This is a genomic window from Arthrobacter terrae, assembly GCF_015708085.1.
Classification (GTDB): Bacteria; Actinomycetota; Actinomycetes; order Actinomycetales; family Micrococcaceae; genus Arthrobacter_M; species Arthrobacter_M terrae.
On the sequence record NZ_JADNYM010000004.1, the window covers coordinates 1 to 115,343 of the forward strand.

Sequence of the window (115,343 nt, forward strand, 5' to 3'; positions counted from 1 at the left end):
TGGATCCGGTGTTTGCTGCGGGGGTTGTTGCTGCGGGTGAGTGGTTGGCGGAGCAGGAAGCGGTGTATGACGCTTCGGTGGCCGCGTTGAGGCAGTGGGGGCGTTTGGAGGCCAGGGTCGCTGCCGGGAAGGTCCGTGAGGTGGAGCGTCTGTGCGCGGCCAGTGATCGGATCAGTGCGGGGCTGGGGTTGGATTCGTGGCAGCGGCAGGAGGCTGTGGCCTCAACGACCGCGGAACTGGCGGCTGCGTTATGTCTGCCGGAAGCTACCGCGAACGCGCTGCTGTCGGAAAGTGTGGCGTTGGTCCATGACCGGCCCCGGACCCTGGCCGCTTTGACGGCCGGGGACCTGTCGTACCGGCATGCGGAGGTCATTCTTGATGAGGTGGGGTCATTGACGGCGGTGGCGGAGCCGGGCATCCCGGCCGGGGTCGCGGAGGAGTTTGAATCCCGGCTGCTGGCTGTCGCGCCGGGGTTGACAGTGCCGAAGTTCCGGGCAAGGGCCCGGAAGTGGCGGGAGCGGGAGCACCCGGAAACGATGGTGTCCCGGCATAAGGCCGCGGTCACCAAGCGTCGGCTGCAGCTGACCGCGGACCGGGACGGTATGTCGTACCTGAGCGGGTATATGCCCGCTCCCACGGCTCAGGGGATCTGGAATCGGGCGACCAAGGCCGCCCGCGCGGCCCAGGGCCCGGATGAACCCCGGACACTGACCCAGCTGCGTTTGGACATCGCCGCCGACTGGCTACTCAACAACACCACCCCGCACACTATTGCCCAAAACAACAACAGCCAAAACAGCAAGGGCAACAGCAACGGCAACGGCAACGGCAACGGTGCTGACGGCGCAAACGACGGCGCAAACGACGGGTCGGGAGAGGCTCGTGCGGTTGGGTCTGCCGGCGATGTCTACGTGGATGATGTGGATTACCACGGTGAGTTCGGTGAGCCTGGAGGCGTGGGTGAGTTGGAGGATCTGGGTGAGTTGGATGAGGTGGATGTCCCGGGTGAGATTGATGAGGGGGTTGGGAGTGTGGGTGGGTGTCCTTTCCCGCGGGCGCAGGTTTTGGTCACTGTCCCGGTGTTCGCTTTGCTGGGGTTAACTGATGAACCGGCTGAGTTGGAAGGCTACGGGCCGATTCCCCCGGATATGGCCCGTCAGCTCGTCGCTGAGTGTCCTGAAATGATCAGGTTGCTGATTCATCCGCATACCGGGGAGCCGCTGGCGATCGGCCGGGAACGGTACCGGGTGACCGGGCGTATGCGGGCCTGGTTACGGGCCCGGGATCAGACGTGTACGTTCACCGGCTGTAATACCGTCACCGCTGATACGCAGCTTGATCACATCACCGGCTGGGAACACGGCAGCGGGACCAGTGACAAGGAACTGACCGATGAGTGTAAAAAGCATCACCTGATTAAACACCTCAAAGACGGTAAAGACCGGCACGGGAAACGCACCGGTGCTTTCGCTACCCGGGATGGGACATCTCCTGACGGGGAAACCAGCGTCGGTGACCGGCCCGGACCACGGCTGCGGGGCTGGACCCCGTCCATGACCGGTACCGGGCAAACAGCCTGGACCTCACCGGCCGGGACGTACTACCCGCCACCACCACCAGACCACCACCCACCACAGCTTCCACCACAGCTTCCACCATTGCTTCCAACACGCCTTCCAGCAATGCGACCAGCAATGCGTCCAGCACGGCTCACCGATCCCGGAGCCACCACAACGGCAAAGACAGCCAAAGTAACGACAGGTAAAGCAAGGACAGGTAAAGCAAGGACAGCAGGCACGATCCTGCGTCGAACAACCCCGCCACCGGATCCCTGCCAAGACGCCACCTACCGCGCCCTTTACCTGATCGACTCACAAATACCCCACGACCCCGAAGGAAGCACCCCCGCAGGCTGAAGGCTCCAGGTAGTAGCGGCAGGTGCCGCCAACTGACTGTGCTGTCTACGATGGCGACCGCCAGCAGAGGCCACTTTGTGGGGATAGCAACTTTGCCCGGAATCGATCAGTAGTCCGGGTTGCTTGGTACCACCAGGCCTGTCTCGTAGGCGTACACCACAACCTGCACCCGGTCGCGCAGATGGAGTTTCGTGAGGATGCGTCGAACGTGCGTCTTCACCGTCGCCTCGGACAGGAAGAACTTATGCGCAATCTCCGAATTGGACAGTCCCTCGGCAATGACTTCCAGGACCTCAGTTTCGCGCCGGGTCAGCTCTGCCAGCAACGGATCCCTGGACTCCTGGCCGTTTCGCGGCGCCCGCGAGCGGACGAAATCCTCCAATAGCCGTTGCGTGACTCTCGGCGCCACGACTGCGTCTCCGCTGGCCACCAGTTGGATGGCCCGAATCAATTCGGCGGGCGCCACGTCCTTGAGCAGGAATGCGCTCGCCCCGGCCCGCAGGCCGGCGAACGCGTACTCATCGAGATCAAAGGTGGTGAGAATGATGACCCGGGTGCAGGCCCCGCCCGCAACGATTCTGCGCGTTGCCTCGATTCCGTCCAAAACCGGCATGCGCACATCCATCAGGACCACGTCCGGCCGCAATGCTGCCACCTTTGCCACTGCCTCAGCACCATCGGAGGCCTCGCCGACTACCGAAATTGACGGTTCACCCTCCAGGATCAAACGAAAGCCCATCCTCAGCAGCGGCTGGTCATCCACCAGCAGAACGGAAACGGGCGCATCTGTTGCGCCAACGATCGGCACCCCCGCCCCGTCATCCGTGCCGTCGCCGTCGTCCTTCGCGTATCCGTTCATACTCTCCCCCACATATTTGCCGGTCGGTTCTCCAGGCCCTGTGATTCATCCCCGCACCGTCAGGTATTCAGGACCGCCTCGACGACCCAGCCGCCGTAGGGGCACGCACCCGCCTTGACGGTTCCAGCATAGATGCCTGCCCGTTCGCGCATCCCCGCAATTCCCTGACCGGCGCCAATCGAAGGTGCCTCTGCGGTGCTGCCCCGGCCGTCGTCGGAGATCCGCAGGCGTACCTGGCCGGCGGAGTGCGTCACTTCCACTTGGACGCGCGAGATCGCGCGGCCGTAGCGCAGGGCGTTGGTGAGGGATTCCTGCAGGATCCTGTAGACCGTGAGCTGGAAGACCGGGTCGTCCGGGAGCGCCGGTCCGGTCCTGGTCAGCGATACGGGCAGCCCCGCAGCACGGAATCCATCCAGCAGCGTTTCGATTCCTGTTCCCGCAGGCAGCGGCGCTCTGCCGTCGGCTTCGACGGATCCGTCCGCCCGGAGCACGCCCAGCACGCGCCGCATGTCAGTCAACGCCGTACGTCCGGTCCGGGAGAGTTCCCCGAGCACCTCGGTGGCGCGGTCCGGGCGGCGCGTGAGGGCGACCGCGGCGCCGTCGGACAGTGCGATCATGACCGTCAGCGAATGCGCCACGACATCGTGCATTTCCCGCGCGATCCGGTTCCGTTCGGACACGGAGGCCAGCTGGGCATTGCGGTCCGCCCACGAACGTACTTCAACTTCATGCTCGCGGTCCCGCCGCACCCCGAGTCCGATACCGGTGGCGATTACGTTGGAAAGCAGAACAACGACGGCTGTAATGACCCCCGCCAGCGAACCACTCTGCGCCCCCGCCTCGACCATCCGGGCAGGAAACCTGAAGAACAGAAGCAACACCAGCACCAGCGGCAGACTTGCCGCCGCCGTCGTAATGAAACTGAAGACCGTCGCGCGCCGCACGGCAACGGCATAGAGACCGAACCACAGGCTGAGACTGGCATTGCTGGAAAGGGGGTCCTGCAGCAGTAGCACGGTCTCGATACCCGTCAGCAGCATAACGACGGCGACGGGCCGATTGCGCCGGAACATCAGTGCCCCGGCGGAGATCAGGGTCAGGATCAGGTGCAGAAAGCCGCCGTTGACCACGTGCGCGAAGACCGTTCCCGCCGACAGGAGCAGGTAAATAACGACGATGACGAGGTCCATCACCAGCGGATGTTCGTAAAAGAATCGCCGGACGGTACCGCGGCGCCGTGCCGTTAGTTCCGCCGGGGACAGGGCGGCAATGCCTTGTCCGGCAATCGGATCGGCTGGCGGTTTTGCCGACAGTTCGGCAGGGGCACCCGCGGCCGTTCGTTCCGCCGGCGCCCCTGCCTGGTCTGTATTACCCATGGTGGGGAGTTTAGTGGCCGTTTTCTCCAGTGGACCTAGACATCGCGCTTCTTCAGCGTGAACACGGCCGGAATCAGGAAGACGAGAATCCAGGCCAGGAAGATCAGGCCGCCGGCCCAAGGGTCGATGTAGGCGTCGCGGTGGCCAATCTCCAGCATCCGGCCACCGGCCACGCTGGGGACGTATTCATTGACGTGCAGCCAGAATTTTCCGGGCACCAGGCTGAGCAGCTGAGTGCCGAAGGGAAGCACAAAGAACAGCGCCACGAGCACCATGATTCCGCCCGCGGAGTTGCGCAGCAAGGTGCCAAGCGACAGCCCGATCAGGGCCACCCCGGCCACGTACAGACCGCCGAGGAATATCGCCGGAAGCAGGCCCTCACGCTGCAGGTTCATACTGATCCCGTAGGAATGCAGAATGGGAATGGAGATGAGGAACGTCACAAACGCCGCAACCACTGTGATCACATAGGAGACCACGACGAGCACAATCGCTTTTGCGGCGAAGGCCGGCAGCCGTTTGGGGATAGCGGTCATCGTGGACCGGATCATGCCGGTGGCGAACTCCGAGGAAATGAACAATACCGCCAGCGATCCGAGGATCAGAATGCCGATCTGGAGACCACCGTTGGGAATCCCATAGAGTTCCAGGCCAGGTGGGAGCGTCTTTTCTGCGGCCTCGGCGCTCATGCCCGAAGGACTGCTTCCGGGCAGCCCCGTGGGCGCGCCACCGAACTTCATCGTCTGTTCAATGATGGTTCCACGCAGCCACGCCGTCAGGGTGCCGACGCCGATTACGGCAACGAAGGTGCAGATCAGCAGGACCTTGGTGGAGGTGAGCGAGCGGAGCTTGATCCATTCGGACTTCAGCACACCGCCAAATGTCAGGCCGGCGCCACCGGCAGTAGAGGGGGTTGCAGCTTTGGCCGTTGTTGAGGTGCTCATAGTCCTTAGTTTCCTTCCGGTGCTGGGCCGCCGGAATTGGCAAGTGAGTGGGAGTGGAACTCGACTTCGTCCTTGGTCAGATCGAAGTACGCCTCCTCAAGGGAAGCGTTCAGCGGGGTCAGCTCGTAGATCAGCACCCGGTTATCCAGGGCAATCCGTGCAATCTGGTGCGCATCGAGACCGGATACCTCCAGCGTCTCATTTTCGCTGCTGTTCAGGCTCACACCCTCACCGGCGAGCAGATCCGCCAGTTCGGAAACCTGCTGCGACCTGATCCGGGTCCGCGTCTGCTGTTTGCCGGCAATGATGTCCTTGATCGGCGCATCGGCAATGATCCGACCGCGGCCGATGACGATCAAATGGTCCGCCGTCTGCGCCATTTCGCTCATCAGGTGCGAGGACAGGAAGACTGTTTTCCCCTGGCCGGCCAGATACTTCACCAGGTTACGGACCCACAACACGCCTTCCGGATCCAGCCCATTAACCGGCTCATCCAGGATCAGCGTCTGCGGATCTCCAAGCAGCGCAGCCGCAATACCCAGACGCTGCCCCATTCCGAGGGAGAACCCGCCGGCTTTCTTTTTTGCCACTTCTGCCAAACCGGTCATTTCGATGACCTCATTGACCCGGGTGGTGGAAATACTGTGCGTTGCCGCCATGGCGAGCAGGTGGTTGTAGGCGCTGCGGCTAGTGTGCACAGCCTTGGCATCCAGGAGCGCACCTACCTGATGCAGGGGATCACGATGTTCAGCGTAGGGCCGGCCGTTGACGATGACAGATCCGGCGGTCGGGCGGTCCAACCCGACGATCATGCGCATGGTGGTCGATTTTCCGGCACCGTTGGGGCCAAGGAAACCGGTGACCTGCCCGGGCTTGACGGAGAAAGTAACGCCTGCAACTGCGACCTTCTCACCGTACTTCTTGGCGAGGTTTGTTGCCTCGATCATCTGATCATCCTCATTGCGTAGAGCCGGCGGCAGCCAGCTGGCCACCGTCTATCCATTCAGGCTCAACGCTACCGGCCATTGCCTCGGGGAGCCTCTACCGTAAGGATGATTCTTCGCGCCCGCTGACGCCGGGAGGTCGTCCGCAGGGATGATACGGGGGCCCGGACTGGTCCCGATTCCCGAAGACAGGATCCCGTGTGCCGGGGACACGCGTCACAAACTGCCGCTGGCTGACCTGTCCGCAATGGGCAGGGGCCTGGCGGCGGGAGCCGTCAGGATGGAGGCAATGATCGCCACTCCGATCGCCAGCAGGGCCACTCGTATGGTGAGGTGGTCGCCCAGGAAGCCCAGCAGCGGTGGCCCAGCCAGGAATGCCACGTAACCAATGGTGGAGACGACGGACACCCGTGCCGCAGCCCGCTTGGGATCGTCCGCGGCGGCGGACATGCCCATCGGGAAACCCAGGGCAGCACCGGCACCCCACAGGATGGCGCCCACTCCGGCAACCCAGATATTCGGACCAAACACAAAAATCACAAGTCCCACCAGGGAGGCACCGAGACTCGCGTATAGCACCGGAACGCGGCCGAACCTGTCGATGTAACGCCCGCCGACGAAACGGAAGATGGTCATGGAGGCAACGAAGACGGCGAACATAATGGCGCCGGCCGATTCGCTGGTATGCCATCCGTCCACGGATGCCTTGGCAATCCAATCATTGGCGGCGCCTTCCGTCAGCGCAGCGCCAAGGACCACCAGCCCGATCATGACGGTGCGCGTTTCGCGCCACGCGCTGGGACTGCGCTTCGTCGTCGTCGTACGCGTGGACGAGCCGGAATTCAGACCGTCGTGTACCTGCGCTGGCTCGCCTCCCAGCGCATCGGTGGACGCAGCACGGACAGGCTCGGCGGTGCGCTTCTCCGGCAGGTAATAGCGCGTGGCCACCAGCAGCACCACCATCACAAAGACCGCGATCGTGGTCAGGTGCAGGGACAGGCTGACGTTCAGACTGGACATTCCCGCACCCAGCAGCGCACCAACAAACGCCCCGCCGCTGAACCCGGCATGGAATCGGGGCATGACAGTGCGGCCCAGATGCCGCTCCACTGCCGCGCCTTCGATGTTCTGCGAGACGTCCCACAGCCCGATGCCAACCCCAAAGAGGAACAGCCCAAGGACGATTATCGGCACCGAGGTGACCAGCAGCGCCAGCGAAATGACCAGCGCACCGATGGCCGCCACGGACCCTCCCAGACGAGAGGTGCTGGCCGTTCCGATCCTGCCCACGATGGTCCCGGCCAGCGGAAGGGCCAGCACCGAACCGGCGGCACCGGTCAGCAGCACCGCACCCATTTCGCCCGGATTCAGGCCCAATACGCGGGTGACGGCCGGGATCCGGGCCGCCCAGCTGGCGAAGGCGAGCCCGTTGACGGCAAAAACCACAAAAGTGGCAATGGCCGCCTTGTTGACCTGCTCCGGTTTCAAACCGAATCCCGTTCCGCGTCATTCCGCTCGACGGCGCGGGCCGCAAGCGCGTCCGCCACCGCGGCGAATTCCGCCAATGCCGCCCGCAGGTCCTCCACGATTTCCTGCGCAATGATCTCCGGCGGCACGCCGTCGTCCGCGGACTCCAGTGCGGGATCCTTCAGCCAGGTGATGTCCAGGTTGACCTTGTCCCGCGCCAGCAGTTCCTCATAGCCAAAGGAGGTGAAGCGCTCGGATTCCTCCCGCTGGGCGCGGTCCTCCGCGGCAAAGGACGCAATGAAGTCCGCCAGATGCTCCTCCCGCAGCGGGTTCTGCTTCATGGTGAAGTGCTCGCCTACACGGAAGTCATAGACCCAGAGTTTCTCCGTCCACGGCTTCTCCGGCCGGGCACGTTTCCGGTCGAAGAACAGCACATTGGCCTTGACGCCACCGGCGCAGAAGATGCCGGTGGGCAGACGCAGCAGGGTGTGCACGTCGTACTCCTTCAGCAACCGCCGTCGGATGGTTTCCCCCACGCCGCCTTCAAAGAGCACGTTGTCCGGAACCACCACGGCGGCGCGGCCGCCAACGGCCATCAGTGAAGCGATGTGCTGCAGGAAGTTCAACTGCTTGTTAGTGGTGGTCACCCAGAAATCCGGCCGGGAGTAGGAAACATCCTCCCTCTCCGCCCGGCCTTCGTCATCCGTCACCGTGATGGAGGACTTCTTGCCGAACGGCGGATTCGCCAGCACCAGCGTGGCGCGCGTAGACGGCACCCCGGACAGGGCGTCGCGCACGTCAATCACGGGTTCACCGTTTTCCCTGCCCACCCCGTGCAGGAAAAGGTTCATGGTGGCCAGCCGGGCGGTGGAAACCACCAGTTCAACCCCGCGCACCAACTGCCCGGAGCTGAGATTTTCCCGTTGGTCCGGCGTCATACCCGTGCCAAAGTGGCGCTCAATGTACTCCACGGCAGAGAGCAAAAAGCCGCCCGTTCCGCAGGCCGGGTCGATGATCAGATCCGCCGGCACCGGACGCATCACTTCCACCATCGCGTGAATCAGCGGCCGCGGCGTGAAGTACTGGCCCGCGCCGGATTTCACGTCCGACGCCGAGCGCTGCAGCAGCGCCTCATACGCGTCGCCGTTGAGGTCACCGCCCACGGACCACGTTTCGGTGCCTATCAGGTCACGGATCAGCTTGCGCAGCAGCGCCGGCTCCTGGATCCGGTTCTGCGCCTTGCGGAAGATCACACCAAGATTCGTGGGCTCCTTGCCCAGCTCGCGCAGCACCCGCTGGTACTCCACCTCCAGCGCGTCCCCGCTGAGGTTGGCGAGCCGGTCCCAGGAGACATCCGGCCCCGGCGGGAACACCTTCTTGGGATTGGACGGGTTCTTCTCCCGCTCATCGGCCATCTTCAGGAACAGTAGGAAGCTCAACTGCTCCACGTACTCGATCGCAGCCACGCCGGCATCACGAAGGACGTCGCAGTAGCTCCACAGCTTGTCGACCAGGCGGCGGAGTTCGGCGTGGTTGCTCATACGGAGACGGCCTTTCGGGACGTACGACGGCGAGTGGCCGGCTTTTCTGGTAGGACGCCGGAGCTCTCCAGCGCGCCGATCCGGTCCACCTGCTTGCTGCTGACCATCACCGTGTTGGTGCGCCGGAGCAGTTGTTCGGCCAGGACTTCGGCGAATTGGCGGCACTTGACCAAGGCGCCGTTCGGGTCGGTGTAGAGCGTTGCCTCCGCCCCGGCGCCGTACACCGCCAACAACGGCTCAATCTCCTCCAACATGCCAAAGTTGGAGGAGCCCCGCGCTGCGCTGAGGATGTCTTCATCTATCGCGGTCACTCTCGTCCCCCTTGGCATGGTGCGGCGTCCATACGAGGATATCCCAGCCGGTAGAACGTATGCGGCTGCCGCTACGGCTCTTCCGGCAGGATCCGCGTCAAACCCTGTACTTCTTGGTCGTCTGCGTCTTCAGTGACTTCCGCCGTGGCGTCATACCCACTTCTCGGATTAGCGCAATTAAATGCCATGACAGCGTCCCTCTTATCGGTTCGCTAAGCTGAAGTTACGTGGGCTCTTTCCCCGTGTTCCTGCCCGCCGCTGCGACGGGTCCACCTCAAGATTCGGTAGTAAATGTCACGGCCCTGGTCACACTCAACAAATCGGATCTAAGCCACGAAGTCGATCACATCCCGGATAGCTTGATCGACGAGGTGGACCGCGGCCTCCGCCGCGTCCTGAACCTGTAGCCCGCTGCTGCCTACCGTGCCCGCTCGACACGCTTTTCGTCCCAGACCGGTTCGTCACTTTCGTACACCTTGCCGTCGCTGCCGAAAACGAAGTACCTGTCGAAGCTGCGGGCAAACCAGCGATCGTGAGTCACGGCAAGGACCGTTCCTTCGAAGCCATCAATTGCCTTCTCCAACGCCTCCGCAGAATGCAGGTCCAGGTTGTCCGTCGGCTCATCGAGCAACAGCAGCGTGGCACCGGAAAGCTCCAGCAGCAAAATCTGGAATCGGGCCTGCTGACCGCCGGAAAGTGAGTCGTATTTCTGCTCGGACTGTGAAGCCAGCCCATAACGGTCCAGCGCGCCGGCAGCCGCTTCGCGTCCCAGCCCGGAACGGTGCTCGTCCCCGCGGTGCATGATGTCCAGCAGGGTCCGGCCCAGCAGGTCCGGACGCGAATGCGTCTGTGCAAAGAAGCCGGGACGGATCCGGGCGCCGAGTTTTACGGTACCCTCGTGCGGAACGGGCGCAATATCGACGTCGGATACCGGCTGGTGTTCCTTGTCCGGGTCAGACCCTCCGGCTGCCAGTAAGCGCAGGAAATGGGATTTCCCGGACCCGTTCGAGCCCAGTACGGCGACTCTGTCGCCAAACCAAACTTCGGCGTTGAAGGGCTTCATCAGACCGGTGAGCTCCAGCTTTTGAGCCACGATGGCGCGTTTAGCAGTTCGGCCGCCCTTGAGCCGCATTTTCACATTCTGTTCGATCGGCAGTGCTTCGGGCGGACCGGCTTCAAGGAATTTAGCCAGCCGGGTCTGCGCCGCCTGATACCTGTTGGCCATGTCCGAGCGGAATGCGGCCTTGTTCTTGTACATGTTCACGAGCTCTTTGAGCTTGATGTGCTCCTCGTCCCAACGGCGCCGCAGCTCCTCAAAGCGCGCGTTGCGGTCCTCCCGTGCCTGAACGTAGGAAGCAAATCCGCCGCCGTGCGTCCAGCTTGAAGCGCCGTTGATACCCGGTTCCAGGGTGACAATCCGGTTGGCCGCATTAGCGAGCAGCTCCCGGTCGTGGCTGACGAACAGCACGGATTTGTCCGAGGCCGCCAGCTTTGCCTCCAGCCAGCGTTTACCGGGAACGTCCAAATAGTTATCCGGCTCATCCAGCAGCAGGATTTCATCCGGGCCGCTGAACAGCGCCTCAAGCACCAAGCGCTTCTGCTCGCCGCCGCTGAGCGTTGAAGCCTTCCGATGCTGGGCCTTGTAAAAGTCGACGCCCATGGAGGCCATCGTCACTTCATCCCAGGTCGTCTCCATCTCGTAGCCGCCGGCATCTCCCCAGTCCGCGATGGCTTGCGCATACGCCATCTGGCTGGCTTCGTCGTCGCGCTCCAGCATGGCCAACTCGGTCGTATCGACGGCGTTTCCGGCCGCCCGGACCGTCGGCGAGGCAACGGAAAGCAACAGTTCCCGGACGGTCGTCTCGTCCCGGACCTGCCCGACGAACTGTCGCATAACGCCCAGATTCCCGGATTTGGCTACGGCACCCTCGTCAGCGGTGATATCCCCGGCAATAATCCGCAGCAACGTTGTTTTTCCGGTGCCGTTGGGACCGATCAGCGCGGTTTTGGCGCCGTCCGCGACGCGAAAACTCACAGAATTGAGCAGCTGCCTGCGGTCGGAGAGGAAGTAATCGATATTTGCAACGTCTATATGGCCCACAGGCCCAGTCTTCCACCCCTGACGCTGCGGCCCTACATTCGACCCGTGCCGACTGGCTTCGCACAGCTTACCGGGCGCTTTGCCTGTACAAGTTACCCGAAATTACCGTCCACGTGGGATCCGGCAGAGATGAAGCCGGCGGTACCAGCCACACCGATTGAATCGGATCCGCGGTGGTCAGCTGCAGGCCCTTGACCGCAAACGACGTCACGTCGATGCAGACCGGGCCGGTCAATATGCCCTGCGAACCAACCGGGAAAAGGCACAATCTGCCCTTTTCATCCGTTGCCACAAAATAGCTGAGTTGTCCGAATTTGCCCAGTAGCCGCGTCGTGGCGGGGTTTATTCGGTCGTGACCAAGATTTGCCTGCAGCACAGCCGGAAGTACATCTGACGAGGACTGCGGTTGACCCAGCTCAGGGACCAAAGCGGCTGCTGCCACCAGCGGTGGAGCGGTCTTTGGCGCTGGGCTGGGCGTGGGGCTTGGCGACGGAGAAGGGGACGGCGACGGAGAAGGAGATGGGGTTGGCGCTGGCGTTGGAGAAGGCGACGGCGACGGAGAAGGAGATGGGGTTGGCGACGGGGTTGGCGACGGGGTTGGCGCTGGCGACGGCGTTGGAGAAGGCGACGGCGTTGTCGGCTTCGGTGCCGCGGTTGGCGGGGTTGTCGGCTTCGGTGCCGCGGTTGGCGGGGTTGTCGGCTTCGGTGCCGCGGTTGGCGGGGTTGTCGGCTTCGGTGCCGCGGTTGGCGGGGTTGTCGGCTTCGGTGCCGCGGTTGTCGGGGTTGTCAGCGACGGCGGTGCAGGCGTCACAAACGGGATCAAGGTGCGGCCCCCAACCGGCGCCGCGGGCGCGGCCAGCACCGGTAGTCCGGCCGGCAATGTCACGGGAAGCTGCGGGGCTGCGGTGAATTCCCGCGGTGCGGTAGCCGCCGGACCGCCGGCCAGGGTGAAGTATCGTGAGGTTCCCGTCGCCGACGTCGGCAATAGTACCGTTCCCACGTCCGGGTTCAGGGCACTGATCATCATCCCGTCGCCGACGTAGATCCCGACGTGGGACCAGTGATCGGGCCCGTCTTGGTTCTGCACTACCAGGTCCCCGGGCTGCGGCGCCGAGGTCGGCACCATTGCCCTCCACTGCTCCGTTCGCGGCAGCTCCAGACCCGCCTGCCGGTATGCCCACTGGACAAAACCCGAACAATCCCAGCCAAGGAGAAAGCTGGTCCCACCCCACACATAGGGGTGGCCAAGCCCGGTATGGGCAGCCCTGATGATAGTGAGCTGCCCCGCAGCCGAAAGCGGCCATCCGCCGGTCGGTTGCAAAGGCAGTCCTGCTGCCGTTGCCTGCCGCGTCGACATGACTGGGCTGGTCGCGAAAACCAGCCGGATGTCTGAGGGAGACAATACAGATTGCGGGAGGGTGCCCGCCACCGATTCCTGCGGCGCTGCCGTTTCATCGCCGATGCCGGAAGTTCCTGTTGCCAACAGGGCCACGGTTGCCAGCAAGGCGCAACTGGTGACGGCAATTTTCCGGCTGTTTCTCAGGGTCAGGGAGCGGGACACAATACCTACCTCCTGCGGCTGGCGACGGTATTACCGAGGGTACGCCGAATGGCGCCGGCGGCAATAGGTAGTGAATGGGCCGTAGATAGGTAGCGCGCTACCTCATGGACAACCGCCGGTCCAGTGGTGAAAGGGTCGAGCGTTCTCAGAGCGGATTCAGAAGCCCGTTGTGCTGACCGGACAGCCTGACTGCAGCCGTTCGCCGTCGACATGGCTGTACGCCGTGATCAGGCGGCCCCTGCCGAGCCCGCCAATGGACGACGCCGGAAAGTCTGCCGTGACGACCGTACCGTCAACGGTGACAGCGGACCTGTCGTGGTGCTCCTGATCAACCTGCTCATGGTTAAACGTGGAAAAATCCATCAGTTCCCCGTTGACGTACTCAATGGAAAGCCTCCGTTGATGCGAATGATCCTCGCTCGCTGCCACGATCCCCAACAAATAACTGCCGTGCGTAGGCATGGGTTTGCTGAGCTCGAATCGGACGCTCAGCCGCACCCCCTCCTCGACTGCGCTGACGCGGATCAATTGCGGAACGCTGGAATGCGGAGTACTCATGGCCGAACCCCCTCCCGTGATGGATCAATAGCTGGGAGCGTAGCACCGCCGCGACGCCGCAGCCAGCCATACCGGCCGGGACCACCGCTTCAGCGGCCGGACGTGCGGATGATCCTCCGCTGTCCGGCTACGGAAATTGCAGCGGTACGGTTGTCGACCCCCAGCTTCTCGTAGATGTGCACCAGATGTGTTTTGACCGTCGCCTCCGAGATGAAGAGTGCTTTGGCGATGGCACGGTTGGTCATTCCGGTCGCGAGCAGTTCCACCAACTGCACTTCCCGGGCAGACAGCGCCGGCTCGGGATTGCGGATTCGGCCCACCAGCCGGGCGGCAACCTCCGGTGCCAGCGCGGTTTGCCCGGCCGCGGCGGAAAGCACGGCCTGTCGGATTTGTTCGGGCGGTGCGTCTTTGAGCATGTAGCCGCTGGCCCCTGCTTCCACGGCCGCCAGGATGTCTGCATCCGTATCGTAGGTGGTCAGAATCAGTACCGGCGGAGGTGACGGAAGGGCTTTGATTTTCGCCGTCGCGGTGACCCCATCCATCCCCGCACCCATCTGCAGATCCATCAGCACCACATCCACCCGCTCACCCAACGCCGTCAGGCGCGCGAGCTCCCGCAAGGCGGCGCCGCCGTCGGACGCTTCGGCCGCGACGCAGATGCCCTCGAACTCGGTAAGCATGGCCCGCAGGCCTGCACGCACCACCGGGTGGTCATCGACCAGCAGCAAACGGATGTCCGTCACTCCTTTGCCTCCAATGGCAAACGGACGGCGACAACTGTGCCTTCCCCCGGCGCGGACTCCAACATCAGCGTCCCGCCTTGCGCGCCCACGCGTTCGCGCAGGTAGCGCAGCCCATATCCGCTGCCGTCCGGACGCGCGGCCGCGGGCACGGTCTGCGGATCGAAGCCGACTCCGTCGTCGAAGATGTCCATGGTCACTTCGCTGCCGAGAAAACCGAGGGTGACGACGGCGTTCGGAGCCTTCGCGTGCAGCCAGACGTTGGCGAGGCTTGACTGGGCTGCCCGCAGCAAGGTGACCTGGTAGGGCTGCGGCAGCTCCACGGGTACTCCGTCGAGTTCAAACCTGCAGCGCAGACCAACCCCCCGGGCTGCCGCCTCGGTCTCGGTTTTCCCGCACAACCGCCGCAGACTGTCCACCAGTGAGGATTCCTGCAGCTGCGGGGAGGACAGTCCGCGGACAAAGTTGCGTGCCTCCGCCAAGGACTCCGAAGCCGTCTGCTGCACCGTGGCGAGCCGGCTCCTGGCCGTCAGGGGATCCCCGGAATTCAGCGAACTGTCCGCCGCGCGGGAGAGCAGCACGATGCTGGAAAGGCCCTGCGCCAGGGTGTCGTGGATTTCCCGCGCCAGCCGTTCGCGCTCGGCCAGCACCCCCGCGTTGTGCTGGCTGCTGGCTAGTTCAGCCCGCGTGCGGCGCAGCTCATCGGCAGCCCGGCGCTGTAATTCGCCTTCCCGGTACAGCCCCTGGTACGCCATCGCCGTCACCACCGAGAAGATGGCACCCAAAACCGGTCCCACCACAGCGGCGACGGCGGGTGCGGCCAGCCCGCTGGCCGCCCACTGGGCTCCGATGACGGCAGCCGTCATCAGCGCAATTGCCACGAGGGCAAGCCGGCGCGGAAGCACGTGCAGGTGCAGGAAAAACAGTGGGAACGCGAGCCAGGAAAACTCCGCGTTGCCGGCCAGCAGCAGAGCCCAAAGCGCGGTGACGGCCACCAGCCAGGGAACGGCGTAGCGGCGCGGATCAAATCTGGACGGTCCGGCGGCGTGCCGTTTTTCCAGCAGGGTTCCGGCCAGATACACCGCAGCCAGCACGACGGCGACGGCCAGCAGGAACAGCCGAGTGCCGCCGTCGCGGTCTGTCGTGAGTTCGCGGACGACGGCGACCGTCAGCAACAGCGCGAAGCCCACGTGCAGGGCGACGCGGAGAAACCGCAGGATCAAAACGCTGGAAGGGACCTCGCCGCTGCTTCCATCCGCGACGGCAGAGCGTTCCAGAGCAGACATGGTTCAAGCTTAGGCGCTGTCCGCGGGCACCGGATCATCCGAATGGTTGATGGTCGGATCAACCCGGCAGCCGGCCGGGATCAACCGGCTCCCCGATGTTCTGCGCAGCGATCGGCGGGAGAGTTGAAACAGCGGATATTCCGCCCCTGCAACACCTCATCTTGAGAACAAATGGAAAGAAGAATCAATCGTGTTCCTCGCTCTGCGTGACATCCGCTTCGCCAAGGGCCGCTTTGCCCTGATGGGCGGCGTCGTCGCCCTCATCACCTTGCTGCTGGTCATGCTCTCCGGCCTCACCGCCGGACTGGGTAATCAGTCCACCTCCGCCATTGAGAAGCTGGGTGGGGCAACTGAAGTCAGCAGCATCGTCTTCGGCGCGCCGGGCGGCAACGAGCCCAAGGCCTCCTACACCGAAAGCCAGGTCACGGCCCGGCAGGTTGAATCGTGGAAAACCCAGCCCGGCGTAGCCTCTGCCGAGCCGCTGGGCATCAGTCAGACCCGCTTCCAGGCTGCGGGTGAGAGCAAGGGCACCACCAATGTCGCCGTCTTTGGTGTCGAGGCTGCCGGCAGCCTCTCGCCGGCCCCGGTCACGGCCGATACCGTGGTGATTGGGAAAACCGCAGCGAAGGACCTCGCACTTTCGGTCGGGGACAAAGCAAATGTTGGCGGCACCGAACTGACCATCAGTTCCATCGTCAATGACCAGTGGTACTCCCATACTTCAGTCGTCTGGACGGCTCAGCCCACCTGGGCCAAGCTTGCCCACTTGCCGGACAGCTCGCAGCTGGGTACCGTCGCCGCGGTTACCTACAGCAGTGGCGCGAGCGTGGATGAAGCGGCGGCCAACAAGGCAGCTAACACCGTCAGCACCACCCGGACAGGGTCCTTCCAGGCCCTGGGCGCCTTCAAGAGCGAGAACGGCTCGCTCATGCTCATGCAGGCCTTCCTCTACGGCATTTCCGCGCTGGTGATTGTGGCCTTCCTGACCGTATGGACCGTCCAGCGCACCCGCGACATTGCCGTGCTCAAGGCGATGGGCGGCTCCGGCAACTACGTACTGCGCGATGCCATGACGCAGGCGGCCATCGTCCTGCTCGCCGGTGCCGGCATCGGCGGTGCGGTAGGCGTCATCGGAGGCGTCTTCGCAGCCACCGCCGCTCCCTTCCTCGTGACGGCGGCCACCACCGTGCTGCCGATCGCCGGTGTTGTGCTCCTCGGACTCGCCGGTGCCGCACTCGCCGTCCGCCGGGTAACCAAAGTAGACGCGCTGATTGCCCTCGGCGGCAACTAACCGCAAGCTGAGGCGACCGCGATCGGGCGCCGCAGTGAAAACACCCCAATACGTACAACCCAGTTTCAGAAAGGTCTTCCTCATGACATCCACCACACGCAGCCCGCTTTCCCCGGCATCGGACCAGACACAGCCACCTACACCGAAGCACGGCGGCACACTGCTGAGCCTTGACCACGTCACGCTCGAATATCCGGACGGCGAGGGGACCATCAAGGCCCTGGATGACGTCAGCCTGCGGGTCGGCTCCGGCCAGATGGTTGCTCTCGTCGGGCCGTCCGGTTCGGGCAAATCCAGCCTTCTCGCCGTGGCCGCAACGCTGATCCGCCCCACCAGCGGCACTGTGATTATCGCCGGCCAGGACGCCACCGGGCTCAAGGACAGGGAACTCACTGCAGTGCGCCGGGACAAGGTGGGCATTATCTTTCAGCAGCCAAACCTGCTCGCGTCACTGACGGCCATCGAACAGCTCGTCATCAGCGATCACTTGCGCGGGAAACCACTCAAAACGGCACGATCGAAGGCCGCCGAACTCCTTGACGTCGTCGGCCTCGCGTCCTCGGCCTATAAGCGTCCGCACCAGCTTTCCGGTGGACAACGCCAGCGCGTCAACATTGCCCGCGCGCTGATGGGCGACCCGACCGTGCTGCTGGTGGATGAGCCGACGGCGGCCCTGGACCATGAGCGCAGCGACGCCATTGTCCGGTTGCTGCGCCGGGTAACGGACGAGTTCCGGGTCGCCACGGTCATGGTCACGCACGACACCGAATTTGTTCCGCTGACCGACGCGGTCGCCACCATGCGGGACGGAAGGCTCTGCGCTCCTGTCCCGACACATTCCTGATTCCCCGGCGTGCCCGCCGCTGCGACAATTTTCCTGCGTGCAATACTGAGACCTGAGCGCAACGGAAGCGAGGGAGCGGTGCCGCCCGTCCGCCACAGGGTGGGCCGCGGGTGTGACCGGTCAGGATCATGAAAAAAAGACCCGTAGTTGTACGTCTGGTGGGGGCGGCGCTAACGCTCCTGCTCCTATGGCAGGGTCTGGCGACCGTCAGCTATCTGAGCGGTTCCACCCAGCTGGCCAACATCGCCGGCAAAGGAACCATCAACGCCTACATGACTCCACTGTTCAAACAGTACTGGTCGGTTTTCGCACCCGATCCAATCCAGGCTGATACAGAACTGCTGATCCGTGCCAAGGTCAATGGCAGCGACACGGACTGGTTCAACATCTCCCGGGCCGATGTGCAGCGGTCCATTCTGCACCACCCTGTGCCTTCCCGGCTTTATCTGACCAACTTCGCGCTCACCTCGCACTACCAGGTCTCGGCGGAACTGTTACCGCCCGGTCTGCAGAGCGTTCCCAAGAAGTCCTTTGTCGGTGCCGATTGGCTGGATCAGCTCAAGAAAGATCTGCAGGACGGCGGATCCGCCAAGGACGCTGCTGCCATTAACCAGTTCACTAAGGATGAGACGGCCATGACTTCCATGGTCAGCTCGGTAGCCCTGGCCCGCTGGGGTGAGGCCGTCACCGCGGTCCAGATCAAAATCCGCACCATCCCCGTCAAGCCCTACGCGGAACGCAACAACGCCGACTACCAGGTCAAACCGGCGGAGTTCGACGCCGGTTGGCGCGGGATCGTGCGGGTACCAGAGATAGATTTGGCCGCCATTACGGCCATGTACGGCACGGAGGCGGCAGCTCATGAAGGCAACTAGGACCTCGCAGGCGCCCACTGTGCCGCCCACGGGGGAAACTGCGGGCGAAACTGCAGGCGCAACGGCGGTGGAACCCCGGCTCAACGTTTTCGGCCGGTTGGAATCGTGGCTGCTGGACGGCAAGCGTGCCAAATACGGAACTTCCATCCTGCGGATACTGCTCGGAGCCTCCGTTGTGGCCATCGTGGCCACCAACTTTATGGACCGCAAATATATCTGGGGTACCGCCTCCGGCTGGGCGCAGCCATACCGGGACGACAGCATCTGGAATTTCTGGCTGTTCAAGTACTTCAGCGCCGGTGATCCGGACCCGCTGCTGGTGGGCAAGCTGGTGCTCCTGGCGGTGTTCGGCCTGCTCATGGTCATCGGCTGGCGGACACGCATCGTCACTGTCGTGACCTTGCTGATGTTTATCTCCCTTGCCGCATTGGGCCCCACGTCCTCCGATTCGGCAGACAATGCTTTGCGCATCATGCTGATCTACAGCGCCTTCACCGACGGGTCCCAGCGCTGGTCCCTGGACGCCCGCCGCAGGCGGATCCGCATCGAAAGGATGTCCACCGGGAAGCGCCGGAGAAGCAGCGTGACCTCCGTTGTACCGCGGTGGTTTGGCAACATCGTGCACAACTTGGCCGTCGTCGCCATCGGTGGCCAGGTAATCATTATCTATCTGGTTGCCGGACTGGCCAAGGCCCGGGGCACGCTCTGGCGCGACGGCACGGCGATCTACTATCCCATGCACGCGGAAAATTTCAGTCCATGGCCGCAGCTGAACCATCTGCTGGTGGCCAATGACCTGATGGTGCATCTGATTTCCTGGGGATCGGTCGCCATTCAGGTGCTGTTCCCGCTGCTGCTGCTGAACCGCTGGACCCGCCGCCTCGCCGTTCTCGGGCTTATCGCCATGCATGCCGGAATCGGCATATTTCTGGGATTGAGTGTCTTTTCCCTCTCTATGGTGGCCGCGGACGTTATCTTCGTGCGCGACTCGACGCTTGAGTCCATTGGCCGCTGGTTCCGCGCCAGGGGTGGTGGCCGCCGTCGCCGGCCCGGACCGCATGACGCCAGGCCGGGCGAGACTGGGCACCACAGCGAGGGCGAGCGTCACGGCCAGGGCAGCCACAACCTCACTCCCGGTCGCGACTTTGTCGACGTCACAAATGAGGACCCAGCGGCACCTGCCTAGCCGCTAAGACCGCCTTATCCGCTTAGACCCCGAGGTCAGGGGCCGGCAGCGAGAAAACGTCCTTGAGCGCAGTCTGTGCGGCGTACCAGCCGCACAGCCCATGGACCGCCGGGCCAGGTGGGGTTGATGAGGAACACAGGTACACTCCCTTGGCCGGTGTCCGCCATGGATTTGGGGACACCACCGGACGCTTGATCAGCTGGCGCAGCGTCACTGCCCCGGCGCTGAAATCGCCGCCAACATAGTTCGGGTTGTACCGGCTGTATTCATCGGCCGTGATGGAATTCCGTGCCACAATGACATCCCGAAAGCCGGGCGCGAAGCGTTCAATCTGGGCGGTGACGGCTTCGGTCATGTCCAGAGTCGATCCGGCCGGGACGTGTGCATAGGTCCACAGCACCTGATGGCCAGCTGGTGCCCTGCTCGTGTCATAGGGGCTCGGCTGACTCATCAGCACGTACGGGTTGGCGGGATGGATCCCTGCCGCAACCTCGGCCTCGGAACGGGCCAGCGCCGCCCGCGTCCCCCCCAGATGTACGGTAGGGGCAAGCGCGAGCTCCGGATTACGCCAGGGAACCGGCCCGGACAAGGCAAAGTCCACCTTACTGGCGGCGTTACCGTACTTGAAGGCTGCAAGTGCGCGGAGGTAGCGCGCAGGCAGTTCGGCGGAAGCGATGGTGGCCAAAGACGCTGCGGAAACATCAAGCAGCACCGCTTTGGCGCCGCTATCCGCCCTGGCCTGGGCCAGTGAGGAAATGGCCGTGTTGAGGACAATTTCTCCGCCATGGGCGATCAGGTCCGCCGCCATGGCGTCGGCAATCGCCTGTGAGCCGCCAACCGGAACCGGCCAGCCACGGCCATGCGCATGCGCCCCCAGCAGCATCCCGGCGCCGGCAGTGGCCAGCCCGGGCATCCTGCCGATCGAATGCGCATTGACCCCGGCAATCATGGCGGGGGCAACATCCTCCCTGAACCGGGCATTCCACAACGGTGTGCCCTGCTCCAGAGTGCGTAGTCCGTAGACCAGTGCGGCCAGCGGATTCCGCGGCATCCGCAGCAGCTGATGCTGGGTAAAATCCGTCACGCCGTCCAGCATCCGCAGAACCGGAGCAAACAGCGCCCGGTAAGCTGCGCCGTCGCGCCCCAAATGTTCAGCGGTGCGGTCCAGATCCCGGTAAGCAACGCCCGCCCGCCCGCCGTCGAGTGGATGCGCATAGGAAATCTCAGGTACGATCAGTTCGATTCGCCGATCCAGCTCGAACGCCTGAAAAAACGGGGAAGCGAGCGCCATCGGGTGCACTGCTGAACAGACATCGTGCAGGTAACCGGGCACGGTCAGTTCCGCGCTGCGGGTTCCGCCGCCGATGCTGGCGGCCAGCTCGTAGACGCGTACCTTCAGCCCGGCCCGCGCCAGCGTCAGGGCTGCAGCCAGTCCATTGGGTCCGGAACCGACGACGACGGCGTCAATCATGACGCGCTCCCGACTGGACAGCCGGTGCGGGAGATCCCGTGGATCCTGCCGCAGTGCCGGAGCGGCGCAGCAGACGCGTCGCCCGAGCCCGGATGCGGTTGAGCCCGCGTCGCCCTGCCGGTAATCCCTCGCGTCGTAGTTTCAGGGCGCTGGCCAGCGCTTTATAGTGCAGCTTTTTCAGCGGAACGTCGTAAGTGGTTGGCAGGACCACCACGTCCTTGGAGAAATTGCGCTTAAACGTCGTGACATTAGCCAGTGAAGGGTACGTGTCGGAAACAATCCCGGTCAGACCGCACGCCGTGTTGCCACGGGCCTTGAGCATTTTGAGGCTTTCCCACAGCAGCAGATACGGGGCAAAGGCCTTCCGAGCCGCCGCAGTACTGGCTGCGAAATAGTAAACGGCGTAGCCGCGGTATTCCGTTGTGATCAGCCAGCACAGCGGCTGATCAGCCAAGTAGGCCACCATCAGCTCGGTGTAGTCCGCCAACGATGTCAGCAGGGTTTCGTAGTAGCCCGAGTCGAAGGAGGAAAAGCCATCCCGGGCGGCGGTCTCCGCCATGATCGGGAACAGCTCCCGGCGGAAGACCGCCAGCCGGTCAGCAGCTTCGATGGTTCGGATCTCCACGCCGGCACGGGTGGCCTTGCGGATGCTTTGCCGGGCGTTGGGCCGGAATCCTGCAAGCATTGTCTTTTCATCAGGGCCCAGATCCACCACGATTTCGCGGTCATACCAGCCTGGTTCCAGCGCCTTGGCCACACCTTGGTGCGGATGCTCCACCTGCAGCCGGACGAACACGGGGTTGACACCTGAACCGGGCCCGAACTGCGAACGAAGGGTGCCCAGCAGCCGCCGCTCCGCCGCCGCGGTCCGGGGACCAAACCAAACGGGACCATTGACCACCACCATGGATTCGCGGAGCCGTCGGGTGGAATGCAGAAAACTGGCTACCACGACCGGTTCTGCACTTGAGCTGGCAGCAGCTCCTCCGGCTGCCGTTCCGGCAGCAGCAGCGTCGTCGAAATATGCGAAAATGCCGAACGGCTCCCGTCCCGTGTCCCGCTCAAAGCCGGCCCACTGAGGCGTTTGTTCAAGGGGGATCAGGACGCTCGGATATGCTGCGGCAATCTCAGCAAAGCGATCGCGTGTCAGCTCTTCGTACCGGTAGTTCTCGGCAGTCAACGGGACGTTTCTCCTTGGGCTTGCTGGCTACTTTGCGGGTCTGCGGACCCGCTCAACATTACCCGTGCAGTCCGGGGGAACCCCAAGGTTAGCCGGTCGGGGGCGTATTCCAGCACGCCCGCTTGCGGGTCATCAGTTCCGCCACGCCGCACCACGTCGTAACCCGGTCTGAGAATGTCACGCACCACCAGTGCCATCACCACGACGGTAGCACCGGTCTGCAGCAGTACGGCCAGTGCAAAATAGGGCATATCGATTGCGTGCTGGGCGTTGCCGTTGCCAAGTTCGCTGCCCAAAAACAATAACAGCGCCAAAAACCCAAGAATCTGTACAGCCTGCCAGCTCAGCACCGTGCGCCACTTTGGCCGTGCGAGCGCCAGCAGCGGAAGCAACCAGACGATGTGCTGCGGTGCGGCGTACTTGTCCGTTATGGAGTATGCCGCCACCAGCAGAAACGCCAGCTGCGCGAAGCGCGGCCGGCGCCCTGCCGCCATGGCTAACCACGCGAGGCTTAGCACGGCCAGCATCAGCAGCGCCAGCGCGATAACGCTTATCGTGACCGGCCCCGCGGTGGCTGCGCCTAACCGCTGGGCGATGAGATCATACGTCTGGTAAATCGAGGACTCGCTGGGTTTGTTGCCCAGCCCATCGCTGAGATAGGCTCCCCACGCCGCGGGATTGAGGACAAGTACCGGCAGCATAACGACTAACCAGGCGACTATGGCGGCAATGGCAGACTCGGTCAGGGGAAGCCAGCGTCCTGTTCTCAAACTCAGCAGCAGCACGACCAGCAAAATCAATAATGCATACGGCTGCACACAGGCTGCCAGCCCCAGCAGGCCACCGGCTGCAAAATTGTGCCGTCGGGCGAACAACAGCATTGCAATGGCCACCAGGGCTGCGGCCCACAGGTCCCAACTGGTGAACGCAGTGAATAGTAGGGCCGGGCTAGCTGCAACGATGGCGGCGTCCCAGGGCCGGCGCCCGGCGCCGCGCGCAGTGGCCACTACGGTGACCATCCACATGATGACAATCAGCAGCGAATTCAGATCGAAGAATGCCAGTTGCGACTGCGCTTCTGTCCCTGCACCGTTGGCGAGCCAGCCGGTAATGCCGGCGATTATCCCCGTCAGCGGCGGGTAAGCGAACGTGGCATTTGAACTAAAGTAGGGGAAAAACGCCGCGAGGCCCTGGTTCTTAAAAAGGCCCTGGTCCTTAAAAACGTTGGGCAACTCCGACCAGCACGTTGTTGAGTACTGGTCCGGGGTGGTCCAGCCGGATTGCCTGCAGTGAAATTTAAACAGGACCGCCAGAATTCCCGAAACCGTGACCATTATGATGAGCACTCGCTCAACGGTAAAGAATCCGGGGCTCACGATGCCTGGGGCACTTCGGCGTCCCAGCGGACCACCGACTACTTCGGTCATCTGACTGAGCAACGTGTCGCTTCGCGTGGGGACCGCAACGCGAAGACGTCTGCGGTGCGTCTGTGGTCGGAAATCCTGCATGACAGCGAGCTTACCGGCTGGCCTTTCGCTTCGGCTGTCTATTTGCTTTTCGCACGGCGAATAAGCCCAGTTAGTTTCGGCAGAAGGAGCATGCGGGCGCTAAATATAGACCTTTTACCCATGATTTATAGATAATCTTTTTATAATCCCCATTGTTCAATTGCAGGAGTGCGTTTGTCCCAACCCAGAGTGCAGACTTTGGCTGTGCCGAGCAGAAAGTGCCGGCCCTCAACCGCGTCAAGCTTAAGCCAGCGGGCCGCCAGCACGCGCAGGAAATGACCATGTGCCACCAGCAGCGCATTTCCCACGGTTGTTCCGTCCGGTTGCGGGCTAAGAACCCGCGCTACGATCGAATCCGCGCGCGCAGCAACCTGCGCCAGCGTTTCACCGTTGGGCACGCCGTCCTTCCAGATCAGGTATCCCGGGTTTTTGGCCCGAATGTCAGCGCTATTGACGCCTTCATAGTCTCCGTAGTCCCACTCGCAGGCCGCCGGCTCCACTACCGCATGGGGGAAACCAGCCAGTTCGGCCGTTCGGTGGGCCCGCTGCAGCGGCGAAGTCAGCACCAGGGAGAAATCTATCTCCGCTAAGGCCGCGCGGGCGGATCGCGCCTGCTCCTCGCCGCGTTCGGTCAGCGGCAGATCCGTCAGCCCCGTGTACTGCCCGCTGCGGGACCACTCGGTTTCCCCGTGCCGCAGGAGCCAGAGTCGGGGAAGGTCATCTCCGATCCGTACAGGGGCCGGAACTGATTCAACGCTCATGGTGTTCCTTTCGTTGCCGGCTCAGCGGCGGACCCGCCGCTGTCGCCGTCGCTGCTGCCGCCGTCGTCGTCGGCCTCCGGCTGCTCCGCCCACCACTGCGCAAGCCTGCGCTCGGCGTCGTCCCGGCCCAACGGGCCATGTTCCATCCGTTCCTCGAGCAGGAATTTATAGGCTCGGCCGACGACTGGTCCGGGCTTGAGTCCCAGCAGTGCCATAATCTGCGCACCATCCAGATCGGGGCGAATGGACGCGAGTTCTTCCTGCGCCTCGAGCACGGTGATCCTGCCCTCCAGATCGTCATAAGCGAACGATAACCTGTCTGCTTTGCGCTGATTACGCGTAGTAACGTCCGATCGGGTCAATCGGTGCAGCCGCGGTAAAAGTGGTCCTGCGTCGGCCACATAGCGGCGTACCGCGGAATCCGTCCATTCAGCCTCGCCGTAGCCGTAAAAACGCATGTGCAATTCAACCAGCCGCGCCACGGCCTTAATGGAGTCATTGTCGAAGCGCAGCGCCTTCATTCTCTTCGCGACAAGCTTGGCGCCGACCACGTCGTGATGCCGGAAGCTCACCGCCCCGGCGGGTTCAAAGCGACGGGTGGAAGGTTTCCCGCAATCGTGCATTAGGGCCGCAAAACGAAGGACAAAGTCCGGCCGCGGAACGGTTCCTTCCGGCCCCGTTTCCAACTGAGCCGCCTGTTCCAGCACCTGCAGGGAATGCTGATACACGTCCTTGTGCCGGTGGTGCTCATCCGTTTCCAGCTGCAAGGCGGGAAGCTCCGGCAGCATGTGACCCGCCAACCCGGTATCCACCAGAATGTCGATGCCCGCCCTCGGATGCGCCCCGCAGATCAGCTTGACCAGTTCATCACGGATGCGTTCAGCGGAAATGATGCCGATTCTCTGCGCCATCGCGGTCATCGCCGCACGCACCTCGGGATGGACGGTGATGCCCAATTGTGCGGCGAAGCGCGCTGCCCGCATCATGCGCAGCGGGTCGTCGGAGAAGGAGGACTCAGGTGCGGCAGGCGTCCGCAGTATCCCAGCCCGCAGGTCCCTCTCCCCGCCGAATGGATCCACCAGTTCCAAAGCGGGCAGGCGCAGAGCCATGGAGTTAATCGTGAAATCGCGCCGCTGCAGATCGTCCTGCAGTGAATGGCCGAAAGCTACCGCGGGTTTACGGGAATCCTTCTCGTAGGCCTCCGCACGATAAGTGGTGACCTCGATGGTCAGCGGAACGCCGGCACGCCCGTTCTTACGGAACGCTATAGTCCCGAAGGCACGTCCGACCTCCCAATGCGCATCCGCCCATTTCCTGGCCACCTGCAGGGTCTGCTCGGGGGTGGCATCGGTGGTGAAGTCCAGATCCGGCGAAGTGCGCCCCAGGAATAGATCGCGGACCGGCCCCCCCACCAGTGAAATTTCATGCCCGGCATCCACAAAAAGCTGCCCGAGTTCCAAGACGATCGGGTCCAACGATGAACTATCAAGAACTTGCACCATAGTCCTTTAACAATGCCAGACTTTTTGGCCCGGTCCGTGCGTCATGGCCGCCTGGAAGGTCCAAAACCGGATCAACAGCACCTGCTGCAAACTGTCCTCATGGTCAGGGAAAGGTAGTTAGAGTGGAGATCATGGCACATCCCGTTCCAAGCGCTCCGAAGAGGACACCGTTGCCGTCGGCAATCGGCGCCCACGTGGTGCCCGGCGGCCATCCGACGACCTCCGCCCTGCCCACCGTGGAAGAGGTTTCGGCCGGCGGTGTTGTCGTGGAAAAGTACGACGGCGAACTCCGGGTTGCGATCATTGCCCGGCTAAACCGCGGTGGCCGGCTTGAATGGTGTCTGCCCAAGGGACACCCTGAGAACCAGGAAAACCATGAAGAAGCCGCAATCCGCGAGATCGAAGAGGAAACCGGTATTTGTGGCTCCGTGCTCGCTCCGCTGGGGAGTATCGATTATTGGTTCACGGTCAGCGGGCACCGCGTGCACAAGACCGTGCACCATTATCTGCTGCGCGCCACCGGCGGCCACCTGACCATCGAAAATGATCCGGACCACGAGGCGGTGGATGTTGCGTGGGTCAACCTCTCCGACCTGCCCAAACGCCTCTCCTTCCCCAATGAGCGGCGAATCGCCGATCTGGCAAGGGAAACGCTGCCGGAGGATTTTTAGCCCGACAGTGAGATGATGGGTGGCGATGGTAAAGCAAGAAGCAACCCCGGCCCCTACTCCACTGCCCGGCGCAGGACGGCCCGCCGCCGAAACGGAAACGGCGGCCCGCTCCAGCGCCAATATGGCCGTTGGAACCTTGGCCTCACGTGTCCTGGGGTTCATTAAGGGCATTCTTCTGGGCGTGGCGGTGGCCGGATCACAGGTTGCCGGCATCTTCGACACCGCCAATAACGTCCCCAACATCATTTACCTGCTGGTGGCCGGCGGCGTCTTCAACGCAGTCCTGGTTCCCCAGGTCATCAAGGCAAGCAAACAGCCGGACAAGGGAGCGGACTACATATCCCGGTTGCTCACTTTGGCCGTCATCGTATTGTTTGCGCTCACGGCGCTGATCACGATCCTGGCCGGGCCCATCATGACCCTGCTGACCACTGACTACTCCGCCGCCCAACTGAAGCTGGCCACCGCCTTTGCCGCCTTCCTGCTGCCGCAGATCTTTTTCTATGGTCTTTTTGCCTTACTGGGCCAGGTGCTGAACGCGCATGGCTCATTTAGGGCGTATGCCTGGGCACCTGTGGTCAACAACATCGTGGCCATTGCCGGGCTGGTGACCTTCATCGCCGTCGCCGGGAGTAATGCTGCCTCCCCCCACTCGGTGGAAAACTGGACGCCGGCTCAAACATTCATTCTCGCGGGTAGCGCCACCTTGGGCATTCTCGTCCAATCCCTGGTTCTGCTGTGGCCGCTGAAGAGACTGGGGCTGCGGCTGCGGCCGCGTTTCGGGTGGCGCGGCGTGGGGCTAAGGGCTACCGGGAAGGTTGCCGCGTGGACCATGGGCACCATGCTGGTGGGCAACCTGACCTTTCTGCTGATCGGAAAAATCGCGACCATCCCCACCGGTAGCCTTCCGGACGGGACCGTCCCGGAAGGACAGGGCATCGCGACGTCGTTCGAACTCAGTCGTGCCACGGAGGTCTACATCCTGCCGCACTCGGTGGTGGCGCTGTCCATTGCAACCGTTCTCTTCACCCGGATGGCACGAAGCGCGGCCAACAAGGACGACGACGGCCTGCGTGCGACACTTTCCCATGGGCTGCGGACCGCGGGAGTTGCCACGGTCTTCGGCGCGATTGCCCTGTTGGTGCTCTGTGGGCAATTTGGCATGCTTTTCAGTGCCTCCAGCCGGCACTCTGCCCTTCTCATCGCCACAACTCTGGCCATCCTTGCCCTCGGTTCCCCCTTCCTCAGCGCAAACTTTATGATGAACCGTGCCTTCTATGCAGCGGAAAATGCAAAAACTCCGTTCATCATCCAAAGCCTGCTGGTCATCTTCGGAATCGGCAGCGCGCTGCTGGCAGCCCTGCTCCCGGCGAATCTGATCATCTTTGGTCTGGCGCTGAGTTACACCCTCGGTAATATCGTCGCCGTCGTCGTCACTCATTTTTTTCTCCGCAGCAGGCTCGGCAACTATGGCGGCGCCGCCGTTGTACTGGCGCACCTGCGGTTTTTGGGCGCCGCCGTTATCGCAGGCATCATCGGCTGTGGAGTGCTCTGGCTATTGGGCGGCTTTAGTCTTTCCGGCTTCGCATGGCAGTCAATCTATGCAGCGGCGCTCGTGCTCGCCGTCGTCGGCTTAGTCATGGCGGCCGTCTACTTCGTTGCCTTGAAACTGTTACGGGCCAGAGAACTCAACGATTTTCTGGACCCTTTGCTGCAAAAACTCCGTGGCCGTGTTCCCGGGCTTGGCTAGCTGCAGCGCGCGGCCCCCGGTCCTTCCTGCCGGATCCGATAAGATCGAAAGCTAAGACGTCTGCGCCAGCAACCGGTCTGCAGGTAGTACCGGTCAATAAAGGAGGAAGCGGTGTCAGAAACCGTTGACGTGGGCTCGATCCTCGGCGGACGCTACAAGGTAACGGCCCATATTCTGCTGACCGCCGAGCAGGACGCGGTACTGGAGGGTATAGATCAGGTCCTTAAACGACCGGTCAGCATCCTGGTGGCAGGACCGGGCAATGCCGAAAACCTTACACAAGGTGCACGGGAGGTCGCCACGGGTGAGCGGCATGCAAACCTGCAGATCCTGGATCTGGGCACAAGCGACGGCTCAACCTATCTGATTTCCAGCAAGAGTGCGGCTGCGGAGCTGCTGGACTTGGTGGTCCCCACTGAACCGTACGTGGAACCGTTTTTTACTGACACGCTGGGCAATGAAATTTTTGGGATGCCACGGCCGGAGTCTGAAGAGAACGGCGGTTACGACTACGTCTACGAGGACAATTCGCCGGTAGAACCGACGCGGCCCGACTCCGTGGCTAAGCGTGCGCCTGTATCGGCCGACTCAGGCAACACCGGTGACATCGTCCCCGCGCCACCGGCGTTCGTCCCATCTGTGCCTCCGGTACCGCCGGTGCTGCCGATGGCACAGGCGCGGGCGGTACCCCCGGTGCGTCCCGAATCACCGGTGCGTCCAGCGGCACCCAAGACCTCTGACCGCAGTACTGGCGCCACTGGTACGGCCGCTGCCGTAAATGCGGCTAAGGCAAACACCCCGACGGCACAGGCGCCGCAGACAGCGGCGGAAGGCAGCCCTGCTCCTGCTCCTGCTCCTGCTCCTGCCAAGGTCACCTTATGGTCGGAGGAGGACTACGGTTCCGATGCTCCCGCCGGAGCATACCGGGCACCCGCTAGCTTTCCTGTATCCGCACGCGCAGCGGAGGAAGCCACTGACGAGGAGACGGATGATGATGATGATGCTGCTAACGCGCCTAAGACAAGCGGGCGCTGGCTTGTCGGCGGAGTCGTCTCCATCCTCATCGTGGCCGCGCTCATCGTGGCGGTGACTAATCTCGGCGGACAGCTCAGCGGAAACCAAAACGCCGCACCCGCCGTCTCGTCATCCCAGCAGCCTCCGGCGAGCCCCACGCCGACGGGTTCGGCATCAAAGGCCACGTCTGCTGCTCCGGTCGTCGTCCCCGCAATCACCTCGGTCACCAGGCTCACCCCGGATGCACCGAATCTGGGGCAGGCGTACGACTCAAAGTTGCCGGCGACTTTCGACGGGAATCCCGCGACGTTCTGGCAGACCCTGGAGTTTTCCAATGACTCCTTCGCCGGGTTAACCTCCAGCATCAGTTTGGTGGTTACGCTGAAACAGGACTCCGACATCAACACTGTAACTTTGCAGCAATTGGGTGGATCCGGCGGAAGCTTCCGGCTCCTGACCAACTCCACACCGACACTCGATGGCGCAACCGAGATTGGCACGGGTAGCTTTACCGCACCAAGCATCACACTCAGCGCGCCGCCGGGGACCAAGTCCAAATACGTCATCATCAACTTCACGCAGTTGCCCAAGCAGCAGACCTTCCAGTCCTATCCCTACGGCGTAAAAATTGCAGAAATCACCATCAAATAGCTGACCACATCCCTGGGTAGCGGTAACGGTATTACCGAGTTGTCCCCGCCACCGTCCGGAATAAGGCCCGCCATCAATCCGTTGTGGTGATGGCAGGGTCCACCCGCTGGGTCCATCAATGCAGAAAGAGGTTCTCCACCCCGTGAACACTGAAGTAATACCGGCTACCGATGTCCGTGATGTCATCATCGTGGGCTCAGGCCCGGCCGGTTACACTGCCGCTGTGTACACAGCCCGCGCGAATCTGCGGCCACTGCTCATAGCCGGCTCCGTTACGGCCGGGGGTGAGCTCATGAACACCACTGATGTGGAAAACTACCCCGGATTCCCTGAAGGGATCATGGGGCCCGATCTGATGGACCAGTTCCAGAAGCAGGCGGAGCGCTTTGGTACCGAAATCATGTACGAGGATGTGGCCTCGCTGGACCTCACCGGTGATGTAAAATCCGTTACACTCGGGGACGGCCAGGTGTTTACTTCCCGTGCCGTCATAATCTCCACCGGGTCCGCCTACCGTGAGCTTGGCCTCCCGGACGAAAAGCGCCTCTCCGGGCACGGCGTGAGCTGGTGCGCAACCTGCGACGGGTTCTTTTTCAAGGATCAGGACATCGCCGTGATTGGCGGCGGTGACTCGGCCATGGAGGAGGCCCTTTTCCTCACCAAGTTCGCCCGAACTGTGACAGTAGTGCACCGCCGGGATGCACTGCGGGCCTCGAAGATCATGCAGGACAGAGCCCTGAACCACGACAAGATCAGATTCATCTGGAATTCCGAAGTGGTCGGTATTGACGGTGAAGCAAAGGTTACGGGACTGCGGCTCAATGATCTCATTACTGAGGTCAAAACCAACCTGGCCGTCACCGGAGTATTCGTTGCTATAGGCAACGATCCCCGCATCGACCTGGTTAAGGATCAACTCGCGTTAACCTCTGCAGGTACGATTGCCGTCGAGGGTCGGTCTTCCAAGACCAGCCTGCAGGGCGTGTTTGCCGCCGGCGACGTCATCGATGCCACCTACCGTCAGGCCATCACCGCCGCCGGGTCAGGCTGTGCGGCGGCGGTCGACGTCGAACACTTCCTGTCCACCTCCGCCCTGCAGCTCGCGCCTGTGCCAGCTGTTGAAACATTCAGCACCCGATAACGAAAGAGGATTCCATGAGCAATGCTAAAAGCGCCACAGACGCAACCTTTCAAACTGATGTCCTTTCAGCAGGTAAACCCGTCATTGTCGACTTTTGGGCGGAATGGTGCGGCCCCTGCCGCAAGCTAAGTCCGATCCTGGATCAGCTCGCCGGGGAGTACGCGGACAAGATCGATGTCGTCAAGGTGGACATTGATGAGAATCCGGCCATCGCCGCTCAGTACGGCATAACATCCATTCCGGCGGTCTACCTGTTTCAAAACGGTGAGGTCAAGGGCAGCGTAATCGGAGCCCGGCCGAAGCAGTATTTCGAGAAGGAATTTGCTGAGTTCCTGAAGTAGGGCTGCTTTCCTCGCTTCTCCACCTGCCAGCACCGCCAATTCCCGCATGGACGCAGTCCCTGCCATGAATTGGCGGTGCTGGTCTTTTGTCTCACGGCATTTTGAGGTGTGCTGCTGAAGCACCGGGGACCCTTTGCCGCGTTGCACAGGTGGGTGTCTCGTCTTGGGCGTGCGGTGGGAGTCTCAGGCGCGGTCGTAAACACCCCTGCGGGTACCTGATCAGCAAGCGGAAAGGGGGACAGTCCCTACGTGGGGCGCTGAATTCTCAGCTTTTTTGCTCGATGCCGCCCGCGCACCGGGCAGCCGAGCTGACCATTTCTGCACGAACTGAGCTGGCCGCTCGTCGGTGCTGCGTTGCAATCTACTCAACGACCGAGGCCGTTTCACGTGAAACACGAAAATCGGGTCAGTCTGCCGGATCGAACCACACAGCGGCTGACGGTGGCCGTCTCCCTACGCGGTTCCCCACGGTCCATCGGACAGGAGCAAGTGAGGCCAGGAAATCGCTACGCCAGCTATCCCCTCTGGATTGTTATGTCAGGTCTTGAGCGTGGTTGAAAACATCGGACCGTCCGGACGGAGCTGCTACTGCGTTTTCGTGTATTGCACTTTAGTAACAACAGTTCTTGGTTACCTGTTCCCCGGCGCAGCACGTGTGGCCGCGACGGACTTTGAAGTAAGCACCACCCCAACGGAGAACCTCTGTTCGCGCCATCTCTTTTGGACCGGAGCAGGGAGTGGAGTGAGGTGGGCCCTATACCGGTTTCAGGTTACCTAGCTTCACCTGCCACCACACATGATGCCGTCCAGAAAGACACAGCAGCCACCACCGCGATTTTGCCGTTTCTTTGGCGTAAAGCGGCGAACCTGTAACGATCCGTTTGCCGACCTGGGAGTAAGCGTGTTTCACGTGAAACTCTCCTGCAAGGCAGTTTCCGGCCGGAAAATACATCGCGCTGTCCATAGACTACTGGGCCAAGTGCGAAGACCGTGACTATCCGGAGCGGGCAACCGACTTATGATCGGACGTCGCCGATCGCGCCAGCATCCGTCCAGTCGCGTGGACGGGAAGCAGTACCGCGCCGTGTAGGAGAGAAACAGTACCGCAACCGCTATGGAGAGCCCGCCTCAGACGCACATAGAGCGACAGGCACGCGCATAGTTCAAGGCCGGCGCATGAGGTCGGTTACCCACGCATCCAGCGCTAATCGGATCCTGCGATTTCTTGCCCAGCTAACCTAACAGTCGAATAAGCCCGCCTTCGTTGCACCGGCCAAGGGCTCGCTTGGATGGCTCTCCGCGACATTCGAAGGACCCACACAACCCCGTCCGGCATTTGCCCATTAGGGCTGCCCATCCGTCGATCCCATCTTCAAAGCGTCCGGGGCAGCCGCCCAGGCGTCCTGATTCCCCATCAAATCCTATAGTCCCGAGGGGCTACGCACCGTCAACGTGAGAGTGAACATTCTGCATGTATGGACCAGCTGCATGATTTGGGGTGAGCATACATTGGCGGGCCTCCGCAGGAACGCGATGACATGTAGTTCGCGCGAATTTGGCTTCCAAAGGCGACCGCGTAGATAGGTAGATTGCAGCTATACAAACCTTAGGATCAATCCTGACCAACCCTAAGGGCTGGAACCGCCATCAAATGGACACGACACAGACTGGACCTGCCACGCATGGTGGAAGCTCCGGTACCTGGTTTGTGTCTAACCAAGTCCAACTACCGACGATTTTTGAGTGCCTCTAGTATCCATCGGAGCTGCTGGCGCACCACCAGTTTGGTCTGCCGCGGCAAGCGGGAAAACATGAACCCTGTAGATGGACAGGAATTTCGGCTCTTCTGACCTATCCGTGGGTGTGATCCGCGCGCCTTAACGCCCACACGCCGCTTTCTGCCTAGGATTTTTGACTGTCAAAGGTACAAAAATTCAAGGACTGAAAACGACGTGCAGAATTCAAGCATATGGGCACCCCTGCTGGGTGTCGAAAAAACGACCGTCAGCCATGTGGAGACCTGCCGGGAAACCGGGGTGCTGCTGGCCCGGGTGAGGGCGCACAAGTCCATGCGGAACCGGTGCGGGATCTGTTCGCGCCGATCTCCCCGATACGACCGTGGCGATGGTCCCCGACGGTGGCGCACCTTGGATCATGGCACCACGGAAACCTACCTCGTGGCGGAAGCCCCGCGCGTGCGCTGCCCCGAGCACGGGGTGATTGTTGCCGCCGTTCCCTGGGCCCGCCACCAGGCCGGGCATACCAGAATCTTTGACCAGCAGGTCGCGTGGCTGGCGACCAAATGTTCCAAGAGCGCGGCGACCGAATTGATGCGTATCGCCTGGCGCACCGTGGGCTCGATCATCGATCGCGTCTGGAAGGACACCACCAAGACCTTCGACCCGTTCGCGAACCTGTTGCGCATCGGCATTGACGAGATCTCCTACAAGCGCGGACACAAGTATTTGACCGTCGTCGTCGACCATGACACCGGCTGGCTGGTGTGGGCCGCCCCGGGCCGTGACAAGGCCACGCTGAGGAAGTTCTTTGACGCCCTTGGCGAAGAACGAAGCGCGCACATCACGCATGTTTCCGCCGATGCCGCCGCGTGGATCTCCACCGTCGTGGCCGAGAAATGTCCCAACGCCGTCCGGGTCGCCGACCCGTTCCATGTGGTCATGTGGGCCACCGATGCCTTGGATGATGAACGCCGCGCCGCGTGGAACCGGGCACGGAAAGCAGCCAAGGAAAACGAGCCGCCCCGTGGCCGTGGACGCCCGCCCAAGGACGCCCCCGCCCGGCCCGACAGCGAGCGGGCCGTCAAGCTGAAGAACTCCCGCTTCGCGCTCTGGAAAAACCCCGAGGACCTCACCGACAAGCAGCAGGTGAAGCTGGCCTGGATCGTGCAGACCGATCCACGGCTGGGCCGGGCCTACTACCTGAAGGAAGGCCTGCGCACAGTCTTCAAACTGCCACTGGACGAAGCCACCGAAGCACTGGACAAATGGGTGAACTGGGCCAGACGCTGCAGGATCCCCACATTCGTGAAACTACAAAAAAGCATCGTCAAACACCGCGCCAGCATCCTAGCCTCGATCGAGCACGGACTCTCCAACGGACGCATAGAATCCATGAACACCAAGATCAGGCTCATCACCAGGATGGCGTTCGGATTCAAATCCCCGGAAGCCTTGATCAGCCTGGCCATGCTCAGCCTCGGAGGTCACAAGCCAGCACTTCCCGGACGGAAATGACCCACGGATACGTCAGAAGAGCCGGAATTTCCTGGATATTCTTGCAGGCGCAACACCTACGTAACCGCACGTTGAGTCTTCACTTTCAGCATCTGTTTCACGTGAAACCAAAATGAAGTCGTCTTTGGAAGGCGGAACCGCTCCAGCAATTACGCATGATCTTCTTATAGGGCATACTCTTACACTACTTTCAGTACCACTTCCGTCCAGACCCGGGCATCGCACCGCCCCGAATACGTGGGATTCGAGCAGTTCAGCGGTATAACGATGGCGTTAGGAGCAGCATTTGAAAGTGTTTCACGTGAAACCATCCGGACAATGGTCAGGGAGAATGTGAGGCCAGCGGCCGCGACGTGCGCTGGTCAGGCTCGAGCGGCCCAGCATAACTATCATGTTGGGTGGACGAGAACCATCAACCCGACAGGGTACACGCGGCAATCCGCGGGAGTACGAAGCGTCATTGTAAAACTAAAATTGGGTGCCACTAAACGACGATCAGATTCGCATGTTTCACGTGAAACGATTGTGATTCACTTGAAACGACTGTGATTCAAGTGAAACGATTGTCCTGCGGGCTCTACAGGCCATCAATCGTGCTCATGAAATCCAAAACCGCACACTTGCCATGAAGCCGAAAAGGCGGCAAATTAGTTGAATTGCCGTTGCGCCGTAAAAAGGCATAGCCGGGCAGTCCTCGAACTCCTCCCAACGGACAGGAACTCCGGCGACATCAGTATGAAACCGCAGATCCACGTCGCCTGGAGTCAGGCAGAGGGTCCCTAAACACCCTAAAAATCCGCGGTACGCTTTTGGGCCATTACAGGACCCACAGCGGCCCGGGGCGCGCATTACCGTGCCACGCATTACCGCGGCGCGCATTACCGTCGCGCCCCTGCGACCCACGCTACGCCGTCGTTAACTACTTGCCCCCGGAGTGAGAACATCCATGATCCGGTTTAAATCTTCGACGGATGCGAATTCAATACTGACCTTGCCCTTGCGCGCTCCGAGGGAGATCTTGACATTTGTATCCAGCTTGTCCGACAGCGAGGTCGCGAGGTAGTCCAGTCGTTCGTGCCTTGCGTTTGCTTTAGGCGCTGAGCCCTTGCTGTTCGCATCCGGGGCCTGATAGAGCGAGACCGCCTCCTCTGTAGCCCGGACAGACATCCCCTCAGCAATAATCCGCTGCGCAAGTCTCTCCATGGCCAGGCTATCCGGAAGGGCCAGCAACGCCCGGGCGTGCCCGGCGGACAGCACTCCTGCGGCAACACGGCGCTGCACCAACGCCGGCAGCTTCAGCAATCGCAGCGTATTGGAAACTTGAGGCCGTGAGCGGCCGATTCGATCCGCCAATTCTTCGTGGGTAGTCCCAAAGTCCTCCAGAAGTTGCTGGTAGGCAGCAGCCTCTTCCAGGGGATTGAGCTGGCTCCGGTGAAGATTCTCCAACAAAGCATCGCGAAGGAGGTTATCGTCCGTGGTATCCCGAATGATGACAGGAATGGTCATCAGACCAGCCTGCTGAGATGCCCGCCAGCGCCTTTCACCCATGACTAATTCATAGGACTCCGATCCGCTCTCGCTGGACTTCCTGACAACTATCGGCTGAAGGATTCCAACTTCTCTAACGGAGTGGACAAGTTCATCCATCTCGTCCTGATCGAAGTCTGTTCGGGGCTGCTTCCGGTTTGGATGAATAGACAGCACCGCGACCTCGGCAAATCTTGCACCGGGAACCTGAACCAGCTCGGGTCCTTGTTCCACCCGCGCAGGAGCCGGGCGGGAGACCTTCTTCATGGTCGCTTCCGGAAAAAACAAGTCAACAGGTCGTGGCGTGGCTGTCGCGGGTTCGTCCCCTGCGTCCTCTGTCTGCGGAGAGTTGGGAATCAGTGCACCCAGACCCCGGCCTAGTCCTCTACGCTTGTCAGTCAATGGACTAATCCCTCCGATGAAATGGCATACAAAAGCACATCACAGTGGTGAAAGTGCTACAGAAAAGTCTACCGTTCGGCTATCTCGGCCGCGGCTTCCAAATAAGACAGCGCGCCTGTTGACGATGGGTCATAGGTCATCACTGTCTGCTGATAGCTCGGGGCCTCGGATATCCGGACCGACCGTGGCACCACAGCCTTCAGTACCTGGTCAGGGAAATGCTCCCTAACGTCTGCGGCAACCTGAGCCGCAAGGTTGGTACGACCGTCGTACATCGTCAGCAAAATTGTAGAGACCTCCAACTCCGCATTGAGATGCTTTTGGATCATCTCGATGTTTTTCAGCAGCTGGCTGAGCCCCTCAAGCGCATAATACTCGCACTGAATGGGGATGAGCACCTCGTTAGCGGCACAAAACGCGTTAACGGTCAGCAAGCCCAGACTGGGCGGACAATCAATGAAAATGTAGTCCAGGCGCTCTTCGCCGGAGGTTTCCCGATGTTCGGAATAGGTATCCAGTGCGCGTCGCAGTCTTTGTTCCCGCGCAACCAACGACACCAATTCAATTTCTGCACCAGCCAGATGAATGGTGGCTGGTGCACAGATCAGGTTGGCAATGTCAGGACAAGGCGCCACAACATCAGCCAGCGCGAAGTCGTTGATCAGCACATCGTAAATGCTGTCAACCTCCGCATGATGTTCTACTCCGAGGGCAGTAGATGCGTTACCCTGCGGATCAATATCCACCACGAGGACCTGTAAACCGGCTGCTGCCAGGGCAGCGGCGATGTTCACAGTGGTGGTCGTTTTACCGACACCCCCCTTTTGGTTAGCTACCGTCATAATTCGGGTCTTTATTGGCTTCGGCAGGGCACGTCCCAGCAACCGCTCCCGGCGTTTCGTCTCACTGATAAGTTGCCGCGCGATTGGGCTGCCGTCGTCAGAACCAGCTGCGCCGGCTAGTGGCGCCTGGATCATCGTTTCACGTGAAACATCTGCCCCGGCCACCCCATCAACTGATTTAGGTTGATTTTGGACAGTTCGTCCTGTCCTTGTCGGGCTCGTAACCGATTGCGAGCCGGAGCGAGCTGAACCCAAGGACACAAACGGCGGGATCCGCTGCGAAGGCGCTTCGCTGCTGGTCACAATGACACTCTCACTTTCATAAGGTAAGCGTTGACCGGTCTCTAGCCTAACTGGGATCACCTAGCGCTTGGACACTATGACCCGAACTACTGTTGTCGGTTCGACCAAAATGTCAGCCCCCGCCACAACCACGGTCGTCTCCACCCCGCCGAGTCTGCGGATGACCTTCGCCGCCTTATCCAACTCAGCTTGCGCACCTCGGCCCTTGATAGCCAGCAACTCACCTTCGCCGGCAAGCAAGGGAATGGTCAGGCCGGCGAGGGTATCCAGTGCTGACACCGCGCGCGCTGTAACCACATCACAGCTAACCCGGCCCATAGCCTGCTCAGCGCGCGCCCGCATGATTTCCACGTTCTCCAGATCCAGATCCATCACGACCTCTTCAAGCCAGGCCACGCGACGCTCCAGCGGCTCAATGAGGGTTATGTGCAGATCCGGGCGAGCCAAGGCAAGTGTCACCCCGGGCAGCCCGGCACCGCTGCCGACATCGGCAACTCTGGCACCGTCGGCTATTAGTTCGGCTACTACTGCACAGTTAAGCACGTGCCTGCCCCACAACCGTGGGACTTCACGGGGCCCGATCAGACCACGCTCGATCCCTGACGTGGCCAGATGCTGAACAAATCGTTCCGCTAACCCCAGGCGCACACCGAAAATTCGTTCGGCTGCATCACGTTCAGTATCGCTGGCTTCAACCACAAGGTCTCCTCTACTGCTGCCACTGCGTCGTCCGCCTGCACAAGCAGCTCCCGTTGGATAATTACCGGTCAGTGGAGACCACAATGTGGCGATCGGCCCCTTCACCCTCCGACTCGCTGAGACATCCGAACTCAGCAATGGCATCATGAACAATCTTGCGTTCATACGCACCCATGGGCTCCAGGGAAACCTGCCCACCCTGCTTTTTTACGTGCTCGACGGCGTCGGCGGCAATCTTCGTCAGCTCCGAGTTACGGCCCTGGCGATACCCCGAAATATCCAACACCAAACGGGATCGGCTCTCCGTCGCCGACAGCACCGAGAGCCGGGTGAGTTCCTGAAGCGCCTCCAAAACGTCACCACCATCACCCACCAGAGACTGCAGATTTGAGCCATCTTCGTCCGAGACAATCGAAATATATGTCCGTCCGTTCCGAACCTCTATGTCGATATCACCATCGATATCGGCAATATCCATCAGTTCTTCAAGGTAATCAGCGGCAACCTCACCCTCTTCTTCAAGACGGTTCACTGAGGTATCAACTGCCTCTTCCGAAGGCTCAGCGGCGTTCTGTGGGTCAAGCTCAACGGGGCTGTCAGCAGTCATTACTTCTTCTTCCTATTCTTGCGCTGCGGTTGCGACCGCTGGCCGGTGGGTTCAACAACCTCTTCGACGACCGGCTCAGGCTTCTTGCTGGCGCTAAGCAGGGGAAGCCCCTTCGCGACCCGTCGCTGCTGGTACTCACGGTATGCCGGCGACCCTGGTGTCGGCATCTTGCGGATAACAAAGAACTGCTGGGCCATGGTCCACAGATTGGTGGTCGTCCAGTAGATAAGTACACCGATGGGGAAGTTTATACCGCCAATACCGAAGACCAAAGGCAGGACATAAAGCATCATCTTTTGCTGCTTCATGAATGGGCTGGCCATGGCATCTTCGGACATGTTCTTCGACATGATTTGCTTCTGCGTAATAAACTGCGATGCGGTCATGGCCAGAATCATGACGATGGAGAGGATAACGACGGCGACGTTGACGTCACCATTCTGCACCTGCGGCAGGAATGCGGACGACAACGGAGCACCGAAAATCTGCGCCTGATCGAACTGCTGAACCTGTTGGTGGCTCAGTGCTCCAATGCCTTCCTGGGTCTGCGTCGCGGCCTTGGATACACCCGAGAGTACCTGGAAGAGGGAGAAGAAGAAAGGCATTTGGATCAACATCGGCAGACAGGCTGAGAACGGGTTGGTCCCGTGCTCTTTATACAGCGCCATCTGTTCCTGTGCCATCGCCTGACGGGAGAGCTGATCCGTCTTTCCCTTGTATTTGGCCTGCAGCTTCTTCATGTCCGGCTGCAGCGCCTGCATTCCACGCTGAGCCTTGATCTGCTTCACGAAGACAGGGATCAGCGCCGCCCGAATAACCAGTACCAAGCCGATAATGGACAAGGTCCAGGTCCAGCCTGAGGAAGAAGGCAAGCCCAAGGTGGTCAAGCCGTCATGAAAGATGACCATGATCCACGACACCACCCATTTGAACGGTGCCAGAATCGTCCCGAAGAAATCAAACATTCTTTTTTATTCTCCTCAAGCCGCTTCGCGGCCTTCTACATCAGACTGAATAGCTAGAAATTTATCCGGGTGATTCAGTTGGATAATGTAAGGGACCTTTACCGGGTCACTTCCGTGGTCATGACTGCCGGCAGGTACCGGATCCAAGCCACCGGAATTCCACGGGTGACAACGAATAAGCCTTCGTCCCGCCAGCCAGCTGCCCTTAACAGCACCGTGAACCGTAACCGCTTCCATAGCGTAGGCGGAGCAAGATGGAAAAAACCGGCAGACTGGTCCATACAGCGGCGAGATCAACCGACGATACAGGGCCAGGGCCAAAATCAGGACGTTCCGTGGCAGGTGCCAGAAGAAGCCCGCCACGGACCGGAGTACGAGGACACAAACTCTTTCCATCCGCCCGCGGCCTTCCATAGAAGAGTGTACGGAGGGTAAATGGCCAGTATCTGTTGTTGTCACGCCTGTCAGTCCCTTCCCTTGCCCTTTATCCTCCGGCTGCAAGCCGGTCGAGCACCTTGCGGCACGCATTCTGGTAATCCTGCAATAACTGCTGCCATTGCGCTCCCGCTGAAACGGGCAACGCTCTGACTACGATATTGAGACCTTGTGGATGGGCGTTCACAGTAGCTGCCGCCGCTTCTCTCAGTCTCCTCTTAACGAGGTTCCGTGCAACAGCGTTCCCGACGGATTTTGCCACAATGAAACCGACCTTGGTCGGTTCATCAGGATCGGTAAGGGCCGCATATAACACTACGTTCCGGCGTCCATTGCGGACACCGGAACGTACGGTATTTGAGAAGTCGGCCGACGCCCGCAGGCGATTTCCGGTGGCAAGCACCGTTAGGAAAGCTGCGGATGGATCGGATGCGAAAAATTCGGGAACACGCTGCTCATTGAAACAGTGTCCGACGAAGTAGTCAGGGGTGTTGTTTAGGCCGACAGTTCGATGCGGCCCTTGCCGCGACGTGCCGAGAGAATGGCCCGTCCTGCGCGGGTGCGCATACGAAGACGGAAGCCGTGCTTCTTGGCACGACGGCGATTATTCGGCTGAAAAGTCCGCTTGCTCACGTTGGGTTACTCCAAGACAATCTAAAGATGCGCCTTGCCCGTAACTACAGGGGGAAGAACAGGCCGACGCGAAGAATCAGGTATCTACCGGCACCCACAAGGGCACATGCCAATCGGCACATAGTAGACACAAAGGACTTCACCACGTTAGGTCATAGGGAGGTCTGCAGTCAAACGGCCAGCGGCGGGTATTCACGCCACCGCTCCGGCTGACTGCAGCGCCGGCCGTGAAAGAGCTCCAAAAGCTGCCCCTCCAGTACCTCGCTGTGACATTTATCCACAAGGTCTTTCCCTGCTATCTTCTACCGTTTTCATCCCCTAGGCTTGCCCAGTAGTTAGTTATCCACCGGCTGTGAATAACTCTGTGGATGACTAATCCGCAGCGGGTGGCCCGAAGACGAAGAGGATGTAATGAGCAGGCGTACTGACGAGCATGGAAGTGAATGAGCTGAAGAATGAGCACTGACGAGATCAATGATGTCGGGAGCTCCTGGCGCCGTGTCGTTCGAGTCCTGGAACAGAACGACCATGTCACTCCACGGCAACGAGGATTTATTTTTCTCGCCCAGCCGCTGGGCCTGATCGGAACTACACTCCTGGTGGCTGTGCCCAACGAGCTCACCCGCGAAGTACTTCAGACGCAGCTTAAGAAGGCCCTTGATGATGCTCTGCGCGAGGTCTTCTCCGCCGACATTCTGTGCGCTTTCAGCATCAATACCGATCTGATGCCTGTACAGGAGGAAGAAGTACCCCAGGAACCGGCCGTCATTCGCCGCGAACCCGAGATGAAACCTGCCCCAACCCTCCCGAGCACTTCGCAGGAATTCGGCCGGCTTAACCCAAAGTACGTCTTCGACAGCTTCGTCATCGGCCAATCAAATCGCTTCGCCCACGCTGCCGCCGTCGCTGTCGCCGAGGCACCAGCTAAGGCATACAACCCGCTGTTCATCTATGGGGATTCCGGTTTGGGAAAAACACACCTTCTGCATGCCATCGGTCACTATGCACGGCGCCTCTACACGGGAATCCGTGTTCGGTATGTCAACTCGGAGGAGTTCACCAATGACTTCATCAACTCGATCCGGGATGATGAGGGCGCCAGCTTTAAACAGCTGTACCGCAACGTGGACATCCTTCTCATCGACGACATCCAGTTTCTTGCAAACAAGGATGCCACCCAGGAAGAGTTCTTCCACACATTCAACGCCCTGCACAACCACAACAAGCAGGTCGTTATAACTTCAGACCTGCCACCCAAGCGGCTTTCGGGCTTTGAAGAACGAATGCGCTCCCGCTTCGAATGGGGCCTCCTAACAGACGTCCAACCGCCCGAGTTGGAAACACGGATAGCAATTTTACGCAAGAAGGCCATCGGTGAAGGGCTATCCGCTCCGGATGATGCCCTCGAATACATTGCCTCAAAAATTTCCACGAATATCCGTGAACTCGAAGGTGCACTCATCCGCGTGACCGCCTTCGCCAGTCTGAACCGCCAGCCGGTGGATGTTGCTCTGGCAGAAATCGTGCTCAAGGATCTCATCACAGACGAGGGTGCACAGGAAATTACCGCCACCGCGATCCTGGGACAAACGGCTGCCTATTTCAATTTGTCTCTGGAGGAGCTCTGCAGCAAATCCCGAACACGCACTTTGGTCACGGCACGGCAGATTGCCATGTACCTGTGCCGCGAATTGACCGACATGTCCCTTCCCAAAATCGGGCAGGAACTCGGCGGCCGGGACCACACCACCGTCATCCACGCGGACAGGAAAATCCGTGAACTCATGGCGGAGCGTCGCGCGATCTATAACCAGGTCACCGAGCTGACTAACAGGATCAAACAACAACAGCGTGAGGGATGAGCTAATCGGGTCCTGTGGACAGACCTGTGGATAACTTAGGGGATAACTTGGGTAGATCAGGGTACAACTCCCCGAAGCCCTGTGGATCCGCTAAAACACAAGGAAAGTTGTGCACCGCCAGAACCACGCTGCCACCTGTGAGTCCACATTCTGTGCACAACCAACTTCACCGGAATGCCGCCATAGGATCCAGTTATCCACAGTTTCCACAAGGGTTATTAACACTACGAATCCTAAAAAACTTGTTCTTCTAAACAACATTTTCGCTCCACCCCCACGCCCACCGGCCTCCCGCACCGGTACAAAGGACGATGTGATTCCCGGTATGGCAAGGCGCTAAGCTATCGGGAAGCATGTAGTTCGGTCAGAGACTTCTCCCCGCCAGCTCGGCGCCATTTCCCGACGATCATTTTCACCCTTGAAAGGCGGCACCCTTCCGTGAAGTTCCGAGTCGAACGGGATATCCTCGCAGAAGCCGTGAGCTGGACGGCCAGATCGCTGTCCCCTCGCCCACCTGTGCCAGTGCTTTCCGGTCTGCTGCTCAAAGCCGAAGCCGGGACAGTAAGCCTGGCCAGTTTCGACTACGAGATTTCAGCCAGGTTGGAAATCCCCGCAGACATAGCGGAGGAAGGAACAATTCTGGTTTCCGGACGGTTGCTTGCCGACATCTGCCGCAGTCTTCCCTCCGCCCCTGTGGATATTCAGACTGATGGGTCAAAAGTTATCCTCAGTTGCCGTAGCAGCAGGTTCAACCTGGCAACGATGCCCGTTGCTGACTACCCGGAACTGCCTCCCCTGCCGGACATCAGCGGCACGGTATCCGGAGATGCCTTCGCACAGGCGGTTTCTCAAGTAATCATCGCTGCCAGTAAGGATGACACCCTTCCCATTTTGACCGGTGTGAAAATGGAAATAGAAGATGACTTAATCACTTTGCTCGCCACAGACCGTTACCGGCTGGCGCTTCGGGAAGTACATTGGCGGCCCAACGTACCGGGGCTTTCAGCCAGCGCCCTCGTCAAAGCAAAAACACTTAATGAAGTCGCCAAAACGCTTGGCGGGTCGGGGGATTTGAACATCGCATTGTCCGCCAATAGCGAGCTCATTGGCTTTGAAAGCGGTGGGCGACGCACCACCTCGCTGCTGGTCGATGGAGATTACCCCAAAATCCGTTCGCTCTTTCCGGACAACACCCCGATCCATGCCTCGGTGGAGACCAGTGCCCTTGCGGAAGCGGTACGACGCGTATCCTTGGTCGCTGAACGCAACACTCCAGTACGCCTGGCTTTCACCGACGGTCAACTCAACCTTGATGCCGGTACCGGTGAGGATGCCCAGGCCTCCGAAGCATTGGAAGCGGCCCTCGTCGGAGAAGAAATAACCGTCGCCTTTAATCCGCATTACCTCAGTGAAGGCCTGAATGCTTTTGACAGTAAGTTCGTCAGGTTCTCATTCACCTCCGCACCTAAACCGGCCATGATGACGGCACAGGCGGAGCTTGAAGGTAATAACGAGGACGACTACCGTTATCTGGTAATGCCTGTGCGTCTACCCAGCCAGTAGGCAGGCCTAAAAAGTTTGTGCAAAAGGACGGCCCACAGGTCCTTGAATCTTAGAAACAGCAACCTCCAGAAAAGAGAAATACCGTGCATTTCGGTCTCATCGGTCTTGGAAAAATGGGTTTCAATATGCGGGCGCGTCTCCGCGACGCCGGCCTGGAGGTCACAGGTTACGATCGCAATCCCGAGCTGACGGATGTTCCCTCCCTCGCTGAACTCGTTAAAGCGCTGCCGGCCCCGCGGACCATCTGGGTTATGGTTCCGGCAGGAAAGATCACCGACGACGTCATCAGCGAACTGGCGACTCTCATGGATGCCGGTGACCTGATCATTGACGGTGGCAATTCCCGCTTCACTGAAGACCAAAAACACGGCGCCCTACTGGCCGAAGAGGGTATTGGGTTTGTCGACTGTGGAGTTTCCGGAGGGGTTTGGGGTCTCGCTAACGGCTACGGCCTGATGGCCGGCGGAGAGAAGTCAAATATCGACGCTGCCATGCCGCTCTTTGATGCCTTGCGTCCGGCAGGAGATCGGGCGGAGAGTTTTGTCCATGTCGGAGAGATCGGGGCAGGGCACTATGCAAAAATGGTGCACAATGGCATCGAATACGGGCTCATGCAAGCCTACGCTGAGGGCTACGAATTATTGATGGCCAAGGACATCATCAAGGATGTTCCCGGAACATTTGCCGCTTGGCAAAAGGGTACCGTAGTGCGGTCCTGGTTGCTGGATCTGCTGGTTAAGGCGTTGGAGGAAGATCCGGCCTTGACCCGGATTGCCGGCTATGTTGATGATTCGGGCGAAGGTCGATGGACGGTGGAGGAGGCAGTTGCCAGTTCTGTCCCTGCCCCGGCGATCACTGCTGCGCTATTTGCCCGTTTTGCATCCCGGCAGGATGATTCACCCGCGATGAAGATGGTCTCCGCACTGCGTAATCAATTTGGCGGGCATGCAACAAAACCTGCTAAACCAGCATCTTCCTAACGGCAGGAGCCCGAGCCCGGCGTGTATCTGCAGCACCTTTCCCTTACCGATTTTCGTAGTTATGCCCAAGTTGAACTGTCGTTGGAACCGGGTGTAACCGTTTTTGTGGGATCTAACGGACTCGGCAAAACTAACCTGGTGGAAGCAGTGGGATACCTTTCCACACTAAGTTCCCATCGGGTAAGTTCTGATGGGCCGTTGCTGCGTTTTGGCAGCGACAGGGCGCTGGTCCGGGCCAAATTGATGCGTGGATCGCAGACTGTGGGCCTCGAAGTCGAAATCAATCATGGTCGGCCCAACCGGGCCCGCATCAACCGGGCCAATCCTGTCCGGGCCCGTGACATTCTGGGGATTTGCAGAACCGTTCTTTTCGCTCCGGAGGATCTCGCATTAGTTAAAGGAGACCCGGGAAACCGGCGGCGCTTCCTCGATGAACTTCTTGTTACCCTGCTGCCGCGGCACGCGGCTACCCGCAGTGATTATGAACGGGTCCTCAAGCAACGAAATGCACTGCTGAAATCGGCACGCGGCCAAATGTATTCCCGGAACGGCATCAGCGAGTCCCATACGGCAACGCTGGAAGTCTGGGACCAGCACATGGCAGTTGCCGGCGCCACTCTGCTGGCGGCCCGGCTCGAATTGCTTGAACGCCTCAAACCACATCTGGCCGCAGCTTATGAGCAGCTCACGGATGGATCCAAGGTCTTGAGCGTGCAATACCGGTCAAGTCTGGTAACGGCCACGGAGGACGAATCCGATGAGTATTCTGTAGATTCTTTCGAAACAGAGCAGGGCAAGGACGAATCTGAGGATACGGAACTGAAAGAACTTGCGGCGATGTCCATACCTGAGCTCACCGAACGGTACTTGTGCAGTTTCGTTGCGGCACGCCGCCGGGAACTCGAGCGCGGACTTTCCCTGGTGGGACCCCATCGGGACGAACTCGAGCTCGTGCTGGGTCAGGCGCCGGCCCGTGGATATGCCTCGCACGGAGAAACATGGTCCATAGCCCTGTCTTTGCGGCTTGCCTCGTATTATGTTCTCCTTGACGACGCTCAGATCGAAGGAAATACACCAATCCTGATTCTGGATGATGTTTTTGCGGAATTGGATGTCCAGCGACGCAGTAAGCTTGCCGCTATCGTCTCCACTGCGGAGCAAGTCCTCGTCACGGCGGCGGTGGATGAAGATATTCCCGCTGAGCTGTCGGGGGCTCACATCCGAGTCAAACCCGGAGGTCTCGCGCTCGATGCAGGCTGACGATTCAGACCAGGTCCAAACGCCGACCGAAGTAGATGCTGCGCAAGCTGCATTGAACCGGATGAGGGCGGCCGCGGCGCAGCGGGGGGAAATAAGACTGGCGCCGGGTCGACGGCCCGCGGAGAAACCAAAGTCGAGACGGCGAACCTTTTTGGATGTTAAAGATTCCGGCCGTGATCCGCTGGGGCTGGGAAGTGTAGTCAGCCGGTTGGTCAGTGAACGCGGCTGGTCTTCGCCTGTCGCCGTAGGATCGGTGATGGCTCAGTGGAACACACTAGTGGGCGCGGACATTTCCGGTCACTGCCAGCCGGAAAGTTTTACCGGAACTACGCTCCAGGTTCGTTGTGATTCCACCAGCTGGGCCACTCAGCTGCGTTTATTGAGTTCGTCGCTTCTGGCTCGCTTCGATACCGAGCTGGGTGCCGGCGTCGTGACAAAGATTCAGGTGTTAGCCCCGGCCGCGCCGAATTGGCGAAAGGGTTACCGGACGGTCAAGGGCCGCGGCCCGAGGGACACTTACGGCTAAACATCGTTGTGGAGTGCGATCACGATGGGCTCGAACGCGGGTGCAGCGAGGCGCAGACAGAGCGACGAAACCGCCGGTGGGCGTATCTCCCCTCATTGGTATGGGTGAAGTTGGCTCCTGTCCGGCATTTTTAGCCGCTCAGGGCCTATTCATGGCAGATTTGGGTGTCTGACAAGGTAGAATTAGATGAAAAGGGGACACCGGAGACTGTTGGTCATGTGCCACATGAAACGGCGGACTTAGGGGTGCGTCAATTGCAGGAACCGAACTGCCCCCGCAGTGGGCGTTCCGATACCTGCAACTGTTGATGTGCCTGTGCTTGCCAACGAAGAATAGAGGGGTCGAACGCGCCTGTGACTACCAATAACCCGGAGAATCCGGACCATGTGAAAAACACGCAGACCACGGCGGACGGACCTGGTGAGATTCCTGTCGCAGAAGCAACCGCGTCACCGAATCACCATAGAACTCCTGCACACCCGATGGAGTATGGCGCCAGCGACATCACTGTTCTGGAGGGCCTGGAGGCCGTCCGTAAGCGGCCAGGTATGTATATCGGTTCCACCGGTCCCCGCGGTCTTCATCACCTGGTTTACGAAGTGGTGGATAATTCGGTCGATGAGGCGTTGGCCGGCTACTGCGATCATATTGAAATATCTCTGCAGGCCGATGGCGGCGTCAAGGTAGTGGATAACGGCCGGGGCATCCCCGTCGACATCCATCCGACCGAAGGTAAGCCAACGGTCGAGGTGGTAATGACCATACTGCACGCCGGCGGAAAATTCGGTGGTGGCGGTTATGCGGTGTCCGGTGGTTTGCATGGCGTGGGAATTTCCGTCGTAAACGCGCTTTCCGCGCGCGTCGACACCGAGGTCCGGCGGCAAGGCCACGTGTGGCGGATGACTTTCGTAGACGGCGGCAAACCGCAGGGCAGCCTGGTGATGGGCGAGGCCACGGAAGACACCGGGACCATACAGACTTTTTACGCCGATCCCAGTATCTTTGAAAGTACCGTTTTCGATTTTGAAACCTTGCGCGCGCGATTCCAGCAGATGGCCTTCCTGAATAAGGGTCTGAAGATCACCCTTACCGACGAGCGTCAGGCCAGTGCCCCGGTTTCCGAGGACGAGGATCTTGACTTGGATTCACTCGGCAGCGGAAGCCAGGCAACTGCCGGTCCGCGCGAGGTGGTTTATCAGTATAACGAGGGTCTTCTGGACTATGTGAAGTACCTGAATTCGTCGAAGAAGGTCGATGTCATCCATGAGGACGTCATCGCTTTCGAAACCGAAGATACGAACCGCAAGATGGCCGTCGAGCTGGCACTGCAGTGGACCACGGCATATTCGGAAAGTGTCCACACATATGCCAATACGATCAACACGCATGAGGGCGGCACCCACGAAGAGGGCTTCCGTGCAGCCATGACGTCACTGATCAACAGGTATGCCCGGGATAAAAACATCATTAAAGAAAAAGATGAAAACCTAACCGGCGATGATATCCGTGAGGGCCTGACTGCGGTCATTTCCGTCAAACTCGCCGAACCACAGTTTGAGGGCCAAACGAAGACCAAACTCGGAAATTCCGAGGTTAAGGGTTTTGTCCAGCGGGTAGTCACCGATGGTCTGGGCGATTGGCTGGAACGCAATCCCGGGCCCGCCCGGGATGTGATCCGTAAGTCCATTCAGGCATCGCAGGCCCGGCTGGCTGCCCGGAAGGCCCGTGAAAGCACCCGACGTAAAGGTTTGCTCGAATCCGGCGGAATGCCCGGAAAATTGAAGGACTGCCAGTCGAAGGATCCGTCGCTTTCTGAAATTTATATTGTCGAGGGAGACTCCGCCGGTGGTTCCGCCGTTCGCGGACGCAATCCAACCACGCAGGCGGTGCTGCCGTTGCGGGGCAAGATTTTGAACGTTGAGCGGGCACGGCTGGACCGCGCGCTGGGCAACGCCGAGGTGCAGGCGATGATAACGGCCTTTGGCGCTGGAATCGGGGAGGATTTTGACGTCCTCAAGGCCCGGTACCACAAGATCGTGCTGATGGCTGATGCCGACGTTGATGGCCAACACATCACGACTCTGCTGCTGACGTTGTTGTTTCGCTATATGCGACCGCTCATTGAGAACGGGTATGTCTACCTGGCGCAGCCCCCGTTGTATCGGATCAAGTGGACTAACGCAGCACATGATTATGTGTACAGCGACAGGGAACGCGATGCGGTGATGGCGCACGGTCTGGCAAACGGACGCCGCATTCCCAAAGATAACGGCATTCAGCGTTATAAGGGCCTGGGTGAGATGGATTACACGGAACTGTGGGATACCACTATGGATCCGGATCATCGCACGCTGCTGCAGGTGACCATGGAGGATGCTGCGGCCGCGGATCAGGTCTTTTCCGTGCTGATGGGTGAAGACGTGGAGTCCAGGCGGAATTTCATTCAACAAAATGCCAAGGACGTCCGCTTTCTTGATATTTAGCGCCGCAACGGTACACCTCAAACATATTACTGATCCGACATATTTCTGGAACGGAATGCTTGAACTATGAGTGACGACGAAACCCCCGAGGTTCCTGTGGGCGCGGACGAAATCATTGAAGGAGCCGTCCTGACGGACCGGGTGGAGCAGGTGGACCTGCAGACCGAGATGCAGCGCTCCTACCTGGATTACGCCATGGCGGTCATTGTCGGCCGGGCCCTGCCCGATGTTCGGGATGGACTGAAGCCGGTGCACCGGCGGGTCATCTACGCCATGTTCGACGGCGGCTACCGGCCCGAACGCTCGTTCAACAAGTGCGCCCGCGTGGTTGGCGAGGTGATGGGTCAGTACCATCCGCACGGTGACATGTCCATCTATGATGCACTGGTCCGGTTGATCCAGGATTGGACGATGCGGTACCCGCTGGCTCTTGGCCAGGGGAACTTTGGCTCGCCGGGCAACGACGGCGCCGCCGCACCACGGTACACGGAGACCAAGATGGCTCCGCTCGCGATGGAAATGGTCCGTGACATCGACGAGGAAACCGTCGATTTCCAGGATAATTATGACGGCAAGAACCAGGAGCCGATGATTCTGCCGGCCCGGTTCCCGAACCTGCTGGTCAATGGGTCCTCCGGCATCGCCGTCGGTATGGCCACTAATATTCCGCCGCATAATCTGCGGGAAGTTGCCGACGGAGTGCAGTGGTATCTGGCCAATCCGGGTGCAAGCCGGGAAGAGCTGCTTGAAGCGTTGATCCTCCGGATCAAGGGGCCGGACTTTCCTACCGGAGCCCAGATTCTGGGCCATCAGGGCATCGAAGATGCCTACCGGACCGGGCGCGGCTCCATCACCATGCGCGCCGTCGTCAATGTCGAGGAGATCCAGGGCCGGACCTGCCTGGTCGTTACCGAGCTGCCGTTCCAGGCAAACCCGGATAATCTGGCGATTAAGATCGCTGAGCTCGTCAAGGACGGCAAGATATCGGGCATTGCCGATCTTCGGGATGAAACCTCCGGACGCACCGGACAGCGCCTCGTCGTCGTGCTTAAGCGCGACGCCGTCGCCAAGGTTGTGCTCAATAACCTGTATAAGCACACCCAGCTGCAGGATAACTTCGGTGCCAATATGCTCGCCATTGTCGACGGCGTGCCGCGCACGCTGAGTCTGGACGCGTTCATCAGGCATTGGGTGACCCACCAAATGGACGTCATTGCAAGGCGCACCCGCTACCGGTTGCGCAAGGCAGAGGAAGCAGCGCACATTTTACGCGGCTATCTGAAGGCCCTTGACGCTCTCGACGAAGTCATAGCCCTGATCCGCCGTTCGCAGACCGTCGAGGACGCACGTAACGGACTAATGGGCCTGCTTGAGATCGATGAAGTTCAGGCGCAGGCCATCCTCAACATGCAGTTGCGCAGACTGGCTGCCCTGGAACGGCAGAAGATCCAGGAGGATCACGACAAGCTCGAGGCTGAGATTGTTGAATATAACCGCATCCTCGCCTCCGAGGATGTACAGCGCGGCATTGTCAGCACCGAACTGCAGGACATTGCGGACAAGTACGGCGATGACCGCCGCACGCACATCATGCTCGGTTATGACCCGAATATGAGCATGGAAGACCTCATCCCCGAGGAAGAGATGGTGGTGACGATCACCCACGGCGGGTATGTCAAGCGCACGCGCAGCGATAACTACCGGTCCCAGCATCGCGGCGGCAAGGGTATCAAGGGTGCTCAACTGCGTGGCGACGATGTAGTGGAGCATTTCTTCGTCACAACCACACACCACTGGCTGCTGTTTTTCACCAACCTTGGGCGTGTGTATCGTGCCAAGGCCTACGAACTCGTAGAGGCAGGACGCGATGCCAAGGGCCAGCACGTAGCGAATCTCCTGGCCTTCCAGCCGGATGAAACGATTGCCCAGGTTTTGGATCTTCGTGACTACCAGCAGTCACCGTATCTGGTGCTGGCCACCAAAGCCGGTCTGGTGAAGAAGACCCGGCTGGAGGATTATGACACCAACCGCTCCGCCGGAGTCATCGCGATCAACCTGCGCGATGGGGATGAGCTGGTGTCCGCCCAGCTGGTATCTGAAACCGATGATCTTCAGCTTGTTTCACGCAAGGGGCAGTCCATCCGTTTTACAGCCACCGACGAGGCCTTACGGCCGATGGGGAGGGCGACCTCGGGTGTGACGGGGATGAAGTTCCGCGACAGCGATGAGCTGCTGGCAGCGAACGTAGTGACTGAGGATTCGTTTGTCTTCATCGTGACCGAAGGCGGCTATGCCAAACGCACGGCCGTCAGTGAGTACCGGCTACAGGGCCGGGGCGGACTGGGAATTAAGGTTGCCAAACTGGCGGAGGACCGCGGGGATCTGGTGGGGGCTTTGATCGTCCAGGAGGACGATGAGGTACTGGTCGTGATGAGCGGCGGAAAAGTAGTCCGTTCCAACGTCAGTGAAGTGCCGGCTAAAGGCCGGGATACCATGGGCGTGGTCTTCGCTAAGCCGGACAAGAATGATCGCATCATTGAAGTGGCGCGCAACAGTGAGCGCGGCCTCGAAGCCGAGGAGCTGGAAGAGGATCTGCAGGCAGGGTCCGATGGTGCACTGACGGTCGACGGCGGTCCGGAAACTGCTGCCGACGGTGCAGCAGACGTTGGGGAGAGTGCACAAAGCCGTGATCATCACACGGATGAAGTACCGTTAACTGACGATAACGCTAGCAGTGGAGGTACCGATTGAGCACGAGTAACTCAAACCCCAGGCCGTCAGCGGGCCCACGGGTGAGTGCACCGGCGCGTCCGCCGCAGCGCCCCGGCACGGCTTCCACCACTCAACGGCCCGCGAACAGCAGGCCCGCACTGGTCAAGCCCGCGCCGAAGGCCAAGGCCCGCCGGGCGCGGCTGCTGGTCAGCAAGATTGATCCGTGGTCAGTGCTGAAAATGGCTTTCCTGCTGTCCGTCGCACTGGGAATCGTCACGGTTGTGGCCTCAATAGTGCTGTGGACAGTCCTGGACTTCACGGGAGTCTTCGAAAGAGTCAACTCGCTCATGAGCGACATACAGGGCAGCGAAGGCGGTGGGTTCGATTTGAAGAAGGTTGCGTCGCTGGGTCAGGTTGCGTCCTTCGCCACCATCATCGCTGTGATCAATGTTGTACTGCTGACGGCATTGTCCGTGCTCGCTGCGGTGCTGTACAACATCTCGGCGACGCTGGTCGGTGGCATCTCCTTGACACTCACAGACGATTAACCTCCGCTCGGTCGGTTCGGCGGTAGCGCTGAACCGACCGATTTGGGCAGAACGTGTTGGTACTGTAAAGTTTTATTTCGACCCGCTAAGGGTTGAAAGGGCGCATAGCTCAGGCGGTTAGAGCGCTTCGCTGATAACGAAGAGGTCCCAGGTTCAAGTCCTGGTGCGCCCACGGAACCTGCCCCAAAGGAGGTACTTGTGAAAAAGCTGCTGGTTATCGGAGCGGTTGTAGCAAGTGTTCTGGTGCTTCGAAGGAAGTGGCAGGAATCCGAAGAACAAAAGAAAACCTGGCACAGCGGGACGGATAAGGTCTAGCTGTTCCTGGCGTTGTGGGCAGTACACTATGGGGGCATGGCGCAATTGGTAGCGCACCTGCTTTGCAAGCAGGGGGTTCGGGGTTCGAGTCCCCGTGCCTCCACCATAGGAAGCGTCCCGACCAGCATCAGCTGGTCGGGACGCTTTATTTATGCCGTTTCGATCCGACGCAGGACATAGGGGTTAGGACAGTGAACTTTTTCCTGGCGGCACTCGGCGTGATAGGGATTTCCGCCTCCGGCCCCATTATGGCAGCTACGGCTGCGCCCGCCTTGGCGATTGCTTTCTGGCGGAATGCTCTTGGCGCGCTCATTATGGGGGCACCGGCACTGGCAACCCAGGGGAAACGGTTTCGCCAACTGGGTCCGGTGGAGTACAAGTGGTCAGCTATGGCAGCCCTGGCGCTGGCGCTGCACTTTGCCTGCTTCATATCCGCCCTGAAGTTGACCAGTGTGGCGGCCGCCACGGCCCTGGTCTGCCTGCAGGCGGCCTGGATTGCGTTGTTCCAACGCTTCCGCGGCCATCGCCCGGTCCCGGCTGTGCTGGTCGGTCTTTTAGCGGCACTTGCCGGGGTGATTGTCATTTCCGGATTTGACCTGGCCACCTCCCCGGAGGCCATTGCCGGGGACGCATTGGCACTGGCAGGAGGTGCACTTGCCGGCCTGTACACGATCGCAGGCGGCCAGGCACGGCGCAGTATGTCCACCGGGACGTATACCACGCTCTGCTACGGAGGCAGTGCTGTACTGCTGGCGCTCATGTGCGTGGCCTTTAGAGAGCCGTTTGGCGGATTTTCCCCTGCTGCCTGGTTAGGGATCCTTGCAGTGACTGTGGTGGCCCAAATTATGGGTCACACGGTATTTAACCATCTGCTCGCAACTATCAGCCCACTCGTCGTCTCGATGATCATTCTGCTGGAAATACCCGGTGCCGCCGCACTGGCGGCGGTTTTCCTGGGCGAGAAACTTCCCGGTGGTACGTACCTGGGTCTGGGGATGATTCTGGCGGGGCTGGCAGTAGTGGTTCGCGGGCAAGGGCGCCCCGGTGCGAAGGCAGTTGTCCCGCTGGCTCAGTAGCGCGTCCATCCGGACCTGCCCACCGGGTGGGACCAGGTAATGAAGCCGCCTCGAACTGTCCCGGCTTGTCCGAGGTTGTCCGGTGCGGACCGTAATTCCCGGTGCACTTATTGTCGACGACGATGAGCAGCGGAGCAAAAAAGCAGCGCAGACCAAAAAACTGGAGGGGCCCGCTGTGGGCCCCTCCAGCTTCAGGTTTTACTGCCGGGTAATTTACTGATCGGTTGGCTTATCCCCGGTGTTTTCAATCTTGGACGCGATGTTGTTCAGTGCCGTCTTCGCATCCTTGGCGACGTGCTTGCTGGCTGCCGGGGCGTCATCGGCGGTCTTGACGGCGTCGTGGGCGGCGTCGTCGGTCTTTTTGCCGGCTTTGTCCTTTGCATCCACCGCAGCGGTTCTAATATCATCCGCTTTGTCCTTGGCGGCTGCCGCAACGTCACTGATCTTGTCTGTCGCGTCGTCCTTGATTTCGGCTGCCTTGCCCGCTGCCGTGTCCGCCGGGGCAGAATCGGGCACGGCGGACTGCTGGGAGGGTCCCACCGGTGCCGGCGTTTTCCACGGATCCTCCACCGGGCGCGAAGCCTTCCAAGCGGCAGCACCGGCAGCAACAGCGGCAGCAACTACGCCGACGATCAGCCAACCCTTATTACCGCTCTTGCGCTGACGGCTCAGTTGTGCAGCGGCGTCCTTGGACGCCTTGGCCGCGGCCTTCTGCGCCTTGGCAATCGTTTTTTTATCGCCGGTGAGCTTGGCGACAACAACATTGACCTGTTCCGGTGTCTTGGCGTTCTCCAACGCCTTTCCTACGGCCTGCGCCGCGTCACCGAGCTTGCCGGACAACATTGGCAGGTAATCGCCGACCACTCGGTCCTTGGCTGTGGAGATTGCCGGTGCCGCTTTATCCAAGGCTCCCTGCAGCCGTGGTGTGGCTCCGTCAACAGCGTTGGAAATCTTTGGGGCGAGCTTGTCCAGGCCACTCTGAATCCGCGGCGTAACGTTCGCTACGCCTTCTGCAGTGAGGTTGGCGGCCTTTCGTAAACCGTCCTGGACCATGGGAGCAGCACTTTCAAAGCCCTTCTCCAGCCTGGGAACGGCCCACTTCAGGGCGGCATCCACCTGAGGAGCTGCCCAATCGCGGGCAGTTCCCACGCCCTTGCTCAGCGTGTCCTCCAGATCGTGGGTAATACGGTCCGCTTTCTTCACAACTACCTCCCGGATCATTTGACAGTTCCATGTTCAGCCTACGTTGTTATTCAGCCTACGTGGATTGGCGGGTTCCGGCTATTCGCCGCGGAATAGTTCTTCGTCAGAGGTTCACTGAACGCTGAACACCGGCTAATGCCCGGTCTTCAGCCGCTTCGACGTGGCAGAATTGCGCCATGACTGCTATTCCAACCGCAAAAGCGACCATACATACCAATCACGGTGACATCCTGGTTAATCTCTTTGGAAACCATGCGCCGAAGACCGTCAAGAACTTTGTCGGCCTGGCCACTGGGGAGATCACCTGGAAGCACCCCGCAACCGGTGCTGACAGTAATGCTCCGCTCTACGACGGAACCATTTTTCACCGCATCATCAAGGATTTCATGATCCAGGCCGGGGATCCCCTGGGACGCGGAACGGGCGGCCCCGGCTACCAGTTCGGCGACGAGATTCACCCGGACCTGAACTTCAACGAGCCGTACAAGCTGGCGATGGCGAATGCCGGGCCGGGCACCAACGGGTCACAGTTCTTCATCACCACCATCCCCACCGGGTGGCTCCAGGGCAAACACACCATTTTTGGTGACGTTGTAGATGCTGACTCCAAGGCTGTTGTCGATGCCATTGAGGGCGTCTCCACAGGTCCCGGGGACAAGCCGCGTGAAGATGTTGTCATTAAGAGCATTACCGTCGAGCAACTCTAGCCATAGTCCCGAAGGTCTCCCACGACCGGATGAAGTCGTGGGAGGCCAGGAATGAAGAGATGACGTACCCAATCCCGGCGGCCGGCACTTCGGCGGCTCCCTTTTGTCCTCGGCATCCTGACCGCGTTTCGTACGTGCTTTGTCAGCGGTGCGGGCGTCCGGTGTGCCCGCAATGTCAGCGCAGTGCCGCCGTCGGGGTTCAGTGCGTTGACTGTGTCCAGGTGGCCGCGCGCACGGCGCCCGTTAACCGCACCGTCTACGGCGGGAAGGTCCGCCCAGGCCGGCCGCTGGCCACTTACGTGATTATTGCACTGTGCGTATTGGTCTATTTGCTCGAATGGCTGCCCGGACTGAACGTTGAACAATCGTTCTGGTACGCGCCCGTTTATACCCAGACCCAGCCCTGGCGCATGCTGACCTCGGCCTTTCTGCACTCACAACAGTTTCTGCCGCATATTTTGTTTAATATGTATGCCCTGTGGATTTTGGGCCACGCGCTCGAGCCTGCGCTGGGGCGCCTGCGATTTGTGGCCCTGTATCTTGTCTCGGCCTTGGCCGGGTCGGTGGGGGTGCTGCTGCTGGCCCCGATTGGCGGACCCGTATTAGGCGCCTCCGGCGCCATTTTCGGTCTCTTCGGTGCACTATTCGTGATCCAACGCCAACGCGGCGGGGACGTGCGGCAGATCGTCGTCCTGATCATTATTAATGCAGCCCTGGGGTTTATTGTCCCCGGTATCGCCTGGCAGGCACACTTGGGCGGCCTGATTGTCGGCGGCCTTGCCGCGGCCCTGTTCGCCCACGCGCCCAAAGGCCCACGGCGGAATCTGATCCAGTTCGGTGGTTTAGGGCTACTGGTGCTGGTGCTCATTGTGCTGACAGTCACCAGAATGAACGCAATCCACAACCTGATGATCCAGTACCAGCTCTAAGAGCCAACGCCACGCTGCCGTCAGTTCTGCAGGCGGTGGTAAGCGGAACCAAAGTGGACCAGTGGATCCATCCCTTCCACCCCGGCCATGAGAGTGCCCATGGACAGCACCTCCCCTACCACCAGGATGTGCGTGGCGGCAGCGTGCACTGCTGTGCTGCGTAATTCAAAGTAGGCCAGCGATCCGTCGATGACGGCGGCACCGCTTTCGGCGCCGCGACGGAAGGGTATCTGTGCCAGCAGGCCCTCCACGGGAGTCCCCGGACTCGCGAGCCAATCCGCCGTACTCCGGTGCCTGCTGCCCAGCACGCTCAGAGCCCATGTGCCCGACGCTGTGACCGCTTCCGCGATGCGGGATTCTGCGTACAGGCTCACGAGCATGGTCGGTGGATCGTAGGAGACGGAGAGGAACCCGCTCACCGTTGCGGCGTAGTCCCGCCCCCGCAGCAGCGTGCTGATGACAGCGACGCCGGCAGCAATGTCAGCGCTGTATCCGCGGTAGAGCGAAACATCGTCCGCGGTCGGTACGGGGCGGGCCAGAACGTGACCGGGTAAGCCGGTGGTATTTTCCATAACCTGATCCTGTCATGTCCCCGCGAAAGTTATCCACAGGGCTGTCCACAGCTGGGTACAAGTTACACGCGTGTAGTTCGAATCCCGGGATCGCATGGGTTATCCACTTATCCACAACGATATCCACAATGGGTATAACTTACACACATGTGATTCACAGCTGTGGAGGGCGCCTTGGGCCGGACCAACGCAGAATTTCCCACCCGGCGTGGCGGAACTTGTCCACCGCTGTGGATAAGCATGTCAACATGCTGGGGATAATGCCTCGGTAACGGAGTATTCGAAAACCGCAGGTCTTTGGCAGCGTGCTGTGCATAACCCGGATTTCTGCAGCTCTTCCCTGTCAAAGGAGGACCAGTCCGGCAAAAATACCTGGAGCACCTTGCTTCGCTCAGTTGGTCGGCCTGCCTTGCGTGCGAGCGTAGTGGCGTGCGCAGTCCCGTCGTGCGCCGTGCGCCGTGTGGCGTGCGCAGTCCCGTCGTGCGCCGTGGGTCACCTGCCGTCGGTCGTCTGCCGTCTGCCGTCTGCCGTCAGGTAAGTCAGTGCGGGTGCTTTCGCTCAGCAGCAGCGGCGGACAGCAGGTGCCCACTGTTGCTGAGAGTCTGCGGTCCATAGAATTGGAATTCGAAGACCAAGACAATTCAAGATACGCGGGAAAGGCAAAACGATGACCGAGAACAGCAGGATTGAAAAACCGGAGGTTCCCTCTGTTGGCCCTGCCACTGCCGGGCGTGGGGATGACGTCCAAGACCGTGGGGAGGTGCTGCCCGACAGTGCTGCAGGCCAGGAGCGCGGGGAGGGGCCAGCGGAGGATGATGAGGACAGGGGCCGCTACGTCGAGGGCTCCTACGGCAAGGCAGGCCGCGAGGCCGGACATCGCCGCGGAGCGGGCGAGGGCCAATATATAGAAGGTGAATATGGGAAGGCCGGGAGTGAAAGCGCGCGGAAAACCGGGCAGGGCGAAGAAACGCAGACAGGCCGGTTTACCGAAGCCGACTACGGCAGTGCCGGAAACGTAGCGCCGCGCAGCGGTGAACACGGCGCCGGGCAATATGCCAAGGGTGACTACGGCAGCGGTGGAACGGTCAAGCCCAAGGACAAGGAGACCTAGGACCGCCAGCGTGTCGTCATCAAAAAGCCCACAATCGCAATAACGAATCCAATCAGGATATTTCCGTTTCCCACGCTCGGCAGTGGGAACGCGCCGCTGCTGATATAGAACGTAATGATCCAGAACAGGCCGATCAGCATCAACCCGAACATGACCGGTTTGTACCAGACCGGATTGGGCCCAGCGGCTTTGGCTTTGGCACTGTCCTGCTCCTGATTGCTACGACGTGGCTGGCGGCGCGGTTTGGACTCGGGCACAGGATCTCCTTGATGGGCTCACACCTGCGGCGCGCCCTCGCTGTTATGGGGACAGTCCTGCCACTTGGTATCCTGAAGGGAATATTTCCATGGACGGGGTCTGTTCGGTTTCTGGCTGTAATTCTAGCCGTTCAGGCTGCAAAACCAGGCCATGACGGGGGCGGTGCGGATTACGGTGGCGCTACAGGAATGTACCAAACCGGAAATCCGGTATTGCCGGGCCGGATTTTTTGCCCTGACCTTTGCCGGTTACGCCGGTTACGCCGGTTACGCCGTTCACCGAAACTACGATTGGCACCAATCATTATGAATACACGTATTCTGGTCGTCGATAACTACGACAGCTTCGTCTACACCCTGGTTGGCTACCTGCAGCAGCTTGGCGCTGAGACCACGGTCGTCCGCAATGACGATGTCACGTTGGCCGAAGCCATCGAACTGGCTGGTCCGCGTGATGGCGTGCTTATCTCTCCCGGGCCGGGGACGCCGGCCGAGGCGGGTATCTGCATTGATCTGATCAAGTGGTGCGGCCGCGAGACTAAGCCGATGTTGGGCGTGTGTCTTGGGCATCAGGCCCTTGCCGAGGCATATGGCGGGACCGTGACCCACGCACCGGAGCTGATGCATGGCAAGACCTCCGCGGTGCAGCACGGGGGCTCAAACGTCTTCGCGGGGCTTCCTAACCCTTTTACGGCAACCCGGTACCATTCTTTGGCAGCAGTTCGGGAATCCATTCCGGCCGAGCTGGAGATCACGGCGGAAACCGCGACCGGCGTGGTCATGGGTCTGGCACACCGGAGTGCGCCGTTGTACGGAGTTCAGTTCCACCCGGAGTCCGTCCTGACCGAGGGTGGTTATCTGATGCTGGGAAACTGGCTGGAGTCGTTGGGTATGAAAGGCGTGGCTGCCAGGGCCGCCGGCATGAGTCCGCTTATCAGCCAGTAACGTCTAACTTTTAGGTGCCGGGGATGGGCTGCAGTCCGTGGCTTTCTTGGATGCGCAGGCCGACGACGTCGCACGGGGCGTCGGCGTCGCTGTCTCGGTCGGAGCAGGAGCAGGTGCAGGTGTAGTTGCGGGTGCGGGTGCCTTGGCGATCTCCACCGTGACGGTGGAATACTGGTCAACGCTGGACCCCGCATCAGCTGACTGACCGGTAACCCTGCCCGGCGCCACCACGGAATTCTCCTTCTCGACGAAGGATACCTGCAGTGTCCTTGAGGCGCTCTGGATGGCCTGTTGGGCTTCCTCCCGGCTAAGGCTGATCAGCGACGGCATCGTCACCTTGCCGGTCGAAACCATGAGATCCACTTTCGATCCCGCGGCCACCACCTGGCCCGGTGATGGACTGGTCGTGACCACCAGGTTGGCACCGACGGTGCCGTCATTGACTTGTTTGGTTTCCCCCGGCACCAGCCCCAGCGCCCGGATCGCATCCCGGGCGGTAGGTTCGGTGACATTGATCAGGGAGTTGGGGATCTGCACGCTGGCGGGACCATCAGAAATAATCAAGGTGATGGTCGTATTGGGATCGACCGACGCCCCTGCCGACGGATCCGTGCCTACTGCGAGTCCTTTGGCTACGGCAGGGTCGTAGTGGCGCTGCAGCGAAGGCCGGAGACTATCGTTATAGAGCTCGGCCATCGCATCGGTTTCCGGCATCGAGCGGACATCGGGAATGCGGATCTGGACCGCGGCGGGTGGTTTTGCGCTGATCAGGTTATAGGCGAGGACGCCGCCGCCAGCGAGAAATACGGCCAGCAGAACAAAAAAGGTGATGATCGATGCATGACGGCGCCGGCGGGTAGCGTGGTCCCGCTCCTTCTCTGCGGGCAGCCCCAGTGGCAGCGCGTTCGGGTCCTCATCGGGGGCAACTCCGGTGGTGAGCGGCCTTCCGGACAGCGCTTTGGCCATGGCACGTGTGGCGGGACCGTCGTCATGGAGATTTTCCGACTCGGACCGGGAAAGCGCTCCCACGGCGACGGCGACAGTGGACACTGATGGTGGAGTCGGAGTCCGCTGCATGCCATATGCCTCGGTCGGAGCTTCGTTGGCCGAGTACGGAGCGATAAGCACGCCGCCTTTGGCTGCCCGCAGGGCACGCCTGAAGGCCGCGGCATTCTGGAACCGGTCGGCCCGGTTTTTTTCCAGGGCGCGCAACACCACACTGTCCAGAGCCGGGCTGACCAGTGAATTGAAGCGGCTGGGTGCCGCCGGCGTTTCCCTGACATGTTGGTAGGCCACCGAGACAGGGCTGTCCCCCATAAAGGGAGGCCGTCCGGTAAGCATCTCGTAGAAGAGGCAGGCGGCCGAGTACAGATCGCTGCGCTCATCAACTGTTTCCCCGCGGGCCTGCTCCGGAGAGAGATACTGAGCGGTGCCGATCACGGCCTGCGTCTGGGTCATGGTGGCGGAAGAATCCGCGATGGCGCGCGCGATCCCGAAGTCCATCACCTTGATCGCGTTGCCGTCGTCGGTGACCATGACATTGGCCGGCTTGATGTCCCGGTGCACAATGCCCGCACGATGACTGTATTCCAGCGCGGACAGCACGCCGAGCGTGTAATCAATCGCATGGTCAATGGTCAGTTCCTTGCTCCGGACCAGATCGCGCAGGGTCCGGCCCGAAACGAATTCCATCACGATGAACGGCATTCGAGGGCCATCCCCCAGCGGGTCAGTGGAACTGTTATCCCCGGTGTCATATACCGCGACGATCGATGGATGGTTCAGCCCGGCTACCGCCTGCGCCTCACGGCGGAACCGTGCCTGCAATTGCGGGTCGCGGGCCAAATCAGCACGCAGCAGCTTCACCGCTACAGTACGTCCGAGCCGGGTATCCTTGCCGATGTACACGTCAGCCATACCGCCGCGGCCCAGCAGCTCACCCAATTCATACCGTTCATTGAGGACGCGCGGCATATTCATAATTCAGCGGTCCTTTCCGATTATCGGGTCATTGTGGTTGCGGTTGCAGGGTGCGACGGCGGCGCGATTCCGATTAGGGGGCGGGCTTGCAGGTGGCGGGGCTGCCGGCGGACTCTCCCACGCCGCAGTCAGTAAGCGCAGCCGGCGGCGTGGCAAGCGCCGCGGGGGTGGCGGGCGTGGTCGGCGCCTGCGTCGGCGATGGTGCAGGCGCGTGCGTCGGTGACGGGGCAGGTACAGGCGCCTGCGTGGTCGGCGCCGGTCCGGTCGAGACTGTGTAGGTAACTGTAGTTCCCTTGGCCACACTGTTGCCCGGTGCCGGGGCGACCTCGATGACCGTACCTGCCTTGGCTGCATTGGGTGCGTTATTGGTTGCCGGCACCAGACCAAGGGTCAGGAGCTGGGAGTTGTACGTCTCAGCGTTCTGGCCGGCAAATGCCGGAACCGTCACCGTTTCCGGTCCCTTGGAATAGGTCACGTTGATGGTGGTGCCTTTTGGTTGCGCACCCGTGGGGGCAATAGAAATCACGGTTCCCGCGGCCGTTGAGTCGAAGACCTCCACCGGATTGACCCCCATCCCCAAATTAATGAGGGCCCGTTGGACTTCGCTGAACGGCCGGCCATTGTACTGATCCGGCTGGATCGTCACCATGTCCGAAGCCGTCGTTTCCGGCGGTGGCGCAGTGCTGCTCAGCGACGGGCTGGAACTGGAACTGGTGCTGGAACTGGCACTGGAACTGGCACTGGACGTCACCGGCGTGGACTTGGGCGAAAAAACACCCAGCTGCTGCAGAACCACCATCGCAATGACAAAGAGGACCAGCAGGATCAGGGCAACCAGCGGCCAGGTCCAAGGGCTGCGTCCGCGCTTGGCAGGTGCGGCAGCTTCGTCGTCGTCCTCGTCCCACTGCTGCCCGGCCGCCGGCTCCTCGCCGCGGGAGAGCGTATTGCCCGGACCCGCTTGGGCACTGATGGTGGCCCCTGCAACGGTGGGCAGGGCAGAAGTCGCCGCAGCAGAATAGTCGGGCGAATAGTTCGACGGAACGGCTGTTGTAGCGGCGGTTCCGGGAACGTCTACCGGCGCCGTGATGGGTCCGGTGGTCGCCTCGAACAGGAGCATTCCGGGCGCCGCGGCGTGGGCGGCGTTGATGTCTCCATTCCGGATGGCTTCGGCCGCGTCCGCGAGCTTGTTCGCGTTTGCCGGACGGTTTGCCGGGTCCTTAGCCAACATTGACATCAGCAGCGCGCGCACTGGAGTCGGAAGCGTGTCCGGCAGCGGCGGTGGTGCATCGTTGACCTGGGCCAACGCGATGGCAATCTGGGATTCACCAGAGAAGGGGCGGTGACCGGTAATGCACTCGTAGCCGATAATGCCCAGGGAATAGATATCGCTGGAGCCGGTGGCAAGCTGACCTGTGGCTTGCTCGGGAGCCAGATACTGCGCCGTCCCCATAACCTGCCCGGTTTGGGTGAGCGGGACCTGGTCGGCGAGCCGGGCGATGCCGAAATCGGTTACTTTGACCCGACCCTCAGGTGTGATCAGTAGGTTTCCGGGTTTGACGTCGCGGTGTACCAGCCCCTGCGCATGTGCGACAGACAGTGCCCGGGCGGTCTGGGCGATGATCGACAGCGTGCGGTCGGAGGAAAGCACGTGATCGTGTTCGATGATGCTGGACAGCGGCTCGCCGGGGACCAGCTCCATCACCAAATAGGCGGAGCCGTCTTCTTCGCCGTAATCAAAGACATTGGCGATGCCGACGTGGTTCAGCAGCGCGGTGTGGCGCGCCTCGGCCCGGAACCGCTCGCGGAAGCCCGGATCCCCGGTGTATTCCTCCTTGAGAATCTTGATCGCCACAGTCCGGCCCAAAACCAGGTCTTTGGCCCGCCAGACCTCACCCATACCACCAATCGCAATGCGAGATGTGAGCTGGAACCTGCCGCCTAAGGTGATACCCGATGTAGGCCTCACTTATTCAACACCGCCTCGATAAGTTTGCTTGCGTTTGGACTGGTCAATTGTGCTCCGGTGGCAATATCGACATTTGACATGACGATTGATACCACCACTTGGGGGTCCTGCGCCGGAGCGAATCCGGTGAACCAGGCGTTATTGTTGACCACGCCCGGAATGCCCTCGGCCGTGCCGGTTTTTCCTGCCACCTCAACGCCAGGGACAGTGGCTGCATGCGCAATGCCCTTGTCCACGACATTTGTCATCCAATCCGTGATCTGATGGGCTATCTCCGGAGTGGTGGACTGCCGCAGGACCTCAGGGGTAAATTCCTCAACCGGTTTTAGGTCCGGAGTGCGGATCGATTTCACCAGGTTTGGCTTCATCTGGGCGCCGCCGTTGGCGATGGCTGCCGTCATCATCGCGATCTCCAGCGGAGTTGCCTGCACATCCTGCTGGCCAACAGCGCTTCGGGCCAGTTCGGCCGTACCCAGCTGGCCCTTGCTGCCGGGGAACTTGCTGGCCGTTACCTTGTCCGGAAAGTACAGCGAATCGTCGTTAAAGCCGAACTTCCTGGCCTGCTCGGTAATGGCGTCCTGCCCCAGATCCAGGGCTATTTCCGCGAAGGGCGTGTTGCAGGATTGTTCGAGGACAAAGGAGAAACCCGCTTGGGTTTTGGCGCCGCAGCCGCCGTTGACGTAGTTGGGCAGCGTGGCATCGGTTCCGGGGAACGACAGTTCCTGCGGGTTCGCCAGCACGGAATCCTTATTGTATTTCCCGGACGCGAGGGCAGCTGCGGTATCAACAAGCTTGAACACCGAACCGGGAGAATACAACTTCGTGTAAGCGCTGGAGCCAAACATATCAATTCCGTCAATGCCCAGCAGTCTGTTGTAGTTTTTGGCCACCGAGGTGGCGTCATGACCGGCCAGCACGTTGGTGTCGTAGGACGGCTTGGACACCATGGCGATGATGGCGCCGGTCTTGGGATTCATCACTACGATGGAACCCCGCTGGCCATCCGGGATCATGTTGTAAGCCATCTGCTGGATCGCGGGATCTATGGTCAGTTCCACGGACCTGCCCTTAGGCTGCGCGCCGGAAAGCAAGGAGAGAACCTTGTCGTAGAAGGCATCGGCGGTTTCCCCGGTAAGCTGCGCATTTTCTGCCTTCTCGATGCCGTATTGTCCGTACGCCCGGGAGAAGAACCCGGTCAGACCGGCATAAAGCTCGCTCTGATGGTAGACGCGCTGAAACTTGCACTTATCCGGGGACGGGACGGACTCCGCAATAGGCTGCCCACCCACCAGAATGGCACCGCGATCGCTACAGAACTGCTCGATCAGGCCCCTGCTGTTGAGGTCATTATTTTTCAGATCGTCTGCGGCGAAGAACTGAATATAAGTGATGGAGCCAAAAACCAACGCGAAAAGCGCGACGGCGACAAGCCAGGAACTGCGGATGGCCTGGTTCACGGGCTAATCACCTTCTTGGACGGAGTTTTAATGGAACGCGGCGTCTGCACGGGTGTACGCGGGGGACCCGACGCGGGCGGCTCGCCGGCCGGGACGTGCGGTTCCTTCGCGGGAGCAGTGAAGATGGGGCGCCGGGCGGCGTTGGAGATCAACAGCAGCAGGGCAACGATTATCCAGTTGGCCAGAAGCGAGGAGCCGCCGGCGGCCAGGAATGGTGTGGTCAGGCCAGTGAGCGGAATCAGCCGGGTAACGCCGCCGATGACGACGAAGCACTGAAGGGCAATTGCGAAGGACAGACCCACGGCGAGCAGTTTGCCGAAAGCATCGCGGGTTCCCAGTGCGGCGCGGAAACCGCGGGTTATCAGCAATAGATAGAGCAGCACCACTGCGAACAGACCGATCATGCCAAGCTCTTCGCCAAGCGAGGCGATAATCATGTCGCTGTTGGCCAGCGGGACAATATCCGGCCGCCCTTGTCCCAGACCCGAACCAATCAGCCCGCCGCTGGCCATGCCAAACAGACCCTGCACGATCTGATAGCTGCTTCCGACACCGCGGCCAATCACTTCCGGATCGAAGGCATGCACCCACGTGTTGACCCGCAGACCCACGTGCGGGAAGATCCTGATGGCAAAAAAGCCGCCGACGGCGATCAGTACCAGGCCGATCGCAACCCAGCTGATCCTGCTGGTAGCGACATAAATCATGATCATAAACAGGCCGAAAAACAGCACCGAGGTGCCGATGTCATGCTGGAATACCAAGACGCCGACGCTGGCCAGCCAAGCCACGATCATTGGCCCCAGATCGCGGACCCGGGGGAGCTGCAGGGGACCGATTTTCTTTCCCGCGAGCAGGATCAGATCGCGGTTGGAGGATAGATAACCGGCGAAGAATATAGCCAATGTGATCTTGGCGATCTCACCGGGCTGGAAAGAGTTATTGCCGATCCTGATCCACACGCTGGCACCATTCACATCTCCAGCGCTGATGCCGGGAATCAGCGGCAGGATCAGCAGCACTACGCTGACGATGAGGGAGATATAGGTAAAACGCCGCAGTACCCGATGGTCGCGCAGGAACCAGATAACGGATATGGCCGCCAGGACCGCAACGGTGGTCCACAGCCACTGGCGCGGACCGGCAGTGTCGTCCGTTGCGAGGTCCAACCGGTGGATCATGGCCAGGCCGACGCCATTGAGGGCAACTACAATAGGAAGTATTACCGGATCGGCATATTTTGCGCGAAAGCGCAGCGAGATATGCATCCCGAGTGCGAGGACGGTCAGGACAGCCGCTTGGGAGTAGAAGTCGGAATCGAAGGGGCGGTCCAGATTAAGATCGACCAGCGCATTGGCGGAAATGCCCACTACCAAAGCCAGGATCAGTAGGACGAGCTCAATGTTGCGCCGTGGTTTGGCCACGGTCTGCAGCTGGCTCATTTGGAACCTCCCGAACAGGCTGCCGTGCTGACCGGGCCGGACCCGGATGCCGTTGGCTGCCCGGAAGCAGCAGAAGCAGCAGAAGCGGCAGAAGCGGCAGAAGTGGATGGGGTGACGGTCGCTGGAGCTGCCGAGGCAGGCGATGAGGTGGCTGTGCCGGTGGATGACGCCGTCGAAGGAGCTGGGGATGGGCACGGCGGAGCGCCGGATCCTGTGCCGAGCTGGAGGTCAATAATGATCTGCTGGGCGTCTGCCAGCCCGGCGGCCGGAACGGTCTGGGCCACCCTTTGCTGGGAGTAGTCGGGAAGATTTGAAACGTCCACGCCGGTTTCCCGGTAGACATGGGAAAGCGAGACGGGTCCTAAAGGTTGGGACACCCCGTTGAAAATTGCCACGTGTCCATTTGCCTGGCCAACGTAATAGCGTGTCTGGGTCCACGCGTAGCCGAGCCACAAGCCCAGCAGCAGGATCAGCAGGATGGCGGCGGCAAGAACGATTCTCAGGACGCGGCGCCGCCGGGGTGCGAGTAGATTTGCTGGCTCATATCCGTCGGTTTCGTCGCCCTCGGCAGGTTCGACGCCGGCGGGCGAGGTGGGCTTATGCGTCAGCACAGCGGCTGCCCTTAAGGCTGCGGGGCGTCCTGCCAATGCCGGGATTTTCCCCTCGGCTGCGGCGGTTACGGCGGCCCCGACAAGTTCGTGCGGCCGGCCGGCCAATTCGGCCTTGATAATGTCGGCGCTTAGATGTGAACCGATTTCCTCCGCCGTTGGCTCTGTCGGCGCAGCGGATCCCGGTGTGCTGATTTCGTCTACCGGGGCTTCCACCCCGCTGGATTCGGCCAAGCCGGAATTGACCGGTCCCTCGGACTCCGACAGGGCCGCGGTCTTGTCGGGCACGGCAGGAAGTGCCGCGGTGTCCAGATCATCCCCGGTCAGCTCGGCGACTTCAAAAACCACCACGGTGATATTGTCCGGCGCCCCGGCGGCAAGAGTTAATTCAATGAGTGTGTCGGCGCAATCCGAGAGCGAACGGGTATTGCGGACGACGTCTTCCACCACGTCATGGCGGACAAAGTTCAGGCCGTCGGAACAAAGCAGCCAGCGCTCTCCGGGGGTGACGTCGAAGGTTCTAAGGTCAAGTTCGGGGGATGCATCCACATCACCCAAAACGCGCATGAGGACATTCTTGTGCGGATGCGTCTCCGCTTCCTCCGGACGCAGGCGGCCTTCGTCAATCATCCGCTGAACGAAGGTGTGGTCCTTGCTGATCTGCTTGAACGCACCGTCCTTGAGCCGGTACGCGCGCGAATCGCCGATATGGGCGAATTCGAGCTTATGACCGGAGAGCAGCAAAGCCGTCACCGTGGTCCCCATGCCCGCCAGCTTCGGGTTTACCTGGACCAGCTCGGATAACAAGGAGTTGGCGGTCTGAATTTCGTCGGCCAAGTAGGTGCCGGCATCGCCTTGATACCCGTCGCGGTCCAAATGGATCAGGTCCAGCACCGTGGACGCGCTGGCAACATCACCGCCGGCGTGGCCCCCCATACCGTCCGCGACCACGGCAAGGAAATGCCCCACGTAGGCAGAGTCATCGTTTTTGGCCCGGATTTTGCCGACATCCGAGCGCGCGGCATAGCGGAGGACAAGTGGACGGTCGGCCATAGTCATGGCCTCAATTCGATGACCGTCTTACCGATCCGGACCGGGACGCCGAGCTCGACCGGCAGTGCGCGGGTCAGTTGCTGGTCGCCTAGGTATGTGCCGTTCGTCGAGCCCAAATCCTCGATGAACCACCGGCTTCCCTGCGGGAAGAGCCGGGCATGCCGTCCGGAGGCGTAATCGTCTTCGAGAACGAGCGTGGCTTCTTGAGCTCGACCGAGCAGAATTGGCGTCCCGGACAGTTCCAGAGTGCGCCCGGACAACGGGCCCTCGGTCACCACCAAGGTCCGTGCCTGGGCACGGACGGGAGGTGCGTCCACCAGTTCGGGGTGTCGGCGCGCCTGGCGGGCCGTTGGTGTGCCGACCTTGGTCTTACGGCCAATCACCAGATCCCGGCGCATCGCCCCGACAACGCTGAAGATCATCAGCCACAGCAACAGCAGGAAACCAAAGCGCAGTACGGTAACAGTCAGACCGCTGAGTTCATTCATTCGCGTTCCCTGTTCCGCATCGGGAGTAACCGGAAAACGATCTTCGTCCTGCCCATCGTCACCGTGGCGCCGTCGGCCAGTTCGGTGCTGCCGGAGACCTTCCGGCCATTGACGTAGCTGCCATTAGTGGAGCCGAGATCTACGGCGGTCGACCGGCCGTGTTCGGTCCGGATCTCCAGATGCTTGCGGGAAACGCCCGTGTCATCGATGAGAATGTCCGCTTCCGAGGAGCGTCCCAGAATAATGCTCGGTGCATTGAGTGAGTAGCGTTGGCCATCAATGTCCAGTACCGGTTGAAGGCTCTGCAGGCCGGTCACGGCGGGCGCACGCGGGGGCACGCTGGGGCGCCCGGTGGGGAATCCCGCGGGCATCTCGGCCGGGACGCTATTATGCGTTGGTTGATCTTCGTCCGGGTTTACGGAAGTGCTGCCACCGGTCTTTTCGGTCCTGGAGTTTATCTGGAAAACGCCGGCTTTCAGGTCCGCATCCTGATGGAAGACAACCCGAACGGGGCCCTGCAGTACATAGCCTTGACCGCGCGAGTGATTGATAACGACGTCGCAGAGCTCTTCGGCCAGAGCGGTGCCCCAACTGCGGGCGCGCTCGAAATCGTGTTCGCTGAGTTGAATATCGAAGACGTTCGGCGCCAATGTTCGTCCTGCGGCCAAAGTCATGGCCTTGTCATCGAGCTCGCGCCGGAGACGACTGGCAAGTTCCACCGGCTGGACCTGGGCCTTTGATCCGCGGGAGAAGGCGCCGCGTACGGCTTTTTCGATGCCTTTTTCGACGTTATCCAACAGCCCCATCGGCCCTCTCCTTCACAGTTGCCCGGTATCGTGCGCAAACTTGTCCATCCCGATACTACTGGGCAGAAGTGCGAAAATCCCCATCTGTTCTCAGTTCCGGGCGCCGTTTCACGCCCCGGTTCGGTGACGGCTCAGCGTCACCGCAGCCGGCAGCACTGGCCTCTCATTGGAGTTCGTCCGGTCGCAGCGGACCGTGTTATCCCGGACGTTTAGGTGTTTCGGCGCAGTGCGGGTACTCTTAATCTCGCTGTTCTTTTGGTTTCAGTTTCTGAAACATCTGGCTGAAGAGCCAGGTAGGAAGACGGCAGAGCGCGAGTGGCGGAACGGCAGACGCGCTGGCTTCAGGTGCCAGTATCTTAACGGGTGTGGGGGTTCAAATCCCCCCTCGCGCACCCAAATACCCTTCAGGGTCAAACCAGGAGGATCAAGAACGCCCCGGTCTTTGGACCGGGGCGTTCTTTTTGTGCGGGAGAGTCAGGGATGACCGAAGTGCCGGCGATGGTGAGTCTGGTCTCAAACGGAAATATCAGCAGAGCCAGCGGCGTTGCGACCGGTGGACCCGATACGACTGGAAAGAGACTGAATTGAACTTGTTTTCCCCCCTGACCCTTGGCGCTCTTGAGCTGCGAAACCGGCTCGTGATGGCGCCGCTGACCCGCTCGCGTTCGGGCCGGAGCGGGGTTCCCGGTCCGCTCGTGACGGAGCACTACCGCCAACGCGCCTCCTTGGGTCTGATTGTCAGTGAGGGCACGTACCCCAGTCAGGCGGGGCAGGGATTTCCCGGTCAGCCCGGACTGGTCACGCCCGGGCAGTTGGCAGGTTGGAGCAAAGTAACGCAGGCAGTCCACGAAGAGGGCGGCCGCATCTTTGCCCAGGTCATGCATGCCGGCCGGGTCACGCACGAGGCCATAAACGGTGGCTTTCCAGTGGTGGGTCCTAGTGCAATCGCCATTGATGGATTCGCCCGGACTTACGACGGTAAGCTTCCGTATCCCGTTCCGCATGAGCTCAGCGGGGGCGAATTGAAGGCCGTCGTAGGCGAGTTCGTCCTTGCCGCACGCAACGCCATTGCTGCCGGCTTCGACGGCGTAGAGCTGCATGGCGCCAACGGCTATCTGCTCCACGAGTTCCTCTCCCCTGCATCGAATCAACGCGACGATGGCTATGGCGGTTCGCCGGAGAACCGCGCGCGCTTTGTGGTTGACGTTGTTACGGCCGTGGCTGCGGAGATCGGCGCCGCACGCGTTGGAATCCGGGTTTCGCCCGAGCACAATATTCAAGGCGCGCTGGAAACCGATGCCGCAGATGTGCACGCCACCTATGGTTCCCTGCTGGAGGCGATCGCCCCGTTGGGGCTGGCGTATCTGAGCATTCTGCATAAGGACCCCACTGGCCCGTTGGTGAAGGATCTGCGGGCGCGGTTTGCAGGCCCGTTGCTGATCAATAGCGGTTTCGGCGTCCTGACGACCAGGGACGAAGCAATGGCGCTGATGGCAGACGGACATGCGGACGCCGTCGTTGTGGGCCGGCCGGCAATAGCGAATCCGGATCTGGCGAGGCGGTGGCGGGAGGACCTGCCGTTGAACGCGCCGGATCCGCTGACCTTTTACAGCGACGGAGCCGCCGGATACACGGACTATCCGGCGCTGGGAATTTAGCACACCGGATTCATATTTGAATGATTTTGTGAGTCGGCTAAAATAGATGGTTGAACTAATGGTGAATTAATACGTAACTAGGCGTGAAGAGGGTTTATTTGTGCTGGATTTCCTTGTCGGTAGGTTCAATCAGATCCTGTTTTCCGGCTGGCAGCACTTCAGCCTGGTTGTGCAGTGCCTGATCCTGGCCACCATTTTGGCGGTGATCATTGCTGCTCTGGTTTACCGCAGCAAGGCTCTCATCTCCGCAGCCAATTCTGTGTCCGCCGTGGGCCTGACGATTCCGTCGTTTGCGCTGATCGGGCTGCTGATTGCGCCCTTTGGATTTGGCGTTCTCCCGGCCGTGATCGTGGTGGCCTTCTTCGCGACGCTCCCCATCCTGCGCAATGCCGTTGTCGGTCTTTCCGGGATTAATCCGGCCACCGTTGAGGCCGCACGCGGCATTGGCATGAGCCGCTTTCGCACTCTGATGCAGGTCGAATTACCGATGGCGTGGCCGGTCATCCTGGCGGGTGTCCGGGTCTCAGCCCAGATGGTGATGGGTGTCGCTGCCGTTGCTGCCTATGCTCTGGGTCCAGGGCTCGGTGGCTTCATCTTTTCCGGTCTTTCCCGGCTGGGAGGCGCGAACTCACTCGAATCTGTGGTGACCGGCGTCGTCGGCGTCATTATTCTTGCCCTCATTTTAGATCTCCTTCTGATCGGCCTCGGCCGGCTGACAATTCCGCGAGGTATCCGTGTCTGAATCCAGCAAAGCAGCTTCCAGCCCGTCAACGTCCGCGAACGGCATAACGGGTGCCAGCATCCTGCTGGACAAGGTCACCAAGCGCTATCCCGGACAAGCCACGCCGGCCGTCGACGGACTGACGATGGAAATACCCGCCGGTAAAATGGTCATGTTTGTCGGCCCCTCCGGCTGCGGGAAAACCACGACGCTGAAGATGATCAACCGGCTGATTGAGCCTACCGAGGGAAAAATCATTCTCAACGGCGATGACGTCACCGCCATGGACGGCGACAAACTACGCCGCAAAATGGGCTACGTCATCCAGGCCGGCGGCTTGTTCCCGCATATGACGGTTGCCACCAACATTGCGATTGTGCCCAAGATGCTGGGCTGGGATAAGGCCCGCATCGCTGCCCGCGTGGACGAACTGCTCGAACTGGTATCGCTGGATCCTGGTGTCTATCGGGACCGCTTTCCCAAGGAACTCTCGGGTGGTCAGCAGCAGCGCGTCGGTGTGGCACGCGCCCTGGCCGCAGATCCGCCGGTGCTGTTGATGGACGAACCCTTTGGTGCGGTCGATCCGATCACCCGCCTGCGCCTGCAGGATGAGCTGATCAATATCCAGGCCGAACTGCAGAAGACGATTGTCTGCGTCACCCACGACTTTGACGAGGCGGTGAAGCTAGGCGACTGGATCGCGGTCTTTAATGAGGGCGCGCAGCTGGTCCAGTACGACACACCCGAGCGGATCCTGGCAGATCCGGCCGATGATTTCGTGGAAAACTTCATCGGCTCCGGTGCTGGCCTTAAACAGCTCACGCTGACTCGTGTCAGCGAAGTCGGCCTGGCCGAAGCGATTGTGGCACACCCCGGCGACTCCGCCAGCAGTGTGATGTCCCGTGTGAATGCTGCCGGACACGGGCATGCCGTGATCGTCGACGAGCGCAGCCGGCCGATCTCGTGGCTTTCCCGGCGGCAGCTGAGCCGGTTGGACGTCATCGGTTCCACGACAGATCCGAAACTGCCCGTGGTTGGAAACCGGGCGACTCTCAATGACGCGCTGGACACCATGCTGGTCTCCAGTGCCGGGGCCGCGCTGGTGACCGGCCGCCGGGACGTTTTCGAAGGCGTCATCGATGTTAAAACCGTTATGGATGCGATCACCGCCGCCCATGAGGCGGCCGCACTGGAATCCGACGATGCCCCCGTGGGGCTGAACACCGGGACGATGCAGCGGGTTTCACAGCCGGCAGCCGACGGCGGTGCTGCCGCCGGAACCGAAGTAGACGCCGGAACCGAAGTAGACGCGGGCAACGAAGCCACCGTGATGGCGGCGGCAACCCACGAGCAGGCGGCCGAATGAGCGCGGCTCTGAACGAGTCTGCGCTAACCCAATCAGAAACCGGCGATGCCGGCGACGAGGCTGCAGGACCAATAAGAACTGCCGCGTACGCCGGTGGCCTCTGGCGATCATGGCGGGGGCTGGTCTACCAGCTTGTCGGCATTGCCGCAGTCTTATTTGGCTTGATTATCTGGCTGGCAAACACCGGGCTTTCCGCCACGGAATTGACCACACTGGCCCCGGCCGCGCTGTGGGGTTACACCGTTGAGCACCTGCAGCTGACGCTGGTTGCCGCCGTCATCGTCCTGGTGGTCGCTATTCCCCTGGGCGTCGCTCTGACCAGGAAGCGCCTGCGCTTCCTGTCTGCCCCCGTCCTGATCGTTGCCAATATCGGTCAGGCCGCCCCCGCCATTGGCCTGGTGGTGCTATTGGCCTTTTGGCTGGGCTTCGGGTTCTGGGCCGCTATTGTGTCCCTGGTGCTTTACGCGATCCTCCCTGTCCTGCGTAATACCATGGTGGGCCTGCAGCAGGTCGACCAGCGGCTCGTGGAGGCCGGTCGGGGGATGGGCATGAGCGCCGCCGCCGTTCTGTTCAAGGTCGAGCTGCCGCTGGCCGTTCCGGTGATGCTCAGCGGCATCCGGACTGCTTTGGTGCTGCTGGTAGGCACCGCCGCCCTTGCCACGTTCATCAACGGCGGTGGGCTGGGAATACTCATCACCACGGGAGTGAACCTGAAGCTGACCAGTGTGTTGATAACCGGGTCCGTTCTAGTGGCTCTGCTGGCGCTGTTCATCGACTGGTTCGGCCGCGTTGTTGAACATCTGGCCCGACCGAAGGGACTATAGTGTTAGGCAAATTTGGACGGCGGGCGGCCTCAATCGCCGCTTTGGCCGCTGCAGGAATTCTACTTTCGGGGTGTGGGCTACAGCCCGCGGCGGCTTATGTTCCGGCCGTCGGCGCTGGCAGCATCAGCCCGATCGATGGAGTGAATAAGGCGAAATTGACTGTCACCTCGAAGAACTTCACGGAACAGCTTATTTTGGGCAAAATCGCAGTTCTGGCAGCCAAAGCGGCCGGCTTCGACGTCACGGATCTGACCAACGTTCCCGGCAGCGTTCCTGCCCGGGAACTGCTCACCGAGGGCCAGGCGGACGTAGCCTGGGAATACACCGGCACTGCCTGGCTCACGTACCTGGGTATGCCCCGGGGCATCCCGGACAAGACCGCGCAGTGGCAGGCCGTTCATGACGCTGATCTGAAGAACGGCATCACCTGGGGGGACCCCGCGCCGCTGAACAATACCTACGCCATTGCCATTCGCAGTGAGGCCGCTGAAAAGCTCGGAGTCAGCAGCATCTCGGATATCGCCAGACTCCCGGTGGAGGACCGCACCTTTTGCGTGGAATCCGAATTCAACTCCCGCCCCGACGGCTTTAACCCGATGCTGGAACACTATGGACTGAAGCGAGGCACCGCCGACGGCGTCCCGGACGATAACGTCGGGGTCTACGATACCGGTGCCGTCTACAGCGCGACCGACAGCGGCGACTGTAATTTCGGGGAGGTCTTCACGACCGATGGCCGAATCGACGCACTGGGACTGACCATCCTGAAAGACGATGGGAAGTTCTTCCCTGCCTACAACGTGGCCCCGGTGTTTTTCACTAAAACGCTGCAGGAGTATCCACAACTGGCGGCTGTCTTTGCGCAGGTTACTCCTGAACTGACGGATGAGACGATGCGCGGGTTAAACTTCAAGGTGGATGTGCAAGGGCAGGAGCCTGCCGACGTCGCATTCACCTGGATGGAAGACAAAGGATTCATCACCGATCCGAAGTAGTCGTGGGATCGCCGGTTCCATCGCTGCCGCTGTCAGCGACAGGATCGTGTACCCCGGCAGCTGGCTGGAATGCTCACGGATAACCACAGGAAGCAGGACCGCAATGATCTTCATCGTCGTTAAATTCAGAGTCAAGCCCGATTGGACGGACCGCTGGCTGGATCTGACCCGCGGATTCACCGAGGCCACGCGGCAGGAACCGGGCAATCTCTGGTTTGACTGGTCCCGAAGCGTAGATAACCCCAACGAATTCATTCTTCTCGAGGCCTTCCTTGACGACGCCGCCGGAGAGCATGTCAACAGCGACCACTTCCGGCAGGCCATGCAGGTCATGCCCCCGGCCCTGGCGGAAACACCGCGGATCATCAGCGAAAAGATCGGCGCGGCGGGCTGGGGCCGGATGGGTGAACTTACCGTCGAATAACGGTACCCGTTGGGACATTGACAGTGACAATGACAGTGATATTGTCCCGGGCAGCGCCATCGTTGGACCTCCCGGGTGACGCGCGTTGGGTGAAGCCGCCGGAGCTGGAGACGAAAGGGCGCTAAGTGCCATTATCGGCCGGATATGGCGGCACTTAGCGACGTTTCGATTGATACTGAAGCCGCTCGGGGAAGGCCCGCCGCTTCGCCCGGTCACAGGATGCGTTAGTCGAGTTCCGCGGAAGGCGACCGGGCCTGCGTCTACTCCAGCAGCCCACGGATATCGTCGGCGGTCAGCGCCGAACTGAACATGGCGTCGTCGTCCATCACGGCGTCGAAGAGCCGTGCCTTGCGCTCCTTCAGGGCCATCACCTTCTCCTCAATGGTCCCTTTGGCGATCATTCGGTAGACCATCACATTCCTGGTCTGGCCAATCCGGTGCGTCCGGTCCACGGCCTGGTTCTCCGTCGCGGGGTTCCACCACGGATCGAGCAGGAAGACGTAGTCTGCCTCGGTCAGATTCAAGCCGAAGCCACCGGCTTTAAGGCTGATGAGGAACACCGGGGCAGCGCCGTTCTTGAACCCGTTAATGACCTCCGCCCGCCGTCGCGTGGAACCGTCCAGATAACAGTAGGGGATGCCCCTCTCGTCCATCCGCTGGGCTGCCTTCTTCAAGAATGAGGTGAACTGGCTGAAGATCAGTGCCCGGTGGCCCTCGGCGAGGACATCCTCCAACTGTTCGTAGAGGGCCTCGAGTTTGGCGGACGGCACCGACGCGTACTTCGGGTCCACCAGGGATGCGTCAAGGCTGAGCATGCGCAGCAGCGTGAGGGAGCGGAAAACGATGAAGCGGTTCTTGTCCATGTCCTCGATCAGTCCCAGCAATTTCTGCCGTTCGCGCTGCAGAAACGTCTCGTAGATCTTTTTGTGCTTTGGGCCCAGCTCCACCTCGAGCACCTGCTCTTGTTTCGCCGGCAGGTCCTTGGCCACCGCGTCTTTGGTACGCCTCATCATCAGCGGCCGGATCCGGCGGCGCAGCTGAGCCAGCAGGGCTGCATCCTCGCCGCGTTCGATCGGCCGCTGGTACGTTTCGGTGAATTTACGCGGTGACGGAAACAGCCCCGGGGCCACAATGGCGAAGAGCGACCATAACTCCATCAGGTTGTTCTCCATCGGCGTGCCCGTGATCGCCAGCTTAAACGGCACCTTGAGGTCCTTGGCGTAAACGTGGACTTTCGCGGTCCGGTTCTTTACAAACTGGGCCTCGTCGAGAATCAGTCCTGCCCAGTTCTGCCCCTGGTACGCTTCAAAATCCAGCCGGAACAGGGCATAGGACGTAATAACGACGTCGGTCCCCGCAGTTGTGCGGGCAAGCGGCACGCCGCTTTTCCCTTGCGTATCGGTAATCCCGGCGGTCTTCAGGCCCGGCGCGAACCGTGCGGCTTCCAAGAGCCAGTTGGGGACCACAGATGTGGGTGCAACGACGAGAAACGGCAACTGCGCGTCCGGCTTCGCGCCTGCCGGGCCGGACCGTGCTTGTCCGGCAGATTCCTTCGCGTGGACTATTAGTGCCAGAGCCTGCAGCGTCTTACCAAGACCCATGTCGTCGGCGAGGATACCGCCCAGCTGGTGCTGCCAGAGGAAAGCCAGCCAATTGAATCCTTCCAGCTGGTATGGACGCAAGGTGGCATGCAGACCGCGCGGCAGCGGCGTCTGTTCCACGGCGTCCAGTTCAAGGAGCCCGGTGACAGCGGTCCGCCAGCTCTGCGCCTGCTCGGTATCCTCGGCCAGGTCCTCGAAGTCGGACCACAGCCCGGCCTGGTAACGGCTGATCCGCAGGCCGGTTTCCCATTCCTGCAGGGCGCGTGCCTCCTCGATGAGCTGATGTAGCCGGGCAAATATGGGCTGGTCCAGCGACAGATAAGAATTGTCCACCAGCAGCAGCTTGGTTTTCCCCTTCGCCAAGGCCCTGAAAATATTGTCAAAGGGAACTTTCCGGCCGCCTATCGTCACCATCACGCCGAGATCGAACCAGTCCCGCTGATCCGTCTCAACCGTACTGATGGTCAGTTCCGGCGGGTCGGTCAGTTCGCGGTAGTCCGGACGATCACCGAGCACGTCCACGCGAACGCCATCGAGCTTTTCAATTTTCGGCAGCGAATGCTCACTGAATTCTGCGGCGTCGATGCCCTTGAGCATGGCGTCGGCCTGGAACGCGGCGGGACGAAGGGTGGCCGTGGCCAGCTCCAACAAGGTGGTCTCGGCCTCCGCGTCCCGATAGCCTGCCGCCTGCTGTGCCGCGTGGAGAGGAAGCCTGGCGGCGTTAGGCGATTGCGGATACTCCCAGTCCCAGTGCAGCAACAATGTGTGCTCCGGCTCGTAGGCAGCGGTCAGAACCAGCACGGGCGGTTGGATTTGGGGAAATTGGACGGAATTGTCCGGGCTGCGCACACTGACCGCCTGCCGCAGCCGGGGATAGAACTCCGTCATGAACTCGTCAACGTCCGGTGCCGGGATAACGACGGCGGTACGCTGGCGCAGCAGGCTGCTCTGCTCGACTGTCAGCGCAGTGGAAACGGGGGCCAAGGTAACGGTCGCGGGGGAAACCCGGTAGGCATACACGCCGTGATTACCGATGGTTCCTGCGTCCAGCGGAGGATACGGCTGCTCATCGATCAGCAGAACCGCGGCAAGCCGCAACGAAGAATCCCCTTCCCCGGTTGCGTCCAGGCTGACAGCTGCGTGTTTGCCGATGCTGATGACGGCGTCCTTCTTGGTTCCCACGAGAGCAATGCCCAACCGGGCGGCGTCGTCGAACAGATTCCATAACAGCGGACTGCTGAAATCATCCAGATAGAGCCAATCGTTGTCCTGACCGAAATAGACTTGACCGTTCGCCCGGTGCAGCGGGGCGAACTGGCAGAACCAGCGGTGCTGTTCCGGATCGAGATTGAGCCTGTTCACCTGGTAACTGACCGTATTCCAGGTCAGGCTGCCCTTGACCCAATTTCCTTTGCTGTTGAGGGTAACCGGACGGACACCAAGACGATAGGGCCCGGCGGCCGGTGCTGAAGTTCCGGCTGTGGAGGCGGCAGCGGAACCCGTAACGGACCAGCGGTTCCGCCGCGACGGAGCGGCGGGGCGCAGCTCAAACTGCAGCCCCATCGCCGTAGCGATGTGCTGCGCGCCGGTGCTGCCAGGGCCGGGCCTACCGGGAGTATTCTGGCCCGGCTTGGATACCGGGCCGACCAAAGTACTGAGACTGGACTTCCAGCCGGCCAGCGGTTTGCGCTCGGCAGGCATGGCGGTCGACGCGTCCACTTCAGCGGAACTTCGGGCCGTTGTCATCTCCGCCTGCAGGCGCGTGGCATTGCTGCGCAGTAGAGTTGCTGCGACGTGTTTGCAGTCGAATGCCACCGGGCAGCTGCACGAGCTGCTTACCGGAAGGGGCCGTCCGCTGCCCTGAGCGACCAGGTCGATTCGGCAGTGATAGGGCGCAGCGGTGTTACCTTGCACCGTTCCGGTCAGCAGTCCTTTTGTAGGGTCCCAGCCGATCCTGAGTACCGATCCGTTCCGCGCGTAAGGGCGGGCGCGGTCCAATGACGGTTCACCCACCAGCCGGATAATGTCAGCGATGTCCACCACGGGCGGCAAAATGGCCGGATTCGCGGGACTAGGCACCTCTTAATGCTCTCATGTGGCAGCCTCAGGACTGCCGGTGACCCGGGTTCCATCTGAGCCCAACGCCCCGCGCCCGCAGAGGGCAATGAATCCGCCCAGTTGTGCCAGTCCCTCCGGACGGACAGGAAGATAGTTGGTCAGTTCGGGGGACCGGACCATAACGGCGCGCCACTGCCCGCGCGAGACGGCTACATTGATGCGATTTCGGGAAAGCAGGAATTCGATGCCGCGCGGAATGTCTCCGGCCGCAGAGGCAGCCATCGAAACTATCACCACGGGTGCTTCCTGTCCCTGGAATTTGTCCACTGTGCCCACTCGTACCCGTTCCAGGCCGGCTTTGCCTAGTTCCCGTGCGATGAGCTGGACCTGGGCGTTGTAGGCGGCGACTACCAGAATGTCTTCCTGGCCCAGCGGCCGCCGCACGGGCGAATGCTTCGGGTCCAGCCAGGCAAGACCAAGATGGGCATGAGCCTGCCGGACCACCTCGGCCGCTTCTTCTGCGGAAGACGTGGCATTGCCACTGTGCCGGACGAAAACGCAGGCCACGCCCGGAGGAACGCCCGTGAGGTGGCGCAGTGACGCCGATGGCGCAGAACGCAGCCGGCCATCGTAGGAAAAATCGGAGACTGCCGCGCACAAATCGGGGTGCATGCGCCACGATGTGGACAGGAAGTAGCCCAGTTCCGCCGGCAGTGTGTGCACGCCGCGCGATAACCAGCCGAGCGCGGATTCATCCACCGGTTCGGGATGCTTGCCCTGCGTTACCTGCGGCAGCTGCTGGGGATCGCCCAGCAACAGGAGCCTCGGCGCAACCCGTGAAACGGCCATCGTATTGGCCAGGGAAAATTGCCCGGCTTCATCGATGACCAGCAGGTCCAGCGAGCCCGCCGCGACCTTCGAACCCGTCATGGTCCAAGCGGTCCCGCCAACCAGGCACCCACCCGGACCGGCAAGCAGACGTTCGACGGCGTCGTCGGACCGGCCGGTCCAAGGCACCTCGGTACTCGTTCCACTTGTTTTTTTGGCTACCCGGTCTGCGGGCACGCCGGCGCTGCAGACCGCCGCACGGAGGAGGTTTTCGACGACGGCATGGGATTGCGCAACGACGCCTACCTTCCAGCCGCGGGCCACCAGATTGGCAATGACATGGGACCCTACGTGGGTCTTACCCGTGCCGGGAGGGCCCTGGACCGCCAGATAGGAGTGGTCCAGATCCGCAACAGCGGCCGTGATGGCGTCCGCATAAGCTTCCGGACCTTCCGCGACGGCGGGTAATACGGTCAGGGTTTTTAAGCGCGGTGACCGGCGCTGCAGTAGATCCAGGGCCGGGTCTTCGGGAAGCAGGAATAAGGACGCACCGACCTTGGCAGCGAGGGCGGCAAGGGCAGTCTTCTGCCCATTGGTGCTGATTGGGCGGTCCGGCGTCAGGGCAAAAGGCAGCTGCCGGTGACTATCGGCACCCTTGAGCAGCTTCTCCCGCACCAGCAGGACATCTTTCTCTGCCTCCCGGGTTACCGCCAGCACTTCGGTGGCGAACCAGCCCATCCGGACGTTCGTCCCGCCATTGGTTTGCTGAAGAGCCTCCGGAAACGGGGTCTCGTACATGCGGAAGAAGATTTTCCCGGGAGAGTATAGCGACCCATCGGCCAAATGCCCGGTCAGCCGGAGGGTCCGGACGGCGTTGCTCCGCGGGGTGGGTTTGCCCCAATCCTCGACGACCTCGGCCCGTTCCACAGTGAACACGTCCCGGTGCTGCTCCCAAGCGGCCAGCGGTTGGTTGAGGCGGTCAAAGTGTCCCCACCAGAATTGCTTCTCTTCCCGCCGGTGGTATCCCACGGCCGCTGCCACCATCGCGACGGCCTGATCCTGCGGGCTCAGCGGTTCCTGGACGGGTAGACCGGCAAGGTAAGCAAGGAGTTTGGTTTCCTCGGGTAAGGGCTCATACGGCGACATGGCTGATGCCACCACGGCCCCGGTGCCGCCGCCGTCGCCCAAGTCCGCCGGTGTGCTGGCGGGTGGGATTTCGTGCGCTGCCGCCACAGTCAGCAACCAGTCCCGCAACCGTAGGGTGGACAGGCAGTCGTACTCGTTGTAATCGCGGATCCCGGCAAGGATCCGGGCTGCGACGGCCGCATCCGGGGCGTCTGCTGCGCCTGCTGCGCCTGCTGCGCCTGCTGCGCCTGCCGCAGCTACGGAGTCACTGACGTACGCTGCGTCTCTGGCGTCGCAGTATTCCGCGTAGGCCACTACCGATGCGCCGGCATCCGTGACGTCTCCGCTGCGGAGGTTGGATCCCATATAAAGGGGTTCAAGTTTCTTGATGCTGTAGGAATCTGCGGATATCCGCAGGCTGTGCCGCACCGTCTCATAGAGGTCCACCAGGACCCCCTCGCGCAGGAGGGCATCCACGGCGTCTTCACCCGCAAGGTGGGTCAGGGATAGATGGCGCAATGCCGTCTTTTCATACGGCGCATAGTGGTAGATCCGCATGCCGGGGTGGGCTTTTCGCCGTTCCGCGACGTAGCTGAGGAAGTCCAGGAAGGCGTGCTTTTCTTCGGTCCGATTATGCGCCCAGAATGGGCGGAAAACCGGCTTTCTATCCGGTGACATCGGGGTCTCCAGGACGCCGAAAAGATACTCCAGCCCCCATGTGCTGGTTGCTGCGTCCTGCCAGAGCGGATCGCCCTCGAAGTCAAAAAAGATGTCGCCGCTGTCCGGACGCGGCAACCTGCCCAACGTGTTGTTCGCCAGGACCCGGTAGCTGATGTCCCGGGGAAGTCCTTCCTTGTCCGAGTAGCTGACCACGCCGTCCGGTACTGCTGTGCCGGTCTGAAACTGCGCCTGCTCGCGAAGTCTCGCCACAGTCGGGCTCAAAGCCGGCAACCGATCAGCCGGGATAGCAGCCAGCTGATCGATAGTGCTGATCCCTGTTGCCTGTAGTTTCTGCCGTTGCGCCATTGTCATGCCGGCCACGAGCAGCAAATCGCGGTTCTCCTGGACCTGCTCGATGCAGTAGTCGCAGTGTCCGCAGGCTGTGTAGCGCGGATCTCCCCAACTGACGGGGTGCTCTTGGGCCCGATGCGCGGCAGTTATATCCAAAAAGCGGGTGCGCCGCTCCCTGAAAACCGGCAGGACATCGGCCAGTTGATGGTCGCTGTGCCGCCCGTCGCCTAAGACCAGAGTGATGACGGGCGACGGCGTGATCCCGGCTTTGTGGAGTTGGTCCGCGTAGGCGGCCAGCTGGAGAAGCGCCGGGACCTTGGCGTGACGCGCAAGTTTCGTGTCGAACACGGCGTAAGTGCCGTCGTCGTGCTTCACCAGAAAGTCCGAGCGCCCGTGGAAGGTGCCGTCAAAGAAGGCGGCCTGAAAAACGACGTCCGCACCGTTCTTCAGGGCGGCGATGGATTCATCGTGTTTGGCCTGCAGCGTTGCGCGATCCATCGATTCAGCGGGGGCAACATCGTAGACGCCCCTGGCCGTTGCCGGATCCCAGGCTCCGTAACGGGACACGAAGCCGGCCAGGACCTTGTGTTCGTGCACGTCTCCAAGCTTCGAGGTTCGCTCCAGCATCGCGTCCACAGCGAAGACGGGCTTGGGGCTACGCCCCAGACGCTCGTCCAGTTTGCGCAGTACGTGGTACTCGCAGTGCGCAGCGATGACCAGATCGCTGGCGGAATACACCAGGTCCTGCGGCCGGGTCAGTGAACCCGTTGCCGCAGCGGCGCCGTTCTGCGCGCGGCCCGGCGCGCTGTTCTGCGCGCTTTCCCGCGTATTGTTCCGCCCATTCTCCAGCGCACAGTCAAGAAGAAACATGCCGTCCCGCCCCTAGCTCTTATGGTGCCGACAACGTATCAGCGGAGACCGACATTTCCTGCCGGCTATGGGCGCCCGCCTAAACCGGGGTGCGGCCTAGGATTTTGCCGGCGTTGAATCCCCGGTATCCGCAGAATTTCCGGCATCCACGTCCGGGTCATCAGTGCCCGACGCGCCGGCATCGTCAGTGTCGTCAGTGTCCGCGGCCGCGGCGTCAGCATTGTCGGCAGCGACGATTGCCTCCAACGCCGGGATCAGGAAAGGATTTGCCCGCTGCAGGATGAGCAGCACCTCGGCTTCGGGGACGGCGCGGTAGAGAATTTCCCGGGCGTCGGCGTACTTGGTGGTCGGCGTCTTGTCCGGCCATTTCCTGGCCAGCGCCTGGACCCGTTCGGGCAGCGAGTTATGCGCATTATCTGAGATCTTAACCAAGGCCGCATCATGATCCTGGGAAGCGGCGCGGATACAGGCCAGATAATCGTCCGGATCTTCCTGAAGATTGGTGGAAACGCGCTCCACGATCTCCACCGAGCGTGGCGGTACCCCCATGTCCAGGAGTCCCTGCCGCGTCATGGGCGTATCCTCGGCGACGCTGTGCAGATACCCGGCAATGCGGATGTCATCATCGAAATCCGCCAGCGCGTCACCCACGGCCATAACATGCTCGCCGTATGGACGCTTGAGTTTGTCCTTCTGGCGCGAATGCGCAACCTCGGCCAGGACCATGGCGGTCTCTACGGTGAACTTTGCTTCTGTCATGTTCAATCCTCATCATCGACTGCCCGCGCCCGATGCGAACGCGCGCCCAACTCTTAAGGATATCGAGTTATTCGTTCCAGCCCAGGTTGCGGGCCATCCGCTGCAGTACGTCCAAAGTGGCATCGTATTCCTCAGCAGGAATATTTTCGGTGATCTTCTCCCGCTGATGTTCCACGACTTCCCCCAGCCGGAGCAGACTCTCGTGGCCGAGCCCGGTGAGTGAGTAGCGCTCACCATCAAAATCGACCCAACCGCTTTCGATCAGCTCGGTGACCGGTTCTGCGGCAGAAACGGAGACCGTCGAGTCGAAGAAAGGTTTGAGGACATTCGTCAGCTCCGTCTCGGTGGACGGATTCTCCGCGAGCACGTTCATAATCTGCCACTGCGGACGTGTGACGCCGTGTTCTTCGACGAGACCGTCAAACTGTTGGTTAATCAGTCCGTCAACCAATTTGAGCCAGAATCCGAGGGGACGTTGGGTTGCCATGGCCCTACTATACAAAGTTTGCCGTCGTCGCGGTCAGTTGCGGAGCGTAGGGTGAGGACAACGGCCGGTTCCGACCGCGAGCCGGCCATCGTTGGGCGCAGGTTTTCCTTTCTTTAAATGAGGCACGTCATGCTGACAGGGAAGTACGACGGCGCCGCGACCCCACTTCCGCTGCTGACCCGCCAGCTGTCCCTGCTGGCAGTTCGTGTTCTCCGGCTTAGCCTGGGCAGCGTCATTGCCGTCGCGGTTATTGCAGTCGTCGAGGCGTATTGGATCGGCGTCCAATTCCGCAGGGCCACGGCCGAGGAGACGCCCCGGGCGGCTGGATGTTACGGTGCGGGGTATGTAGGAGCCACCGTCAGATTGGCTATGCTGGGCGATTCCAATGCCCTCGGAGTCGGCGCCTCGCGGCGCAGTCAGACCATACCCGCGCTGCTGGCCCGCGGCCTTTCCGCGGAGGCCGCACGTCCGGTGCTCCTGGACAATGTTGCGGTTTCGGGTGCCGAATCGAGGGACCTGGCCGGGCAGATCGGACTGCTGAGCGGGATACCGGCTGTGACAGTGATCCTGATCGGCGGCAACGACGTAATGCAGCTGCGTTCCATCCCGGCATCGGCCGCGCTGCTTGCCGGCGCGATCCGGCATCTGCAATCGCAGGGGGGTCAGGTGGTAGTAGGTACCTGTCCGGATATGGGGACCATTCAGGCGCTGGTGCCTCCGCTTCGCTTTATTGCCGGATTGTATAGCCGGGTCCTGGCCGTGGCGCAGACCTTCGTGGTCCTGCGGGTGGGCGGTCGGGCGGTTGCGATTGGCGACATGCTCGGGCGTCAGTTCCTGGAAAACCCGGGGCAAATGTTCGCGACAGACCGTTTCCATTCCTCCCCGTTGGGCTACGCGCGTGCCGCCCGCCTGCTCCTGCCCAGCGTCTGTGCTGCCGCCGCACCCGTGACCGGCGTTCACCTGGCTGTCCCGCACCGTATTTATGCACCCACGAACAGGAAGTGGGTAACGGCGTTGGGCATGTGGATGGGACGACGGGCCTTGACCTCCGTCCGAAGTATGGACACGGGCCGGGGGCGCGGTGCCGGACGGTCAGCTGTCGAACAGGCCCCGCACATCGTTGGCGGAGAGCGCGGTACTGAACATGGCGTCGTCGTCCATCACGGCGGAGAACAGCCGCGCCTTCTTCTCCTTGAGGGCCATCACCTTTTCCTCGATCGTATCCTTCGCTACCAGGCGGTAGACCATCACGTTCTTGGACTGGCCGATCCGGTGCGTGCGGTCCACAGCCTGGTTCTCGGTCGCCGGGTTCCACCAGGGGTCCAGCAGGAAAACGTAGTCCGCCTCGGTCAGGTTCAGCCCAAAGCCACCTGCCTTGAGACTGATCAAAAACACCGGTGCGGTGCCGGATTTGAACCGGTCGATCACCTCACCGCGGCGCCGGGTCTTACCGTCCAGATAGGCGTAGGGGATGCCTGCGGCGTCGAGGCGTTCGGCGGCCTTGCCAAGGAAGGACGTAAACTGGCTGAAGATCAGTGCCCGGTGCCCCTCGGCAACAATGTCCTCGAGCTGTTCAAAGAGTGCATCAAGCTTGCTCGACGGGGCCGAGGCATACTTGGCGTCTACCAGCGAGGCATCCAGGCTCAGCATCCGCAAAGTGGTCAGGGACCTGAAGATGGCAAACCGGTTCTTGTCCATATCATCGAGCATGCCCAGGACCTTCTGGCGTTCGCGCTGCAGATGGCGCTGGTAGATCACCCGGTGCCGCGGCGCCAGCTCGAGTTCCAGAACCTGTTCCTGTTTTGGCGGGAGATCCTTGGCCACCAGGTCTTTGGTGCGCCGCATGATCAACGGTCGGATCCGGCGCCGTAATTGCATCAACCGCAGCTTGTCGCCCTCCTTTTCCACAGTTTTCTGGTAATAATCCGCGAAATTCGTGGCCGTGGGGGAACAGTCCCGGTGCGGTGATCGCGAACATTGACCAGAGCTCCATCAGGTTGTTTTCCATCGGCGTGCCGGTGATGGCGAGCTTGAACGGAGCCGGGAAGCGGCGGGCGTTCTGGCTGGACTTGGCGGCGGGATTTTTGACAAACTGCGCCTCGTCAAGGACCAGGCCTGCCCAACTCTGCGCCGCGTATGCCTCGTAGTCCAGCCGGAAAAGCGTGTAGGAAACGACGACGACGTCGGCCCCGTTGGTGAGTGCGGCGGCGTCCGTTCCGGCGCGCCGGAGCGTGTCGGACACGGCGACTGTCCGCAGGCCGGGCGCGAATCGGGCGATTTCTGCGGCCCAGTTCGGTACCACCGATGTGGGGGCGACGACGAGGAACGGTTTGGGCGCCCCGATGCCGGACGACTGCGCCGCGGCCTTTGCATGGCAGAACAGCGCGATTGTCTGCAGGGTCTTGCCCAGTCCCATATCGTCGGCCAACACGCCCCCAGACCGTGATCAAACAGGAACGCAAGCCAGCTGAATCCTTCCTGCTGATAGGGGCGAAGCGAGGCGTTGATGCCGGTGGGCACGGGCACCGGCGCCATCTCGCCCAGCTGCAGCAGCCCCGAAACGCAGGCACGCCAGGATTCGGCCTGCACCGCGGTCGCTGCCAGTTCCTCCAGTTCGTCCCAGAGGCCTGCCTGATACCGGCTGATCTGCAGGCCGGAATCCTTCTCCTGCAGTGAGCGGGCTTCTTCGATGAGCTTGCGCAGCTGGACAAATTGAGGCTGGTCGAGGGCAAAGTAGTTCCCGTTGGCAAGCATCAGATGCTCCTCGCCGGCGGCCAGCGCCCGGAACAGCGTGTCGAAGGGAACATCGGTCCCCCCCAGGGTCACCGTGACGCCCAGATCGAACCAGTCGCCGTCATCGGTCCCTTTGGTGCTGATGTCGATCTGCGGTGCTTCGGTCAGCTCGGCGTAATCGGGCGCCTCCCCGACAATGTCCACCCGCACATGTTCCAAACCGGCCAGTTCCGGCAGGGCTGCGGCGGAGAACCGCGCGGCGTCCAGACCGGTCAGGGTCAATTCGCCGCTGGTCGCGGCCAGTCCCGTGACCGCGTCCGGCAGCTGCTGCAGCCACGCGGGGGAGAAGGGTGACAGCCGTTCCGCAACCCGCCTCAGCAGCGCGGATTCGAAGGCATCGTCCCTGTCACCGGGCCCGCTGCCGGCGTCCAGCAGCGGGCGCCGCTGTATACCGGCCCCAACGGTGTATTCCCAGTGCCAGTCCAGAGTGAGGGCACCGGGGCCCGTGGCTGCCTGGGGCTTGCGTCCACGCCGGGGTGCGGGCACCGCCTCGGGGATGTAGGCTGCGCGGAGGACGAGTAGCGGGGGGACCAACTGGGGAAATTCGACCGAACCGTTGCTGGAGACGATCCGAAGGCTGCGATGAAGCTTAGGGTAGTAGTTTTGCAGGAAGGCGTCCCGGCCGGCCCCGGAATCTGCAGCGGAGTGCGTGTCCCGATCAACGGCCGCAGTATCTCACCGATTGGATCCGCCGCCGGCGCCAGGTGAATTGTGGACTGGTCCGGTCCTGCCAGGGCCTTGTCCGGATCCCACCAGAAGAGGCCGTGACCCTGCTGGCCAATGAGTCCCAAAGCGGACGGATTCAGCGGTTCTCCGCCGGCTTCGGCGTGTGGAAGCAACTGCCGGGCGTCATCTTCTGACCGCACGTCCAGCGAAACGGAAACCGGGTCATGAATGACGACGACGCTTCCGGCCTTGGTGCCGACGAACTCGACGCCGGCAGCGGCACCCTGGGCGAGCAGGCCCCAGAGCAGCGGACTGTTGAACTGATCCAGATAGAGCCAAGCATCCCGCGCCGCGTGCGCCCTTCCGGAATTGTGCACCGCCACAAAGGTCCGCATCCATTGAACGTGGACCTGGTTGCAGTCCGAGATTGACGTGGTGCCGTAGCCGTAGCCGTAGCTGTAGTGTCCCGGAAGGCGTCCCAGCGCAGATTGCCGACAAGCCATTTGCCCTTGGCGTTTTGTTTCACCGGCCGGACTGTCAGCAGGACTTTCTTCTCGTCCTGGCCGTCCTGCATGAGGGCGTTACGTGTCCGCTGCTGGTCGAACTGCTGATTTGCCACTTCGCGCAGCTCGAACTGGACGCCCAGGGGAATGGGGACCTCGGGGGCGGGACGCCCGGCGCGGTAGCCGCCTGTGAACCCCGGCTGCCGGGCCGGTGTGAGCAGTGAATCCAGCTGCTTGGTCCACAGCGGATCGGGCTCGGGGGCAGGCCTGGGCGGTGGTGTCAGGACCCGCGGCGGCATACGAGCGGGTTCGGCGAAAAGCGGCTCCATGCTGGTCCCCTCCGGCGCGGCGCGCGTGAATCCCGCATTGCTGGTCAGCAGCAACGCGGCAACATGTTTGCAGGCGTATCCCATCGGGCAGGAGCACGATCCGCTGCTGGGATGAAGATCGGCATCCGGACGTGGACTCGTTTTGGCTGCGGAAAACAATACCGCGGTCAGGTATGGCGAAGCCCGGTGTCCCTGTACCTTGCCGGCCAGCTTCAGGGTGGCCCCGTCCCATGTGACGTTGGAGACGGACCGCTTCCGGGCGTAGGCCCTGCCCCGTGTGTACGAGGTAGTGCCGACTAATTCGCAGACCGTCGCGGTGTCGAGCAGCGGTGGATACGAAGAGGGCATGACATTAAGGGTAGCGGCCCCGGTTTCGTGGGCACCCGTTACCCCCGTTACTCAAGTGGCAGGCTGCGGCCCAGCGCATCCCGGTCAGAGGATCCTGCGCTCGGAGGCCCCTGTGCTCAGAGGACCCTTGCGCTCAGAGGACCCTTGCGCTCAGAGGACCTTGGACAGGAACGCCTTGGTCCGCCCATGCTGCGGAGCGGTCAGCACCTGGCGCGGATCCCCGGACTCCACCACGACTCCGCCGTCCATGAACACCAATGAATCCGCCACTTCGCGCGCAAACCCCATCTCGTGGGTCACCACGATCATGGTCATGCCGCTCTTGGCCAGCCCCTTCATCACGTCCAGCACCTCGCCCACCAGCTCAGGGTCCAGCGCGCTGGTCGGTTCGTCAAAGAGCATCAGCTTCGGGTCCATCGCCAGCGCCCGGGCAATTGCCACGCGCTGCTGTTGGCCGCCGGAGAGGTGCGCCGGGTAGTAATCGCCCTTATCGCCCAGCCCCACCCGCTCCATCAGCTCCATTGCCCGCGCGGTTGCCTTGGCCTTGGACATCCGCTTGACCCGCATCGGCGCCTGGATGATGTTCTCCACCGCGGTCAAATGCGGGAACAGGTTAAAGCGCTGGAACACCATGCCGATTTCGCGGCGCTGGAAGGCCGCTTCCTTCGGTTTGAGCTCGTACAGCCTGCCGCCCTTCTCCCGGTACCCGACCAGCTGGCCTTCCACGGAGAGCCGGCCCGCATCCACCCTTTCCAGGTGATTAATGCAGCGCAAAAAGGTGGACTTTCCGGAGCCGCTGGGACCAACAATGCACAGCACCTCGCCGGCGTCGACGCTCAAACTGATGCTTCGCAGTACCTTGTTGGCCCCAAAACTCTTGGACACGCGGTCCGCGAGCACCATCGTCATGCCGGTCATCCCTTGCCCCCTGCATCGTTGCCGGCGGGCGCGTTGGTCAGTGCCGCCGTCGTCGGACCGTCACCGGCGGTGGAACCTACGACGGCGGATGGGTCGCCGCCCGCCGTCGGCTTATCTTCCTTGCGGCGCCCGGTCCCGCGGGAGAAGCGCTTTTCAATGAAATGCTGGCCCACCATCAACACCGAAGTGAACAGCAGATACCAGATGGAGGCTACGATCAGCAGCGGTACCGGGGTGAACGTCACCGCCGAAATACCGCGGGACACTCCGTACAGATCGATGCTCAGCGGTATCGCCGCGACCAGGGAGGTGGTCTTGAGCATCGAGATGACCTCGTTGCCGGTGGGCGGAATGATGATCTTCATGGCCTGCGGCACCACAATGTAGCGCATGGTCTGCCCCCAGGACATCGCGAGGGCCTTGGACGCCTCCTCCTGCCCCTCATCCACCGAGAGCAGGCCGGCGCGCACAATCTCGGACATGTACGCCGCCTCATTGAGCGCCAGCCCGATCACGGCGGTGATAAAAAGATTGAGGAAAATGTCATTGGGCACGGTGACCCACGGTGTCATAAAGGGGACGCCCAAGGTGAGCACCGGATAGATCAGCGCCACGATGCCCCAGAAAACCAGCTGCACATACACGGGCGTACCGCGGAAAATCCACAGGTACAGCCAGGCGACGCTCTTGACCACCGGGTTCGGCGAGAGCCGCATGATGGCGAGCAGCAGCCCGAGCGTAATGGCGATCAGCATGGAATAAACGGTCAGCTGCAGAGTCACCAGCGCGGCCTGGCTGATCCGCTTGTCGAAAATGTATTTGCCCACTTCGGCCCAGCCGTAATCCTCGCGCTGGGCGGCGTCGACAATGAAAACCGCCAGGGCAAGGACCAGGACGACGGCGATCAGGGCACGCCACGGGTGCCGCAGCGGGACGGCCCTAATGGCCTCGCCCTCTTCCGGATCCAGCATGGCCGGTTACCCCTTCGCGCCGACGTTGATGTCGGCCGTCTTGACCCCGCCGCTTTCCACGCCCCACTTGGTCAGGATCCTGGTGTAGCTGCCATCATCGATCAGCGCCTGCAGAGCCTTCTGCAGCACCGGGGTGAACGCACTGTCCTTGGCCACCGGCATTCCATACGGCGCCACCTCGAACGCGCCGCCCGCCGGCTGGAGCTTGCCCTTAGTCTGCGAGATCGCGTACAGCGTGACGGGGGAATCGGCGCTCATCGCATCCACCTGGCCCACCACCAACGCATTCGTGGCCTGGTCCTGCGCGTCGTACTTGAAGATCTCGATGGCCGGCTTGCCCGCATCCGTGCATGCCTTCGACTTGGCGGGGACTTCATGCGTGTCCTCATAGGTGGTGGCCTGCACGGCCACTTTCAGGCCGCAGGCGTTCTCCGGATCCACGGTCTTGCCCACCGGGGCGGCCCACTGGATGCCGGCCGAGTAGTAGTTGATGAAATCCACCTGCTTCTCCCGCTCGGCAGTATCCGTGAAGGAGGACATGCCCATGTCATCCTTGCCGGCCTTGATGGCGGGCAGGATGTTGTCGAACGTGCCGATGTCGAAATTGACCTTCAAGCCGAGGACCTGGCCCAGGGCGTTGGTCAGATCCACGGACCAGCCGGCAGGCTTGCCCTCGCCGTCCTTGAACTCGTTGGGCGGGTAATTATTCGCCATCCCCACGTTGAGTACCCCGGCGGTCTTGATCTTCTCCGGCAGCATGGCGGCTATCGCGTCGTTCTTCTTCACCACAACCGCGTCCGGGGAGACGGAGGATCCGGCGGAGGCGCCACCACCGCCGCCCGCGGCAGGAGTGCTGTTGTCAACGCACCCCGTGAGCAGGAGGGCTGCAGCGGCAAGGACGGAGACGGCGGCAAATCGTGATCGCATGGTTGCTACTCTCATCGGGATGATCGAGGGTGATCGGGGTGCGCTCAAGAGCGCCTTGTGCCGACCCTACAGCGGCAGCGGCTGTGATCCGGACCATATGACGACGGCGGCGGGTTGCGGTTTGGTGACGGATTCCAGGCCGCGACGCCTCAGGTGGGTCTATTTTTGCGGCAGCGCCCGGGGCACGATTACCGACACCGTGTCGGCTCGCGCTAGGCTGACGAGGGACCGACATGGTGTCGGCGGGAAGGAAACCGGACGATCATGGACACCGGACGCCGCGAAAACCGCCGCGCGGCCCTGCTGGCTGCGGCCCGTGACGACCTGCTCAACGCGGGTGCGGCGGGCGTCACGCTGGCCAGGGTCGGCAGCGCAACGGGCCTGGCCAGGAGCAGTGTTTATGAGTACTTCGGCTCCTCCGGCGATCTGCTCGCAGAGGTGGCCGTGCTGGCATTCGGTGAGTGGGCCGCCGACGTAAGGGCCGCCGTCGACGATGCCGAACCGGGTTGGCCGCAGCTGCAGGCCTATGTATCGCGGACCCTCATGATGGTGTCCGAGGGAAGGCATGACATCGCCGCGGCGCTGGACAAAGTGGACTTCACCGCTGCCCAGCGCGAGAAATTCCGGGGCCTGCACATTGACCTCACCGAGCCACTGCTGCGGAGCCTGGTCTTCCTCGACGTGCCCTGCCCGGAAACACACGCCGCCCTGATCCAGGGAATGATCGACGGCGCCACACGCCAGATCAGCCGCGGCGCCGATGCGTTACAGCTAAGCGCCATCACCTGCGAACTGATCCTCAACGGACTCTCCACCATCCGCGTCCCGTGACCTGCACCGCCCGTAAACTCAGACCGCCGCACCGACCGATTGACCAACCCAACCACCCTAGGACTTGATTTACGCATGTCGCCACGACTTTTTTACCGGACGCTCGCCTTTGCTGAGGCCGTCACCTGGACCTTGCTGATCATCGCCATGGTGCTCAAGTACGGCTTTAACGCCGGTGGTCTCCCGGTGCAGATCGCTGGGTCCATCCACGGTTTCGTCTTCATCAGCTATGCGTTGACCGCCGGGCTGGTGGGCGTGAACCAGCACTGGCCCAAGCGTCTGACAACCCTGGCCGTCGCCACCGCCATCATCCCGTACGCCACCATCCCCTTCGATCTGAAAATGGACCGGAGCGGAAAACTCGACGGTGCGTGGCGGCGTACCGCCACGGCTGACCCGCGGGACCACACCCGCGTCAGCCGGCTGCTGCGCTGGATGCTTCGCCGCCCGGCCGTCCTTGGCGGCGTCTTTGCGCTCGCCGTTGTCGTCATCATGGGTACACTGCTGGTCATCGGCCCGCCCGGCGGCCGGAGCTAGACGGATTTCTGCGGGATATCTGCTCTCCGGCTCCCGCTGCGCTGATGCGGGATGTCTGCCAATTTCGCAAGTAAATCTGATTGGCCATCAATCAGATATTGCTGGTATCGCAAATATCGGCTAGGGTCGGGGGATGTCTTCAACCACTGCCGATCGGGACGCGACTCGTTTACGGGTGCGGACCAGCCTCGCGAACAGCGGGTTGGCGCAGCGGGAGATTGCCCGGCGGATCGGGCTGGACGAAACCAAGCTGTCCAAGGCGCTGAACGGTACGCGCCGATTCACCGCTGCCGAGCTGGTGCAGATCGCGAATACAACCGGCATTACGGTCAATTGGCTGCTGTCCGGGTCGGATTATGCACAGGGTCCGGCCGCCGTGCCGGCCACCGAGGTGCTGCCGACCCGGCACCGGGAGAACCGGGAGCAGGCGGCCAGGCGACGGGAGATTGTCCAAGCGTCCTGGCGGCTCATTGCCGCCAAGGGCTACCACGGCGTTCGGGTGGCCGATATCGCCACGGTCTGCGGCGTCAGCAGTGCCACGGTGCACTATTATTTCGCCACAAAGCGGCAAATTCTCGACGAGGCACTGCGCTACTCCATCAAACTGGCCTTCGACCGGCAGGTCGCTGAATTGCCCGCTATCGAGGACCCGCTGCGCCGGTTAAAGCATCTGATCAGGCTGCAGCTGCCGACGCCCGGCGACGGCCAAATCGAGTGGTCCATCTGGCTGCAGATTTGGAATGAGGTTGCTGTTGGCGGCGCATCGGCCGAAAACCACGGCCAAGGCTACGACCGCTGGTACAAAACCGTGCTGGAGACCATTACAGCCGGCCAGCGGCAGACCCTTTTTTCTTCGACGTCCGCCGACCATCTAACGATGGAGCTGACAGCCATGTTCGACGGCCTTGGCATCCGGGTGCTGACCGGGCAGCTTGACGTCGCAGGCATGCAGGAGCACGTCGAACGATATATCGACCGCAACATTGTTATAGGGAGTATCGAATGAACCGCAAAGTTATCCTCACCTGCGCGCTGACCGGCTCCGGGGACACCACGGGCAAGAGCGAACACGTTCCCGTCACCCCGGAACAGATTGCTGCCGACGCTATCGCCGCCGCCCGGGCCGGTGCCTCCGTGGTGCACATCCATGTCCGCAATATCCTGACCGGGCAGCCGTCCCGCGATGACGCTCTCTACGCGGAGGTGGTCCGGCTCATTGCCGCCAGCGACGTCGATCCGGTGATCAACCTGACCGCAGGAATGGGCGGAGACCTGGTCCTGGACCCCTCCGAGCCGACCCGTACGCTGCCCGGCACCGACCTGATCAGTGGCCTGGACCGGTTGTCCCATGTGGAAAAGCTGCTTCCGGAAATCTGCACCATCGACTGCGGCACGCTGAACTTCGGCGAAGGCAGCAACGTTTATGTATCCACCCCGGATATGCTCCGCGAAGGCGCTGCCCGGATCAAAGAACTCGGCGTCAAACCGGAGATGGAAATCTTCGATACCGGCAATCTATGGTTCGCCAATGTGATGGTCGAAGAGGGCCTGATTGCACCGCCGCCGCTCTACCAGCTGTGCATGGGCATCCCCTATGGCGCGCCCGTGGACGCCGGCCTGCTGCAGGCGATGGTCAACATGCTGCCCGACGGCGCCGCCTGGACATCGTTTGCCATCGGCCGCAATCAGATGGCATGGGTGGCCCAATCGGTCCTGTTGGGTGGCCACGTACGGGTGGGCCTGGAGGACAACCTCTACCTGTCCAAGGGAGTGAAGGCCACCAACGCCCAGCTCACCGAACGCGCTGTCGACATCATTCATAATCTGGGTTCATCTGTGGCAACTCCGGACGAAGCCCGCGACATCCTCAATCTCCAGCGGAAAGGCTGATTCAAAGCCATGACAACGAGCTACAAGCCATTTGAGAGCATTACTACGGTCGCCTGCATCAGTGTGGGCACCATCGGCGCCGGCTGGGCCGCCTATTTCCTAGCCCGCGGCTTCCGGGTCCAGGCCTGGGATCCGGCGCCCGGTGCCGAGGCCCGGCTCCGGGCCCTGGTCGATGCCGCCTGGCCCGCGCTGACCGAATTGGGACTTGCTCCCGGAGCGGATAAGAACAATTTCAGCGTGTCTACGGATTTGGCGGAGGCCGTGGCCGGTGTTGGCTTCGTCCAGGAGAGCGCCCCCGAGGATCTGGAACTCAAGCGCAAGCTGCTGGCCGATATTGACGCCGTCACCGCAGAGGACGTCGTCATTGCCTCCTCGACATCCGGATATGCGATGACGGAGATGGCCACCGCTGCGGCCACCCCCGCACGTTTGGTGGTGGGCCATCCCTTTAACCCTCCGTACCTGATTCCGCTGGTCGAAGTTGTCGGCGGCGAGGCAACCGCGGCCGCTGCCGTCGAATGGGCGTCGGGCTGGTACGACTTTATCGGCAAATCCGTGATCACGATGGATCATGAGGTGCCCGGATTCATTGCCAACCGGCTGCAGGAGGCGCTCTGGCGTGAAGCGCTGCACATGATCAATGCGGGCGAGGCCACCGTTGAGCAGATCGACCGCTCCATCACCGACGGTCCGGGCCTGCGCTGGCCGATCCAGGGACCGATGGTGACCTTCCATCTGGCCGGCGGCCAGGGCGGAATGGCACACATGCTCGATCACTTCGGCCCATCGCTCAAGTCTCCCTGGACCCGGCTGGACGCCCCCGAGCTGACCGACGAACTCCGCAATGCCGTGGTGGCAGGCGTTGACGAAGCCGAGCCCCGGTCCGTTGACGAGCTCATTGCTGAACGCGATGCGGCGATTATTGCCATTCAGAAGGCTGTCGCCCAGGTCAGGACCAATAGCCGGTGACGGGTACCGGCTTAACCGGCGGAGCCCTGCCGCGGTACCGGTGCACGGTCGCCCCGGAATGGATCGACTATAACGGGCACATGTCGGAGGCGTTTTACGTCCTGGTCTTTGGCTACGCCACCGATCAGGTCATGGTGACGCTCGGCATGGACGCCGAATACCGGAACACCGCCGCGGCGTCGCTCTATACCGTCGAAGCTCATGTGCGGTATCTGGCCGAAACTTCCCTCGGCGACGAATTGGAAGTATCCACGGTTCTGGTCGAGTCCGGCCCCAAAAAACTGCATCTGGCCCACGAAATGCGGGTCGTGTCCGCGGAAGTGAGCGCCTCAGCCGACGCACAGGCCGGGCCTCCCGCTGCCACCGAGGAACTGCTGGCCCTGCACGTAAATACGGAGTCCGGCCGCACCGTCGTCTTTGGCGAAGCGATACGGGATATCATCGCTAACTACACGTTGGCACCCGGGATGGAACCTCCCGACTGGGTGGGGCGAACCGTCAACCGCTAACCGGCCGCGAAAGACCAGACGATGAACGCGAGTATTTGCTCATGGAACCCGAAAACACTACTAACGGATTATCAATAGACGGCCTATTAAAAACGGCGGTCCCGTCCCGCCGCGGCCTGCTCGGCGGTAGCCTGGCCCTGGGCGTCGGTGCACTGCTGACCGCGTGTGGGGGAGGGACGACGACGAAAGTCGCGGCACCTACCGGACCCCCGCAACGGGGCGGCCAGCTGCGCGTGGGTTTGGCCGGCGGCGGCTCCGCGGACACCCTGGATGCTCACATTCCCGTGAGCACCACCGATATTGCACGCGTGGTTAACCTGTACGAACCGCTGCTGTACCGGGACGAGAATTACGATCTCACCCCTGCCCTGGCCACCAAGGTGGAGCCTTCCGCGGATGCGATGGTGTGGACCGCCCACTTACGCAAAGGCGTGCTCTTTCACAACGGCAGCCCGCTCACCGGCACCGATGTGAAGTCCACGTTCGCGCGAATCGTGGATCCATCCAGTCCCAAGAGCGGAGCGGCTTCGCTGACCAAGGTTCTGGATGAGGTCAGGATCCTGGACGAGAATACCGTTGAATTCCGGCTTAAGACGCCCTCGGCGATCTTTGACGACATCCTGGGCCAGTATGCGATGGGCATTGTCCCGACCGGCTACGATCCGAAAAAGCCGGTAGGCACCGGTCCGTTCAAGTACGAGTCATTCACGCCCGGTCAGCGCAGTGTTTTCAGCCGAAATGAGCACTACTGGCGGTCGGAGCAGCCGTATCTCGATGAACTGGTGATCCTTAATTTCAACGACGATGACGCGCTTGTCAACGCGCTGCTCTCAAGCCAGGTTGACGCCATCGGCCAGCTGCCGTTGGCTCTGGTCGAGGTGGTTAGCGCCGATCCGCGGATCAGCGTGCTCAACTCCGAAACGGGGTCGTGGATGCCATTCACGATGCGCGTGGACCGGCAGCCGTTCGACGACGTTCGGGTACGGCAGGCAATGCGGCTGGTCGTGGACCGGCCGCAGATGATTCAGCAGGTGCTCAGCGGCTATGGCCGGGTCGGCAACGATCTATATGCTCCGTTTGACCCGGGCTACGCCAAGGACCTGCCACAGCGCAAGCAGGACATTGTCCAGGCGAAGAAGCTGCTGGCGGAGGCCGGCTACCCGGACGGGCTCGCCGTCGAGCTGGTCACCGCCCCGATCCAGGCCGGTGCCGTGGAGGCCGCGCAGGTCTTCGCGCAGCAGGCAGCCGAAGCCGGCATCAACGTCCGGATCCGGCGGGTCGATACCACCACATTCTTCGGTGAGAACTATCTGAAATGGGATTTTGCACAGGACTTTTATTACACCCGCAATTTCCTGCCGCAGGTCAATAACAGTTCCCTCCCTGACTCGCCGTATAACGAAACGCACTGGGACAACGCTCCGTTCCAGAAGCTGGTGAATGAAGCCAAGGCAAGTGTCGATGAGGAAAAGCGCAATGCGCTGATCGCGGAGGCCCAACAAATCGAATACGATTCAGGCGGCTATATTATCTGGGGATTCGCTAATCAGGCCGACGCTTACCAGCGCTACGTTGCCGGTCTAATTCCCAATAAGACCGGACTGGCGCTATCCGGGTTTGAATTCCGCCGCGCATGGCTGAGCGGAGTTCAGTCATGATGCGGCTTATTGGCCGCAGGCTGCTGATCAGCATCCTGATCCTGTTCCTGGTTTCCATCCTGGTTTTCGTGGCGACCCTACTGCTGCCCGGGGATCCGGCTCGCGCCATCCTCGGCCAGCAGGCCACCCCTGAACGCCTCGCAGCGCTTCGTGAACAGATGGGTCTGACCGACCCCGTCTGGCTGCGTTATCTGCACTGGTTCGGCGGGCTTTTTGTCGGGGATCTCGGCACGTCCACCTCGGCCGGCGCTCCGGTTACCGAGGTCATCGGGGCCAGGATCGGCAATTCGCTGGTGCTGATGGTTATCGCAGCCGTCATTGCGGTGCCCGTGGGCCTGGTGGTGGGCACCTACAGCGCCCTGCGCCGCGGCAAGGCCACGGACCACGTGTTTACCGGCATTTCACTGGTGTTGGCCGCACTGCCGGAGTTCGTCGTCGGCATCATCTTAATTACGCTCTTCTCCACCACGGTCTTCGCCATTCTGCCATCGGTGACCATGGCGGCACCGGGGCACCCGGTGTGGGAAGTTCCCAGTCAGCTCGTGCTGCCGATCCTGACGCTGGTACTGGTGGTCACGCCGTATATGGTCCGGATGATGCGTGCCACCATGATCGAGGTGCTGGATTCCGGCTGGGTGGAAATGGCGAGGCTCAAAGGGGTGCCGGAGCGGCAGGTCATTATGCGCCACGCCGTCCCGCACGCCTTGGGCACGGTAGCCCAGGTGATCGCGATGCAGCTGGCCTGGCTGGCCGGCGGAATCGTCGTCGTCGAATTTTTGTTCCGCTATCCGGGGGTCGGCGCGGCTATGGTCGACGCCGTCACCAACCGTGATGTGCAGGTCGTGCAGGCGCTGTCCCTGCTGATCGCCGGCGTTTACGTTGTGGTGAATCTGCTGGCCGATGTCGTTGGCATCGTGACCAATCCAAAGCTGCGCAGGGAGGAGTCACGATGATCGGCACCGAAACCAAAACGCAAACCATCCAGGAAACCAAGGCGCCACCGGGGTTGCTGCGGCGTATGCTGGCCCAACGTCAGGGAAAGATCGGCGTTGTCCTGGCCGGCGTCGTCGTCCTTGTCGCCTTCCTGGGCCCGGTGCTGATGACGCTTATTACCGGCTATACCAGCACCGAGTTTGTCGGTCGGCCCTTCCAGCACGACGGCGTCTTCGGCACCGACAATTTGGGCCGGGACATCCTCAGCCGATTCCTCGACGGCGGATTGCAGCTGGTCATCTACGCCGCGCTGGCCACGTTGCTGGGCATGGCCCTGGGTGCCGCCGCCGGGATGCTCGCCGCGTACCAGGGCGGCTGGCTGGATGGGATCATTATGCGCGGCAACGATGTGCTGCTGGCCATTCCGCAGCTGGTCTTCGCGCTGCTGGCCATCACGGTGCTGGGTCCGCAGGGCTGGGTCCTGGTGGTGGTCATTGGGATCACACACGCCCCGCGGATCGCCCGCGTGGCACGCTCCGCCACGCTGGCCGTGATCACCGAGGATTATGTGGCTGCGGCGCAAATGTACGCCGTGCCGCGGTGGAAGATCCTGCTGCGTGAGGTGCTGCCCAATATCACCGGCCCGCTGATGGTCGAGCTGGGCCTGCGCATGACGTATTCGATCGGCGCCATCGCGTCGCTGTCCTTTTTGGGGCTCGGCCTTCAGCCGCCGACCGCCGACTGGGGCCTGATGATCAACGAAAACCGTATCGCGCTGATCATCCAGCCCTGGGGCGTGGTGCTGCCGGTGCTTGCCATCGCCGTGTTGACCGTGGGGACCAATCTGATCACCGATTCCCTGGCCCGTGCCTCGGCCCATCTGAACGTGAAGGACACCAAGTGAGCGAACTGACCGAAAGCGATCCACGGCCCGATACCGCGGCCGGCGCCGGGGCGAAGATGTTCGGCAGCCCCGGAACCGTTGCACTGCGGGCGGACGGGCTGAAAATCACGTCCACCGCCGGCAAGGAGATCCTGCATGGCGTCTCCTTCAATCTGGTTGCCGGAAAGATCCGCGGCCTGGTCGGTGAATCCGGTTCCGGCAAAACCACCGCGGGTCTGGCCTGTATGGGCCATTTCCGTGCGGGGCTGCTGAACACCGGCGGCTCCGTGGCGCTGTACCGGGACGGGGAAGTGCTGGAGGTGCTGTCCTTGAACGACGCCGGGCAGCGCAAACTGCGCGGCGGGTCCATCTCCTATGTGCCCCAGGACCCATCGCTCTCGCTTAATCCGGCGATGCGGGTGGGCGAGCAGATCATGGAGGTTCTGCGCATTCACCGGCCCGAAGACTCCGAGCGGGACCGCCGCGGGCGGATTACCGAGGTGCTGGCCGAGGTCGGGCTGCGCAACGACAAGGCCTACCAGCGCCGTTACCCGCACCAGCTCTCCGGTGGCCAGCAGCAGCGGATCGGCATCGCCATGGCCTTCGCCTGCCGCCCCGCCGTGATGATCCTGGACGAACCCACCACCGGTCTGGACGTGACGACCCAGGCCATGGTGCTGAAAACCATCGGCGAGCTCACCCGCCGGCATGCCGTCGCCTCGCTCTACATCACTCACGACCTCGCCGTTGTGGCCGAACTGGCCGACGACGTCACGGTGATGCTGCGCGGCGACGTTGTCGAGGACGGACCGGCGAAGCAGGTGCTGTACAGCCCGCAGCACGCCTATACCCGCCGGCTGATCCGCGCGGTTCCGGATTTGGCCGGCAGGCACCGGATCGGCGAGGTAAACGCCGTCACCGGCGCCCACCCGATCGTCACCGCCGCGGGACCGATCGTCGACGCCGCTCACCCGATCGTCGACGCCGCCGGCACCGGTCCGGGAGCTCCACAGGGACCAGCATCGGGCAGCGAGCCCGTCAGCGGCACGCGCGCGGGAGAACGAGCAGGGCGCCATGCGCTACCGGTCCCACATGATGCGGCTCCGGCTACCGATAACCTACTCAACGCCACGGGCATCCGGCTTAACTACGGTCCCGCGCAGGTGCTCGACGGCGTCGATCTGCACTTGGGCGTCGGTGAGTCCCTGATGCTGTTGGGAGAATCCGGCTCAGGTAAGACCACTCTGGCCCGTTGCCTGGCCGGTCTCAACGACCGGTACCAGGGCAACGTCAGTCTCTCCGGGACACAATTGCAGCCGGGGGCACGGCAGCGGAGCATTACCGAGCGCCAACGGATCCAGTATGTTTTCCAGAGCCCCTTCTCGTCGCTGAACCCGCGCCGGACCATCGGCGAATCCGTGGCGGTTCCCCTGCAGATGGCGGGCCAGGATAGCGGCCGCCAGCAGCGGGCCAAGGTGCTGGAGGTTCTGGACCAGGTAAAGCTCGGTGCCGGATACATCGACCGACGGCCCGGTGAGCTCAGCGGCGGGGAGCGGCAACGCGCCGCCATCGCCCGGGCGTTGGTTAACGCCCCTTCGGTCTTGGTCTGCGACGAGGTGACCTCTGCCTTGGACGTTTCCGTTCAGGCAGCCATCATCGACCTGCTCCGCACCCTGCAGGTCGAAACCGGGATGGCGATGCTCTTCGTGACGCACAATATTGCCCTGGCACGGCACATTTCCCAGCGGATGGCCGTGCTGCAAAAGGGCAGGATCGTCGATGTGGGACCCACCGACGATGTGCTGGATCATCCGCAGAGCGATTACACCCGTGAACTCATCACCAACGTACCAACGCTTTAAGGAGGGATGTCCATGGGTTCGATGCAGGACGCACGCGAGCCGGAGGCACAGGAGCCGGACGCACGGGAGACGACGGTCGATCAGCAGGGGTTTGACCCGCTGGGCCCCAGGGTCCGGAGCGCGGTAGTCGCCTCCGGCCGGGAAGTGAACTTCATCGATGAGGGGGAGGCAGGGTGGCAGCCGCTGCTGTTCCTCGGCGGCGCCGGAACCACCGTCCGCGCCTTTGGCCTGCTGGAGTTCGCGCGTTCCCTGCGCGAGCAGCTGCAGGTACGGGTGATATCCGTCGAACGCAACGGGCTGGGGCAGACGCCGTTCAATCCAGCGGTCGGTTTGGCCGAATACTCGGCGGACGTCTGGTCGCTGCTGGACAGTCTTGGCATTGACAAGGTCTCAGTAATCGCTATTTCCGGCGGCGGACCCTACGCCGCCCAGCTTGCCGCTGCCCATCCTGGCCGGGTGAGGTCACTGCATCTGGCCTGCGCCTTGTCCGAGACTCTGGACGGGTCCGGCGCACAGTTTGACGCGGGAGCCGTTGCCGTGGATCCGGTGGCCTGGTGGAGATTCCCGGCGGAGAGCCCCGTGCACCGGATCCCTGGCTTTGATGATTCGGTGGTCGAGGAGGCCGTCCGCGGCCTGTTTGCCCGCGGCCGGGATGTTTCACCCGACGGGCTGGTACAGGCTTTCGACCTGTACCGCACCGTGGCCCTGCCCGCACTGAGCGCTGTCGACGCACCAGCCTTTCTCTATTGGGGAAGTGCCGATTCCACCGTCCCGCTCGCTCACCTGGAAAGGTGGCGTTCGGCGCTGCCGAACGTGATTGAGGAGCGTATCTACGACGGCGAGGGTCATGACGTGCAATACCGGCACTGGGACCAGATCCTGGCCGATGTGGCGCAGCTGGGCCGTGTAATGGTGGTCAATGACGGCCGGAACACCATCCTGGCTGCCCCCGGCCGCGCCCAGGAGATACTCGACTCCGGGGGCTCCTTGGGTCTGGCTGCCTGGAGCTGAGTCGGCTGCCGGCGCTGGTTCGTCGGACCACCACCAGCTGAGCATCGTTTACACGTCCAGCGGCCCAAGGTCTCCGGGAACCTGACGGTTCACGAAGAAGGAATTTTTGGCTGGTCGCGTGCGTCTCGCGTTATTTGAGACGACCGACGGCGGCCCGGCCGCTCCCGGCGGAATGCCAGCCGTGCGCGCGGGGTCTTTGTGCGGGCCGTAATTGTCATCATGAGCACCCTGCTGGTCATCGGGCCGCCCGGCGGCCGGAGCTAAACGGACTTTCCGCGGGTGCCCTGATTGACCATTTTCCGGTGCAGAGTTGGTCGCGTACATCGGGCCGTCGTTCAGGCCTGGTTCCCGGGCACGAACCCTCAGCTCAACGAAGTGGCACCGGCCCGGATTGTTCGGGGGCGGTGAGTTGCTTCCTCCAGCCGCGTGGGCATGGCCGGGATTAGAGTGTGCGCTGAAACGGAGGAGTCCCGGGACCCTGGGACGACGCAGAGGGTAGCTTGCTAGACGGTCTACGTCGGTAAGAGTGCGTTGAACACCGGTTCACGGCGCCACTTCTTGGGCCTAGGACGGGGCGCATTCCGTCGATATTGGTTCCAGTAGTGACCGGAGAGCGCCATGCCCGCCAGCTGAGCCTTGACATAACCGGCAAAATTCGGTGCGTTAGCATCAACCAGAACGGCCGGTAGCGTTTTGGATCCTGGCCGAGTTGCCCAATAGCTGCACTGCTTCTTGATTGCCGCTAAAACCGCGTCAGGTCGCCGCTCTACCGTGAGGGAGAGCATGTCATCCGGAAAATTCTTCAAATCTTTGTAGTTTGCCGTCACCAGATAGTCGACATGTCAATGCGCGGCTGCCGCGAGCACGTGAACGAGCGTGGCCCCAGGTTGCATCGGCTCAGCCTATGCGATTCTCGAGGCCACGCCTACGACGACAACTAGTCCTGATTGAAACCCAAGGAGTCTTCCAGCTCCCGAAGCTCGTCGAACGAATTACGTTGTTTGCCCACGTGCTCCGCCACCCGGTGAAAGCCCGCCAGCGCGGCCCACATTTGTGAAACCGGTGTCGAACCTCGACAGGAAGGCATCGTTGGTGGTCGGCAACGGCCGACGGCGGCCCGGTCACCTCCGGCGGAATGCCAGCCATGTGCGCGCGGTTGGACAGCATATGAAGCGAATAGGTTTCCTCTCCTTTGGCCATTGGGGTCCGCTCCAGGGCTCCGGCACCCGCACCGCCGCGGATGCGCTGCTGCAAAGCATCGATCTGGCCGTGGCCGCGGAGGAACTGGGCATCGACGGCGCCTTCTTCCGGGTGCATCACTTTGCCCGGCAACTGGCCTCTCCGTTCCCCTTGCTGGCCGCGATCGCCGCGAAGACCAGCCGGATCGAAATGGGCACCGCCGTGATTGACATGCGCTACGAGAATCCGCTGTATATGGCGGAGGAAGCCGCTGCCACTGACCTGATCAGCGCCGGGCGGCTGCAGCTGGGCATTAGCCGCGGTTCACCCGAGCCCGCCCTTGATGGACCGGCATCGTTTGGCCACGTTCCGCTGCAGGATGAGACGCCGGCGGATATGGCGCGCCGGCACACGGAAGAATTCCGGCACGCCCTTACCGGTGGCGGTATTGCCCGCGCGGGCACGGGCTACCACGGCGGTGGTCCGGCCGCCCTGCTGCCGGTCCAGCCGTCGTCGCCCGGGCTGGGGGAGCGGATCTGGTGGGGCGCCGGAACCCGCGCAACCGCCGTGTGGGCAGCCGAGCAGGGGATGAACCTGATGAGTTCCACCCTGCTCACCGAGGACACCGGAGTGCCGTTCGACCAGCTGCAGGCCGAGCAGCTGCGGCTGTTCCACGGGACCTGGAACCAGGCCTGGAACGGTGCTGGTGCCGGCCATGGGCGCCGGCCTCTGACCTCGGTCAGCCGCAGCGTGCTGCCCGTGGTCGACGACGAGGACCGCTACTACTTTGGGCAGCAGGGGCCGGCGGACAATCATGACCAGGTCGGGGTGCTTGACGGCGCCATGTCCCGGTTCGGCAAGAGCTACATCGGCGAGCCGGACGTGCTGGCCGAACAGCTGGCCGCCGACGAGGCCGTGCAGGCCGCCGATACGCTGCTGCTGACCGTGCCGAACCAGCTGGGCGTGGCGTACAACGCCAAGCTGCTGGCCAACGTCGCGAAGTACATTGCCCCGGCGCTCGGCTGGACGGCGGCGGCGTCGGCTGCCGGCGAGGCTCACGGACCTGTCCGGTAGCCCGGCGACCTGCGTTAGTTCCCGATATCAGCATCATGGCGGTCGAACTATCCGCCGAAACGCGCGAGGACGGCCGCGTCCTGCTACACCTTGACGGATCAGCGCAATGTGCACACACTGTACATACAAAGGAGAATGCGATGAGTACCAGTTCCCTCCATCCCAAGCCCGTACGAAGCCAGCGCATCAACGTCAGGGCTACGCCGCGCCAGGAACAGCTGCTGCGCCGGGCCGCTGAAGCTACAGACCGCTCCATGACGGATTTCATCTTGGAAAGTGCCAGCGTGGAGGCGGAGAGAATACTGGCCGATCGCCTGTGGTTCGTCGCAGACGAGCCGCAATGGGCCGAGTTCAAGCGGCTGCTGGAACTTCCTTTGACATCCACCGCCAAACTGGCCAAGCTGGCGCGCCGCCCAAGCCCGTTCCAGGGAGAATGAGCCACGCATCGCCTGACGCGCCTCGGAAGCTGCTGCGCACCGATAACCGTGACGCCTTCGCTTGGGGGGCTGCGGAACTGGACGAGTGGCTTCGCAGGTACGCCTTCCAGAATCAGCGCGCGAACAGCGCAGTCACCTATGTAGCCTGCGACGGGAAGTCCGTGGTCGGCTACTACGCGATAGCCGTCGGGGCGGTTGCAAAGCAGGGAGCTCCGCCGGCAATAACTAAAGGTGGCCCCTCGGATATACCCTGCATTCTTCTGGCCCGGCTAGCAGTGGACAAGCGGTATCAAGGCACCGGGCTCGGGGCGGGACTCCTTCAGGATGCATTGAAGCGCGCGGTGTTGGTGCGCGAAAGCATCGGGGGGAATGGCTGTGCTTATCCATGCTCGCGATGCCGCCACCTGGTCATTTCACGACCGTTACGTGGACGCACATCCTTCCCCGTTGGATGACCTGCAGCTCATGATTCCCATGAAGGCTCTGCGCGCCGAGTTCGCTGGTTTCCTGCCAGGCCGCTGAATACCGAATAGCGGCTACCCGCGGCAGGCAGTCCGTCTCCTCGTCCACATGGATGAAGTGCCTGCCGTGCCGCTCGTCCAGACGTTGAGGGACGACGGCGTCAGGCTGGTTCCGGTGCCGGCGTAACCGGAGCGGCTGGCCTGACGACGGGAGTTGCTGTTCATCTTCGAAGCAGTCGACGACGACTTCTCCCCCGGACGTGTCGGCGCGGCAGGTCGCTCCGCCCGATCTCCGCCGCCCCACCACCAGGCTGAGCGCCGCCGCCATGGCTTTTCGCCCTCAGCAAGGAAAATGCAGCTTCAGCAGTTTCATCCCGACATACTCTTAGCCGAAGGCTACGGAGCGGGCGCCAGCGGTTTCGGGGTTATGTACGTTCTGTACAGTGAAAAGCTAGTATTAGCTTATGAGTGAGATGAGCGTGACGGACGCACGGAGTCGCTTGTCCGAAGCGGTTGATACAGCCCGGGTCAAGCATGAACCGGTTTACCTGTTGCGCCACGGCCGACGGGTCGCTGCTTTGATAGATGCAGAGGACCTCGCCAACCTAATTGAGGCTGCCGAGGATCTGGACGATCTGAAAGCCGCAAACGCAGCCCGGACGGAGATGGCTGAAAGCGGCCAAGGCCCCATCCCTTGGGAGGAAGTTAAGGCAGAACTCGGCCTCACATGACTTACGCCGTGCAGATCGCACCGGCAGCCGCACGCCAATTGCGCAAGCTGCCTCCTGAGTCTCGCCGGCGAATTCAAGCAGCGATCGAGTTGCTCGCTGTTACGCCACGCCCTCGGGGACGAAAAAGCTCGCCGGGAACACGGGAGATTGGCGTATCAGGACCGGAGATTACCGGGTCGTCTATGAAATTCATGACGATCGGCTTGTTGTTCTGGTCATTGCTGTGGGCCACCGACGCGGGATTTACCAGTCGATTTAAAGGTCAATCTCGTGCTCGACTGCCTCGTCAGATGGCGGGCGAATTCGGGCCCTTCCTAAGCTTGTGGTTTCGAAACCCGTGGTGCTTGTCCCCGAGTCCTGGCACGTGGACGTTTGCGAATGGAGCCACACGGTAGGGATCATAAAGTCCGGTTTTTAGCTCGCCAGGAAGACGATCAGCAAAACCACGGATCATCTTGGCCTCAATGGCGTGGACATCGCCATCGGCCGGAGCGTAGTGGACGAATAGGGACGGCAGGGCCCGAAGCGCCTTGAGCCACCACCCGCCACTGTGCGGAGACCTCGCGCCGATAAGTGTCGAGTGGTACTGCTGGATGCGCTTTGACAGAGACGTTCCCGCGAGCCCAATGTACAGAACCGGCTCGTCGGCCAGCCAGAATTGTTGAAGACGCGCCTCAAATGCAAGTGCGGTGGCGGCCTGAGCATCTATTGAAAAGTCACCGCATATCTTCACGAGGTCTTCGTAAGCCTGATTGTCAAAGGGCAATTGCGGGATGCCACTGGCCGTGGAATGAATGTCGGACGTTGTCGAGACCACGTAGACTCCCGGGCGATCTTCGGGCACGCGCTCACCCCAGTGGACACATCCTGCGGGCCTAAGCGAGGCATCGCCGAATACTTCATCAACGGAAACTGGCATGTGGCGAGTCTAAAGGAAACAAGCCGCATACTGCTCTTGCCTCCGCGCGTTATCGCACCTGCTCGTGCGGAAATGCGGCTGAACGAATTCAGCCCTGACAGGCTGGACAGATTCTCGAACAACGTTGCCGGCGACCATCCGGCCACCGCACGCCACTCTAAAATCGTCCTCACCTCCGCAACCTGCAGGACCTTGAGGACGCGGTTAAGACATCATGCTGCCCGATTCCTGCGGGCCGGCTGCTGCACTGGCGAGGCGCAGCCAAGTGTCCACAACGGTGTCCGGGTTCAGCGACACGGAATCGATGCCTTCGCCAACCAGCCACTGAGCAAAGTCCGCATGGTCGCTGGGCCCCTGCCCGCAGATCCCCACGTATTTCCCCCGGGCCTTGCAGGCCGTGATGGCCATGCTCAGCAGCTTCTTGACGGCGGGGTTGCGTTCATCAAAGCTGCCGGCGACTATGGCGGAATCGCGGTCCAGACCCAGGGTCAGCTGGGTCATATCGTTGGAGCCGATGGAGAACCCGTCGAAGTGGTCCAGGAATTCATCGGCCAGCAGTGCGTTGGCGGGCAGCTCGCACATCATGATGACCTCCAGCCCGTTTTCGCCGCGGCGCAGTCCGTTCTCCGCGAGCAGGTCGATCACGCCGCGGCCCTCGTCCAGGGTGCGCACAAAGGGGATCATCAGCTTGACGTTGGTCAGACCCATCTCATTGCGCACAAAGGACAGAGCCTCGCACTCCAGGTCGAAGCAGTCCCGGAAGGATGGCTCCAGGTAGCGGGAAGCGCCGCGGAAGCCGAGCATCGGGTTTTCTTCATGCGGCTCGTAGGCTGGTCCGCCAAGCAGGTTGGCGTACTCGTTGGACTTGAAGTCGGACATGCGCACAATCACCGGTTGCGGCGCGAACGCGGCGGCGATGGTTGCCACCCCTTCGGCCAGGCGCTTGATGTAGTAGTCGCGTGGACCGTCGTAAGCGGCAATCCGCTCCCGGATTTGCGCTGCCACGTCCGCCGGTTGTTCGTCCACGTTGAGGAGGGCCTTGGGGTGGATGCCGATCTGGCGGTTGATGATGAACTCCAGCCGGGCTAGGCCGACACCGTGGTTGGGCAGCTGCGCGAAAGCGAACGCCTGCTCCGGTGTGCCAACATTCATCATGACCTTAACCGGGGCCTCGGGCAGCTGGGTGACCTCGGTTTCCTGGACGCTGAAATCCAGAAGTCCTTCGTAGATCAGCCCGGTCTCGCCTTCGGCGCAGGAGACGGTCACCTCGGTGCCGTCGGAGAGGATGTCCGTGACGTCTCCGGTGCCGACGACGGCGGGAATCCCCAGTTCGCGGGCGATGATCGCCGCGTGGCAGGTGCGTCCGCCCCGGTTGGTGACGATGGCGGACGCGCGCTTCATGATAGGTTCCCAGTCCGGGTCGGTCATGTCCGCGACGAGGACGTCACCGGTTTCGAAGCCCGCCATCTGGTCGATGGCGGTGAGGATGCGGACGCGGCCGGCGCCAATGCGCTGTCCAATGGCACGGCCTTCGGACAGCACCCGGCCGGTCTCGTTCATGAGGAAGCGGCTGAGCCGGCCCGCGGGCCGACGGGACTGCACGGTCTCCGGGCGGGCCTGCAGAATGTAGAGGCCACCGTCGATTCCGTCTTTGCCCCATTCGATGTCCATGGGACGCCCGTAATGACGCTCGATGGCGAGGGCATGGCGCGCGAGCTGTTCGACGTCGTCGTCCGTGATGCTGAAGCGGTTCCGCAGGGCAGCCTCGACCGGCACAAAATCAATGGTGCGGCCGATGTCACGATTGGCCGTGTATGTCATCTGCAGCGCCTTCTCGCCCAGTCCGCGCTTGAGGATAGCGGGTCCGCCCGCCTCGAGAGCGGGTTTGTATACATAGAACTCGTCCGGGTTGACGGCGCCCTGGACCACGGCCTCGCCGAGGCCGTAGGAGGAGGTGACGAAGACGGCGTCCTGGAACCCGGATTCGGTGTCCATGGTGAACATGACCCCGGATGCCCCGACGTCGGAACGCACCATGCGCTGGACTCCGGCCGACAGCGCGACCTCGGCGTGCTCGAATTTGTGGTGCACCCGGTAGGCGATGGCACGGTCGTTGTAGAGCGACGCGAACACATCCTTGATGGCCAGCAGGATGTTGTCGATGCCCCGGACGTTCAAAAAGGTTTCCTGCTGCCCGGCGAAGGAGGCATCGGGAAGGTCTTCGGCCGTCGCGCTGGAACGGACAGCCCAGGAAAGGTCCGTTGAGCCCCCGTGCTTGTCCACCAACTTCTGGTAGGAGGTGCGGATCTGGGCTTCAAACTCCGGCCGGAAGGGCGTCTGCCGCATCAGGGTCCGAATTTCCTGGCCCGCCTCGGCCAAGGCAGTCACGTCATCGGTGTCCAGGCCGACCAGCCTGTCGGCAATCCTCCGGTCCAGGCCCGAGTCGGCCAGGAAGCTGCGATAGGCGTCCGCCGTGGTGGCGAACCCATCCGGCACCTGGACGCCGGCCGAGGTCAGGTTCGTTACCATCTCACCGAGAGAGGCGTTCTTGCCGCCCACCCGATCCAAGTCCTTGAGTCCGAGTTCTGAGAACCACAGGATGTCTGTCGTCATGGTCATTGCTCCTTTGCAATCGGCGGCATGTGCGGCGCTGCCTCGGTGTTCGGCGGGCACGGGTTGAAAGCGTCCCCGTCCACCGTGGCAGGTTTCCCCCAAATTTTCCATGTGACGTGTGCCACGCGCCTTTTGTGACACTTTTCTCTAATGTCTGAGCTGCATCCGCTGCAGGATGGTGGCAGCCATTTCCTCCACAGACACGCTGGCCGAATTCAGGTAAGGAATCCCATGCGAGACATACAAAAGTTCGGCGCTGCGCAGCTCAAAGCCGCACTGGCGCAGCGAGGCGTACGGAGAGCCGCGACGACGTTCGGTGCGGACCTGGCTCAGGCGGAGGGGATTGGAGGTAAGGCCAAAGCACTTCCCAACAAGCGGCCGTAATGGCTTCGGGAGCCCCTCCTGTTCGAAATCCTCGTCCACGAGCGGGAAGTTCGCGGCGAAGATGCCGTGCTGCAGCGCCAGATACATGGTGGTGGGTGTCTTGCCGCAGCGGGAAGGGGCCACCAGAATGATCTGGGCCTTTTCCAACGCCCGCAGACTCTGACCGTCATCATGTTCCATGGCGTATTCGACGGCAGTCATCCGGGATTGATAGCGGGCGGCGTTTCCCAGACCATGCGCACGGCCCGGTTCGCCGCTGGCAGGGGTGCCAAGGGCCCGTTCCAGTTGGCCGACGTTCGTCCCGATAAGGTCCACCATCGTTCCCTTGCATCGGGCCAGGGTCCGGCGGATGTCGCCGTTGACGGCGGTGGAAAAGACGATCGGTGCCGGGCCGCGGGCGGCGAGTTCATCGATGGTGTCCACGACTGCCTGCGCCTGTTCGACGGTCATGATGAAGGGGACCGTCGTGCGGTCAAAATTGTTGAAGGGGAACTGCGTCAGCAAGGTGTTGCCGAGCGTTTCTGCGGTGATGCCCGTACTGTCCGAGAGGAAGTACACCGGGCGGGGAATCTCATCAGTCATGAACGCATTCTCCCCCAATGTCGCGGCGATGCCGTCAGTGGAGTTGAGTTCCGGTGGGGTGGGGAGCTTCGCGGGGTCCATGCGGATCAGGCCGTCGCATGGGCTGTATCGGCAGCATGGCGGTTTCTTGGCGGGTGTGCCCGGAGTCCTCGATGCCTTCGGCGATGTGGGCTAGGTGTTCGGGGATGTCGCGGCCCTTTTTGTGCATGGCGGTGGCCCAGAGGCGTCCGGTCCGGTAGGAGGAGCGCACCAGCGGACGGGACATGATGCCCAGGGAGCGCATAGCGGAAGGCCGATCGGATGCGCTTGAAGATCCCGGCACCGTCTCCACATTGTGGGCGAAAAGCTCCGGGGCGGAATCGTAGATCACGGCGATATGCTCGGGCTTGCCGGAGAAGTCAGGGATGAGCAACTCGACGCCCGTGTTCGGGTTCAGCTCGTGGATCTTGCACACCGGCTCGGCGTAGGGCCAGACGCCCTCATCGGCCAGGTCGCCGGGGGCATTCGGATCCGCCGATGAGGAACGTCGCCTCCCGGTCCTCCCATCACTCAAAGATGCAGCTGGCCTCCTCTCATACAGTGTGCAGGCCCTGGCCCTTGACCAGGTTCTGGAGCTGGCGCTGGAATGCTGGCGACGGCGGCAACGAGGCCTTCTGCCGTCGGGGCCAGCACCCGTGTCGGTCGTTACCCGATGATGCGGTAACCGGTGCCATCGGATTCGATATGCACGGGCATATCGGTCGTACCCAGCTGGCGCATCGTGGCAACTCCGAGACCAAGAAGTCCGGAACGACTCCCTTTTGGGTTCCACGAAACTGTTCGGGATAGATTATGGACGGTTACCAGTAGCATGCTGGGCTCTGGCGGAAACAAGTACTTGGAACCCGCTGGTATCCGAAGGAAGCTCCTCGAGCGGTCCTTCTCGGTTATGGGCTGGGAAGGAACGCTGCCGCTATGTCCGGAAGGGGGAGGAATTACGGGCGCTGCAAGCGACTTCACAGATTTTTCGACGGGGGAGCCAGGATCTAAAGGTCCGGCGATGGCGGGCGAATTCGGGCCCTTCCTAAGCTTGTGGTTTCGAAACCCGTGGTGCTTGTCCCCGAGTCCTGGCACGTGGACGTTTGCGAATGGAGCCACACGGTAGGGATCATAAAGTCCGGTTTTTAGCTCGCCAGGAAGACGATCAGCAAAACCACGGATCATCTTGGCCTCAATGGCGTGGACATCGCCATCGGCCGGAGCGTAGTGGACGAATAGGGACGGCAGGGCCCGAAGCGCCTTGAGCCACCACCCGCCACTGTGCGGAGACCTCGCGCCGATAAGTGTCGAGTGGTACTGCTGGATGCGCTTTGACAGAGACGTTCCCGCGAGCCCAATGTACAGAACCGGCTCGTCGGCCAGCCAGAATTGTTGAAGACGCGCCTCAAATGCAAGTGCGGTGGCGGCCTGAGCATCTATTGAAAAGTCACCGCATATCTTCACGAGGTCTTCGTAAGCCTGATTGTCAAAGGGCAATTGCGGGATGCCACTGGCCGTGGAATGAATGTCGGACGTTGTCGAGACCACGTAGACTCCCGGGCGATCTTCGGGCACGCGCTCACCCCAGTGGACACATCCTGCGGGCCTAAGCGAGGCATCGCCGAATACTTCATCAACGGAAACTGGCATGTGGCGAGTCTAAAGGAAACAAGCCGCAAACTGCTCTTGCCTTCGCGTCGTCACGCTTCCACATCGTCGTTCTCCATTAGCCTGGCCAAGTGAACACTTTCGTTGGGGGAACAAACGAGGACCGAATCGCTGATCCGCTGGTGCAGGGCCTCTACGAGTCGCTTCACACCGACGGTCTGGCTGCTCGGTTGGCCGCCCAGCCGGATCTCACTTCCACATTCGAAAAGGTCGACGACGACACCTCCCCGGAGGTCCTGGCACGCCACGTCAGCGAACTGGCACGGGTCGCGCTTGCACAAGCGAAACCGGAACACAGGGTCGCCCTGGCAAACAATCTCCTGCAGGCGCTGCAGCATCCGGACACCATCCACCCGGGTCCGCAGGAACTGAGATCCCTCGCCGCTCCGGCGGGCCTGCGTCGCCGTAATCTCCGCCGCCCCACCACCAGGCTCAGCGACGCCGCCCTGCTCACCAACGGCAAGGATGATCCGAACCTCGCCGCGGAGATCCGCGCCGAAATGGCGTCGGCCAGCCGGGTTGATCTGCTCTGCGCCTTCATCCGCTGGACAGGGCTTCGTTTGCTGGAACCGGCACTGGAGGAGCTGCGGGGGAGGGGCATCCGCCTTCGGGTTCTGACCAGCACCTATATGGGTGCCACTGAACGCCGGGCCATCGATGATCTGGTGACCAAGTACGGCGCCGAGGTCAGGATCAACTATGAAACCCACGCCACGCGCCTGCACGCCAAGGCATGGCTCTTCCGCCGCAGCACCGGTTTCGATACGGCCTACGTGGGCAGTTCAAACCTCAGCGCCGCGGCCATGCTGGACGGCCTCGAATGGAACGTCCGGCTGTCCTCGGTGGGCACGGCGCGATTGCTGCAGAAATTTGAAATCACCTTTGACAGCTATTGGGAGCAGCGGGCCTTTCAGCCCTACGATCCGGGGAACGACGGCGACAAGCTGGACGCCGCGCTCGCCCGCAACGGCGGCCGAGCAGCCAGCCGGCCGGACACTTTCACGGGTCTGGAGGTGCAGCCTTACCTTCATCAGCAGGAGATGCTCGAGGACCTTGAATCGGCGCGCGCAATCCACGGCCGGCACCGCAATCTGCTAGTCGCCGCGACCGGCACCGGCAAGACAGTTGTCGCCGCACTGGATTACCAGCGGCTGTGCGCAGCAGCCGGCCGGGACCTGACGCTGCTCTTCGTCGCGCATCGGCAGGAGATCCTCAAGCAATCCCTGGCCACCTACCGGAACGTCCTACAGAGTGGCTCATTCGGTGAGCTCTACGTTGGTGAGCACAAGCCCAAGGATTGGAAGCACGTCTTCGCCAGCGTGCAGTCCCTGGCTGCCCTCGGGATCGGGACCATCGAACCGGGCCAGTTCGACGTCGTCGTGATTGACGAATTCCACCATGCGCAGGCGCCCACCTACCGGGCCATTCTGGAGCACCTGCAGCCACAGGAACTGCTCGGTCTGACGGCCACTCCGGAGCGCGGCGACGGGATCAACGTCGCGGACCAGTTCTTCAGCGGCCGGACCGCCAGCGAGCTGCGCCTGTGGGATGCGCTGGAGGCGGATCTGCTGGTCCCGTTCCACTATTTTGGGGTGGCCGACGACGTCGACCTGAGCCAGGTGGAGTGGAAGCGCGGCAACTATGACACCGGGCAGCTGGACCGGCTCTACACCGGCAATGATGCCCGCGCGGCCAAGGTCATCAAA

At 61.7% G+C, this 115,343-nt stretch carries 100 protein-coding genes, 3 tRNA genes and 4 pseudogenes (1 of these 107 running past the window's edge); 54 read left to right on the forward strand and 53 right to left on the reverse strand.

The genetic code is table 11. From position 1 onward, the window contains the following. Positions 1-1,916 (forward strand): HNH endonuclease signature motif containing protein (locus IV500_RS03280; RefSeq protein ID WP_196395408.1); only part of this gene is annotated, 1,916 nt, incomplete at its 5' end. 106 nt (positions 1,917-2,022) lie between these two features. Here the strand turns inward: IV500_RS03280 and IV500_RS03285 are convergent. The 7 genes from IV500_RS03285 to IV500_RS03315 form a co-directional block, all read right to left on the reverse strand. Continuing rightward, positions 2,023-2,775, reverse strand: a complete 753-nt coding sequence (locus IV500_RS03285) for a response regulator (protein ID WP_196395409.1) — start codon at positions 2,773-2,775, stop codon at positions 2,023-2,025. A 59-nt stretch (positions 2,776-2,834) separates the two neighbouring features. Continuing rightward, a complete protein-coding gene (locus IV500_RS03290) occupies positions 2,835-4,151 on the reverse strand; it encodes a sensor histidine kinase (RefSeq protein WP_196395410.1) in 1,317 nt (438 codons plus the stop codon). Between the two features lie 35 nt (positions 4,152-4,186). Beyond that, positions 4,187-5,095, reverse strand: coding sequence for an ABC transporter permease (locus IV500_RS03295; RefSeq protein ID WP_196395411.1), 909 nt, complete (start codon positions 5,093-5,095; stop codon positions 4,187-4,189). Positions 5,096-5,100: 5 nt separating this feature from the next. Continuing rightward, positions 5,101-6,042 (reverse strand): ABC transporter ATP-binding protein, encoded by a 942-nt coding sequence (locus IV500_RS03300; protein ID WP_196395547.1) that lies wholly within the window; start codon positions 6,040-6,042, stop codon positions 5,101-5,103. 213 nt (positions 6,043-6,255) lie between these two features. Beyond that, positions 6,256-7,527: an MFS transporter gene (locus IV500_RS03305; RefSeq protein WP_196395412.1), complete on the reverse strand. Its 1,272-nt coding sequence runs from the start codon at positions 7,525-7,527 to the stop codon at positions 6,256-6,258. Continuing rightward, the gene (locus IV500_RS03310; RefSeq protein WP_196395413.1) at positions 7,524-9,047 is read right to left on the reverse strand and encodes a type I restriction-modification system subunit M; all 1,524 of its coding nucleotides are present in this window, start codon (positions 9,045-9,047) and stop codon (positions 7,524-7,526) included. Before IV500_RS03310 ends, IV500_RS03305 begins: the two co-directional genes overlap by 4 nt. Then, positions 9,044-9,358, reverse strand: coding sequence for a hypothetical protein (locus IV500_RS03315; protein WP_196395414.1), 315 nt, complete (start codon positions 9,356-9,358; stop codon positions 9,044-9,046). Before IV500_RS03315 ends, IV500_RS03310 begins: the two co-directional genes overlap by 4 nt. Positions 9,359-9,585: 227 nt before the next feature. On the opposite strand from IV500_RS03315, the gene IV500_RS03320 reads away from it, so the two are divergent. Continuing rightward, complete coding sequence (locus IV500_RS03320) at positions 9,586-9,765, forward strand: type II toxin-antitoxin system PemK/MazF family toxin (protein ID WP_196395415.1); 180 nt, start codon at positions 9,586-9,588, stop codon at positions 9,763-9,765. A gap of 11 nt (positions 9,766-9,776) precedes the next feature. On the opposite strand, the gene IV500_RS03325 is transcribed toward IV500_RS03320, so the two are convergent. The 7 genes and pseudogenes from IV500_RS03325 to IV500_RS03350 all read right to left on the reverse strand — a co-directional run bounded on the left by IV500_RS03325 (position 9,777) and on the right by IV500_RS03350 (position 15,604). Continuing rightward, entirely contained in the window at positions 9,777-11,459 is a 1,683-nt protein-coding gene (locus tag IV500_RS03325; RefSeq protein ID WP_196395416.1) for an ABC-F family ATP-binding cassette domain-containing protein, read from the reverse strand. A 67-nt stretch (positions 11,460-11,526) separates the two neighbouring features. Continuing rightward, positions 11,527-11,901 (reverse strand): hypothetical protein, encoded by a 375-nt coding sequence (locus IV500_RS03330; RefSeq protein ID WP_196395573.1) that lies wholly within the window; start codon positions 11,899-11,901, stop codon positions 11,527-11,529. After that, on the reverse strand, positions 11,876-12,640 hold the full coding sequence (locus IV500_RS22250; RefSeq protein ID WP_376770183.1) for a hypothetical protein: 765 nt from the start codon (positions 12,638-12,640) through the stop codon (positions 11,876-11,878). The genes IV500_RS03330 and IV500_RS22250 overlap by 26 nt, the downstream gene beginning before the upstream one ends. After that, positions 12,529-12,816, reverse strand: a pseudogene (locus tag IV500_RS22085) (C40 family peptidase); the annotation flags it as partial. The pseudogene IV500_RS22085 and the gene IV500_RS22250, both read right to left, overlap by 112 nt. Positions 12,817-13,176: 360 nt before the next feature. Beyond that, positions 13,177-13,578, reverse strand: a complete 402-nt coding sequence (locus IV500_RS03340) for a hypothetical protein (RefSeq protein ID WP_196395417.1) — start codon at positions 13,576-13,578, stop codon at positions 13,177-13,179. An 89-nt stretch (positions 13,579-13,667) separates the two neighbouring features. Then, positions 13,668-14,321, reverse strand: coding sequence for a response regulator (locus tag IV500_RS03345; RefSeq protein ID WP_196395418.1), 654 nt, complete (start codon positions 14,319-14,321; stop codon positions 13,668-13,670). Further along, positions 14,318-15,604 carry a sensor histidine kinase gene (locus tag IV500_RS03350; RefSeq protein ID WP_196395419.1) on the reverse strand — a complete coding sequence of 429 codons (1,287 nt, stop codon included), beginning with the start codon at positions 15,602-15,604 and terminating at the stop codon, positions 14,318-14,320. The genes IV500_RS03345 and IV500_RS03350 overlap by 4 nt, the downstream gene beginning before the upstream one ends. A gap of 190 nt (positions 15,605-15,794) precedes the next feature. Here IV500_RS03350 and IV500_RS03355 point away from each other — a divergent pair, with 190 nt between their 5' ends. From IV500_RS03355 to IV500_RS03370, 4 genes are all read left to right on the forward strand, one after another. Continuing rightward, positions 15,795-16,895 carry an ABC transporter permease gene (locus IV500_RS03355; RefSeq protein ID WP_196395420.1) on the forward strand — a complete coding sequence of 367 codons (1,101 nt, stop codon included), beginning with the start codon at positions 15,795-15,797 and terminating at the stop codon, positions 16,893-16,895. An 82-nt stretch (positions 16,896-16,977) separates the two neighbouring features. Next, positions 16,978-17,739 (forward strand): ABC transporter ATP-binding protein, encoded by a 762-nt coding sequence (locus IV500_RS03360; protein ID WP_196395421.1) that lies wholly within the window; start codon positions 16,978-16,980, stop codon positions 17,737-17,739. A gap of 128 nt (positions 17,740-17,867) precedes the next feature. Continuing rightward, positions 17,868-18,614, forward strand: coding sequence for a DUF5819 family protein (locus IV500_RS03365; RefSeq protein ID WP_196395422.1), 747 nt, complete (start codon positions 17,868-17,870; stop codon positions 18,612-18,614). Beyond that, positions 18,601-19,800, forward strand: coding sequence for an HTTM domain-containing protein (locus IV500_RS03370; protein ID WP_196395423.1), 1,200 nt, complete (start codon positions 18,601-18,603; stop codon positions 19,798-19,800). Before IV500_RS03365 ends, IV500_RS03370 begins: the two co-directional genes overlap by 14 nt. Before the next feature lie 22 nt (positions 19,801-19,822). On the opposite strand, the gene IV500_RS03375 is transcribed toward IV500_RS03370, so the two are convergent. From IV500_RS03375 to IV500_RS03395, 5 genes are all read right to left on the reverse strand, one after another. Then, positions 19,823-21,271 carry a phytoene desaturase family protein gene (locus tag IV500_RS03375; protein WP_196395424.1) on the reverse strand — a complete coding sequence of 483 codons (1,449 nt, stop codon included), beginning with the start codon at positions 21,269-21,271 and terminating at the stop codon, positions 19,823-19,825. Next, complete coding sequence (locus IV500_RS03380) at positions 21,264-22,451, reverse strand: lipid II:glycine glycyltransferase FemX (RefSeq protein WP_196395425.1); 1,188 nt, start codon at positions 22,449-22,451, stop codon at positions 21,264-21,266. The genes IV500_RS03375 and IV500_RS03380 overlap by 8 nt, the downstream gene beginning before the upstream one ends. Next, positions 22,448-23,878 carry a glycosyltransferase 87 family protein gene (locus tag IV500_RS03385; RefSeq protein ID WP_196395426.1) on the reverse strand — a complete coding sequence of 477 codons (1,431 nt, stop codon included), beginning with the start codon at positions 23,876-23,878 and terminating at the stop codon, positions 22,448-22,450. The genes IV500_RS03380 and IV500_RS03385 overlap by 4 nt, the downstream gene beginning before the upstream one ends. A gap of 221 nt (positions 23,879-24,099) precedes the next feature. Then, on the reverse strand, positions 24,100-24,720 hold the full coding sequence (locus IV500_RS03390; RefSeq protein WP_196395427.1) for a histidine phosphatase family protein: 621 nt from the start codon (positions 24,718-24,720) through the stop codon (positions 24,100-24,102). After that, positions 24,717-26,222, reverse strand: coding sequence for a CCA tRNA nucleotidyltransferase (locus IV500_RS03395; protein WP_196395428.1), 1,506 nt, complete (start codon positions 26,220-26,222; stop codon positions 24,717-24,719). Before IV500_RS03395 ends, IV500_RS03390 begins: the two co-directional genes overlap by 4 nt. Positions 26,223-26,353: 131 nt before the next feature. On the opposite strand from IV500_RS03395, the gene IV500_RS03400 reads away from it, so the two are divergent. From IV500_RS03400 to IV500_RS03425, 6 genes are all read left to right on the forward strand, one after another. After that, complete coding sequence (locus tag IV500_RS03400) at positions 26,354-26,893, forward strand: NUDIX hydrolase (RefSeq protein WP_196395429.1); 540 nt, start codon at positions 26,354-26,356, stop codon at positions 26,891-26,893. Between the two features lie 25 nt (positions 26,894-26,918). Continuing rightward, on the forward strand, positions 26,919-28,643 hold the full coding sequence (gene murJ, locus IV500_RS03405; RefSeq protein WP_196395430.1) for a murein biosynthesis integral membrane protein MurJ: 1,725 nt from the start codon (positions 26,919-26,921) through the stop codon (positions 28,641-28,643). Positions 28,644-28,754: 111 nt separating this feature from the next. Further along, positions 28,755-30,308, forward strand: coding sequence for an ABC transporter substrate-binding protein (locus tag IV500_RS03410; protein WP_196395431.1), 1,554 nt, complete (start codon positions 28,755-28,757; stop codon positions 30,306-30,308). Positions 30,309-30,426: 118 nt separating this feature from the next. Next, a complete protein-coding gene (gene trxB / locus IV500_RS03415; protein ID WP_196395432.1) occupies positions 30,427-31,449 on the forward strand; it encodes a thioredoxin-disulfide reductase in 1,023 nt (340 codons plus the stop codon). 14 nt (positions 31,450-31,463) lie between these two features. Further along, positions 31,464-31,790 (forward strand): thioredoxin, encoded by a 327-nt coding sequence (gene trxA, locus IV500_RS03420; protein ID WP_196395433.1) that lies wholly within the window; start codon positions 31,464-31,466, stop codon positions 31,788-31,790. 1,952 nt (positions 31,791-33,742) lie between these two features. Continuing rightward, positions 33,743-35,044, forward strand: a complete 1,302-nt coding sequence (locus IV500_RS03425; RefSeq protein ID WP_196395434.1) for an ISL3 family transposase — start codon at positions 33,743-33,745, stop codon at positions 35,042-35,044. Positions 35,045-35,959: 915 nt separating this feature from the next. On the opposite strand, the gene IV500_RS03430 is transcribed toward IV500_RS03425, so the two are convergent. From IV500_RS03430 to rpmH, 8 genes are all read right to left on the reverse strand, one after another. After that, on the reverse strand, positions 35,960-36,973 hold the full coding sequence (locus IV500_RS03430) for a ParB/RepB/Spo0J family partition protein (RefSeq protein WP_196395435.1): 1,014 nt from the start codon (positions 36,971-36,973) through the stop codon (positions 35,960-35,962). 68 nt (positions 36,974-37,041) lie between these two features. Then, on the reverse strand, positions 37,042-38,118 hold the full coding sequence (locus tag IV500_RS03435) for a ParA family protein (RefSeq protein ID WP_312875813.1): 1,077 nt from the start codon (positions 38,116-38,118) through the stop codon (positions 37,042-37,044). Between the two features lie 60 nt (positions 38,119-38,178). Further along, positions 38,179-38,817 (reverse strand): 16S rRNA (guanine(527)-N(7))-methyltransferase RsmG, encoded by a 639-nt coding sequence (rsmG, locus tag IV500_RS03440; protein ID WP_196395436.1) that lies wholly within the window; start codon positions 38,815-38,817, stop codon positions 38,179-38,181. A gap of 61 nt (positions 38,818-38,878) precedes the next feature. Then, positions 38,879-39,424 (reverse strand): Jag family protein, encoded by a 546-nt coding sequence (locus tag IV500_RS03445; protein ID WP_196395437.1) that lies wholly within the window; start codon positions 39,422-39,424, stop codon positions 38,879-38,881. Next, complete coding sequence (gene yidC / locus IV500_RS03450; protein ID WP_196395438.1) at positions 39,424-40,389, reverse strand: membrane protein insertase YidC; 966 nt, start codon at positions 40,387-40,389, stop codon at positions 39,424-39,426. Before yidC ends, IV500_RS03445 begins: the two co-directional genes overlap by 1 nt. 15 nt (positions 40,390-40,404) lie before the next feature. Beyond that, entirely contained in the window at positions 40,405-40,803 is a 399-nt protein-coding gene (gene yidD / locus IV500_RS03455) for a membrane protein insertion efficiency factor YidD (RefSeq protein ID WP_196395549.1), read from the reverse strand. A gap of 70 nt (positions 40,804-40,873) precedes the next feature. Next, positions 40,874-41,227 carry a ribonuclease P protein component gene (rnpA, locus tag IV500_RS03460; protein ID WP_196395439.1) on the reverse strand — a complete coding sequence of 118 codons (354 nt, stop codon included), beginning with the start codon at positions 41,225-41,227 and terminating at the stop codon, positions 40,874-40,876. A 92-nt stretch (positions 41,228-41,319) separates the two neighbouring features. Then, entirely contained in the window at positions 41,320-41,457 is a 138-nt protein-coding gene (gene rpmH, locus IV500_RS03465) for a 50S ribosomal protein L34 (RefSeq protein ID WP_196395440.1), read from the reverse strand. 455 nt (positions 41,458-41,912) lie between these two features. Here rpmH and dnaA point away from each other — a divergent pair, with 455 nt between their 5' ends. From dnaA to IV500_RS03520, 12 genes are all read left to right on the forward strand, one after another. Further along, positions 41,913-43,319, forward strand: a complete 1,407-nt coding sequence (dnaA, locus tag IV500_RS03470) for a chromosomal replication initiator protein DnaA (RefSeq protein ID WP_196395441.1) — start codon at positions 41,913-41,915, stop codon at positions 43,317-43,319. A gap of 438 nt (positions 43,320-43,757) precedes the next feature. Next, positions 43,758-44,882, forward strand: coding sequence for a DNA polymerase III subunit beta (dnaN, locus tag IV500_RS03475; RefSeq protein ID WP_196395442.1), 1,125 nt, complete (start codon positions 43,758-43,760; stop codon positions 44,880-44,882). An 83-nt stretch (positions 44,883-44,965) separates the two neighbouring features. Beyond that, positions 44,966-45,862, forward strand: coding sequence for a phosphogluconate dehydrogenase (NAD(+)-dependent, decarboxylating) (gnd, locus tag IV500_RS03480; RefSeq protein WP_196395443.1), 897 nt, complete (start codon positions 44,966-44,968; stop codon positions 45,860-45,862). A gap of 21 nt (positions 45,863-45,883) precedes the next feature. Beyond that, positions 45,884-47,122, forward strand: a complete 1,239-nt coding sequence (gene recF, locus IV500_RS03485) for a DNA replication/repair protein RecF (RefSeq protein ID WP_196395444.1) — start codon at positions 45,884-45,886, stop codon at positions 47,120-47,122. Continuing rightward, entirely contained in the window at positions 47,112-47,648 is a 537-nt protein-coding gene (locus IV500_RS03490; protein WP_196395445.1) for a DciA family protein, read from the forward strand. Before recF ends, IV500_RS03490 begins: the two co-directional genes overlap by 11 nt. A 482-nt stretch (positions 47,649-48,130) precedes the next feature. Next, positions 48,131-50,131, forward strand: coding sequence for a DNA topoisomerase (ATP-hydrolyzing) subunit B (gene gyrB, locus IV500_RS03495; protein WP_196395550.1), 2,001 nt, complete (start codon positions 48,131-48,133; stop codon positions 50,129-50,131). Positions 50,132-50,197: 66 nt separating this feature from the next. Then, entirely contained in the window at positions 50,198-52,882 is a 2,685-nt protein-coding gene (gene gyrA / locus IV500_RS03500; RefSeq protein ID WP_196395446.1) for a DNA gyrase subunit A, read from the forward strand. Beyond that, positions 52,879-53,391 carry a DUF3566 domain-containing protein gene (locus tag IV500_RS03505; protein ID WP_196395447.1) on the forward strand — a complete coding sequence of 171 codons (513 nt, stop codon included), beginning with the start codon at positions 52,879-52,881 and terminating at the stop codon, positions 53,389-53,391. Before gyrA ends, IV500_RS03505 begins: the two co-directional genes overlap by 4 nt. Positions 53,392-53,489: 98 nt before the next feature. Continuing rightward, positions 53,490-53,563: transfer RNA gene (locus IV500_RS03510), tRNA-Ile, on the forward strand. 26 nt (positions 53,564-53,589) lie between these two features. Continuing rightward, positions 53,590-53,706, forward strand: coding sequence for a DLW-39 family protein (locus tag IV500_RS21295; RefSeq protein WP_312875814.1), 117 nt, complete (start codon positions 53,590-53,592; stop codon positions 53,704-53,706). A 30-nt stretch (positions 53,707-53,736) separates the two neighbouring features. Further along, a tRNA-Ala gene (locus IV500_RS03515) sits at positions 53,737-53,812 on the forward strand. Positions 53,813-53,897: 85 nt separating this feature from the next. Beyond that, positions 53,898-54,782 carry a DMT family transporter gene (locus tag IV500_RS03520; protein ID WP_196395448.1) on the forward strand — a complete coding sequence of 295 codons (885 nt, stop codon included), beginning with the start codon at positions 53,898-53,900 and terminating at the stop codon, positions 54,780-54,782. Between the two features lie 213 nt (positions 54,783-54,995). Here the strand turns inward: IV500_RS03520 and IV500_RS03525 are convergent, their stop codons facing one another. Next, complete coding sequence (locus tag IV500_RS03525) at positions 54,996-56,003, reverse strand: hypothetical protein (RefSeq protein WP_230854426.1); 1,008 nt, start codon at positions 56,001-56,003, stop codon at positions 54,996-54,998. A gap of 158 nt (positions 56,004-56,161) precedes the next feature. Here IV500_RS03525 and IV500_RS03530 point away from each other — a divergent pair, with 158 nt between their 5' ends. Both IV500_RS03530 and IV500_RS03535 read left to right on the forward strand, forming a co-directional pair. Then, on the forward strand, positions 56,162-56,692 hold the full coding sequence (locus tag IV500_RS03530) for a peptidylprolyl isomerase (RefSeq protein WP_196395449.1): 531 nt from the start codon (positions 56,162-56,164) through the stop codon (positions 56,690-56,692). Between the two features lie 59 nt (positions 56,693-56,751). Then, the gene (locus IV500_RS03535) at positions 56,752-57,621 is read left to right on the forward strand and encodes a rhomboid family intramembrane serine protease (protein ID WP_196395450.1); all 870 of its coding nucleotides are present in this window, start codon (positions 56,752-56,754) and stop codon (positions 57,619-57,621) included. 20 nt (positions 57,622-57,641) lie between these two features. Here IV500_RS03535 and IV500_RS03540 read toward each other — a convergent pair whose 3' ends face one another. Next, positions 57,642-58,193, reverse strand: coding sequence for a flavin reductase family protein (locus IV500_RS03540; protein WP_196395451.1), 552 nt, complete (start codon positions 58,191-58,193; stop codon positions 57,642-57,644). 667 nt (positions 58,194-58,860) lie between these two features. Between IV500_RS03540 and IV500_RS03545 the strand changes: the two genes are divergently transcribed. Then, entirely contained in the window at positions 58,861-59,304 is a 444-nt protein-coding gene (locus IV500_RS03545; protein ID WP_196395452.1) for a hypothetical protein, read from the forward strand. Here IV500_RS03545 and IV500_RS03550 read toward each other — a convergent pair. Then, entirely contained in the window at positions 59,301-59,561 is a 261-nt protein-coding gene (locus IV500_RS03550; RefSeq protein WP_196395453.1) for a cell division protein CrgA, read from the reverse strand. The two genes, IV500_RS03545 and IV500_RS03550, sit on opposite strands and share 4 nt — an antisense overlap. Before the next feature lie 303 nt (positions 59,562-59,864). Here IV500_RS03550 and IV500_RS03555 point away from each other — a divergent pair, with 303 nt between their 5' ends. Further along, positions 59,865-60,506 carry an aminodeoxychorismate/anthranilate synthase component II gene (locus IV500_RS03555; RefSeq protein ID WP_196395552.1) on the forward strand — a complete coding sequence of 214 codons (642 nt, stop codon included), beginning with the start codon at positions 59,865-59,867 and terminating at the stop codon, positions 60,504-60,506. Positions 60,507-60,509: 3 nt separating this feature from the next. On the opposite strand, the gene pknB is transcribed toward IV500_RS03555, so the two are convergent. From pknB to IV500_RS03590, 7 genes are all read right to left on the reverse strand, one after another. Further along, positions 60,510-62,486: a Stk1 family PASTA domain-containing Ser/Thr kinase gene (gene pknB / locus IV500_RS03560; protein ID WP_196395454.1), complete on the reverse strand. Its 1,977-nt coding sequence runs from the start codon at positions 62,484-62,486 to the stop codon at positions 60,510-60,512. Between the two features lie 73 nt (positions 62,487-62,559). Next, complete coding sequence (locus tag IV500_RS03565; protein WP_196395455.1) at positions 62,560-64,452, reverse strand: protein kinase domain-containing protein; 1,893 nt, start codon at positions 64,450-64,452, stop codon at positions 62,560-62,562. Then, a complete protein-coding gene (locus tag IV500_RS03570; protein ID WP_196395456.1) occupies positions 64,449-65,909 on the reverse strand; it encodes a peptidoglycan D,D-transpeptidase FtsI family protein in 1,461 nt (486 codons plus the stop codon). Before IV500_RS03570 ends, IV500_RS03565 begins: the two co-directional genes overlap by 4 nt. Further along, complete coding sequence (locus tag IV500_RS03575) at positions 65,906-67,351, reverse strand: FtsW/RodA/SpoVE family cell cycle protein (protein ID WP_196395457.1); 1,446 nt, start codon at positions 67,349-67,351, stop codon at positions 65,906-65,908. Before IV500_RS03575 ends, IV500_RS03570 begins: the two co-directional genes overlap by 4 nt. Further along, on the reverse strand, positions 67,348-69,012 hold the full coding sequence (locus IV500_RS03580; RefSeq protein ID WP_376770182.1) for a PP2C family protein-serine/threonine phosphatase: 1,665 nt from the start codon (positions 69,010-69,012) through the stop codon (positions 67,348-67,350). Before IV500_RS03580 ends, IV500_RS03575 begins: the two co-directional genes overlap by 4 nt. 2 nt (positions 69,013-69,014) lie before the next feature. Continuing rightward, positions 69,015-69,500, reverse strand: coding sequence for an FHA domain-containing protein FhaB/FipA (locus tag IV500_RS03585; RefSeq protein ID WP_196395459.1), 486 nt, complete (start codon positions 69,498-69,500; stop codon positions 69,015-69,017). Then, positions 69,497-70,306, reverse strand: a complete 810-nt coding sequence (locus IV500_RS03590) for an FHA domain-containing protein (protein ID WP_196395460.1) — start codon at positions 70,304-70,306, stop codon at positions 69,497-69,499. The genes IV500_RS03585 and IV500_RS03590 overlap by 4 nt, the downstream gene beginning before the upstream one ends. A gap of 309 nt (positions 70,307-70,615) precedes the next feature. Here IV500_RS03590 and IV500_RS03595 point away from each other — a divergent pair. From IV500_RS03595 to IV500_RS03625, 7 genes are all read left to right on the forward strand, one after another. Next, positions 70,616-70,698, forward strand: a tRNA-Leu gene (locus IV500_RS03595). Positions 70,699-70,890: 192 nt separating this feature from the next. After that, positions 70,891-71,964: an alkene reductase gene (locus IV500_RS03600; protein ID WP_196395461.1), complete on the forward strand. Its 1,074-nt coding sequence runs from the start codon at positions 70,891-70,893 to the stop codon at positions 71,962-71,964. Positions 71,965-72,064: 100 nt separating this feature from the next. Continuing rightward, entirely contained in the window at positions 72,065-72,706 is a 642-nt protein-coding gene (locus IV500_RS03605; RefSeq protein ID WP_196395462.1) for an ABC transporter permease, read from the forward strand. After that, the gene (locus tag IV500_RS03610; protein ID WP_312875815.1) at positions 72,699-74,051 is read left to right on the forward strand and encodes an ABC transporter ATP-binding protein; all 1,353 of its coding nucleotides are present in this window, start codon (positions 72,699-72,701) and stop codon (positions 74,049-74,051) included. The genes IV500_RS03605 and IV500_RS03610 overlap by 8 nt, the downstream gene beginning before the upstream one ends. Further along, the gene (locus IV500_RS03615; protein ID WP_196395463.1) at positions 74,048-74,875 is read left to right on the forward strand and encodes an ABC transporter permease; all 828 of its coding nucleotides are present in this window, start codon (positions 74,048-74,050) and stop codon (positions 74,873-74,875) included. The genes IV500_RS03610 and IV500_RS03615 overlap by 4 nt, the downstream gene beginning before the upstream one ends. 56 nt (positions 74,876-74,931) lie before the next feature. Then, complete coding sequence (locus IV500_RS03620; protein ID WP_196395554.1) at positions 74,932-75,870, forward strand: glycine betaine ABC transporter substrate-binding protein; 939 nt, start codon at positions 74,932-74,934, stop codon at positions 75,868-75,870. Positions 75,871-75,973: 103 nt separating this feature from the next. Beyond that, on the forward strand, positions 75,974-76,294 hold the full coding sequence (locus IV500_RS03625; RefSeq protein ID WP_196395464.1) for a putative quinol monooxygenase: 321 nt from the start codon (positions 75,974-75,976) through the stop codon (positions 76,292-76,294). A 260-nt stretch (positions 76,295-76,554) separates the two neighbouring features. On the opposite strand, the gene IV500_RS03630 is transcribed toward IV500_RS03625, so the two are convergent. The 4 genes from IV500_RS03630 to IV500_RS03645 form a co-directional block, all read right to left on the reverse strand. After that, complete coding sequence (locus tag IV500_RS03630; protein ID WP_196395465.1) at positions 76,555-79,974, reverse strand: DEAD/DEAH box helicase; 3,420 nt, start codon at positions 79,972-79,974, stop codon at positions 76,555-76,557. Positions 79,975-79,986: 12 nt separating this feature from the next. Next, the gene (locus tag IV500_RS03635; RefSeq protein ID WP_196395466.1) at positions 79,987-83,787 is read right to left on the reverse strand and encodes a TM0106 family RecB-like putative nuclease; all 3,801 of its coding nucleotides are present in this window, start codon (positions 83,785-83,787) and stop codon (positions 79,987-79,989) included. Positions 83,788-83,883: 96 nt separating this feature from the next. Then, positions 83,884-84,546 (reverse strand): phosphohydrolase, encoded by a 663-nt coding sequence (locus IV500_RS03640; RefSeq protein WP_196395467.1) that lies wholly within the window; start codon positions 84,544-84,546, stop codon positions 83,884-83,886. Between the two features lie 67 nt (positions 84,547-84,613). Further along, positions 84,614-85,033 (reverse strand): MarR family winged helix-turn-helix transcriptional regulator, encoded by a 420-nt coding sequence (locus tag IV500_RS03645; RefSeq protein WP_196395468.1) that lies wholly within the window; start codon positions 85,031-85,033, stop codon positions 84,614-84,616. A gap of 369 nt (positions 85,034-85,402) precedes the next feature. Between IV500_RS03645 and IV500_RS22255 the strand changes: the two are divergent. Beyond that, positions 85,403-85,933: pseudogene (locus IV500_RS22255) on the forward strand (SGNH/GDSL hydrolase family protein); the annotation flags it as partial. 192 nt (positions 85,934-86,125) lie between these two features. Here the strand turns inward: IV500_RS22255 and IV500_RS21300 are convergent. Both IV500_RS21300 and IV500_RS21305 read right to left on the reverse strand, forming a co-directional pair. After that, a complete protein-coding gene (locus IV500_RS21300) occupies positions 86,126-86,941 on the reverse strand; it encodes a DEAD/DEAH box helicase (RefSeq protein ID WP_312875817.1) in 816 nt (271 codons plus the stop codon). A gap of 70 nt (positions 86,942-87,011) precedes the next feature. After that, positions 87,012-87,449, reverse strand: a pseudogene (locus IV500_RS21305) (SNF2-related protein); the annotation flags it as partial. 296 nt (positions 87,450-87,745) lie between these two features. On the opposite strand from IV500_RS21305, the gene IV500_RS21310 reads away from it, so the two are divergent. Then, positions 87,746-88,120 carry a hypothetical protein gene (locus tag IV500_RS21310; protein WP_230854430.1) on the forward strand — a complete coding sequence of 125 codons (375 nt, stop codon included), beginning with the start codon at positions 87,746-87,748 and terminating at the stop codon, positions 88,118-88,120. Positions 88,121-88,628: 508 nt separating this feature from the next. Here IV500_RS21310 and IV500_RS03660 read toward each other — a convergent pair. The 4 genes from IV500_RS03660 to IV500_RS03675 all read right to left on the reverse strand — a co-directional run bounded on the left by IV500_RS03660 (position 88,629) and on the right by IV500_RS03675 (position 92,488). Further along, on the reverse strand, positions 88,629-89,672 hold the full coding sequence (locus IV500_RS03660) for an SWIM zinc finger family protein (protein ID WP_196395469.1): 1,044 nt from the start codon (positions 89,670-89,672) through the stop codon (positions 88,629-88,631). A gap of 150 nt (positions 89,673-89,822) precedes the next feature. Then, positions 89,823-90,590 carry an amino acid ABC transporter ATP-binding protein gene (locus tag IV500_RS03665; RefSeq protein WP_281063974.1) on the reverse strand — a complete coding sequence of 256 codons (768 nt, stop codon included), beginning with the start codon at positions 90,588-90,590 and terminating at the stop codon, positions 89,823-89,825. After that, on the reverse strand, positions 90,587-91,561 hold the full coding sequence (locus tag IV500_RS03670) for an amino acid ABC transporter permease (protein WP_196395470.1): 975 nt from the start codon (positions 91,559-91,561) through the stop codon (positions 90,587-90,589). The genes IV500_RS03665 and IV500_RS03670 overlap by 4 nt, the downstream gene beginning before the upstream one ends. A gap of 6 nt (positions 91,562-91,567) precedes the next feature. Beyond that, complete coding sequence (locus IV500_RS03675; RefSeq protein WP_196395471.1) at positions 91,568-92,488, reverse strand: ABC transporter substrate-binding protein; 921 nt, start codon at positions 92,486-92,488, stop codon at positions 91,568-91,570. 264 nt (positions 92,489-92,752) lie between these two features. Here IV500_RS03675 and IV500_RS03680 point away from each other — a divergent pair, with 264 nt between their 5' ends. The 14 genes from IV500_RS03680 to IV500_RS03745 all read left to right on the forward strand — a co-directional run bounded on the left by IV500_RS03680 (position 92,753) and on the right by IV500_RS03745 (position 106,716). Further along, on the forward strand, positions 92,753-93,319 hold the full coding sequence (locus IV500_RS03680) for a TetR/AcrR family transcriptional regulator (RefSeq protein WP_196395472.1): 567 nt from the start codon (positions 92,753-92,755) through the stop codon (positions 93,317-93,319). Between the two features lie 75 nt (positions 93,320-93,394). After that, entirely contained in the window at positions 93,395-93,856 is a 462-nt protein-coding gene (locus IV500_RS03685; RefSeq protein WP_196395473.1) for a DUF3817 domain-containing protein, read from the forward strand. 133 nt (positions 93,857-93,989) lie between these two features. Continuing rightward, positions 93,990-94,862 carry a TetR family transcriptional regulator C-terminal domain-containing protein gene (locus tag IV500_RS03690; RefSeq protein ID WP_196395474.1) on the forward strand — a complete coding sequence of 291 codons (873 nt, stop codon included), beginning with the start codon at positions 93,990-93,992 and terminating at the stop codon, positions 94,860-94,862. Beyond that, on the forward strand, positions 94,859-95,746 hold the full coding sequence (locus tag IV500_RS03695; RefSeq protein WP_196395475.1) for a beta-keto acid cleavage family enzyme: 888 nt from the start codon (positions 94,859-94,861) through the stop codon (positions 95,744-95,746). The genes IV500_RS03690 and IV500_RS03695 overlap by 4 nt, the downstream gene beginning before the upstream one ends. 9 nt (positions 95,747-95,755) lie before the next feature. Beyond that, complete coding sequence (locus IV500_RS03700) at positions 95,756-96,715, forward strand: 3-hydroxyacyl-CoA dehydrogenase NAD-binding domain-containing protein (protein ID WP_196395476.1); 960 nt, start codon at positions 95,756-95,758, stop codon at positions 96,713-96,715. Further along, a complete protein-coding gene (locus tag IV500_RS03705) occupies positions 96,712-97,224 on the forward strand; it encodes a thioesterase family protein (protein WP_312875818.1) in 513 nt (170 codons plus the stop codon). The genes IV500_RS03700 and IV500_RS03705 overlap by 4 nt, the downstream gene beginning before the upstream one ends. Before the next feature lie 41 nt (positions 97,225-97,265). Then, positions 97,266-98,882, forward strand: a complete 1,617-nt coding sequence (locus IV500_RS03710) for an ABC transporter substrate-binding protein (protein ID WP_196395477.1) — start codon at positions 97,266-97,268, stop codon at positions 98,880-98,882. After that, entirely contained in the window at positions 98,879-99,835 is a 957-nt protein-coding gene (locus IV500_RS03715) for an ABC transporter permease (protein WP_196395478.1), read from the forward strand. Before IV500_RS03710 ends, IV500_RS03715 begins: the two co-directional genes overlap by 4 nt. After that, entirely contained in the window at positions 99,832-100,719 is an 888-nt protein-coding gene (locus tag IV500_RS03720) for an ABC transporter permease (protein ID WP_196395479.1), read from the forward strand. Before IV500_RS03715 ends, IV500_RS03720 begins: the two co-directional genes overlap by 4 nt. 56 nt (positions 100,720-100,775) lie before the next feature. Beyond that, complete coding sequence (locus IV500_RS03725) at positions 100,776-102,560, forward strand: ATP-binding cassette domain-containing protein (protein WP_196395557.1); 1,785 nt, start codon at positions 100,776-100,778, stop codon at positions 102,558-102,560. 12 nt (positions 102,561-102,572) lie between these two features. Then, the gene (locus IV500_RS03730) at positions 102,573-103,571 is read left to right on the forward strand and encodes an alpha/beta fold hydrolase (protein ID WP_196395480.1); all 999 of its coding nucleotides are present in this window, start codon (positions 102,573-102,575) and stop codon (positions 103,569-103,571) included. Between the two features lie 1,167 nt (positions 103,572-104,738). Beyond that, positions 104,739-105,824, forward strand: coding sequence for an LLM class flavin-dependent oxidoreductase (locus IV500_RS03735; RefSeq protein WP_196395481.1), 1,086 nt, complete (start codon positions 104,739-104,741; stop codon positions 105,822-105,824). A 140-nt stretch (positions 105,825-105,964) separates the two neighbouring features. Then, entirely contained in the window at positions 105,965-106,261 is a 297-nt protein-coding gene (locus IV500_RS03740; RefSeq protein WP_196395482.1) for a type II toxin-antitoxin system TacA family antitoxin, read from the forward strand. Continuing rightward, a complete protein-coding gene (locus IV500_RS03745; RefSeq protein ID WP_230854431.1) occupies positions 106,258-106,716 on the forward strand; it encodes a GNAT family N-acetyltransferase in 459 nt (152 codons plus the stop codon). Before IV500_RS03740 ends, IV500_RS03745 begins: the two co-directional genes overlap by 4 nt. Here IV500_RS03745 and IV500_RS03750 read toward each other — a convergent pair. Continuing rightward, positions 106,670-107,050 carry a hypothetical protein gene (locus IV500_RS03750; protein ID WP_196395574.1) on the reverse strand — a complete coding sequence of 127 codons (381 nt, stop codon included), beginning with the start codon at positions 107,048-107,050 and terminating at the stop codon, positions 106,670-106,672. The genes IV500_RS03745 and IV500_RS03750 overlap by 47 nt on opposite strands. 136 nt (positions 107,051-107,186) lie before the next feature. On the opposite strand from IV500_RS03750, the gene IV500_RS03755 reads away from it, so the two are divergent. Both IV500_RS03755 and IV500_RS22090 read left to right on the forward strand, forming a co-directional pair. Next, the gene (locus IV500_RS03755) at positions 107,187-107,453 is read left to right on the forward strand and encodes a type II toxin-antitoxin system Phd/YefM family antitoxin (RefSeq protein WP_196395483.1); all 267 of its coding nucleotides are present in this window, start codon (positions 107,187-107,189) and stop codon (positions 107,451-107,453) included. Positions 107,454-107,640: 187 nt separating this feature from the next. Next, positions 107,641-107,712, forward strand: a complete 72-nt coding sequence (locus IV500_RS22090) for a type II toxin-antitoxin system RelE family toxin (protein ID WP_312875827.1) — start codon at positions 107,641-107,643, stop codon at positions 107,710-107,712. 27 nt (positions 107,713-107,739) lie between these two features. Here IV500_RS22090 and IV500_RS03765 read toward each other — a convergent pair whose 3' ends face one another. The 5 genes and pseudogenes from IV500_RS03765 to IV500_RS03785 all read right to left on the reverse strand — a co-directional run bounded on the left by IV500_RS03765 (position 107,740) and on the right by IV500_RS03785 (position 113,619). Then, complete coding sequence (locus tag IV500_RS03765) at positions 107,740-108,372, reverse strand: hypothetical protein (protein ID WP_196395484.1); 633 nt, start codon at positions 108,370-108,372, stop codon at positions 107,740-107,742. A gap of 204 nt (positions 108,373-108,576) precedes the next feature. Next, positions 108,577-110,985 (reverse strand): phosphoenolpyruvate synthase, encoded by a 2,409-nt coding sequence (gene ppsA / locus IV500_RS03770; RefSeq protein ID WP_196395485.1) that lies wholly within the window; start codon positions 110,983-110,985, stop codon positions 108,577-108,579. A gap of 147 nt (positions 110,986-111,132) precedes the next feature. Beyond that, entirely contained in the window at positions 111,133-111,951 is an 819-nt protein-coding gene (locus IV500_RS03775) for a pyruvate, water dikinase regulatory protein (protein WP_196395486.1), read from the reverse strand. 34 nt (positions 111,952-111,985) lie between these two features. Continuing rightward, positions 111,986-112,664: pseudogene (locus IV500_RS03780) on the reverse strand (lipoyl synthase). Then, complete coding sequence (locus tag IV500_RS03785) at positions 112,636-113,619, reverse strand: hypothetical protein (RefSeq protein WP_196395487.1); 984 nt, start codon at positions 113,617-113,619, stop codon at positions 112,636-112,638. The pseudogene IV500_RS03780 and the gene IV500_RS03785 overlap by 29 nt, the downstream one beginning before the upstream one ends. A gap of 137 nt (positions 113,620-113,756) precedes the next feature. On the opposite strand from IV500_RS03785, the gene IV500_RS03790 reads away from it, so the two are divergent. Further along, positions 113,757-115,343: the 5' portion of a DEAD/DEAH box helicase gene (locus IV500_RS03790; protein ID WP_281063978.1), read on the forward strand. Its footprint extends 1,560 nt past the window's final position; the window shows 1,587 of its 3,147 coding nt (coding positions 1-1,587); the start codon lies at positions 113,757-113,759; the stop codon falls past the right edge of the window.

Coding starts and splice junctions, on each gene's coding strand:
- IV500_RS03715 (WP_196395478.1), top strand. CDS start 98,879: ATGATGCGGCTTATTGGCCGCAGGCTGCTGATCAGCATCCTGATCCTG.
- yidC (WP_196395438.1), bottom strand. CDS start 40,389: ATGTTTGATTTCTTCGGGACGATTCTGGCACCGTTCAAATGGGTGGTG.
- IV500_RS03710 (WP_196395477.1), top strand. CDS start 97,266: ATGGAACCCGAAAACACTACTAACGGATTATCAATAGACGGCCTATTA.
- IV500_RS03545 (WP_196395452.1), top strand. CDS start 58,861: ATGACCGAGAACAGCAGGATTGAAAAACCGGAGGTTCCCTCTGTTGGC.
- IV500_RS03285 (WP_196395409.1), bottom strand. CDS start 2,775: ATGAACGGATACGCGAAGGACGACGGCGACGGCACGGATGACGGGGCG.
- IV500_RS03690 (WP_196395474.1), top strand. CDS start 93,990: ATGTCTTCAACCACTGCCGATCGGGACGCGACTCGTTTACGGGTGCGG.
- gyrB (WP_196395550.1), top strand. CDS start 48,131: ATGGAGTATGGCGCCAGCGACATCACTGTTCTGGAGGGCCTGGAGGCC.
- IV500_RS03530 (WP_196395449.1), top strand. CDS start 56,162: ATGACTGCTATTCCAACCGCAAAAGCGACCATACATACCAATCACGGT.
- IV500_RS03665 (WP_281063974.1), bottom strand. CDS start 90,590: ATGACCGGCATGACGATGGTGCTCGCGGACCGCGTGTCCAAGAGTTTT.
- IV500_RS03680 (WP_196395472.1), top strand. CDS start 92,753: ATGGACACCGGACGCCGCGAAAACCGCCGCGCGGCCCTGCTGGCTGCG.
- IV500_RS03300 (WP_196395547.1), bottom strand. CDS start 6,042: ATGATCGAGGCAACAAACCTCGCCAAGAAGTACGGTGAGAAGGTCGCA.
- IV500_RS03765 (WP_196395484.1), bottom strand. CDS start 108,372: ATGCCAGTTTCCGTTGATGAAGTATTCGGCGATGCCTCGCTTAGGCCC.
- ppsA (WP_196395485.1), bottom strand. CDS start 110,985: ATGACGACAGACATCCTGTGGTTCTCAGAACTCGGACTCAAGGACTTG.
- IV500_RS03675 (WP_196395471.1), bottom strand. CDS start 92,488: ATGCGATCACGATTTGCCGCCGTCTCCGTCCTTGCCGCTGCAGCCCTC.
- IV500_RS03365 (WP_196395422.1), top strand. CDS start 17,868: ATGAAAAAAAGACCCGTAGTTGTACGTCTGGTGGGGGCGGCGCTAACG.
- IV500_RS03490 (WP_196395445.1), top strand. CDS start 47,112: ATGCAGGCTGACGATTCAGACCAGGTCCAAACGCCGACCGAAGTAGAT.
- IV500_RS03785 (WP_196395487.1), bottom strand. CDS start 113,619: ATGCCAGTTTCCGTTGATGAAGTATTCGGCGATGCCTCGCTTAGGCCC.
- IV500_RS03385 (WP_196395426.1), bottom strand. CDS start 23,878: ATGACCGAAGTAGTCGGTGGTCCGCTGGGACGCCGAAGTGCCCCAGGC.
- IV500_RS03735 (WP_196395481.1), top strand. CDS start 104,739: ATGAAGCGAATAGGTTTCCTCTCCTTTGGCCATTGGGGTCCGCTCCAG.
- IV500_RS03375 (WP_196395424.1), bottom strand. CDS start 21,271: ATGATTGACGCCGTCGTCGTCGGTTCCGGACCCAATGGACTGGCTGCA.
- IV500_RS03580 (WP_376770182.1), bottom strand. CDS start 69,012: ATGGCCGACCGTCCACTTGTCCTCCGCTATGCCGCGCGCTCGGATGTC.
- trxB (WP_196395432.1), top strand. CDS start 30,427: ATGCAGAAAGAGGTTCTCCACCCCGTGAACACTGAAGTAATACCGGCT.
- IV500_RS03695 (WP_196395475.1), top strand. CDS start 94,859: ATGAACCGCAAAGTTATCCTCACCTGCGCGCTGACCGGCTCCGGGGAC.
- IV500_RS03775 (WP_196395486.1), bottom strand. CDS start 111,951: ATGACTGATGAGATTCCCCGCCCGGTGTACTTCCTCTCGGACAGTACG.
- IV500_RS03340 (WP_196395417.1), bottom strand. CDS start 13,578: ATGAGTACTCCGCATTCCAGCGTTCCGCAATTGATCCGCGTCAGCGCA.
- IV500_RS03585 (WP_196395459.1), bottom strand. CDS start 69,500: ATGAATGAACTCAGCGGTCTGACTGTTACCGTACTGCGCTTTGGTTTC.
- pknB (WP_196395454.1), bottom strand. CDS start 62,486: ATGAATATGCCGCGCGTCCTCAATGAACGGTATGAATTGGGTGAGCTG.
- IV500_RS03740 (WP_196395482.1), top strand. CDS start 105,965: ATGAGTACCAGTTCCCTCCATCCCAAGCCCGTACGAAGCCAGCGCATC.
- IV500_RS03645 (WP_196395468.1), bottom strand. CDS start 85,033: ATGGCAACCCAACGTCCCCTCGGATTCTGGCTCAAATTGGTTGACGGA.
- yidD (WP_196395549.1), bottom strand. CDS start 40,803: ATGGAAGGCCGCGGGCGGATGGAAAGAGTTTGTGTCCTCGTACTCCGG.
- IV500_RS03590 (WP_196395460.1), bottom strand. CDS start 70,306: ATGGGGCTGTTGGATAACGTCGAAAAAGGCATCGAAAAAGCCGTACGC.
- IV500_RS03525 (WP_230854426.1), bottom strand. CDS start 56,003: ATGATCCGGGAGGTAGTTGTGAAGAAAGCGGACCGTATTACCCACGAT.
- IV500_RS03725 (WP_196395557.1), top strand. CDS start 100,776: ATGTTCGGCAGCCCCGGAACCGTTGCACTGCGGGCGGACGGGCTGAAA.
- IV500_RS03395 (WP_196395428.1), bottom strand. CDS start 26,222: ATGGTGCAAGTTCTTGATAGTTCATCGTTGGACCCGATCGTCTTGGAA.
- IV500_RS03750 (WP_196395574.1), bottom strand. CDS start 107,050: ATGGCGGCGGCGCTCAGCCTGGTGGTGGGGCGGCGGAGATCGGGCGGA.
- murJ (WP_196395430.1), top strand. CDS start 26,919: ATGGTAAAGCAAGAAGCAACCCCGGCCCCTACTCCACTGCCCGGCGCA.
- gyrA (WP_196395446.1), top strand. CDS start 50,198: ATGAGTGACGACGAAACCCCCGAGGTTCCTGTGGGCGCGGACGAAATC.
- IV500_RS03640 (WP_196395467.1), bottom strand. CDS start 84,546: ATGACAGAAGCAAAGTTCACCGTAGAGACCGCCATGGTCCTGGCCGAG.
- IV500_RS03700 (WP_196395476.1), top strand. CDS start 95,756: ATGACAACGAGCTACAAGCCATTTGAGAGCATTACTACGGTCGCCTGC.
- IV500_RS03360 (WP_196395421.1), top strand. CDS start 16,978: ATGACATCCACCACACGCAGCCCGCTTTCCCCGGCATCGGACCAGACA.
- IV500_RS03540 (WP_196395451.1), bottom strand. CDS start 58,193: ATGGAAAATACCACCGGCTTACCCGGTCACGTTCTGGCCCGCCCCGTA.
- IV500_RS03445 (WP_196395437.1), bottom strand. CDS start 39,424: ATGACTGCTGACAGCCCCGTTGAGCTTGACCCACAGAACGCCGCTGAG.
- IV500_RS03755 (WP_196395483.1), top strand. CDS start 107,187: ATGAGTGAGATGAGCGTGACGGACGCACGGAGTCGCTTGTCCGAAGCG.
- trxA (WP_196395433.1), top strand. CDS start 31,464: ATGAGCAATGCTAAAAGCGCCACAGACGCAACCTTTCAAACTGATGTC.
- IV500_RS03730 (WP_196395480.1), top strand. CDS start 102,573: ATGGGTTCGATGCAGGACGCACGCGAGCCGGAGGCACAGGAGCCGGAC.
- IV500_RS03370 (WP_196395423.1), top strand. CDS start 18,601: ATGAAGGCAACTAGGACCTCGCAGGCGCCCACTGTGCCGCCCACGGGG.
- IV500_RS03400 (WP_196395429.1), top strand. CDS start 26,354: ATGGCACATCCCGTTCCAAGCGCTCCGAAGAGGACACCGTTGCCGTCG.
- IV500_RS03635 (WP_196395466.1), bottom strand. CDS start 83,787: ATGTTTCTTCTTGACTGTGCGCTGGAGAATGGGCGGAACAATACGCGG.
- IV500_RS03290 (WP_196395410.1), bottom strand. CDS start 4,151: ATGGGTAATACAGACCAGGCAGGGGCGCCGGCGGAACGAACGGCCGCG.
- IV500_RS03535 (WP_196395450.1), top strand. CDS start 56,752: ATGACGTACCCAATCCCGGCGGCCGGCACTTCGGCGGCTCCCTTTTGT.
- IV500_RS03670 (WP_196395470.1), bottom strand. CDS start 91,561: ATGCTGGATCCGGAAGAGGGCGAGGCCATTAGGGCCGTCCCGCTGCGG.
- IV500_RS03575 (WP_196395457.1), bottom strand. CDS start 67,351: ATGAGCCAGCTGCAGACCGTGGCCAAACCACGGCGCAACATTGAGCTC.
- IV500_RS03660 (WP_196395469.1), bottom strand. CDS start 89,672: ATGCCCTCTTCGTATCCACCGCTGCTCGACACCGCGACGGTCTGCGAA.
- dnaA (WP_196395441.1), top strand. CDS start 41,913: ATGAGCACTGACGAGATCAATGATGTCGGGAGCTCCTGGCGCCGTGTC.
- IV500_RS03720 (WP_196395479.1), top strand. CDS start 99,832: ATGATCGGCACCGAAACCAAAACGCAAACCATCCAGGAAACCAAGGCG.
- IV500_RS03310 (WP_196395413.1), bottom strand. CDS start 9,047: ATGAGCAACCACGCCGAACTCCGCCGCCTGGTCGACAAGCTGTGGAGC.
- IV500_RS03685 (WP_196395473.1), top strand. CDS start 93,395: ATGTCGCCACGACTTTTTTACCGGACGCTCGCCTTTGCTGAGGCCGTC.
- IV500_RS03745 (WP_230854431.1), top strand. CDS start 106,258: ATGAGCCACGCATCGCCTGACGCGCCTCGGAAGCTGCTGCGCACCGAT.
- IV500_RS03295 (WP_196395411.1), bottom strand. CDS start 5,095: ATGAGCACCTCAACAACGGCCAAAGCTGCAACCCCCTCTACTGCCGGT.
- IV500_RS03350 (WP_196395419.1), bottom strand. CDS start 15,604: ATGTCTGCTCTGGAACGCTCTGCCGTCGCGGATGGAAGCAGCGGCGAG.
- IV500_RS03390 (WP_196395427.1), bottom strand. CDS start 24,720: ATGAGCGTTGAATCAGTTCCGGCCCCTGTACGGATCGGAGATGACCTT.
- IV500_RS03625 (WP_196395464.1), top strand. CDS start 75,974: ATGATCTTCATCGTCGTTAAATTCAGAGTCAAGCCCGATTGGACGGAC.
- IV500_RS03615 (WP_196395463.1), top strand. CDS start 74,048: ATGAGCGCGGCTCTGAACGAGTCTGCGCTAACCCAATCAGAAACCGGC.